A 106,779-nucleotide genomic window follows, 5' to 3' on the forward strand; every position below is an offset into this window, starting at 1 on the left:
GCTTAAGGGTAATCATCATGTGCGACTCCTTGAAGTAAGGATTAGAAAAAAGGGCTCTTTCAAGCTATGTATCTAAAGTACCGGCGAATACCGCCTTGGTGATGAAGGGAATCATGCTTCACACCGTATCCATTCAAAGTTTGCTCACCCTCCTGTTTTGGATGGTTTCGCTCGTTTCGGATTAGCGCAGTGCAACCGTTTCCCCGTGCTCGGGCACCCGGCAGTGCCAGCCTAGCTCCTTTTCGATAAGGCTTCTGAGCGCATCGGCGGCGGCCGGTTCGCCGTGGGTGATGAACGTCTCGCGGGGTGGTGCTTCGAAGTGATCCAGCCAGGCGAGGATTTCCGCAGAATCTGCGTGAGCGGACAGATTGTCGAGGGCGACGATTTCCGCCCGCACCGGCACGTGTTCGCCGTGGATCTTCACCGACTCGGCGCCGTTCAGCATCGCCGCGCCGCGCGTGCCGCCCGCCTGAAAGCCGGCAAACAGGATGGTGTTGCGCGGGTCGGGGGCGAAGACCTTCAGGTGATGCAGCACCCGTCCGCCCGTCGCCATGCCGCTGGCGGCAATCACGATCACCGGGATCCGGCAGCGGCTGAGCGCCTTGGATTCCTCCACTGTATTGATGTAATGCGCCGTTCTGCACATCCCCTGGCATTCCGGCGGCGGCAAACGGTGTTCGCCCAAGTGTTGGCAGAAGATGTGGGTCGCATCGACCGCCATGGGGCTGTCGAGGAAGACCGGAATGTTGGGGATCGCCTGTTCGGCTTTCAGCCGGTGGATGTGATAGAGCAGGGTCTGGGCGCGGCCCACCGCGAAGGCCGGGATCAGCACCACTCCGCCGCGGCCTGCCGTACGGTTGATCACCTCCGCCAAAGCGGTTTCCGGATCGGACGGATCGTGGCGCCGGTTGCCGTAGGTGGACTCGATCACGAGATAATCCGCCCGGCGCATGACGGCAGGTTCTTTCATCAATAGATCATGGGGGCGGCCGAGGTCGCCGGAAAAGAGGAGCGAGGTCTGCGCATCCCGCAACTGCACGAAGGCCGAACCCAGGATATGCCCGGAGGGCGAGAAGCGCAGGGTGAGCTTATCTCCCAACGAAAAGTCATGCTCGAATTCGATGGGAGAGAACTGCCGCAGCGAAACTTCGGCGTCCTGCTCCGTATACAGCGGCAAGGCCGGCTTGTGCTTGGAATAACCGCGCCGGTTGGCGTATTCCGCTTCCTCTTCCTGCAGGTGGCCGCTATCCGGCAGCAGAATCTCGCACAGGTCACGCGTGGCGGAGGTGCAATACACTCTGCCCGCAAATCCCTGTTTGACCAGCAAAGGCAGATAGCCGCTGTGGTCGATATGGGCGTGGGTCAGGATGACGGCGTCGATGATCTTGGGATCGACGGGAAACGGTTCCCAGTTCCTGAGGCGCAATGGCTTGAAGCCCTGAAACAGGCCGCAATCCACCAGTACCTGCTTGGCGCCGGCGGCGACCAGATCTTTGGAGCCGGTGACGGTACCGCAGGCACCCAGAAAAGTGATCTCCATGCTGGACCTCCCTATAAAGCCGTTCAGTCTTTCCGCGGAGGCGGCAGAGTGCAAAACCCCTGCGGTTCCACACCCAGCGCGGCGTTGAACTTGCTGGACAGGTTTTGAAAGGCGATCAGGCCGGTCAGTTCGATGATCGCGTCGTCAAACTGGCGGCGGAGTTGTCCGGACTCGGCTAAAGCCCTCGGCCACAACCCGGAACAAGCGAAGCGTACCACCGTAGCCGAGAATAGCGCCGCTGACCGCAGTAACACCAAGCCGCGGGAGCCGATGCCGTCTTTACCACACTTGAGCCGGTTCATCCGGGCTCCAGAAAAACGAATATGAGCCACGGTTCCTTTCACTCAGTTGGTTGAGAATGCTCACGTGCCAGAGAGAGATATTCCTCGGCGGTCTCATTAAATAATCGCGCAAGATTTTTGCAGTGTCGGATCCTCTGTTCGAAGGCTTGACGGTTATCGACGCGGGTAGGAATGGGATACTGATATGCCAAACTGAATTCATCGCTTATTTTTTGATGCGCCTTCGCTTTCCGTTTGTAGAAAGCGGCTTCCCGCTCGTAGTAAGTGGTCATCCTTTGGTGTTCATCTTCGGTTTCGGTCCTTTGAATGCTTTTGTCGCCAGCGACGGTTCGATCCGGCGCTTCTGTCGTACTCCCCGAAAGTGCGTAGCCTATCGAGAATGCAGCGATTACGATCCTGAGCAGAGAAGGGAAAAACTTCATTGGTGTTCCTTTTTGGGTTTCGATCTTTGCAATGGCGGCACGACGCTCTGTTCATAGACGATTTTCCGCGGCTTCCGGCACTTGGTGTTCAACCTATTCATTTATCCGGGCGTTTTCGCTCAAACAAGCCATCCTTTTCCTAACTCTTAATTTTCAGCTTGCGCGTCCGGCGATGTTTCCGCGGCAGCGCAAATCGCCGCCACTAGTGGCAGCCGTGCTCGGTTTGAAATGAGCAGCCAGGACGTCGACGGCGTTTTTCCCCCGCATCGCCCGCCGGCATCCACATCCATATTGTCAGTAGCGGCTTCAGACGCTAGCCACAGTGCGCGCTTGCCGGGCAATAACATCCAGCAAGTGGTCGAAGACGTTTCGGAACCGGCGCAATTCCTCGTCAAGCAGCCGATCGGCCACGACCTCCAGCGAAATGCCGAGTTGCTCCAGTGTTTCCACGGTTTGGCGGGCTGCGTCGGGGGTTCGTTCCAGGGTCGGCTCTGCGACGCCGTGATTGCGGAAGGCATCCGCCGTCGCCGGCTGCAGGGTGGTCACCGTATCCTTGCCGATCAGTTCCTCCACATACAGGACGTCGGGGTATTCGGGATTCTTCACGCGGGTGCTGGCCCACAGCAGCCGCTGGGGCTTGGCCCCCTGATTCTCCAAGGCCCGCCAGTGATCGGAGGCGATGAGATGTCGATAGCGCTGATAGATCAACCTGGCGTTGGCGATGGCGACTTTTCCTAAAAGGCTCTGCACCAACGCCCGTTGGTCCCGACGTCGGGTCTGCGTTTGCAGCGCATTGAGCCGAGCGTCGACCGCCGTATCGATACGGCTGACGAAGATGCTTGCCACGCTCGCCACCTTACTGAGATCGCCGCCCCGTGCCGCCAGATCTTCCAGTCCCGCCAGATACGCCTCGGCGACCTGTTCGTAGCGAGTGCGGGAGAAAATTAGCGTGGCGTTGACGTTAATCCCCTCGCCGATAAGCCGGCGGATGGCGGGAATGCCCTCGGCAGTCGCGGGCACCTTGACCATCAGGTTCGGGAAGCCGATCGTCTGCCACAGTCGGCGTGCTTCGCGAACCGTCTCCTCGGCGTCGCCGATGAGGTGGGGCGAAACCTCCAAGGAGACGTAGCCATCCCGACCGGAGGTCATCGCATGAACCGGTTGCAGCCGGTGTGCGACGCTTCGGATGTCACGAACGGCAAGCAGTTCGTATATCGTGTGCGGATCGAGGTCCTGACGGGCAAGAGCGCGCACGAAGCTCCGATAGCCAGAGTCGCTCTCAACGGCTTTCCCGAAGATGGAGAGGTTGGACGTGAGTCCCTTGAGGCCGTCCTTATCGATCAGGGCTTGCAGTGTTCCACCCGCGATCAGATCGTGCTGAATGTAATCGAGCCAGAACGACTGGCCGTACAGCTCCAGAGCCCGCAACTGGTTCATGTACTCCGCTCCCGATTTGAAGCTTTCTGGCTAAATTGATAGGAAATTTTCATGCCATCGTGGATAGCGCTTTTTTTTTGCGGGCTTGGCGATAAATCGATCGGCAATTATGTGATTTTTGAGGTTACGCGTGGCTGTTCCGATCACGATTTTTTCGTCCGGCAAGAATTCAGTTCTCAAAATCATTGCACTGTCCACCCATTCGGAATCGAACGGTGAAAAATTATCGCTCGCCCTATCTTCGACGGCTCAGCCCGTGCTCTGGAAGATCGGCGGACCCGCTTGAGTGCTCAATTGTTAATTGCAGGGAGCTTGCATGCGCACAACCAGTCAATCTCCACCCGGAAAAAACAATGGTACTTGAGGGGTACTCGCCTTTTATGAGCTCATAACCTCAGACGGTACCGCAGACCGCGGGAACGGCTCAACAAACGAGGTTTTATTAATTAATCAATGGATAAGTTTGGAGTTACCGACCATCGAGGTCATCGGCGGTCCCGAGGAATTCCGGGAGACAAAGGTTCGGGCACCGTACTTGAGCGGGAGATTTTTCCAATGGCTCGGTCTAATCGGCCATGGGGAGTGCTCACCCGTTGATCGAGGTTACGCGGCGGTCTCCCATGGGAGGTCAAGACGACGACTGCGCAACTCGATACCGGTTCCCCGAAGATTCTCGGCTTCCGGCTCAGTGGAAAATTGCACGATGAGGCCTTCCGGATAAGGTCCGGATAAGCATTTGCCGTTCGGACCCTGCTAAGACCAAGCTCTGTTCGCGATGGGCGCCGATTAGGAGGTACCGAATCCCATGTTTCTCCTATCACCGACGGACGATGCGTCATGGCATCTCAAGGAAGACGGATTCAACCCGATCCGCGAGCACGAGTTCGAATCGCTGTTCGCACTGTCCAACGGCTATGCCGGCTCCCGCGGATCGCTCGCCGAAGGCGGCCGTCTTTCCGATCCCGCCACGTTCATCGCCGGCATCTATGATACCCACCCATCCGCCACGATCCCGGAACTGGCCGCGGCTCCGGACTGGATGACGTTGCGGATCCTGATCGACGGCCGGGATTTCCATCTGGATGATTCCGAGGTCGTGAACCATTGCCGTCTCCTGGATTTCCGCACGGCCGTGCTGTGGCGGGAACTGCTTTACCGAGATGCGGCGCGCGGAGTCCTTAAGATGCACGGCTTCCGGCTGACCTCGCTGGCCGATCGGCATGTCCTCTTGCAATCGCTGTGGCTCCGGGCGGAGACCCGCCGTCTGCGCGTCAATCTCCGGATCGTCATGGAACCCGTGCCTGATCGGCCCGGACGGGTTCGGCTGGCGCCGGTGTCCTGCGCACCGCTCCCGGCCGCCCGCGATGCCGCCCATGTGCTCGAACTCCGCACCCATCGAACCGGCATCCGGGTGGCCCTCGCCACGGCAGGGCAATTGCGGGTCGATCAGGCGGAGCCACTTCATGGCGCTGTGGAGAGGGCCGGCAACCGCCTCAGCGAGTCGTGGGAGATCGAGGCCGAACCGGGCCAAACCTATCGGCTCGACCGATTCGTCGTGGTCTATACGTCCCGCGATTGCAGCGATCCCGCCGCCGCCGCGGCTCGGCACCTGGATGAGGTGTCGAGGAACGGTGTTCAGGCCGTGTTTGAGGCCCACGCGCAGGCCTGGGAACGGCGCTGGCGCTCCTCTGATATCGAAATCCGGGGTGACGAACCGGCGCAACGGGCGCTGCGTTTTGCGAGCTATCACCTGATCGGGGCCGCCGACCCGGATAACGAACGGGTTTCCATCGGGGCGCGGGCGCTCACCGGGGCGGCTTACAAAGGGCATGTCTTCTGGGACACCGAGATCTTCATGCTGCCCTTCTATCTCTTCACCCACCCGCCCTCGGCGCGGGCGCTCTTGATGTACCGCTATCACACCCTGCCCGCCGCGAGAAAAAAGGCCGAACGGCTGGGATTCCGGGGTGCCCTGTACGCCTGGGAATCCACCGACACCGGCGAGGAGACGACGCCGTCCCATGCCATCGGCGCCCGTGGCGAAGTGGTGCGCATCCTGAGCGGCGAACAGGAACACCATATCGCCGCCGACGTCGCCTATGCCGTCTGGCACTACTGGCAGGCCAGCGGGGACGACGAATTTCTGCGGCAAGCGGGGGCGGAAATTCTGCTCGAAACAGCCCGATTCTGGGCCAGCCGCGGCCGGATCGACGCCGATGGGCTTTACCACATCCGGCGGGTGATCGGTCCCGACGAATACCACGAGAGCGTGGACGACAACGCCTACACCAACGGGATGGCGCAATGGAACCTGGAACGCGCCGCCGAAACCGCCCGCCTTTTGGCCGCGCGCTGGCCCGAACGCTGGTCGAAGCTGGCCGCCGATCTGAACCTCACCGGGGATGAACCGGACGTTTGGGAAGACCTGGCCCGCCGGATGTATACCGGCTTCGATCCGCACACCGGCCTGTTCGAACAATTCGCCGGCTTCTTCCGGTTGGAAGACATCAACCTCGCCCAGTACGCCCCGCATACCGTGCCGCTGGACGTGATTCTCGGCCGGGCGCGCACGCAAAGTGCCCAGGTCGTCAAGCAGGCCGACGTGCTGATGCTGATCTACCTGCTGTGGGAGCGGTTCACTCCGGAAGTGCGCGCGGCCAATTTCCGCTACTACGCACCGCGCACCGCCCACGGCAGTTCCCTGAGCCCGTCGATCCACGCCTGTCTCGCGGCCCGGCTGGGCCTGATCGAGCTGGCGATGGGTTATTTCCGCCGGGGCGCGGAGATCGACCTGTCCGACAACATGGGCAATGCCGCCGGCGGCGTGCATGCCGCGGCCCTCGGCGGTCTGTGGCAGGCGGCCGTCCTCGGTTTTGCCGGACTGCGGCTTGCGCCCGACGGTTTGGCCTTTGCGCCCCATAGCCCGCCCAACTGGCCGGAACTCCGGTTTCCGGTCAGGTGGCGGGGGAGCCGCCTGCGGGTTCGAATCCAAGGCCGGGAGATCGAAATAGTAGCGGAAGGGAAAACGCCGGTGACGGTTCAGGTCGGAGAGGCGCCGCCGGTGCGGCTCGAATCCGGCTCGCGGGTCCTTTGGCGGCAAACTGAAGGGGGTTGGCAGGAGGTTCCGGAAATGGAAATGCGCCGCATCGTCCTATGGCTCGACAAGACGCCGCCTTCGGCGTCGGTGCTGGCCGTGGCGCGGGTCCTGGCCGAGCATTTGGCGGCCACGCCGGTCGTCGTATCCGATGACACGCGGGAGGCTCTGCTCGAAGCCTTCGGGCGGACCGTCCCCCAAGCGGCCGATCTGCTCCGGAGTGCCGTGTTCGCTGAAGCCGGGCGCGATGCCGCCGGAGCGCTCGCGCAAGCCGCCCTAGCACACCGCTGCCCCTGCATCGTCCTGCCCCTGTCCGATGAAGAACGCCGGGACAGTCGTCCCGGTTCCGTCGCCGAAGCGGTGTTGCAACGCGTCTCCTGTCCCGTGCTCCTGGTGCCCCATGCCCCGGAGATGGAGTCCTGGACGTTGCGGCGGATGATCTTGCCCCAGGACGGCACTCCCGAAACCGCGCGGGCCTTGGGGCCGGCCCTGCATTGGGCCCGGCGGGCGGGCGCGAATCTCCTGGCCCTGCACGTATCCGGGGCCAAAACCGAAGCGCCCGAAGAGCCCGGTGCGATGACCGCGCCGCAATATATCGATCAACCGCAGCATGAATGGCCGGCGTGGGGACAGGAGTTTCTGGACCGGGTCTGTTTTTGCTGCTTGGCGGACGACTTGCAGAAGGAAAAAATGGAGATGTTTTTCGCGACGGGCGAGCCGGGACCCGAGATCATCCGCTTTGCGCGGGACCACGGCGGAGACCTGATCGTGCTGCCCTGGCGCGGGAGCCTGGCGCCCGACCGGGCCGCCACGTTCCGCTACGTGCTGCGAAACGCGTTCGGCCCGATCCTCGTGCTGACCGCGTGCTGCCCGGCGGGGTGACGGAAGAGGCGCCGTCATCGATCCACCGCCAGCGCCGCGAAGTCCGCCACCACGACCTGAGCGCCGGCTTGCTTCAGGGCCTCCGGATGTCCGGTCCACGCCGGTCACGCGGCCGAATCGCCCCGACGCCCCGCCTGAACGCCGGCAACGGCGTCCTCCACGACCACGGCACGCGACGGATCCACCCGGAGGCGCCGCGCCGCCTCGATGAATCGGGTATGGGCTTGCCCCAAAGATGTTGCTGTTCCTGTCGGTGGAGATCCCGCTATTTCGTGGGACACGGCTGCCCCGCTACGGCCGTGGCGAACCCCAGGGCCGCGATGAGGCAGCCGGCGAGGGCGAGGATGCGTGGAAGCCGGTCCGCGTTGCAATCGGTCCCACCGCTGGCGGTTTGGGTTTCCAGAGCTATCCATCGCCCGCAGACAAGATTACACGACTCCCGATCAGCGGCCTTGGGAGGCTAGCATTACGGCTGTTGCGGCATCGGCTGTTCCGGCATCGGGTGTTCGGGCATTCCTTCGGAGCCGCCCGTTGCCCCTTCTTGCTGACGCGTCATCTCTTCCATCATGTCGGTCATCATCTGCATGTGCTTTCTCATCTCGGTCATCATCTGATCCCGGTCCTTGATGCCTTCCATCATCTTCTGGTGGTGACGTAGCTCCTGCATCTTCTTGTCCATCATGCCTGTGCCCCTCATTCCGCGCTGCTGTCCCATTCCGCCCATGCCACGGCCTTGCTCCATCATGCCGTGACCCTTCTCCTGAGCGAGCACAGGTACCGAGCCGAATGTGACAATGGTCGCCACGACCACCATGATCTGCATGAAGTGTTTCGTAGACATATGATCCTCTCTGTCGTTGATCTTGAGTGTTGCGGTTTTCTCTCCGGGTAAGGCGGCGCCGGAGCGCGCCGGAAGCGGCTTCGCAGAAACGGCGGTGCTCGTGCCCGTGCCGTGGAACTGGGTGGCCCTAGTGGTGCTTGTACCATCCAACCTCCTTGATGTCGTTCCATGCCGTTGTTTGATGGCAGAGGTAACACTGGTTCACCGGTGCATGCGGTTTTCCGACTACTCTTTGCGACACCATCCGGAAATGCTCCATGTAATGGCTCGGCGGAGCCTGGTGACACTGTGCGCAATCCAGCGATCGGGCCGAAGGATGCCGATATCCGGCGATCGTCCACTGCTTGGTCCCATGGCACTGACTGCAATCGGCGCCGAACAGGCCGATGTGTCGGTCTTTCGTCGCGTGGCACGTCGCGCAATCCAGCGCTGCATCCAGCCGAGTCAAGCCTCCGGGCCGATCGCGCAGCCAGTGCCGAATCCGGTCGGCCGTGACACGGGATTCGGTCTCCGGCGCGGATGTGCTCAAGTCATCCCAGCCAATCCGGGCGAGTAGAGCATGGTCCATCACGACTGGACGAATACTCACGCCCTGGTGTTCGATGTGGCATCCGGCGCATCGGCCGATATTGGCATGAAACGCGGTAGGCTGCCGCTGGAGAAGGGGCTCATTGTTGGCATGACAGACGATGCACTTGGCCGCTTCGACACCGTGAATCGACGTGTGACAAGCGGAGCATTTCTCTTCCAGGAACCCATGGGCGGCCGACAGCTCGCCGGGACTGATGAAGCGCTGCAAACGCCCGGCATTGGCCGTCACGTGCACCTGAAATGCGCCCAAGGCGACCGCCGCCAGAACGAGACCGAGCACGATCACCATCAAGAGCCCCTTGCTCACGGGTGAAACCACCTCAGCCCATAATACAGGCCCGACCAGACATGAATACCCAGCAGGAGATACAGAACGACCGAAAACCCGATATGCCATTTCAGCCAACGATTGAACGCGGCCTGGAAAACGTCATGCATCTTGATCGAGTACTCGACATCCGCGATGGCCTCCGCCAAGCGAACCGCCTGTGCCGCGGTCACGCCTCCGACGCCGGCGATGGCCGTGCTCGGAAGGAACAATCCTGCCAGGAGACGCGCCAATAGGCCTTGGGTTGCGAAAGCCAGCGCCGGTTCGGCATGCTGCCCCAGCTCGAGCACAGCGGCATCGTACTGCGTTTGGAGTCTTGAAAGCGTCTCTCTCTGTTCTCGAATTTCCTGCGAACACCGGTTCAACAGATAGCGGCCGACGAAGCCGGTCAAGACGACGATCAGCATGGTGCCGGTCAGCAGCATGCCCAGCGGACTCTGAAACTTGTGTCCGGTGTGCAGGAGACCCAGGATCGGCCCCACAATTCCCGTGTAGACGTGCCACGCCAGCAGGGTCCGCAGGGAGACTTTCCGCGTGACGGCGCTCTTCACCGGACCCACCCGTTTGACCAGGGCATAGGCCAGCGGGGTCACCATGAGCAGCGCGCCGGACACACCCAGCACGCCGCCGGCAAGCGAGCCGGCAAATCGCGGCGAGCGATGCACGAAGAACCCTAGCCCCAGCACCAGCATGAGGACGATGAGACCGGCGATGACGACGCGTTCGCGTTCCTGCATGAGCTACGCCTCGACTGCAACATCCGCCGTGGATTTCGCCTGGCAGGCCAGAATGAATCCAGACGCCTTGTCTTCCGGCATCAAGCCGTCTTCGACGGCCATGGTGACCTGGCCGGACAGCAGTTTCGTCTTGCACACCCCGCAGTAGCCTTGGCGGCAGGAGTAGTCGATGTTGACGTCGACGTCCTCGGAGGCTTCCAGCACGGTCTTGTCCGGCGGCAACGGTGCGGTCTTGCCCGAGTGGACGAACGTACATAAGGCGGCGGCCACCGCCGGCGGCGGCATAGCGGAAACCGGCACGCCGGCCGGAGGCGAGGGACGCGGCTCCGCGCCGAGGAAGGTTTCGGTTTGCACCTGGTCGGGCGGGACCCCGATCTCGGCCAGCATCGTCTTCACCGCTTCCATCATGGGCGGTGGCCCGCAAAGATGCACACGGCGGGTCCTCAGATCAGGGACCGCCTGGAGGAGCAGATCTTTGGTGATACGCCCACGCGGTCCGGTCCATGCCGCCGAGGTCTCCTGGCTGAGCACAAATGTGACGTGCAGATTGGGATGACGCCGGATGAGGTATTCCAGTTCCTCGCGGAAGATCACATCCGCCATCGTCGCGCAGGCGTAGATGAGAAAGATCTCTCCCGCCCAGCTCTGGTCGGTCAGATAGCGCAGGGCGCTCATCAGCGGCGTGATGCCCACACCGCCCGCAATCAGAACGATATCGGGCGCTTCCGTGCCGCGAAAGCTGAATTTCCCATACGGACCCGAAGCCCCGATCAGATCGCCCGTCTTGACCCGCTCGTGCAGGAACCCCGAAACCAGGCCCTCCGGCGCCTGCTTGACCGTGATCTCACACCAGCTGCGGCAGCACGGCGAGGAGGCGATTGAGTACGAACGTTTCGCTTCCTTGCCCTCGATCGTGACGGAGACGGTCAGGAACTGGCCGGGCTCGAAGACAAAGGGCAGATCGCCCTCGGCCGGATGCGTCAGACGGAACGTGCGCACATCGGCGGTCTCTTGAAAGATCAGGGCCACGCGGAGTTGCCCGGACCAGTGGCCGGCCGGGAGCGTGGTCGGCACAACGACCTGGTACGTTGTTGGAGCCGTGGCGGGCGCTGGTGTCGGTGTCTCGGCGGCCGCCGTGGGAGTCGTGCCCGCCACTCTGGTCTGTGGACTGCTGGCCGGCATCGCGGTAACGGCCTGCTTGCCGGAGGTCAGATTCCGCAGTAACGCTCCCGCCCGGTTCATCCTCTGAACCGACATCCAGATCATCGTGCCCGCGAAAGCCAGCAGGATGAACATGGTGACATAGTGGAACCACGACAACCCGAACAAGCCGTGCGGCGCCTCCTCGGGCACAGAGGTCGCGAGGTTCATTTCACGCTTGAACCATTCGAGCGCCACACTGCGAGTGACCTTCCCTTCAGCCAACGCCCGGTACGCCGCAAGACCGCTCTCAAACTGCGCCAGCCCTTGCCGCAGGCGCGCCGTCGCCTCCTCGAGGGCGGGAAAGTCGTCGCGGGCTGCCGACTTCGATAGCGCCTCCAATCCCTCGGACAGAAGTTCCATCCCCGCTGTCATCCGTTCGTGGGCCTGTTGTTGAAGCTCGTTACGTTTCTCAGACGGCAGGTCTGAAGGGAGCGCCATGAGCGACGGGTATAACTCTTTTGGCGGGGGCGCCCCCATCTCCCGCATCATTTCGCCCATGCCTTCGCCCACCTCGCCCGCCGCTCCTGGACCGGCAGGTTGCGAGGCGCCCGGCCCTGCCTGCCCTTGACCAGGATGATGGGCTTCGTGCCCGCCAAGCGATATCTGACCGGGACTCGGAACCGCAAAGGCCAGTCCCAATCCCAAGGCCGTCACACGGAAGGGAACACCGAGGCGTGAAAACATTCCGCGGCGGCGATACCGGTTATCCATGCGAAGGTCTCCCGTGCTTCTCACATAGCCTTCATCCCAGTGCCCGTGTTTGGCGTTCCTGATGGCGTGCAGGAATATGAGCCAGGACGCGCTTTACCGGCTCGGCTTCCGCGACTAAGGCGATCAGTCCGAAAAATGGGACGCCACCCTTTTTCGTTCTGATGCTGGCGGTGACCAGATACTTTGAACCGGTGACGGTGCCGCAGGCACCCAGAAAAGTGATCTCCATGGTTATCCTCCTTTCAAGTCCTTTATGGTTCAATCATCTTGCGGGAGCGGCGGAGTGCAAAACCCCTGCGGCGCCACTCCCAACGCCGCATTGAACTTGCTGGACAGGTTTTGAAAGGCGATCAGGCCGGTCAGTTCGATGATCGCGTCGTCGTCAAAATGGCGGCGCAGCCGCTCGAAGTGTGTCGGCGTCGGCTGCCGGGCCGAATCGGTGACCGCCTCGGCATAGGCCAGCGCCGCTTTTTCCCGGTCGGTGAACAGGGGGCTGGTTTCGTATTCCGCCAACACCGCCAGTTTATCGGCATCGATGCCGCGCCGTAGCCCCACGGCAGAATTGAGATCGACGCAGAAAGCGCACCCGTTGATCTGGGAGACGCGCACGGTGATGAGTGTACGCAAGACCGGCTCCAAGGGTGAAGACCGTCGATCGAAAGCGCCGTAGAGGAGGGCCAGGGCAACGAACACCTTGGGCGTGCGGGCCCACAGGCGGGCGGATTCCAGCACGGCGCCGTAACGGCGCTCCTGATTCCAGAAGAACAGCCGCACGTACCAGGGAAAACGGTGCTGGGGAGGGGTTTCTATGACGGCCATGGCTGACTTCCAGGTTCAGGTGGATCGATCGGTTTGCACGCCCGATACAAAGAGAGCGTCCCCGCGATCGTGGTGGACTGCCCGGTTTCCTCGACCGGATCGAAGCCGGCATCGCGGAACAGGATCGGCAATAAGCCCTGGATGTTGTCCTCGACTTCCTCGAACCCATCGCACGATCCAGGAAAGGAAATAGGTCAATCCATTGTGGGGTCTTCCGAAATCGGCCACGTGCAATTCGCCTCCGGGCCGAAGGACCCGAAAGACTTCTTGCAGTGCCCACCGTTTGTTTTCCGCATTCAAATGATGGAATACCAAACTGGACAGCACACGGTCGAAGGAATTTCCGGGATAAGGCAGTCGGTAGCCTGTCCCTTGATGCCAAGTGATGTCTACGCCCGCCTTCGCGGCTTTCTTTCGGGCTATTTCCAGCACTTGGGCATCCACATCCAGCCCGACGACCTCCGTCTCGGGATGCCTCTGCTTGACCAGGATCGTGAGCGTTCCCGTGCCGCACCCCAGGTCCAGCACCCGATGGCCGGGTTGAATCTGCGCCTGCTCGATCAACCGGCGCTTGAATCGCGATTCTCGAAAGAGCCATTTCAGCACCGGGTCGTAGAGCGGTGTCAGCCACTTGAAACCCAAGGCGGGGATATAGCCTTCTTGGTCGGCCGGCGTGCTTTTCACTTCACTTGGTTCAGCATGTAATCCACAGCGGCCTCGATGTCCTTCTCCGACAGCGCGGGATTGCCGGCTTTGGGCGGCATCGCCCCCTTGCCCTTGATGACGGTGGCCACGAGGGCTTCCTTGCCTTGCTGGAGGCGCGGCTCCCACGCCTTCTTGTCGCCGAGTTTGGGGGGCATGGCGTTGTGGCACATAGCACAGGCTTTGACGTAAATCTGTTCGCCTTCGGCCGCCGCCGTGGGATCAGCAGCCAATAAAGCCAATAGCGCCAAGCTGGTATCTCGTAAGCTTCTCATGTCATCCTCCTTCGAAGTTGCCGAATGTTCATGAACGCGCACCGTAACCGAACCGGCGGCCGGTCATCCTCAGAACAGAACCCAAGTCAGGAAAAAGAGCGAGTTGTTGTCCCCCGCATCCCGGCCGAAACCGTCGTAGTTGTTGCTTGCGCCATTAAACTGGGTATAGCCGGTATAGCGCAGCGCCAGTTTCAGATAGGGCAAGGGCAGGTAATTCAGCTCCGCCAGCCAGCCATCCGTATTGGGGCTTCCTGTAGCACTGCCGAAGACCGGTTCCCCGGTGTTGTAGAGGAGTTCGTCGCGATCGCCGCGCGTGAAGAAATACTGGATTCCCAAGCCATATTTCCGCTGGAAGTAATAATGCACATCCGCCTTGAGTGTTCGTAGCGTATCGGAGCGGTTGGACGCTTCGCCCTCCACGAAACCGGCGGCCCAGGTCTGCTTTTCATGGATATAGTTCGCCTGAGCCGTGAAGATGTGGTCTTCAGCGATGTATTGGTATTGCGCATCGAAGGCCAGATCCCGGAACCGGTTGGTCGGCCCGCTCAGTTCGCCTTCGGGGAAGAGGTCGGCCACCATCCCATAAGTGCCGACCGAAAGGCTGTGGGATCCCCACTCGCGCTGCAGGGCGACGCGCCAGTACGGCGCGAAGTCGTCGACGACGTTTTCGATCGGGTTACCGGCGGTCAGCGCCCGTGCAGCTCCATGTCGGCCAGCGCGATAGAAGGCTGCTTCCGCATACACCAGGTTGTTCCACATCACGTAGGTGCCCACCCCGCCCACTTGGGAGGCCAGCCGCAAGTCCAAAAGCGTGCTGGCCGCGGGTTGCACGGCCGCCGTTTCGGTGTGGGGAAATGCCCACTGCGGGGTGCTGTTGTAGATGTCCGTTACCGTCGGGGTGTTGCTCAGGGTGAGGCCGTACACCCATTCCTTGTTGGCGAGGGTGAAGCTGTCCGCATAGCGGGCATCGAACATCTCCATGGCCCACCGTTCCTCGATGCCGTCATAAGAAAACTGCACCAGAGCGCCCGAGTTACCGATGATCTTCCCCCCGTAATACACGCCCGCCGCTTGCAGGAGCGGGTCGCCGTCCCGGGGAAAATCCGAAGGTCTCGCGCCGGTGGTGTTGGTCTTCGCAGTAGACGTAATCGAAGCCTGCAGCAGCCCGGAGATCGGCAAGATCGTCAGGAGCGATTTCTCGCGCGGGGGGCCGCTCATGGAAAACCCCCGCAACTTGAACTGTCTCCCGAACGGGGTCAGCTCCGGGAAAACCGTGTGGCAGGAAGCGCACTCCATGCCCATCTGCCGCCCCATGCTCGGCACGGCCAAGAGGCTTTTGGGCCCGAGGAGAAGGGCCAGCAAGATGAGTGGCGTTATCTTCAAGGCGTGGATCCAGCGATACATAACCTCATCCTTATCGTTTTTCCGAGCACTCATACCCATCCGACATCCGAAGGTCATGGTGGCGTTTGCGTCGCCAACTGGCGATGCAGCTTGGCGAGACTCAGCTTCTCCTCTGCCGCTTCCCAATAGTTGGCGGCAAGCCGCAGATAGTACTCCATGAGCGACCTTCGCACCAGCACGTGTCCACCGTACTGGCGATAATAGTCAGCGATCCTTCGATGTTGTTCCGCCTTAGCTCGGAGTGCCTCGGCCTCCCGCTCGTAACGGACGGCCAAAGCCTCATGGTCGGCTTTGGTTCTTGCCTTGGCGATGGCTTCTTCCAGGGGCTGTTCCCCAGTCGCCCGATACGGCTGACCCGGCGCGCAGGCCGTCAGAATCGCCGCGATGAAGAGCAATAATCTCGGGGTCGATCTGCGCATCGGCAATGCCTCCTCTCACGATTTTTGTCCTCCTTTGCAGAATCCATTTGTCGTATGCCCCACCTGATCCTCGCTCAGTGCGGTGCGTCGTTCTTCCGAAAGAGTTCTTTCTCCACTAATGGGTATGATGGGCATGAATGTGTTCCGCGCTCACCGGATCTTCACCGCAAGGCGGCGTTTCCATCCCGGCTTCATGGTGATGTTCCTCCAGGCTGGAAAACGCTCCTTCCCCCGTATCGGCCGTTCCGCTGGGATGGGGCTCTTGCGGCGGACATGCCGCCTTGGTTCCCACGCCGTACTTGTAGACCATCAAGCCCCCGAGGTCGGCGCCGAAGGTCATTGTGCCAACCATGATTACGCCGAAAAGGAGCTGAAAGAACTGTCCGATTTTCGAAATCGCGCTACCGGCGATCATCCTCCAAAGGGACAGAATTATCGCGAACGACAACACGGTGAGACCGTAGGTCCTGTGTCTGGCCATGATTTCATGGACTTCCTCGTTGTGAGGTAGAGTGCTGGCCGCCCATAATCCAGCGGCAACGGCAGCAAGAGCACCCAAAGTGCCGAGATAAAGCATCCAAGAAGCTGCCGTTCTCAGCTCTTTCTTGGCGAGGAGCAAACCAAGCAGCTCCATCGCAACAAAGGCGTTTAAAAGAGCGATGGGAAAATGCACCAGCAGCGGATGGATATTGGCCATCTCGCCGACGCCCGGCAGAACCTGTGAAATAAAGTCGGTCATGGATAACAAAGTCTTCATCGGTTGAGGAACGCTGCGGTAGAACTCGTTACAGCGCTGTCGCCGTCTCCGCCATTGTTGGGTTCAAACAGAGCCTTTGCATGTGCCGGAGCCAAGCCCCGGCACGGCATCGCACTAGTGCTGATGGTCCTGGTTGGCGGGCGCCGTTTCGTGCGTATGGCTCGGTTTGGTTTCGGGCGGATTTTTCGCGGCCATGCCGTGCATCATCGGCATGCGTTCGTGCATCATCTGCATATGTTCCTTCATCAGTTGAAGATGCTCCTGCTTCAGTCGTTGTATCTCCTGGGGGTCCTTCGCCTGCAGAATTCGATTCATGAGGTCGTGCATCTTGAGCATGCTGTCCTGCATTTCCTGCAGGGACTTGTCCATGTCCATGCCGCCGCTGGTGCCCTGTGTCTTTTGACCTTCGGCATGTTGGTGGGCAGGGGCTTTCTGCTTTTCATGGGCGAAGCTCGGCAGGCTCAAGGGCGTTATGAGCCACAAAACGGCAAATATCTTTGATCTTTTCATCACATTACCTTTATTACCTTTAAAAATGGTTGAAACTCAGTAAGGTCGAGCTTCTTGCACTGATTGGCGAAAATGACCAGCGTGGGTTCGCCTTGCCCTTTCGCAGTTCGTTCGGTCCTTCCTCGGCCGGCCGCTCGGCGGCCCGTTCGCTTCGGAGTCCCTGCCTCAAATCGGTCGAAAGCCGAGCGGCCAGCTCGGGCCGCAGTCGGTCAGGCCAGCGCTCTATCGCGGCGGTATCCTCGTTGTCGCAATCCTGCGCAAGCTCCAATTTGCCTGATGGGCGCTTCGCATGGCGCTAGAAACCCTCGTAGCGGAATAAGGTGCCCATCCCGGCATCGGCGTGGTGAAGCTCATGGCAGTGGAAAGACCAACGTCCTGGGTTCTTCGCCACGAACTCGAGGTCGTAGCGCTCTCCGGGAGCCAGAGGCACCGTATCCCTGGAGAACGGCATCGGGAGCCGGTTGCCATCGATGGCCCCGACCTTCAGCGTGTGACCGTGCAGGTGCATGGGATGGATCGACATGGAACTGGCGTTGATGAGACGGAGCTTCACCCGCTCGCCTTTGTTGACCATCAAATGATCGGTGGCCGGCCAGGCTTTGCCGTTCATAAAGAAGAGATTCGGCTCCATCAGACGGAGTCCGGATTCGTGTCGGTCATCATGGGATCGAGCTTCTCGTTTCGATCCGAGAGGATAACGGTGTATTCCCGGTCGGCCCGGCGCTCGTTCTTCCCTTCGACGATGAATGCTCCGTACAGGCCCATCTGCATCTGCATCGCTTCATCGGGGATCGGGCCGCCGGAACCGTGGGTGTGATAGAAACGTGTCCCTGCCGGCTTGGCGATGAACTTGTAAACGAATTTGCCGCCCGGCGGTACCGCCTCTTGGCTGACCCCCGGAACCCCGTCCATGTCGGCGGGAACCTCGACGCCATGCCAGTGGATGCCCGTCGGAACCGGCAGATTGTTGGTGAAATGGATCGTGACGAGTTCGCCTTCCTTGACTCGGATCTCGGGGCCCGGAATCTGGCCGTTGTAGGCCCAGCCCTTCAGTTTCAGACCGGGGCGGGGCTCCCAGTCGATCTCCTCGGCGGTCAGCGTGTACTCCGCCGCCTCTGCGACACCGATCAAAAGGACGCCGCTCAGGGCCACGGCCAGTCTTTTCAGGAAGGTGCTTATCTTCGGGTTCATTCTCATCTTGCTATTCTGGGTTGTTTACAAAGAGGGACGTCCGGCGCATGGCTTATGGCGATACTGCCGGCGATTGGGCTTGACTCATCAGGAAATGACGCGATGGCCTACCTGACGCACAAAAGCCCTTCGTTTCCGTGCCGCAAAAGCTCGGAAACTGCACGCAAACTCATTGGCAATCGGCGTGCCATCCGGATTCCGAAGCGCATCGAGCCCCATTCCAGCGATGGGCAAACTCCCTATATCTTCGAGGTGTGAGGGAATTGGTTACAGCCGACGATTTGGATCACACTTTTTTCGAAACCCGCCGGCATTCGATGGCGTTTTGCCGGGATGTTCGTCTGGCAAGGCAGGGTTTCGAGGAGTTTAGGGCGATCGATCGGGGGCGAGACGAAGGGGTTTCGAGAGTGATCCGGTATGGATCTCGTGGATCAGAATCCGCACAGTCCCATGAAAACGGTTCGGAGGCTCAGATCGACCGGATTCTTCTGCGTTACGGCTCGATTCCCCGGCCCGGATTTGGTCCCACGGCGCGGACAGCGCTTGGCAAGGCCGCAGATTCCACTTCGACGCCGGGCGCGTCGGATGGTCGTTCGCTGGGTTCCCCCGGTGCGGCAAGGCCGTCCAAGAGGAGCAGACCGCGGATTTCCGCGACGCTCCGCCAGAGGCCGGCTAGGGCCGTCACATAGGCCGCCTGGGCCTGAAACAGGGTGCGCTGGGCGATCAGGACCTGCGGATAGGCGGCGGCCATCTGCCGGTAGCGCTGCAGGTACATTTCATACGCCTGCCGGGCGTCGTCGAGAATGTGAGTGCGGTAGGTCTCCACCGTCTGACGCTGAGTGAGATAGTCGGCGTAGGCGGCCGACAGCCGTCGCTGGAGGGACAGTTCCACGCGCTGGACCTCGAGCCGCGCGCCGTTGAGATCGGCGTGCGCCGCCCCGACGTTGCCCTGATTCCGGTCGAACACGGGCAGCGGCACCCGGACTTCGGCGAAGCCTTCCGGGCCGACCACCTGATTTCCCGGCGCGAACCGCTCGAAGTTGTAATGGACGCCGAGGCGCACGGTGACGTTGGGAATCCATTCGACCTGCGCCCGCTTGAGCGCCGCTTCGGCGCGCCGCACCTGGGCCTCGGCGACCTTGAGTTCCGGGCTGCCTTCGAAAAGGGAGGCCACCGCGCCCTCCCAGGTCAGATCGGGAACGGTCTCCTCCAGAGTGCCGGCCAGCGGACGGCGCTCCAGCTCGGCAGCGCCGACGACCGCCGCCAGCCGGCGCCAGACCTGGTCGAGGCCGTTCCGTGCGGTCTCCCGCGCCAATTGTGCCTGCCGCGCCTCGATTTCGGCCTGCAGCAGATCGGGGCGGTCCGCCTGGCCGACGTTGATGAGCTGATGGGTGATCTCGGTAGCCTCTCGCGCAAGCTCCCCCAGCCGTTCGCGCAGGGTGAGGAGCTGCTGCGCGCCCAGGGTCTCGTAGTACAGCAAGCGAATATTGTTCAGCACCCGCAAACGCTGCCCCTCGGCCTGTGCCTCCGCGCGCGCCTCTTCCTGCTCGAACACCCGACGGCTGAGCCCCAGCTTGCCCGCCGTGACAAGGGTCTGCTCCACGAAACCCCCATGCTCGCCGCCCGAGGCCCGCTCGCTGATCTCCTGGCCGTCGTAGCCCACCACCGGATTGGGATACAGCCCCGCCTGAAGCTTGCGCTGGGCCGCCGCTTCGATCCGGGCCGCCGCCTGAACGAGGGTCGGATTCCGCTCCAGCGCCAGCTGCTCCAGTTGCTCCAGGGTCAGCTCACCTTGGGCCGGTCGGGACTGTTTGTGCGGAGCGGTTGCGGTAGGAGACGGCTCATGGACATGCCGGACGGCCTCGGCGGCAAACGGCTCCGCCATCCACCACCCACCGAGCAGGACCGTGCTGGCGAGTTGGACGCACCATGGAAAGCGACCGGTCGTGCGTCTCAAGGGCTTATCCATGGTGATGGGGTGGCGTCCTTCGCTTCGGCTTCCCTTGGGTCGCCCGGGACTGAAGTGCCTTAATCTTCTCGTACTGATCCGGTTCGAGCACGCGGACCAGGGTCATCATGCCCTGGATGCCGCCGCTCCAGCCGGGACGCAGACCCTGGGTCTCCGGTTTGGCGACCGCTGCGTCCTCCGCCATGAACATGTCCTGGGGATAGCCGGGGACGCGCGGCGGCTTGGCCCCTGCGCCATGCTGGCCATGCGGCGGCAGGTGAGTCGTCCGTTTTTCCAGGTCGGAGCCGCCGCCCATCGTGCGCCCCAGGCTGGGACCCTGTTCCTCCGAAAGCGCATCACCCTGCCGCGGCATGCCCATCCCTTCCGTCATCCCCATGCCGGCATGCATGCCCCGGCCCACGTGTGCCAGGGGACCCACCATGGAGGCCATGTGGTTCATCATGTGATGGGGCAGGTGACAGTGCAGCGGCCAGTCGCCCGGATACTTCGCCTCGAACTCGATGTCGCGCGCCTGAGCGACCCCCAGTAGCACGGTATTGGCCGGCGTCCAGGCCGCCTCGGGCACGCGACCGGCCTCGGTGCCGGTCACGTAAAAGGTATTGCCGTGCAGGTGAATGGGGTGATGATCCATCCCCAGGTTCACCATGCGGATGCGCACCCGATCGCCCAAACGCACGATGAGCGGGGTCGTCGCCGGTCCCACCCGGCCGTTGATGGGAAGCCAGTTGAACTCCATCGACAGGCTGTTCGGCACCGTGTTGTTGGGCAGGATGGCGAACTCCTGGAAGATCAACCCGAAGTCCCGGTCGACCCGGGGCTGGTACGGCTCCTTGGGGTGCATGATGAACAGTCCGATCATTCCCATCATCTCCTGCATGGCCATGTGCGAATGATAGAAGAAGGTGCCGTGCTGGTGCAGGGTGAATTCGTAGACGTACTTTCCGCCCGGCGGAATGGCATCCTGATGCACGCCGGGCACCCCGTCCATCGCGAATGGGATCTCGAAGCCGTGCCAGTGCATGGAGGTCGGCTCGGGCAGCCGATTCTCGACGACGATCCGCACCCGATCCCCCTGCCTCACCTCGATGGTGGGTCCCGGCATATGACCGTTGAAGCCCCAGACGTCGAAGCTCCAACCGGGCTTGAACTCGCGCTTCACCACCTCGGCAATGAGGTGAAAGACTTTGACGCCGTTTTCCAGGCGCCAGGGCAGCTTGGGGATATCGGGGGTTTCCACCGGCAGGAAATCGCCAGTCCCGGCTTGTTCGGAGGGTGGTGCGGCCGCAGCCGGCTTCGCCTCGACGGTTTCATGGTCCGGATGGCCGGTCGGGGTGTCCTGGGCACGCAGGGAACGAATACCCAGAAGGGTCGACGAAGCCATCAGCCAACGAAAAAAATCGCGCCGAATCATAGTTCAAGAACTTGCTGTACTGTCCATATCAGGGCTGTTTGACCCGGGCGCTCCATGACGGGTTCGTGACGGTCTTTCGTGCTCCGTCAGCCGCTTAGGGGAGCAACTCAGGCAGAACGACAAGCGTCCCGGACTGACTGACTTGAACGGATGGGTCATGTTTTTCCATGCCTTCTAGCTGATCAAAAATTCCTTCATCTACCATAGGGTTTGGATAACAGATCGTTTAAAGCGAAAAATAAGCCAAGTTTGACTGACCGTGAAGTCCACGCGTGGGCTTTCTACGGAGGTCTCCCTTCATTCAAATGTGATGCTGCGGGTTACATTTAACTATCAAAATCACACTGGTAATCGGCTGAGGTACAGGAAGACACGCCATTGATATTCGCGAATCAACGCAAATGATTCCGTCCTTCGCAATCTATTCAAACACCGGGACCTAAAAAGACCAAGATAATCGCCGCATGAATCGGCAATCTTGGCTTCTTCTATTTCCCTACCTGCTGTTGGCGCCCCACTTGGCCAGGGGATCGGATTCCGCTCCAGCTCCTGAGCCTTCTTTTTTTCTCGACAAGGAGCGCGGGTGGTTTTGGCGAGAAGTCGAACCCGAACCCAAAAAGTCGGAAAAGGTCAAGCCGGTCGAAGAAGCGAAAGCTCAATCGCCACCCATTACCCAGTCTGAACCCGCCAAACCTGAACTGCCCCCACTATCCGCCGAATGGTTCAGGAAAAATCTGGAGCGCTATCGGGACAAGGCCATCGACGATCCTACTTCGGAAAATGTCGCGGCCTACTATTACTTACAGCGGGTGATGATGGACAAGGCCCAGCGCTTCACCGACGTGGCGCGACATGTGGTCATGTCCGATCCCCTGCTCGACGAAAACACCCGCCGGCCGATTGCGACCTTTGCCGTCAATGAAGCCAACCACCTGGCCGGCCTCGCCAGCGCGCAGGCGCTCACAGCGATTGCTCAGAAAGCCGGAATACTGTTTTTCTTCCGGTCCGACTGCCACTACTGTCACATCCAAGCCCCGCTCCTGGCCCTGCTCGAGAAGCGTTTCGGCTTCAAGATCTATGCGGTCTCGCTCGACGGAAAACCCATGCCGGGCGGCCTCTACGCCGATTTCCATACCGACCAAGGGCAGGCTCATCTGTTGGGCGTCGTATCCACGCCGGCCCTGTTCCTGATGAAGCCGCCCAACGACCTGGTGCCGCTCTCTCAAGGCGTCCTGTCGCTGGACGACCTGTCCGGACGAATCATCCTGGCCGCCAAGGAGTCGGGCTGGATCGACGAGGCCGTGTTCGAAGCCTCTCGCGGCCAGCGCCTGATGCCAGCGATCCTCCCGCCGCCCTGGGCAATGACCGCCGAGGTGATGAGCAATCCCGTGGAGATGATCGACGTCTTGCAACGGCAAGCAGGATACCCCGCCAGTGAACCGCTACAGATACCCGTCCTCCGGAGTCCGTAATGCCGTCCTTTCGAACCCGCCGAACGACCGTACTCCTTTGGGCCCTATCGCTGCCGCTCGTAGCGAATGCCGACCTCCAGCAGGAAATGGACGCCATGTTCGGCACGATGACCAACGTGACGAGTCCCACCGCTCACTTAGGGCAGCGCCGGGGCGTGATCACCGCCGGGTCCGTGGTTTCCCGCAACCGGGTCATGAACGCCAACCTGGTGTCCTTCGTTCCCCCTTCGTTCAGCGCGGGATGCGGCGGCATCGACCTGTTCGGCGGGTCGTTCTCGTTCATCAACATGAACCAGTTCATCGACTTGATGCGGGCCGTGGCGGCCAACGCCGCCGGCTACGCCTTCCAGCTGGCGATCAACGCGATGTGCCCGGACTGCGGCAACATCATGTCGGATCTCCAGAAGAAGGTGCAGCAATTGAATCAGTTGTTCTCCAACTCCTGCCAACTGGCCCAGGGCCTCGTCAACGACGCGGCCAGCATTCTGCCGGCGGAAACGCAGGCCACCATGAAGAAGTCGACCGTCGCGTTTTCGAAGGGCATCACCGACGTGTTCGGGGCCTTGACCAATGCCAGTTCCCAGGGCGATCCCACCAACCAGGTGAAGACCAACGCCGCCGCGGACATGGAGAAGGTCATCCAGGGCAATCTGGTCTGGCGCGCGCTCAACCGGAATAACGCGGGCAGTTGGTTCAAATTCGGCGGGAACGATTTCCTGGAGGCGGCGATGAGCGTCACCGGTTCGGTGATCGTCCAGCCCCCGGAGACGGCCCCTGACGGCAAGGGCGAAAGCAATCCGGTCGTCACGCTGCCCAACATTCTCAGGATCAAGGATCTCCTCAACGGCTCGGGCGGTTCCGATTACCAGAAGGTCAAGCTCTACGACTGCGATACCCCCGACATCGATGGCTGTCTGAACCCGACGCCGGTGGACGTTTCCCTCACCGGACTCAAGCAGCGGGTTCGCGACCTTCTGGTGGGCACCGGCGCCAACAACGGGCTGCTCTACAAGTTCGCCACCAACACCGGCCCCCTGACGGCGGAGGAAATGGCCTTCATGGAGTTGGTCCCCGGCGCCATCGGCGCCATGATCCGCAACCTGGCCCGCGAGGATTTTGGGCTGGCCCGTCTCTTCGCCGACGAAGGCTCGCCGGTGATCGCCCTGGAAATGGCCCAGCTCATGATTCAGGGCATGCTGGATGCGGTCCGGCAGGCCAGCTCCCTGCAGGATCACGCCTACGCCACGAGGCTCGGGGATTCCCTCGACAAGGCGCGTCTGGATCTGCAGGCCGAGTCGGCGGAGTTGTCCGGCCGCTACGGAAATCCGCAGACGCTCATGCAGTTCTACACCAACTTCATGAGCGGCTCGAAAGCCCGGACCTACGGCTCCTTCGCGCAGACGCCGGGCTCCCAAACCGCCTATCCGACCCCCTGAGGAAATCCCGCCATGGTCTTCGAGATCTTTTCCATCGGCGACTCGGCGTTTCTGGCGGCCATCCTGAATGCGATCGCCATGATTGCCGGAACCGGGCACTACACCATGGCCGCTGGCGTCGGCGCCGTGCTGGGGGTCATGATGACTATGCTCAGGGGGTTGACCCAGTACGACGCACGGGGCATCCGCTACCAGGATGTCCTGGCGTCGATCCTGATCTATCTGACCCTGTTCGCCCCCGGGGTCAAGGTCGCCATCGAGGATGCCTACACCGGGCAAGTGCAGGTGGTCGACAATGTCCCCTTGGGGCCCGCGGTGGCGGGCTCGATCATGTCCAACATGGGGTACCGCCTCACCCGCTTGTTCGAGCAGGCCTTCTCGACCCCCAGCATGACCGAGCACGGCTTCGCCGATGCGCTCCAGGTCATGACCGCGGTACGGAAGAATCTCCTGTCCAGGATCCAACTGGGTAAGGCGAACTCGCCCAACAGCGGCGGCGATCTGGAAAACTCCCTGGTCAATTACGTCAAGGAATGCACGCTCACCGGTGTCGACTTGGGGCTGCTGACGCTGGACGGGATTATGCGCAACAGCCAGGTCCTGAACGCCATCAAGTTCGACTCCAACGTCTACACCACGGAAATCTACACCGGTGGCGCCCCGAAGATTCTGGATTGCACCGACGCCTGGGCGACGCTGGACCTCTATGTGAGAAACCTGGCGGTCCTGGAAGTCGAGAACGTTCTGAAGGAGGCGCTGAAGGTCGCGCTACCCGCGGACGTTCAGCCGAGAATCGATGAGGCCTTGACGGTCCTGACCGGCGGCAGCGTCAGCGCTCTGGACTACATGCTGGCCTCGCTGATCACGCCGATGTTCGAGAAGGGCGTGGTGGGACGGCACGAGGACGGCCTGAAATGGAATAAGGCCGCTATGGTCGAGCAAGCCATCCAGCAGCGCAATACCCAGTGGGCCGGCGAGCAGACTCTGTTCACCCGCATCGTCCGCCCCATGATGACCTGGATCGAGGGGTTCAGCTACGCCATTACCCCGCTGATGGCCTTCGCCGTCATGCTGGGCGCCCGAGGCATTCACATCACCGGCCAATACTTCTTGATGCTGCTGTGGATCCAGCTCTGGATGCCGATCCTGGCGATCGTCAATCTGTACATCACGATGTCCGCCGCCGGGAAAATGGCCGCGCTCGACGCCGCGCAGTTCAATCTGCCGTCGATCTACGGCATCTACCAGATGGACATGGCCATCCAGGAATGGCTGGGCGTCGGCGGCATGCTGGCCTCATCGACGCCCGCCATCGCTCTCATGCTGGTCTACGGCGGCTCGATCACCGCCACCCATTTCCTAGGCCGGATGCAAGGTGGGGATTTCATCGACGAAAAAATCGCCTCGCCCAATATCGTCAGCCCGGCGCCGGTCATGAATATGCAGCCGAACTATCAGCATGCGCCACTGACCGGTGCGACCCTGTTCGGTGCCGAAAAAGTTCTGCCGTCCTTCCAGGCCGGCAAGGATCTGAGCGCCGCGGTCTCATCCGCCTCCGCCGCCATTCAGCAGGCCTCCCGCAGTTTCATGGAGAGCCTGTCGAACACGGCCTCCCGTTCCAGTGGAATCTCCCACGAAGGCTTCGATGCTCATACCTTGGGCAGCCGGCTAGCGAGCAGCACGAGTCAGACCGATAAATTCATCCGGGCCACCGGTGAGGACTTTGCGCAACGGTATCGAGATACCGGAATATCCGGCGACGATTTCGCAGCCTTGGTGGGCAGTTCGGCCGCCATCGCCGGATTCTTGGGAAAAGGTAAAGAGAACGATAAAGAATCTTTGGCAAATCTCAAAGGTTCGGTATCGGGACAGCTCCAGAATCGATTTCATGTGGGGGAGAGCCAGGCCGACGAAATCGCATCGGACATCTCTCAAAAGGTCGCCAAGGACCATGGCTGGCAAACCGACCTCGCGCGCAGCGTCGCCACCGATGTTCAGTCGGGAACCCGGGAGGTGGCCTCCCTGGGGCTCCAAAGGCAGGAGTTGTCTTCGCTGCAGCAAAGCGCGTCCGACACCGTTTCGGCCTCCGAGACCTATAACCGAACCGTGTCCGCGCAAAGCCGCTTCGGCGTATCGGCAAGCTATGGCGCGGCCGAGACGGGCCTCAGATTCGCGGGCAGTCAGATTTTGATGTCGGAGTTGGATGCCGCGCTCGACCGCTTCGGCCTGCGGGGGGATGCGCAGCGCCTAGGCGCCGAATGGCGAGCGTCCGGCTTGATCGCCGATAAAGAACAGGCTTATGCGGCCGCAGGGATGTCGTTACTCACGGGACATTCGTCCCCCGTTTTCAGGCATCTGGATGGCGATGATTCGCGTACGGCGGAATCGATCGGCTATCAGCTGCTCGGTGATGCTTGGGACGCACCCAAACCCAACACCGATGCACACCCGGATGCCAATGCCGGATTGGTAAACCAAACCCCGGAATTCGGAGTAACGAGATCGAAGGTCGAGCAGACCAGTTTCCACGATCCCAGAAACGAAACGCGAGGACTGGAAGGCCGTGTCACCGACCGCATCCAGTCGACCGAAGGACAGATTGCGGGCGGCGAGAGAGCCGTTGACGAGGCTTATCGCGCAGGTCAGAAGCAAGTGGACAGCTCGGCCGATGAAGGATTTGGAAACATGGATTCCGACAAGGCTGCATTCTTCCGCTCGGAAATCAGTAAGGCTGCTAAGGGCGGGCAGTCACTGGCAGAGATGAATTACGATGCGGTGGGTGGGGCGATTTATGATACGTTGAAAACCTTTTCGGGCGCCGATGCCGCCGTTGAGGGAGGGCTCAAATCGTTTATGGACGAGTTCGATTCGGCTCGTGGGCGAGGGAAATCGTTTGGACAGGCTCTTCTGGTTGCCGCGAGCGCCGCGCCGGATGGCGCAGATAAAGCGGTCGATGCGTGGGCGAACCAACGGGTCAAAGAGACCGGGAGCGGACTGACGCTGACTCAGCGGGCGTACTACCGTGCATCGATGTTCGAATCGGTAGCCGGTGTCTCGATACTTGGGGACTATGGTGGCCAATCAGGTCGCCTACGCGATCAGCTCATCAAAGAGCATGGCGAAGAAGTCGGAACCGACATTGCAAGCCTGTTGAAACGAGCCGCGGGGCAAAACCGGACCGACTTAGTCGGCTTGGTAGGAAAGTACAACAATGCAATGGAAGGAACAGAGGACTTTTCCACCAATGCCACTGAATACAAAAGACACCCCGCAAATCCGTGACGCCCTGAAATCGATCATTAAAGACGTCGAGAGCATGCCCCGTCGCCCTTGAGACCGGATACGGCCAAATCCCTCCTAGATCGAAGACCCCGCAGACCCCAAACGAGCCATCGATGGCGCCGGGCGCTATATGCGACGATGATAATCAATCGTGCCAAGGCGACCGCCGACGCGAAGTCCTACCGGCAATGCGTTTCGCCCTCAAAGCTAAATGCGATGACACTTTCACCAAGCCTCTAGCTAACCGATAAATCAGATAAGTTGCCGGCACGGAAACCAAGAATCCAAAAAATAACGGTGCAGGCAACAGCAGAGCCAGAAGAATCGTGACGGTCAGGCTACCTAGAATTGCAACAAACAATTTGGATACCCAAGGCTCCGAAGGCTCCCGAAAATCAGCAACCGTTCCTCCGCAAAACTGGCAGATCGAATAGATCGGCGCCCCATAGTTGAATACGACTCTGGGCACAATCGACGTACCGCAGTGAGGACAAGACATACGGCCATTGCGGGCCAATGGCTTTTTGATTTCAACCAATGAATCTGGATTCAAGCGAACGCGGACGGCACGGGGACCTTTTCCGTCCTGCCGGGGCTCGAAGAGAATGAAATTGCCGACTTCTGGCGCGAAATCGTCGGCCGTGTCAGCGACATGGAAGAACCGGCGGATACCGTCTTCACCGTCGATGAATCCGTAGCCTTTTTCTTTCGAGAACCATTGGATGGTTCCTTTCAGGATGGTCGTTCTTGGGTCCTGCTCGATCGTCAATCTCATGGGAGCTCCTTCCGCCTGGTTCACCGATAGCGTACCCGCAGAGTACCTGCTGGATCAATCGGATAGGGCGGGCTGATAGAAAATAAGTCCTCACAAGGTTCTGTCTTGGCAAAGCTGGGAATGCCGACAGGCAGCACGACAATCTTGACTGGATATGGGCCAATGGAAGGCCGCCATCGACGGACTTCATCGATGGCGGTGATTGCTGGAATGCTTTCAGAAGGCCGGTTGCGTGACTGTCTCCACTTCAGATACCCTAGGCAACCGCCCGACGAAGAAGCGTTCAGTCAATGAACGTTAAGGTCGCATGGAGGCCTCCAGGATACCGATGATGAACCCTATGTGTCGGACACTCGGGATTCAAAACGACGGAAGATTCTCGATGGGTGTCCTATCGGAGCCGTGATCGCTTCATGACCTTGTTGGAGCGACCGGACTTACCCACCTGTCTAACGGCGAAGCAAATCGGACAGGCGGGGGGCAACTTGCTGTCGCCCGCCACCAGATAGGACGAGGCGCATTTCGAACAGCGATGCATCGTTGCCGTTTTGGCTCGCATCGCCCGTGCGATCACCCAAGCCTCCGTCAAATCGGCAGGTCGCTTTCGTCTCACGTGACGGGTCAAAGTTGAAAACAGGTCCCAGGCCTCCATCACCGCGTGAATGTCGATGACCTGGAGTACCTTCTTTCCTCCCACTCTTCGGTAGATCGCGGCAAACAGCGAAACGTAGATGTGACTGTTCCGATTCGGAAGCAACGTTGACATGGAGGGCAGCAATCCGGAACTGGGCGAGCGCCCATGGATCTCCCGATACCAGTCCCGTATGTCGGCCAAAGGTATCTGGGTGTGGAGATGGATGATGGGTGTCCGAAGTTTTCTTCGAATCAACTCCAGAGCCAGGGATCGCCGATCATGCTGCTCCGTCATTGTCGTCATCTTCCCCTCCCCCCGCCGCAATCATCAACAAAACCCGGGCCTTGACCAGGTCCTCATCCATCTCCGTATTCTGGAATTCCTTCCAGAACTTGTCCGGTAGCCTTGACGAATAACAGAGCACGCCCGACCGGGCCAAGATCCTGATCTTCTCGAAGGACAGCTCCGGCAGACGATTCACGCTGTCCTGGGATATCCCCATCACCAAGGATGCGTTTTGAGATTTGCCTTTCAGCGCCATATCCCGCGCCTTGAGCAAATAAAACAGATTCAGTTCATATAAGTCCAAATCGAAACTCATCAATACACCTTATCGTTAGCCCCCTAGGGGGTGAAATAGTTCACAGAAAACGATGTCGGGCATCGCTATCATTCCCGTGAACGCAGCATCACAGGTGAACTCACGACAGATGTCTTTCGCTTCGGAGAGCATGTGCAGGGGCTTTTCGGCCCTAACCCTTTTCGAGGCTTGTCGTGATCTGTACAAAAATCGTTCCGGCCGATTCTTCGCCCGGATTTGCTTTGAAACCCATCGTCAAAGTAGCCAGCGGATTCGTTGGGCGACCGCCAATACCCGTTGTCCATAGCGGTAGGCGTCGGTATCGTTGTGCCAACCGGCGTGATAACGCCCGATTCCGAGGGTGAGATTGCCGGGTGCCGAGCGGATTGCTTCAGCCAGCACATCGGCGCCGACCCGGATATTGGTTTCCGGATCCAGTAACTCTTCCGGGCTTCGCACTCGATGTCCGTGCCACCGGACATTCACTTGCATCAGGCCGACGTCGATGGCGCGAATACCCTTGGTCAGGGCATCGTTAAGGATTCCTCTGGCCACTATCCGGGAAGATGGGATAATGGTCCGTCCTTGTCTGTTGATCGCCCAGGGCCAGGGTGTGGCCAGGCGGTTGTTGACTTGAGGAGACTCGACCAGGGCTACGGCGTATAGGATGTAGGGATCCAGGCCGCGCTCTGTAGCGACTCGCCACCACGTCGTGCCGCGAAGCGCTTGCGGGCTTATGGCTTGGTTTTTTCCATCCAATGGCACGGTCGCATTGCCCGCGGCACTGGTGTCTCCGCACCAGGCGGCGGAACTCGACAGGTACAGAATGACGGCGACTGCGGCGACTCTTTTGGTATCGGCGGTCTTGAAATTTCCAAGAGCGATTTCAAGGGCCGCTCGGAAAGCGGTCTGGAATCTTCCGACGTGAGGGTCGGTGCTGTTCAGGCGTCTTGTGCAGGTCATCCCGACATCCCTTCTCTCAAGCGATCGCGAACCCGATGGAAGCCGGTGTCCGTCTTCCTTGCCGACCTACCCTCGATGCCGGGTATCGAATCCGGGGACAAGAAACCACCTGCCGCGGTGACGGCCCCTGAGCGCAGAACCGTCATCCCGACGCTCGCCAATAGCCTCAAGCGTTCGGCGCGCTCCCGCGAGGGCATTTGTTCGAGATCGGCTACCAACTCGGCGTAAGCCCGACTCGGAAACTTGACGACGATCCGCATCACTCAGACCCGAAGTAGTAAAAGCCGCGGGCGTTGGCGAGCGCCGGCTGCTCCGGGACGAAGATCGGGTTGGAGGGAAACAGGCTTTTGGCGATGGGTTCGTAAAGCGCCGCGCCGCCGCCGGTCAGCAGAACCGCATCCACGCTGCCAGATTCCTTGCGAAGCGACTGGCGCAATGCCTCGAGCGCCACCGGCGCCACCCGCTCGGCCGCCTGCTGGAGGTAAGGTGATATCTCGACCTGCCGTCCAAACAAGAGCACGTGATCTCTTTGCATTCGCAACGCCTCTTCCAGGCGTTCAACGGGCGCCGTTCCGCCGTGCTCGTCGGCCATCAGCCGGCTCGCCTGTTCCAGCAACACCGACATGGCTTCCAGGCTGGTACCGCTGGACGACCTCCGGATGTCGCCCTCTTCGACCAATACCCAGTCGACCGAGAAAAATCCCGGGTCGATGACCAGCACGCGGCCTTCTTCCAGGATGGAGACGGCCAGGCTGGACCAAAGCAGATCGAGATAGCCGCCAATCGGCTGAGGCACGACCCGGACGGCCGAGACCTCCACTTCGCGCCTGGGGGTTATGCGATGCGTCCCGGCGAGACGCTCGCCCAGGGCGTCCCGTCGCGAACGCTCCAGCCATTGCGAGACCGGCAGGCCCGTCACCAGCAAATCCACCGTGTCCCGCTCGGACAACAACAGCGCCGCATGAAACAGGGCGCGATAGGACGCCGTCTGCACATAATCCTGGTGCAGTGCTCGATTCCAGGTGGCGAATTTCCCCGGATTCACGCAGGCCGCCCAAATTCCGCCATCGACGCTGACCCGTAGAGCGTCTTCTTGTTTACCAATCGACTCCGGCAGCCGATCGATCGGCGCCGCGCCGGCCGGGTAGAGCGATACCGTAGGACCGTTTCCGGTTTCACCCATGGCCAGCTTCAGATTCGAATAGCCAATGTCCATTCCAAGTACAAACATGGTTTCATCCACTCCCGGCCAACTCGCCTGGGTAAAGAGATCGATAGGTACGCAGCAAATGCACGGGCGTTACACAGATACGGCAACACCCCGAAAACTCGCCCCAAGTCCTGGAACCGGGTTCGCCATAGGGCTACTCGAGGACAATTTGCATTTGTGCACGCGGGCTCAGGTCGCCTAGGTATTCACCAAGACCTCAGCAGGACCGGTGGGCAATCTACCCGTATTTCGGTGGGGGATGTGTCGAAAAAGATTGTCTAAATGAGCAACTTTTTCGAGCACAGGCGACGTCGTGTGGGTGATAGATTCAGATCGTTCACAGTTCGACGTGCACGAACCCCATGCGCAGATAGCGCGGAATGAACAAAACAGAAAAGCAAGCCACGAATCCCAAATGAATATTGGGATTTGAGACGCGATACGTTAAAGAGGCGTGTGCCGCGCGATAGTCAATAGATTCACCAACAATCGGATTGTCATATGGGGTAACCGGATGATAGGAGGCAGAAGTTTTCTAGCCATAAATTCCCAACATAGTGTTGGGATTATGGTCAAAGATTTCTTAAGGACATACCCACTCGGATCGGGAGATCGTCCCGCGAGTTTCTTCACAATCCCCTCCATTGGGGCGAAGCCATCAAATCCCAACAGATAAGTATTTGGGAAACGACGATGCCCGCAGATGCGAATAAAGAAAGGGAAAAAACAGAGAGTCAAAGGGTTCCGTCCCCGGTATGCGCCTGGCTGGCCGCGTCCCTGCGCGAGTTGCAGGACGAGGCCCAGTTGCTGGTGGATGACTACTGGCGCCGACTGAAGGAAGGCCGAACCCATCAAAAACGGTATGCCCAGGGAAGTGTCGGCGTGAGGCTGCGGGCGCGGGACACTGGCGGTTTCAGCATCGAGTGGTACGAGATGGGAAGACTGGGCGGCAGCGGGCGCTTTGTCGCCAAGAAGCAATTCAGCAAGGGGCGGCGGAGCCATCGCTATGCCCTGGATCAGGCGTTGAAAAATGAGCCTGAATGGATCGCCGAACTGGTTCGGGAAACAGAGGAGGTCTTCGCGGATATCCGCAAGCGCCAGGCATTACTCGTCCGGATCCGGGATTCGCTCATCGCCTACGAATCGGAAACCAGCGGCAAGACGGTGACGGCGGAAGCGATCATAAGCCGGGGAATCCATACCAGCACCACGTTCCTTTGAACTAAGGCCTACACTGGACCAAGGGCGCAGGAGGATTGGATGAGATCGCCGCATGCCGATTTCTCTGAAATCAGCCAAATAGCATGGGTACGAGACGGATCCGCAGGTTGGCCTTCGATATCCTTCCTCCGGGGAACGGATGCCGCTATCCCGGTGGTCCTGGTGTATTAGGGGTAGCAGCCAAAGGGCAGTATAATGGATGCCAAATGGCACTTAGTAGGTGATCTATGGGCGCAACATCGACGGTACCCGATTTCTTGAGCGCCGAGGCGTTGCTCGGAGGAACCTCCGTGCTGCAGAGATCGCCGCGCTCGCCGCTGGATTGGGTGTCCGTCATCCGCCGGGGCATTTCGGCGGCGGCGGTGGAGTCCTTGGGGAGAGCCTTACGGATTTCCCAGGCGGAATTGTCTGAGGCCTTGGGGATTCCCGAGCGCACGCTGGCCCGGCGCAAGCGGGAAGGCACGCTGTCCAGCGAGGAATCGGCGAAACTCGTGCGCCTGGCCCGCGTGGTGCAACGCGCCGAGGAAGTCTTCGAGAACCTGGACACGGCGGTGGACTGGCTGAAAGCGACGAACGCCTCGCTCTCGGGCCAGACGCCGCTAAGCCTGGTGGATACCGAAATCGGCGCCGAGTGGGTCCTCGACACCCTGGGCCGGATTGAGCAGGGCGTATTCGCCTGATGCCGACCGGGTGGCGGATCGTCACCGCTCGCTTGGCCAAAGCGGCCTTTACCGGCGAAGGCGCACGCCTGTATGGTGGCCGGTGGAATCCGAAAGGTGTGCCGCTGGTGTATACGGCGGAAAGCCAGGCGCTCGCGGTGCTGGAAATCTTGGTGCAGGACGAGCCTCTCCGCGCCCGTTATGTACTGATCTCGGCACACATCCCGGATGATCTCGCCCTCGACCGGATCACGGTCGATCAGCTTCCGCCGGACTGGCGGAGCCCGGAAGCAAGAGGGGAACTGCAAAAACACGGGGCGGATTGGGTACGGGGTGGTACCCGTGCCGTGCTGGCCGTCCCGAGTGCCGTGATCCCGGCCGAAACCAACTACCTGCTGAACCCGGAGCACCCCGACTTCGCCCGGATCGGGATCGGGGAACCGCTAGAGCTGGTGACCGACCTGCGCCTGTTGAAGAAAGTCTCGCCTTGAAGAGAGTTCAGTGCACGGCACTCCGTCTTCCTTAACACGGCATGTCGTTTCACTCGGCCAGTGTGGCGCGAAGATCGTTTAACGTCACCAGGAGCGTCATGGGGTCGACCGGGGAGGAATCAAAGCCGATTGCTTGATAGAACGCCTTGGCCTCCTCGGAAATCGCATGGACGACGATCCCACGAATGCCAATCGTATCCGCCGCCTGCATCACACGTCGGGCGCCGTCCCGGAAAAGAGCGCGGCCAATCCCTTGACCCTGGTAAGCTTGATCCACGGCGAGACGCGCCAGGATCGCGACCGGAATGGGATCGGGCATGTTGCGCCGAAACCGGCCTGAAGCGTCCTGGATGCTGATCGCCCCGGCCGCGAGGTCGTAATACCCGATCACCTTCTGTTCGTCGCAGACCACGAAAGTCCGGGAGGCGCCACTCGCCTGATTGGCGAGCGCCCTGCGTTTCAACCAGTCATCCAGGGAGATGAGGCCGGAAGTGAAGCCTTCCGTTCGATGGTGTTCCGCGAGCGGTTGGGGAGCCAGAAGCGGCAATGCTTATTCCCACGGCGCGGGCGTCTGCATGGTCTTTCGCAGGCGCTCGTTAGGTTGCGGCGGCGCATCCAGACGCGCGAGAAATTCGGCATAGGCTTCGGGGCTCACCACGAACACAGTCCGGTCGAGCAAAGCCTCCTCGGCGGCGCGACGGGCGGCATCGAGCATGAAATCCGTTCGATTTTTGCCCAAAAGCTTGGCGGCCCGATCGATCAATCCGCGGTCTTCCGGTTTGATGCGGATATTCAGGCTATCGCGCCTGGTGGTCTGAGAGTGAGTTGTGGTCATAGCGATACCTCCACGTTGAACAACTATAACATTTCGTAAAGACGATGTCGTTACAAGCGTCTTTTGGGATTGGATAGATTAAGCTGTCCGGTGCTTCCTCGAAGTTGTCCTCCTTTTTGACCTCCCAGCGTTGTTCATGTCCCTCTCCGGCCAAGCAGCTAGGCCCCTTTGCCCATATGCTGGCTGACGTGCGCAGGAGGGACTCGGCTTTCGCGGATTCCGGGTTATCCCGGATCGCATCGAAGCACCCGAAAGTTGTCCACGGAATCCCAAAGGAGAATAAGGAAAGAATGGAATAAGGAAAGAAAGGAGGTCTCAAAAAGGAGCAAAAAATAAATTTCTAAACAATTGCTTACAAAAATGAGTGTGCCCCAGAGTACCCACTTCCGTGCCCCAAGGTACCCACCCTGGGTGTTTTATTGGATCCAGTGTGCCCCAGAGTACCCACTTCCGTGCGCCAGAGTTCCCACTTTTTGGAGTGACCGTGCCCTGGAGTACCCACTTTGGGGCTCATCCGTGCGCCAGAGTGCCCACGTTGGATCGCCAAATCTTCCTCGATCTGTGGATAACTTTCGGTATCGGTCGCTGGAGTACCCACTTCCGTGCGCCAGAGTCCCCACTTCCGGGTACCAGAGTACCCACCTAATGTCCTCGGCGTGCAGAGCTATCCGCCGCCATTGATTTGGTATCCTTCTGACGCTTATTGGAGTCGATGACCAGCTTCACGAATTCCGGTGTGGGTTGGAGGGTGTACGTCACATCAACAATGCAACGGCCCTCAAGGACAACCTGGGGATTGCAACAACGAACGATCGGATACGCCGAGGAAATGAGTTCGTTGATCGCGTTTTCGACATCCCTGGCTTGGTGGCGAACGGTGACGCGATTGACCAATCCACTGCCATCTCGTATTTCCGACAACATGATCCTGCACGGCTGCGTCATCCCGGCATTCACGAAGACGGCCGCGAGGTACTTGTGGAGCCATCGTGCCAGGGAGGATCGGTAGGACATGGTGGATTCGTAGTCGTACTGCCGGTACGTCACCGCCGAAAGACTGCCGGCGACCATGGGGTGGAAATGCGCGCTCCACAGCGTTTGCGGATCCCTTAAATAGTCCTCGCGGCTGATGGCGGCGAGATTGGAAAGGATCGTGCTACGGTGAAGCGCCGTGCGGCGTCCGGCATACGTAATATTCACCACGCTTCCCGACAGGATCATCAAGGAGTCCACCAAGTCGGCGTGCTTGATGCCGTGCCCGTGCCTGGCCAACTCACGGCGGAGCATCTGGAGTGAGAAACGAACACCCACGATCGGTTTGGCCTCGAGGGTTCCAACGAATCCGAGATGCTGCTGCACGGCGATCTTGCGCAGGGCGTCCTCGACCAGTTCCTCCCGCGCCGTGGGGAAGCGGTATGCATTCCGGCCGGCAGAGTCCTTGATGAGTGCGGGTGCGACCGTTACCTGAAACCGCGTCCCCCTGAAATTGAATATTCGTTCCAGGAAGACGGCCGGGTTGTCGGTTACGTCGGCGCGCCGGCGAGGAGTCGCGAATTTGGGGGCGGCGTCCCAGATTTCGATGACGTTGGACAACCGGTGGCGTTGATTCGCCGGAGCATAGAACGTTTGAAAGAGGGTAAGCTGCCGCGAAACGGATTCCGACGGCGGCCGAATTGAGATGCGGGGGTCGTTGTCCGAATCGGACGCTGCGTCTCTGTCCTCCCGATTCGGATCATCGTCGGTGAACATCACTGGCGCGCGCCGCAATCAGGATGGAAAAAAGGATGCTCGAACAGCTTGAGGAGAGGCGGCGATGGCATCACGACATAGTGGCCCCGCCGTTCGTTCGCCCGATAGCTGAGAAAACCGTCCAAGAACCACGTGTGTCGCCGCCCGAGCGTGATCTCGATACCCGCCCCGGCGAGACGGGCCATCGCTTCCCCGAGCCATTCGTGATCTTGCTTTCCGGTACGGCGTTGCAGCGCCTTGAGCACATCGGAGGCGCTGAACGTAACGGGGGAGCCTGGAATCTGTGTCCTCGCCAGGTGAACGATTTCCATCCACAAGCTGAGGTCGCTTTGGTCCAGTTGCACGCCGAGAAACCGGACATCCATTCCGTCGGCGGAGAGCAGAAGGGTCCGTCGTGAAAAAAAGTCCCGGTGTCCGTCGTCGGCGGCGCCGAACAAGGCTTCGCAAACTCGGCGAAGGGTCGATGCGTTGATATCGCTCAGACTCGAGACCAACGAGGTGAATACATCACTCGGATGGGTACCCATACATGTCCCTGCTTCATTTCATCAGATTGGCGGTATGGCAGTTCCCGATCAGCCATCCCGGAACCGAGGTATCCCGGATGATCCGGTGATCCCTTTCGGTCATGCCCAACCGATTTCGACAGAACTTCCGCCAGGCGCGCTCGATTTCCTCGTCCGTGTAGCCTGAGGTCAGCGGGGTGATTTCTACGGGTTGCAGAGAAGCCACCTGGAGCGGAGTCTCTGGCATCTTCTTGCGCACGACGTGTTCGAAGCCCGACGATCGAATGGCCGCTCCGCTGGGGCCTCCGGACAGCCACGACACGCCCAGCCGCCAAGGCTTGCCCGGTGTGTGGGGCAGCAACGACTGGATGACGGTCTGCGAGGCTTCCGGGGCAGGGCGTTGCATGGCGCAACCGGGCAGAAGGGAGGTGATGGCCAATAACGGCAAGGCGAAACGGATCTTGTTCATGATTCGGCTGTCCTGAAACGAAACCAGGACAGCTTAAGAGCCCACGAAAACAGCGGTGTTGGAAAAGATTCACCCCAGGCGAATCTATCGCGGCTCCCCCATTTCTTTCCGGTGGCAAGCTATGTCGCCATGAATTCCCTGTTTTCTCTTTTCCGAAAACCTTCCGCGACACCAGCGGCTACATTGGCATCCGTCGCCGACGAGGACATCCCTCGTTACCCGCCCTTCGCCAAAGGGCTCCCCGCGGCGTCCGTGGCGCGCATCCTCGCCACCCAGCCCGAGTTGGTGGATGCCATCCGGCACACCTTGGCGCTGCCGTGCGAGGAATTTCAGGCCATCGTCATGCCGGTCGTCGAACGCTATGCCGCGTTCACGCATTTGTTGCCGGCCTCGGAAGCGCATCATCATCGCGGCGCCGGTGGCCTGTTCCGGCACGGTCTGGAGGTGGGTTACTGGGCGGCTATGGCTTCGGAGGGGGTGCTGTTCGGGGCCGGCTCCACGCCCCTGGAGCGCAAGGGGCAGGAGCCCCGCTGGCGCCTGGCGGTGTGCCTAGCCGGATTGCTGCACGACATCGGCAAACCGGTGTCCGATCTCTCCATCCTGAACCGGGAGGGCAAGACCCAGTGGAACCCCTACCTCGAGAACCTGACCGACTGGGCCGAAAAGAACGGCGTGGACCGGTATTTCCTGCGCTGGCGGGACAAGCGCCATCAGCGCCACGAGCAGTTCTCGGTATTGGTGACCGAACGCGTATTGACGCCGGAGTGCTTGACCTACCTCACCCAAACCGGTCCCGACATCATGCAGGCCATGCTGGAAGCGATCGCCGGCGTCGACCGGGGAAGCGTGTTTCACGCCCTGGTGATCGAGGCCGATCGCAAGAGCGTGGAGCGCGACCTCAAGGCCAATCACATCCCGGTGGATTCATCGCTCGGTGTGCCGGTCGAAAAATACCTGCTCGACGCCATGCGAAGGCTGGTCAATAGTGGCCGGTGGAGCGCCAACTCGCGGGGCGCCCGAGTGTGGCGATTCGACGAGGGTCTGTACGTCGTCTGGAAGGCGGGTGCCCAGGAAGTTTGCGAGCTTTTGGCCAAGGACAGGATTCCCGGTATCCCGCGAGATCCCGACACCCTCGCCGATATTCTCATCGAGCGAGGACTGGCGATTCCGCGCAGAACTCAAGATGGGAGAAACTACCGTTATTGGCGCATGGCCCCGGCCGAACTGGACGTCGCCCTCTACATGCTCAGACTGTCCTCGCCGGAGCTGATCTACAACGGCGAACCGCCCGTCGTCGTCGAGGGCCGGCTGCTGGACGAGACAGAAAAAGAGACGTCCCTGTCCAAGCGAGAAGCACTGAAACCAGCTCCCCAGCAGGGACCTGCCCAGGAACGGCCGGTACCGGCGCGCCTGAACGATACGGCTGCGCCATCGCAGGCAGAAAGTGAAACGAATTCGCGGACCATCGCGCCCAACTCCGAGCCTGCTGGCCGGGGCGAACAAAACGTCCCCAATGATGCCGTGCTTGTTCAACCGACCGAAGAAAAGCCCGCTCAGGAACAAGCCAGTTTCGCTGGCAGCTCCAGTTCCGGTCGCAAGCGGACGAGACAGGCGAATTCAGAGAACACGAAATCCAAGCTGGACGAGAAGCAAAATCAGCCGAACCCGACTCACGAACAATTTCTCCCGCCGAACAAGCCGTTCGATTCAGATGACAAGCGGCATGAGTTGGAAACGGAAGCCGCCTACTGGCTGGCTTCGCAAGGCCTCGCCGGCGAGTGGCTGCGTGCCGCCATCGAGGCGTATCGAAAACCTCCGGCTGTTCCTGTGCGCGAAGTCGACGGATTGGTATTCCTGCCTCACCCGGACCTGGCCCGGAAGTTCGGCAAGGACCCCGGCGAATCGCTTCGGCTTCTCGACGAAGCCGGCTGGATCGAAACCGACGTGCTCGCTCCCATGCGGAAGATTCGCGAAATCGACGGCATCCGGGGACTGATGCTGAATCGGGAAGCGAGCCGCTGCTGGCTGGCACTGGCTGGCGATCCCGAGTTCGAGGAAGGGAAAGTCCTTAAACCCACGGTGACCGCGCCGCGCGTGAGTAAAAACGAGTTACCTAATACCGTGACCGAGGCCCAAAAGGCGCCAGCCCCCGGAAAGTCCGCGGGCACCGCTCCTGAAAAGACGGTCCCGGACACCGCCGAATCAGAGGCAGTCCCGTTGGCGCCGATCGAGCGACCGAGATGGGGGATGAAAGAACCTATCAATTCCCCCAAACGACCCAAGGCGCCCCAGAGCGTACCCACACGATCCCTGGACAGGAAACCCGAAACGGGACCGGCCGACGACCTCATCCGGCGGATCCAGGAGCGCGAAGATTTGCCGTGCCCGGTGGAGGAGTCCCCGGAATGGCTGTCCGTACCGTACACGATCATCGACTGGTATGTGGAGCTTCATCCGGGGCTTACCCGATCCCGGTTGATCATCGCCCTCCATCGTCATTCCGAGATCCAACTGGAAGGCAACAGTATCCTGAAGGTCCGGAAGAAGACGGTCTAACGTGAAAAGCGACTACGACTATCAATTGCCTTGGCGACCCAACTTCGAAGTCCAGGCCATCGGCGGCTGGATCTTCGGCGCAGGACTGGCGTACCTCGCCGACCGCTGGTCGGGCCTGCCCATGGCGCCGTTCCTTGGGCTGATCGTCTTTTGCGGGATGATGGCCGCCTGGCGACTGCCGGCCGCGGTGGGCGTCTGGTACCGCAAGCACCGATTGCGCCGGTTCACATTCGAGTACCTGGACGTTGAAAAACTTCAACGGACCGTGCGCAGGCATCCGGACAAGCTTTGGTTCGGCTGGGGGTTCGACTGGGGCCAACGGCACGCACAGCTCGCTTACGAAATCCTCAAGCGCGATTCCTCGGACATCATTCCGGTCGATCACGAGCGCATGGGCGCCACCTGGGTGCATGGGCTGGAAATCAAAGAAGGGGAGGTCTTCCAGCCGATCGCGCACACGGCGGGTCATACCCTGATCGTGGGCACCACGGGCGCCGGCAAGACACGGCTGTTCGACATCCTGGTCACCCAGGCGGTGCTGCGCGAGGAAGCGGTCATCGTCATCGATCCGAAAGGCGACAAGGATCTCAAGGGGTGCGCCGAACGCGCCTGCCGGCTGAGCGGACATCCCGAGCGCTTCGTCTATTTCCATCCGGCGTTCCCGGAGGACAGCGTGCGTCTGGACCCGTTGCGCAACTTCAACCGGTCCTCGGAAGTCGCGAGCCGCATCGCCACGGTGATTTCGGGGGAAAGCGCGTCGGATCCCTTCAAGGCCTTCGGCCAGAAGTCCCTCGACAACATCGTCCAAGGGCTGTTCGCCATCGAACAGCGGCCCACCCTGGTGAAGCTCAGGCGCTACCTGGAGGGAGGGCCGGGGACGCTGGTCGTCCGCGCCCTGGAGCGCTATTTCGATCACGTGCTGGACGAAGGCTGGCGCGGTCGCGCTTCCATCAAGGGCAGGGATGCCGACGCTCGTGCGGCCGCGCTGGTCCGGTTTTACCGCGAGTCGGTCCAGGCCGACCATCCCAACCTGGACCTCGAAGGCCTGATCTCGATGTTCGAACACGACCGTACCCATTTCGGGAAGATGGTGGCCTCGCTCCTGCCGATCATGAACATGTTGACCTCGGGCACGCTCGGATCCTTGCTGTCCCCCGACCCCAGCGATGTGGACGACCCTCGCCCGATCACCGATTCGGCGCGAATTATCCAGAACGCCCAGGTGGCTTACATCGGCCTCGATTCCCTCTCTGATGGCATGGTGGGCAGCGCCATCGGTTCCATCCTGCTGGCGGACCTGGCCTCGGTGGCCGGAGATCGCTACAACTACGGCATCAACAACCGTCCGGTCAACATCTTCGTCGACGAGGCGGCCGAGGTCATCAACGATCCGTGCATTCAGCTGCTGAACAAGGGCCGCGGAGCGAAATTCAGGCTGTTCATCGCCACCCAGACCTTCGCCGACTTCTCGGCGCGCACCGGTTCCGAGCCCAAGGCGCGCCAGATCCTGGGCAACGTCAACAACCTCATTGCGCTGCGCGTGATGGACGCGGAAACCCAGGAATACATCACCGACAATCTGCCGAAGACGCGGCTGAAGTACATCATGCGCACGCAGGGCGTTTCGACCCATTCCACCAACCCGGCGGTGTTCTCCGGCAACATCGGCGAGCGCCTGATGGAGGAAGAGGGCGACTTGTTCGCGCCCCAATTGCTCGGGCAATTGCCCGACCTTCACTACATCGCGAAGCTCTCCGGTGGGCGGATCGTCAAGGGCCGTCTGCCCGTATTGCGGTCGCGCCTCGACGAGAAAACCAACCGACCATGAACCCAGACACGAAAAAGAACGTTGCGAGCCCATCCGATCCCCTACAGTGCTGGCGTAGCCGCCATGCCCGCGAGCGCAAGATCATGGCCGTGCTGGAAATCGACTGGCCGGGAACGCAGGACGTTTGCCGAAACGCCATCGATTACGTTATGCAACAGGTACCCGAAACGGAGAACCGGGACCGAGTGGTCGAATGCTGCCTGTCGGCTGCGCTCAACGCCTACCGGGTCGCCCTGCACGACCGCACCGTATCGGACAGAGGCCGATTGGGATCGTTTCTGAACACGCTGATGTTCGAGCTGAGAACCCGAGTGCCGGCCGATCCTCCCAGGGAGCCCGAACTGACTCGGCGGCTCGTCCCCTCGCATCTGCAAAGAGCCCTGGGTGATGAGGGAACGAATGAGAACCGGGATGCCGCGTAACCTCCTGTTGAGCCTGGTGTTCTGGCTGGTCGAAGTGATCTTCGTCGCCGCTCTGGTCTCCGACGACTGGCTCAAGACCGTTCAGCGCACCGAGGACCGAATGATCGCGGAGTATCTCGGTGCACGGAAAGACGCCGAAATCCGGGAAACCTCCACGGACTGGTTCGACCGCCTGTTCGTGCGCACCGGCGCCCGGGAAAACGTCTATCGCTACTTCATCCCCAGCGAACCGGAGCGTCAACGGTCAGTGGGATTCCAGGACGTGGGAAGAGACGATCTGTTTCCCTTCATTGCGGCCAGACTTCAGGTGCTCTGGGATAGCGTCTATCAGACGATGCGCCGGTTCTTTCTGCTGCTGTCCTGGTGGCCGTTCCTGCTGGCGGCCGTCGTGCCCTTCGCCGTGGATGGACTGGCCCAGCGCAAGATCAAACAATCGAACTTTGACTATTCGAGCCCCTTGGCCCATCGCTACAGCTTGTTCGCCATCCTCGGCACACTGTATGTGCTCCTGCTCGGGCTGACCTTTCCATTCCCCGTGCCGCCGCAAGCCCTGCCGATGGCTTGTGTGGCGATCGCGGCAGCCTTGAACGTCTACCTGGCGCATACACAGAAGAGGATATGAGGCAGACCGGCGGATATCCGTTTGGGCAAGCATTTCATGGAGGGCTTTAGGGTTGTTCAGCCAGATAGAGTTCGACGGTGGCGGTCGTCCAGGTCGCAACGCCTGCACCAGGGCGTCCTTGTCTTCGTTCCATACCGGACAGTCGAGTTTTCATCGGCGCCGGGCTTCACCTCGGTCATCGACATACTCTGTAGCCTGTTATTGGTTGCGTGGACGAGAGAAGTCCTCATCTTTTCCCACATCAGGCATGGCAGCTAACAGATCTTTGATATCTTGACCTGACGGTCGGGTGCTGGGCGCGCCTTCGAAGATGACCGCCACACGAACCGGGCCGGCAGGGATTTCGGGCGGAAGCTGCAATCGCAAACAATGATCCGCCGGGACTTCGGCGATGGCCTCGTAGTATTTGGCGGTCATGGAAAAACCTCCAGGTCTTCGGGAACGTGAGATTTTCCCATCCTGCAAGTTGCAATCAGTCATACCAGTTTTCGAGCCGCAACCCCGGAATACGCCCAAACTCACTCAGGTTGCGGGTGATGAGAAGGGCATCGTGGGCGAACGCTGTGCCAGCGATAAGAACGTCCATGGGGCCGATAGGTTCGCCGCGTTTTTCTAAGTCAGCGCGTATCAACGCCGAACAGCGGCTTTCCAGAGCGCCAAAGGGCAAAACTTCGACCCAGGCAAGCAATTCCCCTAGCTGAGCGCGCCGGCGTTCCGGCGCGTTCGATTTGGCGATACCCACTTCGAGTTCGTAGAGCACGATGGCGGGCAGCGCCAGTTCTCCGGGTGGCGTTTGTAACAGACGTTCTGCAACCTTGCCTTGGCCTTTGAAGAAATAGATCAGAGTGTTGGTATCGGGAACAATCACTTACAACTGCTCCCGGACAATGTCCTGCCCGCAGCCTTTGCGCAGTTCTTCGGCGGTAGGGAAATCGGGCCACGCGCCCACCAGAGCGCGCACGCTCTCGGGCCATTGGGGGTGGACATGCCGGCGCACCAGCCGTTCGACCCATTCCTGAGCATTCAGTCCCTCGGTACGGGCGCGCGCCTCCAATTCATGCGCAATCTGATCGTCCAATTCGATGGTGACGTGAGTCATGAGTTTTACCTCGTTTCAATGTTACTGACGATCACTCAAAGCATGCCCAGTTTCTGTAAAGTCGCCAAATCCTGCTCGAACTCCGCCACATCGTAATGCGGCGAAATGCCTCGGCTCGCTAATAGATGCTGGAAGGCAATCGGCGGCATCTCGGCGAGCGAGGCCGCCTGAGCCAGAGTCAGGCGGTCTTTGGAAAAGAGCAGTATCGCCAATTCCTGTTTCAATTCCGCCGCAGTCAGATGCGCGGCCTGCAATGTTTCATCAGGGATTACGACAGCCATTGTTGTTCCTCAAAAAAGATCTTCACGGTATTGGACCGTAGTCATCGAGAGGGCTGCTGATTTTCAGGGCGAATTCAAGTCGTCCGCGATGACCTGCACGACGTTCATGACTCTGTCGTACGTCGGTCGCCAGACTTCTTCGCTCAATCCACGTTTGGGCGCCAGCACCGTGGAAAGATAATACTCGGCTTCGGCGACATTGAAAGCCACGGAATCGCTGTAGCGCTCGATCAGGCCGCAAGCACGGGCGCCGAGAACGGCGCAGACGAGGATGTTGGCATCGAGGATCAGCCGTTTTATGCGGCATGGTCCCGCTGACGCCGCCATTGCTTGAACTCTTCCAGCAGTTCATCCTCCTTGAGGCCCAGTCGGACCAGTTCCTGGTCCAGGCGCTTTCCGGCTTCTAAAAGCGCTTCGCGTTCCGCCTGTCCCGGACGCCTGGGGATCGGGATGAAGAACCCGATGGTTTGGCCGTGCCGAGTCACTTCGATCGGCACCGTCGAATCGAGAAACGAGGTGAGCTTTTCGCGCAGCTCACGCACGCCGACACGTTGGGTCATGAGAGCCTCCACTCTGTGAACGCAATTGTGTACACATTATAACTCGAGTGGTTTAGTAGCCGGGTACTGTGATTGGGTATCTTTCCGCTTCGGCATGCCGAAATACGCGCGGCGCCGGGAACCCAAGACTCCACACCGCCTTTGAACGACAGCCAAATCGCCGCCACCGCGGCAGTGAATGGACGATCCTCCTTACCCGCAACGTGGTCGACTTTGCCGGATTCGATGATTTGATGGTCGAAAATGGTTTCGAAGAAAAGTCGTGCAGACATCCGGGGGAATACGGGAATAGTCCGCTCCACAAACCTTTTTGCTGCTCTCCTGGTGGCCGTTCCTGCTGGCAACCGTCGTGCCGTTCGCCGTGGATGGTCTGGCCCAGCGCAGCATCAAGCAGTCGAACTTCGATTACTCCAGTCCGCTGGCGCATCGTTACAGCTTCTTCGCCATGCTCGGCATCCTGTATGTCCTCCTGCTCGGACTCACACCTTGCCATTCCCCATGCCACCGCAAGCCATGCCGATGGCTTGTGTGGCAATCGCGGCGGCACTGAACGTCTATCTGGGGTGCATACGCAGAAAAGGATCTGAGTGTGCATCCGAAGAAGGAACGGCTGGAAGCCCTATTCTGTTGGTAGAAAATCGCGAACGGATATCCGGGGCAGTGCCGAATCGTCGCCAAGTTCCAGCTCGGACTTTACAACGCGTACCGCTTTCCTTTCGACCTGACGGATTTTCGCTGCCGGGATACCGAAATCTTTGGCGACTGTCTGTCCGTTCTGATCATGAAAGCTTGGCCGGAATGCGAAGTCCATGAGCATCTCGGAGTACCCGGCGCGCGTTCGAGCGGCTGGCCGAAGACTGGAGGATCGTCACTTTACAGCGAGTAATTCACGACAATGGATGACTTGCCGGAACACGGCCACGGTTATTCTGATTGATAGCGATTCGCCGAGGTAAGCTGACTCGAATTTGACCAAGTGGGGAGAACCGCATGGATACAGGCGATTTCACCAAAAACGCAAAGAGTTATCCAAAGAAAATGTGGAAAAACCCGATCCAAGCTTTCCCGCTCGAATGATGCGGGGTGAGTCATTGCGGCGTTCGGAGCGTGGGATAGTCCTCCACATACACCCAGTCCGTCGGTTTCGCCGGGATGTGGCAAGCCAGGCAGTCTTGCGTATAACCTTTGGAAACGTTGACTTGGGGCGCTTTGGCCTCGTATAGAGCCCAACCCCAGCCCTCACCCCAGTGCGGGTTTCCCCGGAAACGGCCTCGGTCGTCCTTGACCATGACGAACCACACGGCGTTTTCCGTGGCCCAGAGTGCGTCACCCGTGGTGAGCTTCCCCGAGCCAAGCTTGCGGATTTCTTTCACCAGGACGGTTCCATCGGGAAATTTGCCAGTCTCCTGAAATTTCTTGACGGCCTCGGGCTGGGTATAGACGTCGTGAAAGCCGTAGCCGGGCGCCTTCGGGTCAGCCACCACCCAGGATCCGAGGTGGGTCCAGGTCGCGCGGTAATTTTCCGGCAGGCGGATTTCGCCTTTGTCGTCGACCCAGCGACTGTAGGTCTCTCCAGCCATGTCCGCCATGGCTGGAACGGCGAGCATCAGGGCTAACGGGATCGTAAACAAGCGTTTCATGGCGTGACTCCCTAGATTCAATAGTTGAGTATCGTGTAACCCTCGTTGATGAGTTTGCGGATGCTGGGGTGGCCGTCGAATTCCTTCAACAGCGGTGCGCCACAAGCCGCGGCGGCTTCCTCCATGCCAAACGCGCCCGCGCAATAGCCGCAGGCGCCGGCCACGGTATCTTCAACTGCACTATAGAGGCCGTGCAGCCTGTGCTCCGGCTTGACCAGTTCGGCGAGCCAGTGGGTAGCGGCGCCATCGAAGATCAATTGCACGGCATCCCCGCCTCCTTGAACTCCTTGACCGCCTCCAGGGCGTTGACCATGCGGCCTAGGCCCTCCGGAGTAGTGGCATCGGCCAATACGACGACAGCTACTTTGTTCATTTTCGGTCTCCTTTGGAAATGTTGGGAAGAAAACACCGGATCATTGGATAAGAGCCCGGTCGTCCTCCTCTTCGGATCGACCGAGCCTCACCTCAGGTCGGACAAACCGCGCAGGAAGCCTTGCCTGAACGCGGCCGTATCCCTTCTTCAGTAGCCCGCTATGCCCTGTGCGCTCCCTCTCGAGCATTCGGGAGAAAGGGAATCTGGGTCTTGCAGGAAACAGCGCTCTTGGAAGGCGCTGATGCCCGGATTGGTTCCCGCAAACGGGTCGACGCCGGGGAGCAAGCCGCCCACTTCGCCCAGAGCACTCAAGGTCCCATTCGCATTGATCCTCCGGATTCCGATCTTGCCGGCGCGCGGTTGCACAAAGTAGAGATAGGAGGCATCGCCGGCATCGACGACGGTGAGATCGATGCCATGGTTTCCGACCAGGGCGTCCGGAAAGGCTTCTTCCACGCCGTTATCCTGTAATCCGCCGCCGATATTGGTGAAACCGACGATCACGCCGGGACCGTCGGGATTGCCGCCGTTGGTCGCAGGGATGTGCCCGAAGTTGACGACATAGACGTAACGGCCGCTCCGCGCGATCCAGCACGGAAATGGGTATTTCGTCGAAATCGGACTGCCGACGGCTTCAAGCGCGAGGGTTTTTTCGTCGATCCGGTAAACGGCAGCCGTTGTGCTATTCACCTGGGTCAGGATCAGGCGCTCCTGATCGTCGAAGACGAAGCTGAACGGACCGCCGGTCTGCTCGTTCACGCTGAATGAAGTCGCGGTGCCCGCACCGGCGATCATGCCCTTCTCATCGACGGGGAATACGACCACCCTGCCCCCAAAAGCGGACGCGGGGCCGCCCTTTACGGATACGACCAACTGCCTGCCGTGGGGTGTGAACGAAACCTGAGCGGCTGTCGTCAATACCTCGTTTGGCGCAGGGTTCGGGAAAACGTCCGTGGTGAACGCCGCGAGAGACTGGTTCGCCTCCGGCATGGCCTTGAGCTCGCACTGCTGGTTCACCGAGAACGCGGCCAGATGGCCTTCCTGACCGGAGTTGAGCACGTATAACATGGTGCGGTTCAGGGCAAGGCTCACGGGAAAGATGCCCCCGGAATCGACCACCTTCACCAAAGCGAGGCCCGTCGGATATACCCGGAAGGCGGAAACGGAATTGCTGCCAGCATTCGCGGCGAACAGGCAGCGATGATTCCGGCTGAGAACGAGGGAATCGGAAGAACCCAATCCATCCGCAGTGGCGGGCACAGGCGAGCCGAAAACCGTCGATGTCGGTGAGGGACCCGAGCCTTTGCCCTGGCTGGGAAAATAGCCCACCAGCGACAACGCTCCGGACTCCGATCGCCGATACATCACGATCTCGTTGCCGCGGACGGCATCGGTCGAATTGCTCATGACAAACACAGCACCGGCGTGCAGCCGCCGGGACTCCTCCCTGGCAAAAGCCGTGTGTGGGATCAGTAACGCTCCGGCCAGAACAGATGGCACGAGAGTTTTCACCGCCCTCGCCACATCGGCCCGAATAGATCTTGTGAATAACATGTTGCTACCCTCCTCTTACAATGGGGTTGAATCGAGCGCTTCCCCGCCATCGGGATGATGAGCGGGTATCGCCCTTTTCCCTTCACAAGAGTCGTGCCGAACTCTGCAAACCCGTGTAAGCCCCAGAAATCCAGGCACTGGATAACAGGCTGCGGTCAGATGCGCCGCAGATCTCAAGAAAAAGCTGCAACATATGGTGGGTACCGCAAGATATGGCGGGTTACCGCGAGATCTTCATCCGCCAATCAACATGCGTTCCGTATGCGTCCGGATGCCCTCGGGCGATGATCGGGTCTTCGGTATCGATCGCGATGGTGTCTCGCCCAGTGGGGCTGGGGCGCGGCTTGGGGAGGTACGATTAGGGTAAGAAGGCTGTGGCCATCAATAGTGTGGCTGGCGTAACAGGTTGCGGGTAAAATCAACTTAAGTGCCGTAGGCCGGGTTGAGGTAGGAAACCCGGCGCTTATGCCACCTTCGCCGGGTTGCCGCAAAGGTCCTAAGGGCGGGTGGGCAGCACGCTCACTGCCGGCTCAAGCATCCGGCTCCCACAGCCGCTTGCGGAAATACTCCCGCCAGCTTTCGGGAAGCGCGGGGGCCCGGCTCACCCGGCGGAGGAGGTGGCCGCATCGGCCAAGTACAAGTGAACGACATCCGCCACCGTGATGCCATGCGGGTCCCGCGCGATCCACTCGACCGGGTCGCCCGCCTCAACTTCGCCCTTGTGAACGACGGCGAGATAGAAGCCGGTACGCTCACTGCAAAGGAAACGCTTCACCATATCCGCTCGGCCGAATCGGATGCCGAGCTTGAAGCAGGGCATGCGCGGCTGGGTAACGACCAATTCGGCGGAGCCCACGCGCAAACGATCCCCGATACAAACGGAGCTTTCGATGAGGCCTTCCGTGGTGAAGTTCTCGCCGAATGCGCCCCACGACAGCTCCATTCCGGGAAGTTCCTCGCGCCAGAACGCATAATGCTCGCTCGGATACGCGTAGACCGCTTTTTCCGGGCCACCGTGCACGGACAGATCGGACTGTCGGTCGCCTTCCAGGTTGAGCTTCCCGACCCGCACGCGGCCCGCTACGGGTGACTTAAAGATGGACGTCAGGATGGTTTTTCCACGCCATTCGACCTCGCGTGGAAGTCCCACATTGATGGACAGCAGTTTCATGGGAGAGCCCCGGCCACCCGGCCAGGCCGGTGCGGCGAAACAGTGCTCCGGTCTTGCCCGCCGCCCAGCCTGCTTTAGAGCTCCGAGGCGGCTTTTTCCCGGATCTGTGGCCAATTCGTTTCCGCCTTTTGAATGTATTCATGCGCGTCTGCGGACCATTTCTCAAGGATCGCCGGATTGAGATTGAAATAAAGCTTCTTGTCCACAATCCGCCAGGATGCGGGATCGATATCGAACTTCTTTCCCAGGGCCACACCGAAGGCACAGTAACCGCCGTACTGGGGTGCGTATGCTGCCGGATTCGCGGTGAACGCCACGCGGTTTGCAGGGGTAGCGAACAGGTATTTTCCGCCCGCGTATTCGACGGAAAGATCAGAACGACCGGGGACTGGCCGTCCCTCCGTGAAATACGCCACGGGATCATAGCCGCGAATCACAACGCCCGTCACGTCCGTGTTGACCTCTGTCGTCTTGCTGTGAGTCATGGTAGTTCTCCCATTGGATGATGTGTGGTTTAGGGTGGCTCGCGATTTTTCCTCGCGACGCAACTCATATAGCAAACGCCGTGCCAGCCTCCAATATCTGCCATAAAAAGCCTTTTATACAATCACTTATGATGTAGCTGCGGGTTGGGGCACGATTGAGGAAGGCAGGCTGCAGCCGTCAATAGTTGTGGCCGGCCGTTACCGGTTGCGGGTAGAATTATTCGAGCCATCGGCGCATCCGGGAGGTCAAGCACCACACTGAGCAGATCGGGTCGCATGGCTTAGGCGCCGCCTGCTGAGATGAAGTCGTACGCTCATTCCTTGGGAAAGGACAGGAATCCGCTGCGATGTCGAAAAGTTCCATGCCTACCACACCATCCTCCCCGGAGCCGCTAGGGCCGACGGACGCGGCGGAGCTGGCGGCGCTACGCGCGATCGTGGAAGGGACCGCGCAAGCCACGGGGGAGGAGTTCTTCCGCACTCTGGTGCAGAACCTCTGCCTCGCCACCGGAGTCACCAATGCCTTCGTCGCGGAATTCGCCGATTCCGAGACTCGGGTCCGGTCGTTGGCATTCTGGAAGGACGGCCGATGGATCGAAACCCAGGAATGGGAGTTGGCGGGCACGCCTTGCGAGGATGTGCTGCGCGGCGGGCTCTGCCATTACCCTGCAGGAGTCTCGCAGCGGTTTCCGACGGAGGAGGGAGTCGAGAGTTACCTCGGCGTACCCCTCCGTGACGCCGACGGTCGCATCCTCGGCCACTTGGCGATCTTCGACCATCGGGAGATGCCGCCGCAGCCCCGGCTGCTGTTCATCTTTCAGATTTTCGCCGCCAGGGCTGCGGCCGAACTGGCTCGGATTCGGGTCGTCCAGCAGCTTCGCGAGAGCGAAGAACGCTTCCGCGATCTTTTCGACGAAGCTCCAATCGCCTACGTCCACGAGGACCTCGAATCGCGGTTCATCCGCGCCAACCGAGCGGCGATGCGCATCCTCGGCATCACCCCCGAAGAGGTGCCCGGCATGGTGGGCCTATCCTTGGTCCCCGATACCCCCGGCGCCCGGGGCCGCGTGCAGGAAGCGTTCGCATCGATCGGCCGGGGGACCGATACCAGCGGTGTGGTGCTTGAACTCCGGCGCAAGGACAACGGCCGGCCGATCTGGATCCAGTGGTGGTCCAAGCCCGATCCGAGCGGGCAGTACACCCGCACCATGTTCATCGACATCACCGACCGCGTGTTGATGGAGCGGGAGCAGGCGCGGCTGAAGGCGCAGAACCTCTATCTGCAGGAGGAAATCAAATCGGTCCACAACTTCGAGGAAATCGTTGGGCAGGGCGCGGCGATTCAGTCGGTCTTGTCCAACGTCCGCCGCGTGGCGCCTACGGACGCGTCGGTACTGATCCAGGGCGAATCGGGCACGGGAAAGGAACTAATCGCCCGTGCGATTCACTCCGCCAGCAGGCGGCGCGACAAGCCGCTGATCAAAGTCAATTGCGCGGCGTTGCCGACGGGCCTCGTGGAGAGCGAGTTGTTCGGCCACGAGAAAGGCGCCTTCACCGGGGCCATCGCCAGGCGCATCGGGCGCTTCGAGCTCGCCGACGGCGGCACGATCTTTCTCGATGAAATCGGCGAGATCCCCCTGGACGTTCAGGTCAAGCTGTTACGCGTGCTTCAAGAACAGGAGTTCGACCGAGTCGGCGGCAAGGCGCCGATCCAGGTCGATGTGCGCGTGATCGCCGCGACTAACCGGAATCTCCTGCAGGCCATCGCCGCGAAAGCCTTCCGCGACGATCTCTTCTATCGCCTCAATGTGTTTCCCGTGTTCATGCCGCCCTTGCGGGATCGGATCGAAGACATTCCGCTGCTGGCGCGGTTCATGGTCGACAAGTTTGCTCCGAAGATCGGCAAGCGGATCGAAGGCATCAGTGCGAAATCCCTGCAGCGGCTCCAGTCCTATCGCTGGGCCGGGCAACATCCGCGAGCTGGAGAACGTGATCGAGCGGGCCATCATCCTGACCGACGGGCCCCTCCTCGAGATCGCCCCGGACATGCTCCCCGGATCGGTCGAACCGGCCGCTGGCGCCACCCAGCCTCCGGCGAGCGATGCCACCCTAGAAGCCGTCGAACGGCAACACATTCTGTCGGTGCTGGAAAAGACCCGGTGGGTTATCGAAGGTCCCAAAGGCGCCGCCCGAATCCTCAATCTGCATCCCAGCACGCTACGCCACCGCATGAAAAAACTCGGGGTGACGTACGGACGCCACTAAATGTCGTAGGTCCCGCCAATAGTTGAGGGTGATTGACCGCGCCGAGCACCCCTCAAGGGTTCAGGCTCCCGACCTCGTCTTCGCTGTAACCTCTAAAACCAACGAGTTGTGATGGGGCTACGCTTGTCGGTGGTCACTTGGTACGCCGCTCGCTCTTTTTCCTTCCGTCTTCTGGAGTACGTTAGGAAGAGAGAATGCTCATGCTTCGGATCACCGCCCGAGAAAATCCCGGAAACGGGGTCTGCCTGATGCTGGAAGGACGCCTGATTATGATCGTGCCCTAGGTCGAAGAGTTGGAAGCCGTCGTCATGGGAACCCGTTCAGCGCGTGACAGCGTATGCCTCGATCTCTCCGGCCTCCGCTTCGTGGACGCACGGGGACTCCGTCTGCTTCATCGGCTCGTCGGCGAGGGTGTGATTTTGGAAAGGGTTTCCCCGTTCATTCAGGAACTCTTGAGTAGCGGTCTCGAATGACAAGGTCAAGAATCGGTGATTTTGCACTCCCCTCGCGAAGGGTTTCCCTTTGTTGGGCTGAGCCGAAGAGCCGGCCTTGCTCGCTGGATCGGGCTAGAACATTTCCAGGAGAATGCAATCGCGCTTAACCGCCTATCCGATACCCTCGATCCGAGGTGCAGGGATCTTTAGCGCCTTCCAGCCTCACCGCCGTACCGGTGGCAACGACCATAACCATGCCTCCCTTGCCCATCCCCACGAATTCGTAATCGAGCGAAATCCCCACCACCGCGCTCGCATGGCTTGCCGCGGCCCTCTCCACCAATTGCTCGAGCGCCTCCTGCCGTGCTCTGGCCAATTCCTTCTCGTAGCCGCGCGTGCGGCCCCCGAAAAGATTTCGTAATCCCGCGGCCCAGTCCTTGAACACGTTGGCGCCGAGGATAGCCTCGCCGCTGACCACGCCCAAATAGTCCGTCACCTGGTAGCCGTCAATGCCGGCGGTGGTCGTGACAATCACCGAAACCTCCACATCAGGAGGTATGGCATCAGATCCCTATAAACCCCGAGGAGTCCGATTTCCAGAATGACGTGAGAGCCGACCCATCCCAGCCGCCAACGTCTTGAGCCGACAGAGTTATGGCCGAAGACCTGCTCCGGCCGCAGGTAAAAGCGGGCCCAATACCCGCCAACCGCGACGAACGCACTCCCAATCAGAGACAGCCGCGCGATGGCCGGCGTAGGTCTCCGGTTCACGAAAGCCCGCACCAAGGCGTGCTTCACCGTGGACTTCGGATGCATCGAATCTTCCCCATAAGAATTACCCGCATAGACCGGGCGCCCCATTATTCCTGCGCAACCTTGGAGATGGGTAAGAAAAAGATGGCGAAATGAAGCATTTATTCGAACACCGATGCGCTCGGACATCCGGACAATGACGGGGAACTTTCAAGGAGCCCCCATGGAACCCATCACCATCCCCAAGCACATCGACGACCCGGTCACGCTGTTGGTTTGGAGCGCCGACGAGTTCGTGCCGGCCGCGTTCCTGATGATTCTGGGCATGCTCATCGGACAACTGCTGATCATGCTGATCCTGTCGGTGGTCGTCATCAAGGCCTATCGCCGTTTCCGCGACAACCGCCCGGACGGCTATGCCCTGCACGCGGCCTACTGGATCGGGATGCTGCCGAGCAAAGCCATCACGATTCCCAACCCCTTCATCCGGGAGTTCTATCCGTGAAGCTCACCCAACTCCTGGAGTCCTGGAACCTCGTTCAGGCCGAAAACCGATTGCATCGCGTCGTGCTGGTCGGGCTCGTGATCACCAACGGCATCAGCGCCCTGGCGGCGCTGCGCACCGAACGCACCGTCGTGCTGGTCCCGCCGACCCTGACCCAAGAGGTGGAGATCACCCGCAACACGGCCTCCAGCCAACTGAAGGAAGCCTGGGGGCTGTACCTGGCGGAACTTCTGGGCAACGTGACGCCCGCCACCTCCGAATTCATCACCAAGGCCCTCGCGCCGCTCCTGTCCACGGACCTCTATCGCGCCGTCATGGACGCCATGGCGGAACAGATCAACGCCCTCAAGATGGATCGCGTCGCGACCAGCTTCAAACCCCGGGAGGTCAGCTTCGAGAAGGCAACCGACAAGGTCTTCGTCTCGGGTGAGTTGACCACGCAAGGACCCAATTCCAAGGCCGAAACCCGAAATCGCACCTATGAATTCGTGATTTCCACCCGGAATTACCGACCGCGCCTCGACTACATCGACGTGTACCCGGACGAACCGCGCACCCTGGAACGCCTGAAAGTCCTCAAACAACAGCAGGAACATCGATGAGCAATCCCGTGAAACGAGAAACCGCCGCCCTTCTGACCCTGTGCGTTCTCGCCGCGGGGGTGAGGGCCGAGACGGGCGAGTCCCTCGGCGTCGAAACCCCCGGCGTACCCGCCAGCGTGTTGACCGAAGCGAAACGCGAGTCCGCGGCAGGCGCTACGACCCCGCAAACCTTGAAAGTCGTTCCCGGCGTCAACGAAATCATTCCCGTCGCCGTCGGTCATTTGAACCGCATCGTCACCCCGTTCGAAACGCCGCAGGTTCGCACGGTGAGCCAGGCGACGACCGAGATCGAGGGCAACGTGCTCTATGTGGCCACGCCCGACGAAACCCCGGTCACGCTCTACATCACGCCGGGCGCCACGGAAGAAGTCGCCCTGTCGCTGACCTTGGCGCCCCGGCGCATCCCGCCGCGCGAAATCCGCCTGACGCTCGACGCCGGGGATTACAAGAAGCTTGGCGCCCTGCAGGGGCAGTCCAATGGGCAGAACGGCAAATTCGGTAACGCCTCGCAGGACTACATCGCCCAGCTCAAGACGACCTTCCGCGCGCTGGCGCTCATGAGAACGCCCAAGGGCTACGCCCTGCGGGAGCCCACCGCGGCGGAAAGCATCCGCTGTACGCAGGCAGGCCTCCACACCCGGACCGGTCAGGCCCTCGAAGGGCGAGACATGGTGTTGCTGGTGGGCGTGGCCCGGAATACCGGGGCGACCGCCCTCGAGATCGACGAGCGGTCCTGCACCAACGGCGGCGAGGTGCTGGCGGTCGCCGCCTGGCCCAAGGTCCTGCTCGAGCCGGGCGAAGCCACCGAATTGTACGTCGCGGTGAGGCGTCCGCACGATGAAGACACCGCCGCGCGGCCCTCCTTGTTGAGCGGAGTCCATCGATGATCCGGAACGTGAAGGACCGCTGGGAGGCCCTCAGCCCGAACGCCAAGCGCATCATCGTCGTGGGCGGCATCGTGACCGCCTCGCTCGGTTTGGTCGTCGCGATCTCCCATTTCGCACCGGCTCCGCCGCAGAAAACCGATAAGCAAGCCGTGGTGAAACACATCCTGACCGACACGGACCCGCGGTCTCTGGGCATCGATGGGTTGGCCTCCCAGATCAAGACCATGGCGCAGAAAAACGAAGAACTGATGCGCCGGCTCAACTCGCTCGAGGAAGACCAAAAAAGATCGAGGCTCTCGGATGAGGAACGGCTGAAACGCATGGGCGAGGAGCAGACCGCCAGCCACCAAGGGCAAATCGAGTCGCTGAAATCGGAAATCGACCGTTTGCGAAGGACCCAGGACAATCCGTCGGCCAAGAATTCCGAGGCCGCGGGAACGCAAGCTGTGCTTCCGCCGGCCGAACGGGAACGGTGGCCCAAAAGGCCGTCCCCGAAACCGCCCGCCAACCAGGACCTCGACGCCCTGTTCGCGCAGCCGCCGGCGCCGCCGCAATACGGCGGCTCGCCCAGCAGCCCGGGCGGGGGGCCGTCCCAAGGCGCCGTTCCGAACAAGGGGCGGCTGGAAATCCGCGTCATCAAGCCGGAATCCCCTAAGGGGGCGGTCGAGGGGCCGGAGGGTAAGGCGCCCGATCATCCCACCTCCCAGTCCGAAATCTTCATCCCTGCCGGCAGCATCCTGTCCGGGAATCTCCTGAACGGCCTGGATGCGCCGACCGGCAAGGGCGCCCGCCGGGAGCCGTTCCCGGTGCTGGCCCGCCTGAAGGACGAGGCCATCCTCCCCAACCGCTACCGGGCGGACGTGCGCGAGTGCTTCATGGTCTCCGCCGGCTACGGCGATCTCAGTTCGGAGCGTGCCTACATCCGGGGCGAATCCATCTCCTGCGTCCGCGATGACGGCGGGGTGATCGAGGTCCCCATCGACGCCTACGCCGTGGGCGAAGACGGCAAGGTTGGCATCCGCGGACGGGTCGTCAGCAAGCAGGGCCAGTTGCTGGCCAACGCGCTGCTGGCCGGATTCCTGCGCGGGTTCTCCGACGCTTTCGGCCGCAACCAAACGCAAGTGCTCGCCTTGGCGGGTCCGGGCGGCGTGGCGACCACTCCGTTTCAGCGGTCATTCAGCGGCGCCGCTATGGAAGGCGGAACGCTCAAGGGCGCCGGCTACGCCATGGATCGTCTGGCCCACTACTACATGGACCTGGCCGAGAACCTGTTCCCGATCATCGAGGTGGATGCCACCCGCAAGATCGAATTCGTCGTCCAGAAGGGAACGCCGCTCAAGCTCCATGCCGAGAATGATTCACGAAATCGCAATTTAGCGCGCTAACCGCACCCGAAATTATCGGTATCTTCTCCCCAACAAGACCGAGGAAAAACATGAGATCAAGATCGCTCTCGACCCTCCTGCTTTGCACCCTGACCGGCCATGTCCTGGCGGACACCACAACCGCTCCAGGCGCCGTCTCGGAAGCGGCGGATATGCTGATAAACACTAAGATCGAGGGCATGAAGGCGCTGCCGATCACGGGTCTGCAGATGGTCAAGGCCGGCGGCAAGACCTTCTTCATGTCGAACAACGGCCGCTTCGTCATCACCGGCACCTTGATGGACGTCTGGAACCGGGTGGCGGTGACCGATCTCGATCAGGTCGATCAGATGGCGAGTCGCATCGATCTGGCCAAGATGAAGCTCAAGATCGACGACCTAGGCCCCGTCACCTATGGAACCGGAAAGGAACAGGTCGTGGTGTTCGTCGATCCGCGCTGTCCTTACTGCGCCAAGGTGCAGAAACAGATGGAGGGGCTCAAGGACCGGTACACCTTCAAGCTGGTTTCCGTCCCCGTATTGGGCCCGGAGTCCCAAAGCCTCGTGACCAGGATCGGCTGCCTGCTGCAAACCAAGGATAAGGACAAGGCGCGGGATGCCCTGATGCACCAAACCTACGACGCCCTGCCGGCCGACGTGGACCCGACTTGCAACCGGGAGCCCGTACAACGCGCGCTGGTGACGGCCCATCTGTTCGGCATCGAGGCCGTGCCGTTCCTGATCGCGCCGGACGGCCGCACCTTCAAGGGGGCGCCCGACAGCCTGGCCGATTGGCTGGCCGACAAACCCGCCAAAGGACCGACCTCGACCCATCCGTCCGCCCCGAAGGCCGAAAAGCCAGCGCAACAAACCGAGGCCGGCCAATGATGAGAGGACTCGCCACCATCGTCTTCGCGCTCACGCTGGCCGGCTGCTCGACCACCAAGTATGCATGCAAGGGCATGCCGGAGGATCCCACCTGTCTGTCGGCCGTGGACGCTTACAAGGCCACGGATAAAGCCAGCACCACGATCCGTCCGACGGACGCCACGGCCCCGACATCCGCATCCACGACGCCCGTAGCCACCGCGATTCGGCCGGCCGATCCGGTACCGGCGCCCAAAATCGACGATCCCACGCCGATCCGGACGCCCGCCAAGGTGATGCGCGTGTGGGTGGCGCCCTGGGAAGACGCCGACGGCGATCTCAATGTCTCGGGTTTCGTGTTCACCGAACTCGAGCCGCGTCGCTGGATGATCGGCCGGCCCTTACCGACGATGAGTCCCTCGATCTCGCCGCTCCAGGTCCTGCACCGGACCAAGGAGCATGGTCGGACACCGGCGCTCCCTGCGGAAAAAGACCAGGAGACGCCGATGGCCCCGTTATACGGCGAGCCCGAAGAGGCGGATCACTGATTTCACCGGCTGCGTGTTCGCGCAGACCGAGTCCTGGGCGGGCGACCGCCTCAGCATCACCGGAAGTCCACCCCTTCCGAGGCCCGGCGGGCAACCGCCTTCTACCTGGAAAAGTGAGATGAAAAATGCCAAATACCATGCCCAATGGCCGCGGCCTGCTGGTCGCCGCGCTCGCCGCTCTCGCCATGCTGCTGATGCTGGTCGCCACGAACTCCTTCGCGGGGACCGGCGGTTCGACCGAATTCGGGTCCATCTACACCATGCTGACCGGCTGGTTGCAGGGCACGCTCGGCCGCATCCTGGCCATCACCTTCGTCGCCGTCGGCCTGGTCGGCGGCGTGGTGCGCGGCAGCATCATGGGGTTCGTGCTGGGGATTGCCGCCGGTCTCGGTCTCTACACCGCGCCGACCGTGATCGACGCCATCGTGACCGCGGTCATTTGATCGGCGAGAACCGGAGGCTTGGCCCTCCGAGAAACGGCGGGAAACCGTCGACCCTTTATTGATCGTGAGGCGAACCGCCATGTCCACCGTACTCGTCATCGGTCTTCAGGGCGAACCCCTGAACCCGTGTCACCCGGCCCGTGCCCGCCAACTCGTCCGCAGGCAGCGTGCGGAGGTCGTGTCCACGCGCCCCTATGCCATTCGTCTGGTGTCCCGGGAATCTCACGCCTGCGCGACCGCTCGGCCAAACCACCGCATCCGGCTCTTCGATGAAGCCTGAACCGTGCCCCCGGGCGAGCCGGCTGTTTTCGGTGCTGGCCTACGACCGCGAGGACGGGCTGTTTCTGATGGAGGACCGGAGCCTCGGCTTCGGATTCCTCTGCCAGCCCCTGTCCGGCGCCGATCCCGCCGTGGCCGATCGCGTCAACGTGCTGCTGAACCAGGAATGGCCGGTCGACACGCTGTTGCAGGTGAGCCTGTGGACCTCGCCCGACATCGACCCCACCCTGGCGTTGATGCAGACTCGTCGGATCGATCAGCAGCAGCCGTTCTACCAGGACATGGTGCGGGCCGGCGTCGAGTTTCTCCGCCGGGGCACTCAGGCGCCTCTGGAAAGCACGGCCGGTACCCGCATCCGCCGCACGCACGTCATCATCTCCGTGAAGCTGCCGATGGTGGGATTCAAACCCGCCGAAAAGGACCTGCAGCGCGCCGCCGAATTGCGCCTGTCGACCTTGCAATCGTTGAGCACGATCGGCCTTCGGCCCGAGACGCTGAGCTCGGATCACTACGTCCGCCTCCTGACCACGATGCTCAACTGGAGCCCGGATGCCGGCTGGCACGACCAGGTGGTGCCCGAGTGCGATCCGACCCAGCTTATCCGCGATCAGTTGTTCGACTACGACAACGACCTCAGAACCGATGCCCGGGGCCTCTGGCTGGGAGAAAAGCGGGTCAAAACGCTCTCCGTAAAGCGCTATCCGGACCGCGTCTATTTCGGCTCGGCCATGAGCTATCTCGGCGATGTGATGTCCGGTACCCGCGGGATCCGCCAGAACGCGCTCCTGACGCTCACGATTCACTATCCGGATTCCGAGGCGACGAGGGCCTCCCTGGATACCAAGCGCCAGTGGGTCACCCATCAGGCCTACGGGCCGATCCTCAAGTTCCTTCCCCAACTGGGCCTCCGCAAGCAGAATTTCGACGCCTTGTTCGAGGCCTTCCTGGACGGCGATCGCCCGGTGAAGGCCTATTTCGGCGCGGTGCTGTTCTGCGACCCGGACGAGGAGGCCCAGGCGGTGTCCAACGCCCGCGTGTACTTCCGGGAGCTGGGCTTCCAATTATTGGAAGACCGGTTCTTCTGCCTGCCGTTCTTCCTCAATTGCCTGCCCTTAGGGGCCGATCGCCTGGCGATCCGGGACAGCAACCGGTACCGCACCCTGGGGACGCGCCATGTCATTCCCCTATTGCCGCTGTTCGCCGACTGGCCGGGCACGGGCACGCCGACCCTGAACTTCGTCTCCCGCAACGGCCAGCTGGTCAACGTGTCCCTGTTCGATTCCGGCTCGAACTACAACTGCTGTATCGCCGCGCAATCGGGTTCCGGCAAGTCCTTCCTGACCAACGAGATCATCGTCAACTATCTCACCGAGGGCGCGCGCATCTGGGTCATCGACGTGGGGCGCTCCTACCAGAACCTCGCGGAAACCCTGGACGGCGAGTTCATGGCATTCAGCGCCGAAAAGCAGATCTGTCTGAATCCCTTCGAACTGATCCGCAGCTGGGAGGAGGAAGCCGACGTGGTGGCGGGACTGGTGACTGCCATGGCCGCGCCCACCGAAAAACTGTCCGACTATCAGACCGCCGGGCTCAAGCGGGTCCTGAAAGCCGTCTGGGATGCCAAGGGTCAATCCATGACCGTGGACGACATCGCCGCAGGCCTGTGCGCGGAAACCGACCGCCGCCTGGTCGATGTCGGGGAACAGCTCTTTCCGTTCACGACCCGGGGCGAATACGGCCGCTTCTTCAACGGCCGGAACAACATCCGTTTCGCCGGTGATTTCACCGTGCTGGAACTGGAAGAGCTGAAAGGCCGCAAGCATTTGCAACAGGTCGTCCTGCTCCAGCTCATCTACCAGATCCAGCAGGAAATGTATCTGGGCGAACGCGACCGGCCCAAGATCGTCATCATCGACGAGTCCTGGGATCTCCTCAGCCTGGGCGATGCGGCCACCTTCATGGAGCACGGCTACCGCCGGTTCCGCAAATACGGCGGGGCCGCGGTCACCATCACCCAGTCCGTCAACGACCTGTACCGGTCCCCCACGGGACGGGCCATCGTCGAGAACTCGGCCAACATGTATCTGCTGGGTCAGAAGGCGGAAGCGATTGAGGGCATGAAAGCCGACCGACGCTTGCCGCTTTCCGACGGCGGTTACGCACTGCTCAAGACCGTGCACACCATTCCCGGCGTCTACTCGGAGATCTTCTTCATCACCGAGCGCGGCACCGGCATCGGGCGTCTGATCGTCGACCCGTTCAAACGCCTCCTGTTCTCGACGCGCGCGGACGACGTCAACGCCCTCAAGCAACTGCGCCGCCAGGGGTTGAGCCTTCAGGAGGCCATTCATCGGCTCCTAACAGAAAAGGAGAAATCCCGTGCCGTCTAACGCCGCCTGGCTGATTGCCGTCCTGTTGTCATCCCTTTTGGGATCGCTCGGAGGCTACCTCGCCACGAGCCGGATGCTCGAAGAATCCCTTCAAAAGCTCGGCCTGACGACGCCGGTGTTCGTCCTGGACCGGGCCCGCTGGGTCAAGGCGATTCCGCCCGAGGCCACCCCCGAAGTCATCGCCAAGGCCATGGACGCGTGGCGGCACAAAGCCGATCAGCTCGCCCGAGCCGGCTATCTCGTCCTCGATTCCGGCATGGTGGTCGCGGCTCCGGAGGATGTCTATGTCCGCACGGAAAGATAAGCCTCCTGCAACCGTCCGGGAGCGTGCGATGTTCCTGCTCAAGGCGGTTCCGGTTCTGGCGGTCGTTCTCGGCGTGGGCGCCTATCTGGGCGACCGATTTCATGTCGGCATCGACGACCAGAAGGAGCTGTGCCTGCCGGGCGACCATCGTTGGTTCGTCATCGACCGTCACGAGCAAAGCATTTGGCGTGGGGATCTGGTGGCATTTACGGCCGACGCGCGGATGAGCCCTTGGTTCCCGGTTGGACGGGTGATCGTGAAGATCGCGACCGGCGTCACCGGCGACCGGGTTGAGGTCGACGAGCACCGTACGGCGATCAACGGCAAAACCGTTTCCGAGGGGCTGGCGCTCAGCGAAAAGCTCGGCAAGACCCCGGTCGATTTCACCCGGCAAGAGAACGTTCCGGGCGGCGCACTGTGGGTGACCGGCACGCATCCGAACAGCTTCGACTCGCGCTACTGGGGCTTCGTTTACGAACGGCAGATCATCGGGAGGGCGTATGCGCTGCCGTTCTGACCGTTCCCTTCGGCTCCTGGCCGTGGTCCTGTTGAGTCTTGGCCGGGGTATCCCCGTCCAGGCGGAAGAAGACTGGCTGGCGCGGTCCCGAGCGATTCTGAACGCGGTGGAGCATCAGGCCCGCCCCGTATGGCTGGACGGGAATCCTGCGACCACCGACGCCCGCCGGCAAGCCATGGAGACGCTGCAAGCCGCGCCAAAGCTTCAGCCCACCGAGAGGACGCCCAACGGCCAGGCAGACGCCGGCCGGAAAATCTTCGTCATCTATGCCTCCACCTCGCTGGGCGAAGCGGGGTTGCTGGACATTCTGGAGGAAGCGGCCGGACGGGACGATGTGCTGGTCGTGTTCCGGGGCATGAAGCCGGGCCAGAAAGTGCAGGCTTTCATCCGTGAACTGCATGTTCTGGCCAAACGTTTCGAGGAATACAAGCAGCCCCACATCGTCATCGACCCGAATCGCTTTCGCGCCGCCGGCGTGACGGTGGCGCCGACCCTGACCCTGGAGGAAAACGGCCGGGTGCTGGCCAAGGTCCAAGGCGTGATCGGCACGGCCTGGTTGCAGTCCAGAATGGAAGGGGCGTCCCGGCGCTCCCGGGACGCCCGTTTGCGATTGGAAGGGTCATCCTGGCGCTCCCGGGACGACCGTTTGCGATTGAACAATCCAAAAAACGGCAGGGCGAAAACACGCGATCTCGGGACCCACGGCCCCACCCGCGAAATCGTCGAAGTGGATCTCATCGAGGAGATGCAGCGCCGGGTGGCACAAATCGACTGGGCCGCCAGGAAGCGCGAAGCCCTTGCGCGCTTCTGGGAGCGCACGACCTTCCACGAACTCCCCGAGGCCACCGAAGACCGACTACGCCAGATCGACCTGACCGTGACGGCACCACGGGACGTTACCGCACCCGACGGCACGTTGATCGTTCGCGCCGGACAGCGCGTCAACCCCTTGGACCAGCTGCCGTTCACCCAGCGTCTGGTCATCTTCGACGCCACCCGCCCGGCCCAGGTCGAACTGGCCAAGCGCTTGAGTACCGAAGCCGGCCACGGCCGCGTCACTTACATCGCCACGCGCCTGGACAGGGCCGCCGGCTGGGAGAGCCTCGAAAAAATCGAAACGAACCTCGGCGCACCGGTGTACCTGTTGACCCCGGATCTCAGGGATCGCTTTCGGCTCGAACGTGTACCGGCGCTCGTGGAAGCGAAGAACCAGCGGTTCGTGATCCGCGAGTTCAAAGTGGGAGGAGGGTCGTGAGGAAAGCAAGCCCGTGGGCCGCCCTATTGGCGTCTCTGCTGATTCTAGCGGCCGGAACTGTCGAGGCGGACACCAAGAAGCTCGACCCGCTCTGCCCGGATGCGGAAGTCTGGTCCGGCAAGCTCATTACCGACATCTGCTGGGGCTGCCTCTTTCCGATCCGCATCGCCGGCGGGAAGATGGGCTCCGGCAGCGTTCCCTCCGGCGCCACCGACAAGGTGTTTTGTTCGTGCGATACCGCCGGCGGCATTCCCGAGATCGGCATGACCCTGGGAATGTGGTCGCCCGCCCGCATGATCGAGCTGGTCACCACACCCTGGTGTTCGCCCGCCTTGGGCGGCATGAAAATGGGATCGTCCCTCTTGCGCCTGCGCGGTACGGTCGGCCAGGCCGAGTACGACAACGGCGAGATCGCCTTCTTCAATTACCACTATTTCGCCTATCCGCTCTACATCATGCTCGACCTGTTCTGGGAGGACCGTTGCAATTCGGACGGCTTCAAGGACTTCGATTTGATGTACCTGTCCGAGCTGGACCCCACCTGGAACAACGACGAGCTGGCCTTCTTCACCAATCCCGAAGTCGCCCTGTTCGCCAATCCCGTCGCCATCGCCGCCTGCCTGGCCGACGCCGCCGCGGCGACCGCCGGCACTCCGATCGACGCCATGTTCTGGTGCGCCGGCACCTGGGGCTCGATGTACCCGTTCGCCGGGATGGCCAACCCGACCGAGGGGGTGGATCCCCGCTTGACCAGTCTGTTCGCGGCACGCGCCACCGCGGCCCTGCACCGTCGCGGTCTGGCCCACAAGACCGTCGGGAACGACGCCCTGTGCGGCGGCAACATCGATCCCTTCATCCCCAAGTCGCAATACGCCATGACCATGTTCTATCCGGTGGCGGACACCGACCGCAAACACGCCATCGGCGAGAGCACCTTCCGCTGGGGCATGGCCCACACCTATCCGGGCCCCGGCGAAAGCCACGTCTATCTCCTGTGGCGGTGGGCGGACTGCTGCGCGGGGTTCTGAGGATGGGCACGGCCTCCTTGTTCTCAGAACATCCGGGGACGAACCGGGCGATTTGCTTGAGTCTCGCTCTGGTCCTGTTCTGGACGCCGGTCAGCCGCGCCGTCGCCGACGCCATGCAGGACAGCGCCAAGCTCGGACAGGCTGCGGCCAGGAAAAGCATCCAGGACTTTCCCTTGCCGGCGGTGAGCGAGGATGGGCAGACCCTGACCCTGTTCCCGGGCACCGGCCAGGATCTCGACATCCCGGCTCAGGCGTTGTTTCCCGATTCCGGCAATGGCCAGGCCTCGACTTTCACCAACCTGTATGGCGATAACGCCAACGCGGTTTCTGCCGGCTTGGGGGCTCAGACCGCGCTCAAGACCGAGGCCAGCCCGACAGGGGAGGCCTACCGGACCCTGGTCAAGGCCGCGAACCGCTCCCACCCCGATCTGACCAACGATCCCGTCTGGGGATCGACCGACTACGTCATGGCCAATCATGACTTGTTCGCGAAAGACTTTGCCGACTGCACGTCCACCACGGTGTTCAAGGACACGAATTTCCCGGCGAGGCTCCCGGATTACAAGACCTGCGTGCGGGGGCCCAATCCGCCGCCGAACTGCACCGCCAACCGCCAGTACACCGTCTCGCGGGAGACTGCGGAGGTCAAGCTCGGCACGGCGGGCAAGCACGATGTGTCGTTCACCTTCGATCTCAGGAACGGAACGGGGTCCTGGTGGAGCGACATCGGCGCGGGCGGCCAGGTGGTCGTGCCCAAGTTGGACTACGCCAGGATCTGCGACGGCTCGGGCGCTTACAAGATCCGCCACATCAAGACGGTCGGCTGGACCGACTCCGGTCTTTGGGGTTCGGATGGCGGCTATCAGGTGGATGATTCGGTTTCGCAGGGCCTCTCGCAAATGCCATCCTGCGCCAACGGCCTGGTCGGCCAATTCTGGCAGCACGACGTGGGCGATGGCGATTGGGTCATGGCCGCGAAGCTCTATTTCAGCGCCGAGAAGATCGATGCCATCGACTGGCTGTGGTCGAATGCCCGATGTCCGGACCTGATGAACGCCATCCAGGACGACCTGTGTCCGAGCGCCAGCGTGACCTGCAGCGCGGACCCCGGCGTGTACAACGAGACACAGAAATGCTTCGAATATAACGGGGTGCAGATCTGCGAGTCGGATCTGCCCGACCCGCTTTTCCCGAACCTCAGCAAGACCTGCGGCGCCGTGACGCTGGCCACCGATTGCGACTTCAGCGGGACCGGGAGCACGAATTGCTGGACGGACATCAACGGCGCGACGGTTTGTCCCGGCGATTTTGCCGGACAGGGCCAGACCGAAACGTGCAAGACGCTCGAACAGCAGGGCTGCGCGTTCATCCGCTCGGATTGCGTAGACGGAACGACCGGCGACGCCACGGGCACCTGTTGGCTTTACAAGGACGTCTACGACTGCGGCACGACCGCGACGATTCCGACCACGGAAGGCTCCACGAAACAGGAATGTGCGGGCCCCGTCCGCTGCCTGGGCGAGGAGTGCATCGCCATCGATCGCCAGCAGAGCAAGGATTTCACCCGCGCGGTCGCGGCGCTCAACGCCGCTCAGCAGATGGCCATGGACACCGGCTGCGAGACGGTGACCAACACTCAGCAAGGTCAGGGTTTCGAGTTCACGACTTGCAGCGTCTTCAAGGGCGAAGGCGGTACCTGCAAAACCGTGGGCGCCCTGGTGACCTCGGTGGATTGCTGCAACGCACCGACCAGCATCGGCCTGGGAGAATACATCGACCTCATCACCAACATCAGTCAGATGAATAACGCCGTCATGCGATTGGATGCCACCAATGCGGTTCGCAGCGGCTGGGAAGTGCTCAGCGGGCCGGTGACCGACGCCTGGGGCAGCGTGACCGAACTCTATGCCGGTGCGGTGGACTCCACCATCGGCCAGTTTTCCGAAACGGCGGCGGATTTCCTCAAGAGTTCCTTGATCGACGAGTTTTCCGCGATGGCCATGGAAAAAGTCGCCACCTGGGTCGGCGAAACCTTTGGCGGTGCCGCCGGGAATCTGATCTTCAGCTCCGGCGGAGCCGTGGCCTTCTCGGAGTCCGGGGCACTGAATCCCGGCGTCACGGGATCCACCCTGCAGGTGGGCGGCGGCGCGGCGATGATCGGTTCGATGCTGAATGTGATCATGATCGCCTATGCCGTTTACCAGATCCTGGTGATGATCGTGCAATTGATCTGGCAATGCGAGCAGAAGGAATACGAATTGGCGGCGAAGAAGAGTCTGAAAGCCTGCACCTATCTGGGTTCCTATTGCGCCACCAAGGTGCTTGGCATGTGCGTGGAAGAACGGGAAAGCTATTGCTGCTTCTCGTCCCCTCTGGCTCGCATTCTTCAGGAGCAAGTCCGCCCTCAGCTCGGGTTATCCTTCGGCGACAAGAAAAGCCCGGATTGCAGCGGCATTCCCATCGAGAAACTGGCCGACATCGACTGGAGCCGGGTCAATCTGGATGAATGGATCGCCATCCTCCAGTCCACTAACCACTTGCCTACAGCCGCGAATGCCGCCCAGAAGCTCAATCTGGACAAGCTGACCGGCCAAGGATCCAGATTCAATGTGGACGGCACTCGGCTGAACACCTTGGATCGTAACGTCGAACGCATGAACGGGCTGGACATCCCCGCTATTCGCGATCAAGCGGAAGGGGAAGGCTGGGGTATGGGGCCAAAGAACTAGCGTGAATCGAGCGCCTTGCCAAAACAGGATTCCGTGCGAGCATTGAATGGGGCGACAGACAAAAGTGGTCGAGGCCCGGCGGAATCGTTAGAACAAAGAGGATTTTCATGCGTAAGAGAATGGTGCCGATCGCAGTTCTGGCAATCAATCTGGTGGGTTGTGCATCGGTGAGCTCATCGATCGGCAAGGCTCTACACGGATATCGGGACCTGGACATCCCTGAGGCTCAGCGGCGGGAGCTATCGCGACAGGATGCCAGAAACGTGTCCTGGCTCATCCGGGAAATCATTCCGGCCAAAGTCCGCGTGGACATGGAGAAGGCCACGGGCGGCCGTGTCGATCAGGCCGAATCCGCCACACACGGTGCCGCACTGGCGGCGGGCACGATTGCGGCGGCCGCGACAGGGGCACCGCTTTCCACAACAGGAGGAACCGCCTTCGGCGCCGCGGGTCTAGGCATATCTGTTTTGGGGGCATCGAGTACCGGGAACTGGTATCACCAGTTGGGACGCCTATACCTGGGTGACGAGACCAGTTCGGCCTTTGACGCCAGGCTGCTGGCCAGGAAAGACATGTTGGTGCGATTCCAGAAAGGGCTTCTGGAAGCCGGCTTGAGCGCCGAGTGTCGGACGAACTGCCAGGGACCCGATGGTGAGTTGCCCTGGCGGGTCTATGAGTTGTCAGGGGCCCCGGAGCCCTTGTGGGCGATTATCCGATTCGGTGACATGGAAAGCGCGCCAATCGACCCGTTACGGGACCAAATACTCGGCTTCAAACCGCGATGGCAAAGCGCGGAAATCGGCCGCAACGCGGGCGTCAGCGCGCACGCCATCGTGATTACCCGAGAAGAGCCCAAGGGCGATGTTTTCAGTTACAGGGACCGCGCAGCTTACGCCTTTGACAACCCAAAGGCGCAGAAGCTTCTGAGGGCCATGAGCCAGGACGGGCACTGGGTGTTTGCATTGAGGGATGGCCCGGCGCAACACCTCGTCGCCTGGTCTGGAAGGCTTTTCAAGCATGCCTACAGCAAGCCTTTGTTGTTTGGCGACAAAGCCAACCTGATCGACTACGAAATCCTGGAGTAATCCTTGTCCACGCATCGGCAATGGAGAGAACCACTAGGGCGAAGATCAGTCCCAGGGCCGCCCATTCGGCGATATCGGCCGACTCATCCTCCTCGTCGTCGGTTCCCAGGATCATGTCAACCAGGAAGAAGCTATTTTTCTCCTTCGCACAGCACTGCATGACGGGTTCGCCTGAAATCGACCAGTGAGGCCGTTTCCAGGCGTTAGACGGCGTCATCTGAGCAGACTCCCTACAGTCCGCGCCTACCCAGCTCTCGGACCGACGTCAGGAACGCCGCACGAACTTCTGGCGAGGCGTCTTTGGCACAATAGAGCGCTTTACGACGTACAGGGCAAAACCCGCAGTGGCGCAGCACTGCACGAGAGATCCATCGCCAGAACAGATCGCCGCGAAAGAGCCAACCGGCGCATTCTGCGTGTACAGGACCCGGGCCGATCGACCGGTAGACCGGTAAGCAGCGGCTCTACGTAAGGGAACCGCGCGTGGTATCGCATTGCAAACTCGGGAAGAAACATCCGATCGACGTAGCCCTTGAGCAGCGCCGGCGCGCTCCACCACCAATTTGGCGAGACCACGACAAGATGTTCGCACCATTGGGTGAGGTCCTGCTGCTGCGCAATGTCGGGCTCCAGAGGTTTCCGGCCGTGGAAGCCGCCGCGCAAGACGAGATCGAACTGAAGAGTTCGCAGCGCAACGCTGCAGATCTCGTGCCCCCCTTCGCGTGCACCGTCTAGGTAGGTATGCTGCAGCAACAGCATCACAGAGACTGCCTTCGTCCGGATGAGCGTTGAGAAGAAAAATGCGCACGCCGCCCGCCGTTGGATTGGCGCCGTCTAAACCTTAGAGGTAAGCCAGCCCTGCTTGACCCCCAAGTCATAGAGCTACCTTTAACTTACGGCCACCGGTAATAGAGAAACCTTCCCGCTCATAAAATGCCAACGTTTTGTCAAACTGTGGAAGCGGTGGCGTTGTGACTTCCAAGCGCTTCCATCCCCGCGATATACCGAAAGACTTGGCTTGGGATAGGAGACGGAGCCCTATGTTTTTTGAGCGGTATTCCGGTCGAACATAAAGCTCTGGTATGGTTCCAAAGGAACCTTCAGCGTAAAGAGCGTGGCTTTCGTACAACGCCACGAACCCAATCGCACTTCCACGATCGTCGCGAGCGACAAACACGAAGTATTTTTCGCGGTTGAGAAAGTCTTTGAGCCTGGCCGTAGTTTCGGCAAGGTGGAAATTGAACGCTCGAATACCAATGGCGTTCATGATTTCGCCCAGCAACTCGCCAACCATTACAGCGACTTCATGCGAATCGTCTGCGGTTACTCTTTGGATGGTTATGTTCGCGGTCATCTCAGGTGGCCTAACGGCAGCGCTCACCCGCCGCGAGCGCGAGAGTGGCTGGTCTTCGCCGAGTAGTGACGCGCGAAGCGGTTGGGTACAGCGCCTTGTTGGGCCGCGTTTCCTTCGCGTGATCAGCCACAGCTAGGCCTGTTCCGCTTTGGCTTTGAGAAGCCGCAAGGAGGCTTCCAGAGATTTGTCGAGGAAGGCGGGATCGAAGAGCTTCAAGAGACGGGCTAGCCAGCCGGATAAAGACTCTTCCGTAACCACCCGAGTGGAATTGTCCTGCGATTCAAACTTCCAGATGTGAATAGCCTTCATGCCCAAGGCGACGCCCGTCCAGCCAATACCCCTTTGAGGCTCGACTTCTTGAAGTGTCGAGGTGATCTTGAGCCCTTGTGCCTTCCAGCGGAAGAGGGTGCCTGGCGCCAATGTGCCTTCCAGGCTGATCGACGAGATATCTGGCTGCCACTCCGGCCACCGCTCGATATCCGTGTGGATGTTCCAGACTACATCAACGGGTGCGGCGACAACAATCTCCTTCCGTGCGGTCAGGGGGGCGTGTCGGTCAATGATCATGAAAGTGCAATTGGCTAGAGTAGGTTTCAAAGTGGGCTGCACCGGGAACGTACTCACACTCTGCCGAACCGCTCAGCTGCCGGGCCGGCTGAGGGACCTTGGCCCAGGAAATTGCTCGTGCCTGCCCGGTTGGCTGCAGCGTCAGACTGTGTCAAAACCCCATTTTTGGAGCACACAGGCTTTGCAAGGTATTGATTTTATTAGACCGCATTTTCGAAAAAATCGACTTTTGACACAGTCTGGCGTTCCGTTAGGCCGTCGCCGGTGCACGTGCTACGATCGCGAACACGCGATGGGGAATTTCAAGATTCTCGCCCGGATACCGCATCGCAAGCTCATCGTTTCGCTACCAGCGTGTACAGGCCAATCGGTTTAGCGCGCCTGATTAACAAGCAGTCCTTCACTGAACTTCATGCCGTCTCGGATGCTTGATTCAATCAAACGATCATACAGATCGCTTTGTCCGGCCGGAAGTATTTCTTTTAGGGCTTCTTTACGTTTTTCCGTGCCAAATAAGATTTCAACTACCCAACCGACTAAATATACAGCAGAAAGGCAGCCCCCTGCTGTGGCAACATTCCCATTGCAGACTAAGGCTTTGTCAAGTGTCTCAACTCCCAAAGCTTGTAATTCTTTTTTCGCATCTGGATGAGTCGTGGCAGGCCCTGCATTTAAAAGACCCAATTTGGCAAGAATAAAAGAACCGGCGCAACCGGAGTTCGACAGTTCGGCGGCTAAAAATGCCATTTTCGGCAACCGACCCCAGTAACGGCGCGGGTTCCAGGGCCGACCCAAAAAATTCATGTGGTGGCACGCAAGATAGGTAATAACCTTTTATTGACGTGAACTCCGGCAGTGGTATCGTGGCGGCATGCATGTGAAGATCACTACCTCTGGAAGCCGCCGCTATGTCCAGCTTGTTGAGTCCTACCGGGACGACGCCGGACGAGTGAAGAAGCGCACCGTGGCAACCCTTGGCCGGCTTGATCAGCTCGATGGCAGCCTCGATTCGATCATCAACGGGTTGCTCAAGGTGTCGGGACGCGAGCCGATGGCTGCGCCGCCCTCGGCGCCCACGGTGAGTTTCGAGTCGGCCCGTGCGCTCGGCGATGTCTGGACGCTGACCGAACTCTGGAAATCGCTCGGTTTTACCGAACTCAAGCGGGTGTTCCGCCGCACGCGGCATACGATCGACGTGGAAGCGCTGATCCGGGTGATGGTGTTCAATCGGTTGTGCGATCCGGATTCCAAACTCGGCGTGCTGCGCTGGCTAGAGACGGTGGCCTTGCCCGAGGTTGAGGTTAAAACGATCACCCATCAGCACCTGCTGCGCAGTATGGATGCCCTGCTGGATCAGCAAAAGGCCGTCGATAACGTGGTCGCCCGCTTGCTGCGGCCGATGCTCGACCAGGATTTGTCGGTGGTGTTCTACGATCTGACCACGATCCGCGCCGAAGGGCTGAGCACGCTGGAAAGCGATGTGCGCGCCTTCGGCATGGCTAAGGAAGGCTTGGTTGCCCGGCAGTTCATGCTGGGTGTGGTGCAGACGGCCGATGGGCTGCCGATTTATCATGAGGTGTTCGACGGCAACACAGCGGAAACGAAAACGCTGTTGCCCACCCTCAAGACCGTGCTGGAGCGGTTCCCTTCGGTGAGGCGCCTGGTGCTGGTGGCTGATCGGGGCTTGCTCAGCTTGGACAACCTCGATGCGCTGAACGAAGTCCGCCGTGCCAGTGATCGTGCGCTCGAATTTATCCTGGCGGTGCCGGGGCGTCGCTACTATGAATTCGCCGACCTGTTCGACGACTTCCACCAAAACCAGTGCCAGGCGGCAACCTCTGAGATGATCAGCGAAACAACCTGGCATGAGCTTCGATTGGTGATCGCCCACGATCCGGAGCGCGCGGCCCTACAAACGAAGCGCCGCGACGACCAGATCGATGCGCTGATCAAGCAAGGCGCCCAATGGGCCGGCAAGCTCGACGAGCAGGACGAAGGCGTCAAGCACCGGGGGCGCAAGCTCTCGGACAGTGGCGCCAAGGCGCGCTTCTTCCATGAAGTCAGCGAGGCGCATCTGTCGAAAATCATCAAGATTGATCTGAAGTCCAACCTCTTCCGCTACGACATTGACGAGCGCGCCCGCTACCTGGCGAACCTGATGGACGGCAAGCTGCTACTCGTGACCAATACGCAGGATCTAACCGCCCAAGAGGTCGTCATCCGTTACAAGTCGCTCGCGGATATCGAACGCGGCTTCAAGGTGCTCAAGTCCGAACTGGAGATCGGTCCGGTCTATCACCGCTTGCCCGAGCGCATCCGTGCCCATGCCGCGATCTGCTTTATGGCGCTGATCCTGTACCGAGTCATGCGCCAGCGCCTGAAAGCCGCCAACGCAGGCCTATCGCCCGAACGGGCACTCGAATACCTTCGCCGAATTCAGCATCACCAGATTCGGCTCAACGCTTCTGAACCCGTCACCGGCGTCTCGACCCTCAGTGCCGAGCAAACCGGGGTGCTCAATGCCCTGGCTGTGAGAAAACCGACCGCCCCACAGCAACTCGCGCTGTTGTAGTGGCATTTTTAAAATTCCGCATTTTTGAAATCAGACACTTGCGCGAATAACTGTCGAACTCAAGGGCGCAAATTGAACCGATTATCTGCCTTTCCGGATTTAGAGAAAAAGCTTTCATAAATGTCTCATCTTTTATGGCAGCTTTCACTCCTGTTCTGCCGCTTGAAAATAGCACAACATCTGCGTCATTGGCTTCGGTAATGTATCCATGGGTCTTAATAGAAAGACCGTGCGCTGACCGGTGTTCCTCTTTTGTTCCCAATATTTTAACTTGCCAATCCGTGCGGTTCCTTCCAAGAATATCCCACATCAAAAACAAATCTATATCAGTAAAGCCATCAAAAATCACTATAACTATTTTCTTCATGATGGATTCCAAGTTAATTTTGAATTTTTGGTTGCTTTTACTGTCTACTGGAGCTATTTCCTTAGGGCCATAGATCGACAATCTCGTGGTTTGTGGCTGAACCATTTGAAATATCAATTATTATTGGTCCCCTTTCGATGAAAATACGAGCAAATTCCCTGCTGCCTATCCATGTATCAGAATATTCTGACAGTAGTATCTCTGTAGCTCTCGTTGCATGAACATTGGGCAGCGGCAAATTATCGTATATATAAAGCCAATACTCAGGAAGCTCCTCATATCCTGAGTTATTTAGCTTTCCTAACTTGGTTGAGACCGCGTCGTTAATATGTTGCGCCCATTCCACTTCTGCACTTTGCCCAGACCACCCATCACCTGTAAGCTTTGAACTATTTATAATTGCTCTTAGCTCTTCTGTGGTTTTTTTGGGACTCCCCCATTTGAATAAAGACATATCAATAACAGCTTCGGGATTTTCCCTTTCGGCCATAGCGCAGCATTTGGCATAAGTCTGGTGGGATAGACTCCGTTATTTCAATTCCATATTGGTTTGTATTCATTTCAAGAACGAAATCTGGTTTATCCTTGTGCTGCACTGACAAAGGGTAATCTAGTGCATCGATATGGGCTAAAGTAGACAACAGATGGCAAATCGCCCACTTTTCAGTGTGCTCAGTTTTCCTTCCTTCAGTTCTTCCCGGTACATCAATAGAAACACCTTCTATAACTGCCAGTAGGCCATCCTTATTCAACACTTTATTTATGTTGAGCCGGTACATTACTACTAAGCCCTAAAACGAATAAGTCCACCGGGCCACAAACAGCAGAGCGAAGCGGCGCTGTTTGTGGCTCCGGTGCAACTGATGGTTGGGCGGCATTTCTGCGTCTACCGCGATCCGAGTAGAACCGCATCTTCACTGCCCGAAAGAGTCGCGACTATTGCGGCCATGTCGATTCCGAACCGTTCGCGGTTCGCAGGCCAGAGGTCGATCATGAAGAGTTCGTCCCATATGAGCTGTAGCTCCTTCGCCGTCGGCATCGGCGGAAGAAGCGATATTTGATGCTCAATTTCGGTGTCCGAGAAGTGCGCCAGGGCTCGCATGCGCTGCCTACAACATTCAGCCCGTCGGCTCCGCTCATCAGGACGCAAAGAAACAATCAGAGATTTTGCCATTGCCTCAAAGGCGAGAAGGGCAAACGGTTCCATTTCGAATCCAACTGTCCCTGCTTCTCGAGATGCGCTCGCCACGACGTCAGTGAGCCTTGGGTCTTCGTCGCACCAGCGTCTGTAGAACTCTTTCGTTCCTCTGAGGAGATTACCTTCTGTTACTCGGCCAGCCGGGCCTACCAGCGCAACGGCAGGCGCGCGCGGCCCTCGGTAAAACGCCTTAATCCCAGCGAACCCGGTACAGGCGGCCACTAGGACTACCAAATTACATGCGGTTGTCAGGTTCAGCGCTTGCAGAGGGTCTGTTAGCTCGTCCCAGGTAAGCAGCTGAGAGCCTCCACTACCCCCATCTGGACCTCCTAGCCCGACTTCATCACCATGAGCTTCTAGATGAAGCAAAGGGACCATGTACGATTGCTGAGCACGAACCGTAGCGCGTTCAATGGCCGCAAGGACGTCAGCTTTTGTGTTGCAGCGGACATACGCGGACCAGCCGGGGCGCCGCTCCTGTAACCAATCGTGCAGAAGCTTTCCGGTCATCTGGTCCTGTGGATGTAACCACTCGACAATCCAGACGTTGGTCGTCCGGATCTTCGCCATCGCAGGAGGTCCCCGTAGTCGTCCAAGTAGATCCAACTCAGCAGGTGTCAAATCAACGTCGCTCACAACTTCATCTCACGATGCCGCACAACGCCAATGTTAGGCCAGCGATCTGGACAGGCCCCCGCCTGTCTGACCCCGGTTTCCGCCACCGCAAGCCACCGCGGCGCCGCGACGCGGCTGAGCGGAGGCACCGAGAAAGGGCTTGTATCCTCCTTATGCTCAGGAGGCTTTTAGCGCCTTATCTCATGGGCGGACGGTGATCGGTTTCCCCTCTTCCGTGGCGTAAACGCTCAGAAACTTCACGGGTGCCGTGCTGCGGTTGGCGACGTCCTCCCACGTATTCGCGGCATGCACGAACGCCTCGCCTGCCTTGTAGGTCCGATCACGGCCACCCCGTAGGTCCAGGTCAACGAGCTCCCCTTCGAGGACGTAGTTGACGTGAAAGGCAGGGTGCATGTGCCGTCCCGTAGTCGTTCCCGGAGCCATCTCCAGGAGATGAACGACGAACTGGTTCCGGACGCTGGGGAACTGAATTGGTTCCCCCGTATTCGCTGCGGTGGCCTCGAGGACCGTGGTGGACTTGACGCCCTGCTGGGCGTTCAGGAGCTGGTTCCCGACCACCCCCATCACAATTCCGACAGCCAAGGCCAAAATGAGAACCCTTCGCTTCATGAGTGCCTCCTTTCCGATCCGACGGAGAACAAGAAATAGTTTTTGAGCATCCGCAAATACAACGCCCGTAGTTGCATGGCCCTATTGTGGCTGAGTGACCTCATAAGACCCCACCTCCTCTCCATCCGCTAGCTGGGAGCCTCTCTCTCAAGAAACACGAACCCAAGGCATTGAAATTACAAGATGCATTTAAGCTGCCTCCGGTAGCGGGGTAAGCTCGAAACCCAGAGCTTGGGCGCGTTTTTTAAGGTTCTGTAAGGTGCGGTCGCGGAATTGTCTTTCATATTGGGCGGCACCCACATCGACATAATCGGTTCCCTTCGTCAGCAGCGTGTATATAAGCCGGGCGAGTTTGTGAGCCGTGGCGGTAATGGCTTTGGGCCGATCCATGCGTGCACAGAGACGGCGATGGTAGGCGCCGAGGGCGGAGTCGCTTTTCCGCAAGGATTGCGCAGCGATGCGCAGGGCTTGAGCGGCGCGGTTCGCACTGCGTTTGGTGGCTCCGGAGAGGACCTTGCCGCCACTGATCTTGGTGCCGGGACAGAGCCCGAGCCAGGAGGTGAAGTGTTTGACCGTCGGAAAGGCCGACAAGTCGCTCCCAACTTCGCTGATGATCTTCATCGCGGTACTGGTGTCGATGCCATCGATGCGCGTCAGATCGACCCCTGCCAGACCGTAAAGCGCTTCACGTACCGCAAAGCCTGGTGCGTTCTTAGGTCTGGACTTGCGTGCCTTGGGATTCGCCAAGCCCGCCGCCGGTAACTCATGTGTCCTCAGATTTTCCAGCAGGGATTGCAGTTGCTGGTCACAATCGGCGATTTTCTGAGCATAGACATCGTACAGTTCCATCGCTTGGCGCAGGGCGAAAAGATGTTCTTCCCGCCAGTTTCCCAGGAGAACCTTGGCGATTGCTTCGCCATCGGCCTGAATTCGCCGGTCGCGCAAAGCCGCCAGCGCACGGGGATCACGCTCACCAGCAAGGATGGCACGCACGATCCGTTGGCCCGTCACGCCGACGATATCGGCGATGACATGGTGCAATTGCACGTTCATCTGATTGAGCGCCTTCTGGAGATGCTGCACGTGGCTGCCCTGATAAGCGATCAGCATGTCACGATGCCGCCACAACGCCCGCAACGTGCAGATCTCGTCCTCGGGCCGGAACGCGCCGCGCAGCAGACCAAAACTCATCAACCGCTGCAGCCACTGGCAATCCAAGACATCGCTCTTGCGTCCCGGCACATTCCGGACATGCCGCGCATTGACGAGAAATACCGTAAATCCTTGCTCGGCCAGCAATTCGTAAAGCGGTATCCAATAAACACCGGTGGATTCCATCGCGACCTCCGTGATGCCGCAAGTTTTCAGCCACGCCGCCAGTTCGCGCAGACCCACGGTATGCCCTTCGAATTCACGCACGGGTTGCGGATCGCGGTCCACCGGTACAGCAACGAAATGACGGGTCGAGCCAATATCAATGCCGGCCGCATGGGGGTAATGAATCTCGACTTCCTGCTTGCGCTTGGCCATCTCGTCACGCCTCATCATCGGTTGAAAGGGACGAGCACCGAGCGGGATGCGTCTTGAATTACTCATTCTCTCAAACGGGATGAAGCCCTTGCAGCCTTCTCACCAATGACACCGACAAATCCCAGCCACGCTAACGTACGGGCTCGAAGCACCATTGCTCTACCGGCCATGTCCGGCGCTCACCATGACCTTAAACCAGAACTCCTGTTTCTTCACTCCACCGGCCGGGCCGCCTTTCGCCCGGCTGGGTCGCTAATGATTGTATGGTTTCAGTCTATTTAACACCGTCCACCAGCCTTGACGACGAAAATGTGAGCTTGCTGGCCTTCGCTAACCGTTTGTCATCCCGAAACAACAAAATAGGCCGTTCCGGATATCCTGACACGCTGTCAATCCCCCATAATCTGGCAACCCAGGACAATCGGGCGGAAACCATCGCGCTTCCGGATTCTTGCGCCTTTCCCACCGCGTTCGGCGGTTGGCGTTGCAGCGGAGGAGAAGTGATCCTTGAAGCATCCGGCCCTGGCTGACACCGGCGTCAGGCATAAGGGCACCGGCCGTGGATTCTTCCGCCGAACTTGCCTACAAGGACGGTTTTCTCGTCCTCTGCTGAGGGCCGTCTGTGGACGGGATAGTAGCCTCTCTTTCCGATTCCGCATTCCGCAGCATCAGGCGATGGCGATGACGATCTTGCCGACGTGCGAGGCGCCTTCGAGATGGCGGTAGGCCTCCTTCGCCGCCTCAAAAGGGAAGACCTTGTCGATGACCGGGCGGATCCGGTGGAACGCGATCAACCGGTTCATCGCCTCGAACATCTCGCGCGAGCCGACATAGACGCCGCGCACCGTGGCGCTCTTGAAGAGAATCGGCGTCGGGTCGATCTGCCCGCCGGTGAGTACGCCGATGAGGTGGACGGCACCGCCCAGCCGGACGGCGGCAATGGAGCGCTGCAAGGTACCGGCCCCACCGACCTCCACCACATGATCGACACCGCGGCCTTCGGTCAGTTTGAGGACCTCGCTTTCCCAATCGGGGTGGGTTCGGTAATTGATCAGGTCGGACGCGCCGAACATCCGTGCCTTTTCGAGCTTTTCATCGCCTGAGGACGTGACGATCACGCGCGCTCCGGCGGCATGAGCGAACTGCACGGCAAAGGACGACACACCGCCGGTGCCGAGGGTCAGCACAGTCTCGCCCGCCCGCAGAGGACGCTGGGTGAACAACGCGTTCCAGGCGGTCAACGCCGCACACGGCAAGGTGGCGCCCTCCTCGAACGAGAGATGTTCCGGGAGATGAACGAGGCCGTTTTCGTCGAATAGCTTGTACTCGGTCAGTACCCCGTCGACTGGACCGCCCAGCGCACGGGCGTGGTCCGACGGCACCAACTCGCCGCCCAGCCAGGTCTGAAAGAAGAGCCCGGCTACCCGATCCCCCACCTTGCAGCGGGTCACTTCGGTTCCTACTTCGACGACTTCGCCGGCACCGTCCGAGAGCGGAATCAGATTGGGGGCGATCCTGCCGCGGTAACGGCCGCTCATGATGAGATGATCGCGGTAATTGAGCGAGGCGGCGCACAATCGCACGACCACCTGGCGAGGGCCCGGCTTCGCCGGCGGCTCCTCCGTCATCGTCAGATCGTCCACGTCTCTCAGCTTGGGGAATCGGTAAGTACGCATCGATTGGCTCCATTGGGTGGTAAGGACTTGAATCTGCCCCGGGGTCGTTCTTTCTTTTTAGGACTTACGCAAAAGCGGTCTTAAAGGGTCGCCAACGGGGTCCAAGACCGGTAAATTCATCGGCATGAACGATATGACGCGCCTGGCTTACTGCCAATACTTGCTGGTCAGCCAGCTCAACTACACGCTGACGCACTTCGCGGACCATTGTGACGCCTTCAGTCATGATGCAATTAACCGTTACCTGCAGGGCGAACGGATCACCCCGAGGCTGATTTGGGACAACGTGAGCGGGGACCTTGTGCCAACCGCGGCGGGCTATCTGCTGTTCGACGATACGGTGCTGGACAAGCACTATTCCCATCGAATTGAGCTGGTCCGCCGGCAATGGAGCGGCAACGCCCAAGCCGTGATCAAGGGCATTGGCGTGGTGACCTGTGTCTACGTCAATCCGGAGACCGATCAGTTCTGGCTCATTGATTATCGCCTCTATGATCCTGATGGCGATGGCCACTCCAAGCTGGACCATGCGCGGGAGATGCTCGCCAATGTGGTCCACCAGAAACGGCTCCCGTTTTACGCCGTGCTGATGGACACCTGGTATGCCACGAAGGACCTGATGCGGTACATCGAATCCCTGCAGAAAGTGTACTACTGTCCGCTCAAGGCCAATCGCCAGGTGGACGACTCCGGCGGTGATCGACCTTACCAACGAGTGGACTCGCTGGCTTGGAATGCCGTCGAGTTGGCGCACGGCAAGACCATCAAGCTCAAGGGCTTTCCCAAAGACCACAAGGTGCGCCTGTTCCGGGTCGAGGTGTCCACCCACCGCACGGATTGGGTCGTGACCAACGACCCCACTCAGGACTCCACGGAGGCGACACAACAGGCGTGTGGCTTCCGCTGGAAGATTGAGCAGCTGCACCGCGAAAGCAAACAACTGACGGGACTGGAACGCTGCCAATGCCGCAAGGCGCGCATCCAACGCAATCACATCGGCTGTGCCTTGTTGGTGTGGGTCCACCTCAAACACCTGGCGGCCCAAACCGGCCGCACGGTCTATCAACTCAAACATGGCCTGCTGGACGATTACCTCGTTCAGCAACTTAAAAAACCATCACTCAAAATGGTTCTTGCGTAAGTCCTGCTTTTCTCTCTCCATTGCTAGATGGACACTCCGGCCTGGCATTCCAGGCGCTGAATCATCCTGGACGTGATTTCCAGGTAGCCGCGGGCATTGGGGTGAATCCCGTCGGCGCTCCACAAGGCCGGGTCGAAGAGCGTCGAGAGCGGCATCAAGTCCAGGCAGATCGCCCCGAAGTCCGAAGCCAGGCGCTGAATGATCGCGTTCCCCTTCAGGATGTGTCGGTGCAGGCGTACCCCGATGGAGCCTGGCAAGGTGGCCAGCAGGGGGAAGTTCGGCAAGGTGGCGGTCACGAGCGTGGCATCGAGGCGCACCAACGCCTCGAACATCCGACGAAGGTCCGCTTCGAAGCGTTCGGGGTCCCACGCTCGGCCGAGAATGTCATTGGCTCCGGCGACGACGCTGACCAGGTCCGGCGCCAGCGACAGTGCGAGTTCCAGTTGCCCAGCGCGGATCTCGGCCGAGGTCAGGCCGGGCTGGGCCAGATTGGTGTAGCGGAGGCCTGGTCGGGAACGCCGGAGAGCGGCGGCCAAGCGATCCGCGGTGCCCAAAGGCTCGATGCCTTCGACCGCATCCCCGAGCCCTGCGGTGAAGCTGTCGCCGATCGCCACGTAATGCTTCCAGGGATGCATGCGCCTTTCCTCATTTCTCTCAGTCCGGCCAGCGCCGGAACACGAGGCTGGCGTTCACCCCGCCGAAGCCGAAGCCGTTGGACAGGGCATGCTCGATGGCCATGGGTCGGGCCGTCCCGCCCACGAGGTCCACGCCTTCGGCAGCCGGATCGGGATGCTCCAGGTTGCGCGTCGCCGGTACGATCTGGTCGCGCAGGGCCAGCACGGTGAAAATGGCCTCGATGCCACCGGCCGCGCCCAAGAGGTGTCCGGTGGCCGATTTGGTTGAGGTCACCGCGATGCGCTCTTCGCAGCCGAACAGGGCTTTGATGGCTTCGAGTTCTCCCCGGTCTCCCACCGGGGTGGCGGTGGCATGCGCGTTCAGATGCTGCACGTCCGCCGGAGCGAGGCGGGCCTCCCGCAAGGCCGCCTGCATGGCGCGCCGAGCCCCGTCGCCGTCGTCCGGACCGGCGGTCAGGTGATAGGCGTCCGCGCTCGTGCCATAGCCGACCAGTTCCGCGATCGGCCTGTCCCCCCGGGCCAGAGCATGCTCCAGCGCCTCGATCACCAAGAGGCCGGCGCCTTCCCCCATCACGAAGCCGTCGCGCGCGCTATCGAATGGCCGGGAGGCCTGTTCCGGCCGGTCATTGAACCCCGATGACAAGGCTCGCGCGGCGGCAAATCCGCCCAGGCTCACACGGTCGATGCAGGCTTCCGTGCCACCGCAGAGCGCAATATCCGCTTCGCCGCAACGGATCAGCCGCGCGGCATCCCCGATGGCCTGCACGCCCGCCGCGCAGGCGGTCACCGGGGCGCCGATGGGGCCCCGGTAGCCGTAGCGGATGGAAACGTGGCCGGCGGCCATGTTGACCAGAAAGGACGGGATGGTGAAGGGCGACAGGCGCTGGACGCCGCGGCTGTCCGTCGTGCGCACGGCTTGCCCGATGGCCGGGAACCCGCCAATCCCCGAGGCAATGAGGGTGGCGGTGCGTTCGCGCGAACGGGCGTCCGCGGGAGTCCATCCTGACTGGGCGATGGCTTCTCCCGCCGCCGCCAGCGCGAACAGGATGAACCGATCCATCTTGCGCTGATCCTTGGGCGTGGCGGCGACCTCGGGATCGAAACCGGCCTCCGGATCTTTCGCCTGGGTCGGCACCACGCCGCCTACCTTCGCGGGAAGGTCGGCCACCATCTCCTCGGGCAGGGCGCGCAGCCCGGAGCGGCCGGCCAAGAGGCGCGACCAGACCGGTTCCACTCCGCAGCCCAAGGGGGACACCAGGCCCAGGCCCGTCACCACGATGCGGCGCGCGGTCATGTTTCCGCCTCCTCATCCCGGGCGGGCGCGTCGGCTTGCCGGGCATTGACCCGGGCCGCCCGTGCACGGACTTGTGCGCTTGCCGCCGGCCCCGGTTGCAGCATCACGTTCTCCGGCGTGATCGGCGCCCCGATGCGCGCGTCGACCAGAACCGGTTCCAGCACATGGCCGGAGCGGCGGTCTGCCAGTTGGACGGAGATCCCCTCGGGCGTCAGGTGCTTGTTTCCCCAGGCGAGCATCGCCGCCAGCACCGGGAAAAAGTCGCGGCCCTTGGCCGTCAGGCGATACTCGTACCTCGGCGGGCGCTGGTTGTATTGGCGGCGCTCGAGCAGGCCGTTTTGGGTCAGATGCTTCAGCCGCCGCGTCAGGATGTTGGGCGCAATCCCCAGGCTCGCCTGGAATTCGTCGAAGCGAGAGAGGCCGTGGAACGCATCGCGCAGGATCAGGATGCTCCACCATTCGCCGACACATTCCAGGGCGCGGGCGGCCGGGCATTCCATGTGTTTGAAGCTGGTTCGTTGCATAATGCAAGTAACCATACCATACCATTGATACTTGCATCATGCAAGTCAGGAGGCAATCCCCAAATTCGCGGCTGTAATTTCGATCCGCCTTGCCCATGCCATTTTCAGATATTTTTTGCGCCAGCGGTGTTACCGCTAATCGGGTAGGCCTAACACCGACACCGTTGGCGAATTCCCTGGGAACGTCAGGCGGCTTGGACGAAGGGATTCAACTGGGCGAACCGCGAAATACGGGTAAGTGCGAGGGGCGTACCGGCCCACCACTCGCCGAACCGAATCAGATTGAGGGCGGTTGCGGTGATAACCTGCTGGAGGTGGGTTTTGGCCAAGCCGATATAGCGCGACTGACGTAACCCGCAGCGCCGGATGGCTTGCTCATGGGTGCTTTCAATCCCCGCGCGTGCCGCGTACTCGGCTCGAAATTCTTCCGTCGTTTGGCGGTGTCGGGCGGCCTGTAGAACCTCATGCTGCTCCCGGGTCTGTAATCCGATAATCCGGGGTTCGACCTTGGCGTGGGTACACTGGACTCGGAATGGACAGGGTGTACAGTCCTGCCGCGCAAAACGCGCCTCCCACACGACGCCATTTTTCGGGTAAGAATTCTTGAGCCAGGAGATGCTCTGGTGACCGGCCGGACAGGTGACCACCCGCCGGTCCCAATCGACGTGGAAGTGCGACTTGTCAAAGCCGGTGCCGGCGCGGGCTTGCCAGCTGGGATCCTCCGCCACCGGTCCCGTGATCCGCACCTGATAATCCCGTTGGCTGTCGATGAGCATCTGGGCATCGGTATAGCCCTTATCGACCAGATGCTCCGTGGGGAGGCGATTCCGCTTCGCCAAGGAGGCGTGCACGACGGCCACCATGGGATCATCGGGGGTGCTGGCGGGCGTGGTCTCGACATTGACGATCAGGTGCGGTGTCTCGGGATCACAGGTCTCCGTGAGATGGACCTTGTAGCCCACCCACTCCATCGACTGCTTAGTGCTATAACGGGCACCGGGATCGTAGGGGGAGGAAATCAACTCGGCCGGCGGCGGCATTTCTTCGGGAGTACGCCAGCGTAAGCTCCCGGCCTGTTCAATGTATTGCTCCTCCCAGACCCGGCGAAGCATCTGGACGGCGGGTACCTCTCGCAGCCAGGGGTGATCCGAAGCGGCATCGAGGGCCTTTAGCAGGTGCTGCCCGTCCGCTCCGATGACCTTGGCCAAGTCCTGGCGGGCCGTCTCCGTCTTGGGGAACTGGTAGTTTTCGACCCGACGGCCATAGCGCTCATACCAGGCTTCCGGCGCCTGGGCCTGCAGCCACTCCGGAGCGACCACCGCCAGGCTGTTGAGCGCCGCCCTTAAGGTTTCGCCGACCCGTTCCAGCCGGTTCAGTTTCCGCACGGCGGCGAGCACATGGGTCGAATCGGTTCGCTGGCGGCCCCGAGCCTTGAATAATCCCAGCTCCTGCAGCTTCGTCAGCAGAATGTCGAGGAGGACCCGCTCCGCTTCGCCCTCGAGCAAACGGGCGCGGAATTCGCTCAGCACACTGTAATCGAAGCCGGGATCCGTCAGGTCCAGACCCAACAGGTATTTCCAGTCGATCCGCGCTCGGACCGCCTCGGCGGCCTGCCGGTCGGAGAGGTTTTCGACGAATTGCAGGACCGTGACCACGGCCAAGCGCCAGGGCGGCAGACCGGGCTGACCGCGTACCGGAAAAAGCGTCGCAAAGTGCTCATCCCGGTAGACCGTGCCGAGTTCATCCCGAATCGTGAGGTACAGGTTACCTTTCGGAAAGGCCGCGTGGGCGACTTGGGCGGTCGGGCCAGGGACCGATTCAAGGGCCAGGGGATGCAGGGACATAATCCAACACGTATCAGCGCACATGGAAAGCCAAATCGATCTTCGTTAGAGCGTCCCCAAGCCCCAAGATTACGAATTCGCCAACGGTGTCAACAGTCCTGTCGTGGGCCGCCATTTCGTCGCTGGACCTTGTCGGGCGAGCGTTTCGCGCGTTGCCTTGGGCCAACCATGGAAACAACCGTCCGGAGTGTCCGATACTGGGCGCCCTAACCGGAATGACAGGCCCCGGATGCGCCCAAGGGGCAAGTTCATCCGAGCCGCCCCGCTTCCCCAATCCAGAGACCCCATCATGAATGACTTGGAACAAGCCAAAGCCCGTGCCATGGCCACCTACAATGCGGCCGCCGACCATTTCGACCATCCCGCCAACACCTTCTGGGACCGTTTCGGGCGGACCACCATCGAGGCCCTGGACCTCCAGCCCGGCCAGACCGTGCTCGACGTGTGCTGCGGCACCGGGGCTTCGGCGATTCCGGCCGCGCACCAGGTGGGACCGGAGGGACGCGTCCTTGGCGTCGATCTGGCGGAGAATCTGCTCCAGCTTGCCACGACCAAGGCCACCCGTGCCGGCCTGACCAACATCGAGTTCCGTGCTGGCGACTTCCTGTCCCTGGGGCTGGCGGATCACGATTTCGACGCCGTGGTCTGTGTGTTCGGGATCTTCTTCGTGCCCGATATGCCCGGCGCGGTCCGGGAATTGTGGCGCCTGGTGCGGCCAGGCGGTCGGCTCGCCCTCACCACCTGGGGACCGAACTTCTTCGAGCCAGCTAATTCGGTGTTCTGGAATGCGATCCAGCAGGAAGCCCCTGAACTTCACAAGAGTTTCAATCCCTGGGATCGCATCAGCGACCCCGATTTGCTCCGGGTGATGTTGTGGGAAGCCGGCATTGAGGCCTGCGATATTACCGCCGAGGCGGGCGTGCATCCCATCACCTCCCCGGACGCGTGGTGGACCACGCTGCTGGGCTCCGGCTATCGGGGCACGCTGGATCAGTTGAGCATCGGTGCCCGCGCGCGGGTTCGGGAAGCCAGCCTACAATTTATTCGCGAGTCCCACATCACGGCCGTCGAAGCCAATGTCCTCTATGCCGTCGCGACCAAACCCTTGCCGGGATAAGCTGAACGCGGGGGTTGAATAGCAACCCTTTTTACATTTCGCCGCTCCAGCACTGGTCTGGCACCGACCAGAATGTCTTGAAGTTATTGGGTTTACCAGAGGCCACTTTTGACAAAAGGCACCTTCCGTAAAAAGTCAGTGACCTGACTGACCCTGACCATTTTCAATTGGAACCAGGGATTTGGCGGCCCATGACAGGACTGTTGAGTCTACCCCTGGTTGGTCATCCAGCGAAACGGCACTCTACCAACAGAAACAGAACAGCTGTAGGACCTGCAATGCCTGCTCCTTGTCACACAGCTTGTTGCGCGATCGGTGGGTGGGACGGTACCACGTCTGGGCATGTTCCATTCCGCAGGAACAATGCAAAGCGCGCAAATCACCCCCAAGCGACCGTTGCAGGGTAGACAAGCAAGCAATCGCTCAGAACAACGGGGAAGCCCCTTGACCTTCAACACTAGTCGGATGTGCCTGACAACGCCTAGCTTGGACTCGGCGGGCCGCTCTGCGGCCGGAGTCGCCCGAAGGTTGCGGCCCCGACACAGGCAAGAAGCTGTGAATCAGGCATGGCGCTGACCGCTTCAGGCGTAAACGCGCCGGCATTGGCTAACGCTAGGTACTGGCCCCGGCTCATTGGCGCGGGCAGCGCCAGGAGCGAGAGCGCTCTCGCACGAAGGCCAAACTCCAACCGCGTCAGCAGCTCATCCAAAGCAGTGAGGAAGCCCGGTTGCTCTGGGAACAGCGCCGCGATGATCTTGTGCGCAGATCGAAGATGGAACCGGGCCCCCTCCGCGATGCTCGTGATGTCGCCGTAGCTGATTGTGCCTTGGTACGGATTGGTGGTGTAGTGGCGCTCCAGCTCTTCGATGGGGACGCCCTCGATCCAGTCGTGCAATATGGCGGCGCGCTTGCATCTGCGCCAAAGCTCGAACTCGTCCGCCCCATATCGCTGCAGCAGTCGGGGAAGGTCTCGGCCATAGCGCTGGATCACGTCACTGATCCGTACGGCTTCGGACCGGCCCCTTTTCATGATGGGCGTATAGATGGCGCTCATTTCCTCAAGCACCTGGACGAGGCCAAGGACCTGCGTTACCGGTGTAGTACCGATGTCAAGACCACGCATTAGCTCGACCATACGCAGGCCAGACTCGAACGAGAGCGAGGAGCCACCCACTGCTTGGCCAAGCAGGGTCAGGTGGATGATCTCGCCACCTTCGTCTTCGGCAAGCCCTGCCTTTAGCAGTCGCGCGACGAGTTCGGTGATACGCTGTTCGACCATCGAAACCCATTGGGGATTGGCGCGCGAGGCTGCGTATCCGCCGAAAGTGTTGACGAGAAGACCTGGGATTTCGCCAGCCTTCACTGCCCGGACTTGGCTCAGGAGACGCAAGACCCAGGTCGGTAGAGCATCAACCTTGAACGACGAAATCACATCCTCGGGAACGCCTTGTACGTACTTTCGGAAGAATTGCGCGCGCTCAAACGGTGTGTCGGCGAGGATGATGGCCTTGCCGTTCTCGTTGAAGCCGAGCCGGCCAGCACGGCCTGCCATGTTCTTGTATTCGGCAATCGTGAACGGACGCCCGTCCTCGCCAAGGAACTCCTTCTCAGCAAGTATCACCGTCGAGGCAGGTGTGTTAATACCGGCCGCGAGTGTTGTGGTTGACGCGAGTATGTGAATGCCGCCATCTGCACTTCTAAACCCGCGCTCAACAGCCTCACGCTCGGCTCGCAGCAGATTCGTGTTGTGAAAGGCGGTGCCGCCCTGCAAACACGCGCGCAGGTCTTGCGATGCGGCGGTGAGGTCTTGTGTCGGCAACGCGTTCAAGGCTGCCGTTGCCGGGCCCTTTCCAAGTGCGCCCGCAAGGTAGCGCGCGCAGCCCTGGGCCTTGCCGCGAACGTTTCGGAAGACGATCAACTTTTCGCCTGCGGCTACGAGCTTTTGTGCCAGCGGAACGATAACATCCTGAGAACTCGGCTTGTCCCGGCGCTGGACGATGCTGTATGGGGGAAGCATCGCCTCAGTCTTGATCGTCCCGTCAACCTCGACGAACTGAAACGTGCCTCCGCGGTCAATGACGCCCTCAATAAGGGGAACGGGTCGTTCGCGGGAGAGTAGCACCGGCATATCGAGCCACTGATCGAGGCCGTTTAGGCGGCCGATAACTGCAGAGAGCACGACCAGCTGAGGATGGATTCCACGCTCGCGTACGCGGATCAGGAGCGCAAAGATAAGTTCGACGGTTATTCCCCGCTTAGGATCGGTGATGAACTGGCCTTCATCAACGACGACCAGACCAAGCCGATTCAGAAGGTGAGGCGCACTTAGCGCAAGATTCAAGAAGGTTTCGTAAGTGAAGAAACCCAAGTCATAGCGGCCCGCGAGCACCGCGCTGATGCTGTCTGTGGCGTCGCCTGTGCAGCGGACAACACGCAAGCCCGTCGGCCCGTATCGCTCGGTAAACTCCTCAAACTTCTCGTTGACGATGGCGCGGTATGGAAGAAGGAAGGCGGTCTTCTTTCCAGCGATGACGGACTGCACGGCGGCGAGCTCTCCGATCATGGTTTTTCCGGAGCTCGTGGGAGCAACGGTCAGCAGGGACCGGCCCGCGAGCACGCCGAAGTCATTGACGGCACGCAGCTGCAGGGCGTTAAGCCCCGATGGGAAGCGGGCGCTCCACTGGTCAATGATGGACTGAGGGAAGCCATGAGAGAGCAGTTCCTCAAACGCTCCCGTCATCTGCACCACGTCGGTCCACGGGAAAGCGGCTTGATAGTTGGCGCCGCGGGTTAGACGCGGAAAGATTAGACCGCCTTGGACAGTACCAAGAAACACTGGAGTCTGCGTTACGCCGATCCGCTCGCCTTCGACGCGGGCAAGCTGGATGATCTCGTCCGCGATGGCCGGAAAGCTCACCTGCTCAGACGTGGCGCTGGTCATTGCCTGGATGATTGCGTAGGTCAGCAAGCCGTGGCCGGTTCCTGGCTGCTCCCAGGCCACTTGCGTCGCTGTGCACGCAGCCAGGAGGATGCGTCCCTCTCCGTACACGCCATCGAGCGCAAAGACGTTGCGCGGCTGCGCCTGCACTTCCAGGACTCGCGCCGGAGCGTGCCCGCTGAAGCAGCAATCGAGAATGCAGAGAACAGCCCGCGCCTTCGTGGCCTTGAACGCCTCGGCAAAGAGGGCCATCGGTAACGTGGTGCCTGCGAGGTCTGCCCGAATGGTGTCGTATAGCGCGAGGCTTCCATCCGGTGAGCCGTGCCCCGCGAAGCTGATGATGATGATGTCGTTGTCGGCGGCGTTGGCAAGCGTGCCAAAGATCGCCTGGGATACAGCGTCCTTGGTCGCGTCCGCATCGACCAGGAGCCTGCAACTTAGCCCGGGCATGGAATCCATGAAGAGCGCGCACAGTGACGAAGCATCATGCACGGCTCCGGTGAGCTCGTCGATTGTCGGATCGAGATGCTTGTTAATGCCTACAAACACCGCTTTGGTTGCCATGAGTGCTTATCCCCTCTTCGCGGAGCACAGTTGTACGGGATATTTTAAATGTACATTTCACCAGGATGGCAGGTTCGGTCCGATCGGCTGCCAGTCTGGTTTATCCGAGGGGCGGGCGCGACAGTTGCGCGAGAGTGTAACGTTATAGATCCTCAGGCCTTGCCGGGTCCGTCAAAGCAGATTGATATTCCGTCCTAGCACTAGGGCCGCCTGTCGGCCGAGCCGCACTGACCGCTTTGGAGCGCAGCAGCTGCAAGAGACGGCTTTGGCCGAATGCGCCAGCTTCGTTGCCGTTCGCGGAGAATCGAAGGCCAAGGCCGAGTGGCGGATTTGGCCGAACAGCGGAAGTTCACTCTGCCGGCGCTGACTGTCCGGTTATTTCGCCAACGATTGATACGAACGCTCTGTTCAGCGCCAGATATGAAGAAGTACGACGAGAGCTGACGGGATATCAGGAGAGAAATTTTTCCGCCGCTAACACCTAGTCAACGATATCAGAGTTCAAATTCGAAGCTAGGTTCACCGATCCTTCCAAATCGGTGGGCGCCGACTGGATTGCTTCGGACTCTGTAGTAGCCTCCCGTACTTCTGCCTCCTTTCCTCGCTTGCCGGCAGATGTCCGGGCCCGGCGTTCGATGGCCACGATGCGACGCCCAAGTCGCAGGAGCCGTTGCTGCCATTGATAGACGCCGTCCGACCGCTGCTTATTGCTCAACACACCGCACAGCCAAAGCGCATCCAGGGAGATCATCAACTCATCCATCTTCTGCAGCAAGGCCACGAATTGCGCCACCTGCGGAGACACAATGCGGACCTCCACCTGCTCCGGGTGGGTATACCGTGGCAACGAGGTTATGCCGTTGTCCTCGCGGACTTTATCGATTCGGGCTTTTTCGTTCTGAAGATCCTTGGCGCATTCGCCGATCATCGCACCGACCACGCTCTCGACTTCATCGATCTCCTTGTTGTCACCGATGATGCGCAGAATGACGTCGATCGCATAGAGCGCGCTGACGACCCTTGGAAATTCGCGCTCGAAGACCCGCTGGGCCTGTTCGCTCTGGATCGTGATGCGCCGGTCGAACGCGGGCCGACTGTAGGCGCGGCTTCTTGCTTCTGCCATGGTATAAGCCTCGAGTTTAGTGTTAGGGTCGCCCGCGATACTATCCCAAGCCAACGGGATACGAACTCGAAAAAGATGCAGAAAAAACAGCATCTTTCAAACCTTGCAGAGCGTGGAAATATGGTAAATATGGAGTCGATTTTGATGGCCTGAGATTCTCCGGCAATCAGAACCCGAGGTGTCCGTACGGATGCCAGGGAGCGCAAGCTGGGCGCTCATAGAAAAACAGCCTTTCCCGTACTTCCCAACTGATCGGTTGGGAGAAACACCGACCCACCCTTTCCAGGGGATGCATCCATCCCCGAAAGGGGTTGATTCATGCTCCCCGGAAAACCAGCGAACCGCACACGCTGGTGACTTCAATCTGTTTTCCCGAGTGCGGCGGGGGGAGCATGAGTATGTTGAATAAAGCCCAATTGATAGGCCGCCTGGGCCGCGATCCTGAGGTTCGGTACACCCAGGACGGGACTTGTATCGCCAATCTCGCGATCGCCACTTCCGAGTCTTACAAGGACAAGAACACGGGCGAGCGCAAGGAAACCACCGAATGGCACCGGGTAGTCCTTTTCGGACGACTGGGTGAAATTGCCGGCGAATATCTCAAGAAAGGTTCGCTCGTCTACTTGGAAGGTCGACTGCGGACCCGGAAATGGCAGAACAAGGATGGGCAAGACCAGTACACGACGGAAATCGTCGGTTCCGAGATGAAAATGCTCGGTAGCCGCTCGGATTCCAAGGAGGCTGTCCAGTCCGCAAGTTCCGGCCGGAATGGCGGCGGTGGTTTTACGCCGATGCCGACGGACGAGGGTTCCGACTTCGAAGACGACGATATTCCCTTCATTTCCGCTTTTGCCGTGAAACGCAACCCATTCGGCCGTTCCACAGTGGCCATCTGAAACCGATCACGCCGTTGACCTGACTGGCCGAATGGTCAGTGGAATCAACGACCGCTCCATTAGCCCAAACCGGGGACATCACCGCCCCGTTGGGGCCATGGTGTCCCCTCACTGGAGGTGCACCATGAACAACAAGCTGATTCAGAAATTCGCCGAGCGCTTTTCCGTCGACCAGGTGAAGGTCGTGGAAATCCTCAAGGCGACCGCGTTCAAGCAGAAAGCCGGCTCCGCGCCGGTCACCGACGAACAGATGATGGCCCTGCTGATCGTCGCCGATCAGTACGGGCTGAACCCCTTCACCCGCGAAATCTACGCCTTCCCGGACAAGCAGAACGGGATCGTGCCCGTGGTCGGGGTGGATGGGTGGTCCAGGATCATCAACCAGCATCCGGACTTCGACGGCATGGAATTCCGGCCGTCGGACCACATCGTCGAAATCGCAGGCGCAAAGCCCTGTCCCGATTGGATGGAGTGTCTCATGTACCGCAAGGACCGAGCCCACGCCACGGCGATTCGCGAGTATCTCGACGAGGTCTACCGCGAACCCTTCACGGGGACCAAGGACGGGCGCAGCTACACCGTCCCCGGTCCCTGGCAGACGCATACCAAGCGATTCCTGCGGCACAAGACAATGATCCAGGCGGCGCGCCTGGTGTTCGGCTTTGTCGGTATCTACGACCAGGACGAAGCCGAGCGCATCCTCGAAGGCCAGTCCGAGGTCGTCGCGGCGGAAACGGATCTCGCGCCCTTTACGGGCGGAGAGCCGAGCCAGGAAGCCCAGCGTAAGACTCGGCAATTGATTGCGAGGGCCGAAAAGGCCGGCGCCTGGCAAGCCGCTCTGGACTATGCGACCGAGCACTTCCAGGGCACCGATCTGGCCTATGTGACCCACGAAATCACAAAAGCCAGAAACGCGCGGCAAGCCGGCGATTCCCTGCCGGCCCAGGCGGACCCTCCCGTCCTGCCTGGAAAGGGAGCTCCGGCCAAAGCCAAAGAAGCGCTTCACGGCGAACCCGTCGAAGCCTGATTTGACCCCCCTAACCTCAACCCCACCGGGGCGCCAGGAATTGCCCCCAGGGGAGATCCGTCATGGCGCCCCCTTCACTTCAGGAGGACGCCATGAATAATGACACCCTGACGAAATCGCCCAACCAGTTGCCGCTCCACACGGACTGGGCGCGGTACGAAACACCCGCCGTGGTGCGCAAGCACGGACGGCAGTTCCTGGAGCGCTTCTGGGCACCCCAGGAAGGCGAACCCCGAGCGCTCAGTTTCGAGGAAATCGTCGAATCCTACGGAGCGCGCATCGATGCGTCCGAAGACGTAACGCTCCTGTTCTTCGAAGACGCCGATCAGGCGGCGGCTTGCGCCCGCAAGCTGCGTGAGACGGGGGAAGCCCTGTCCATTGCCGCACAACTCCGCGTGCACAGGAGGGCGGCATGAAAATCGTGGACCTGAAGCAACGCACCCCGGAATGGCAGGTCTGGCGCAACGCGGGCGTGACGGCGTCCGAAACGCCGATCCTGATGGGTTCGCCCTACAAAACGCCGTGGCGACTCTGGGCCGAAAAACGCGGCCTGGTGCTTGCGGAAGATCTCTCGGGCAATCCCCACGTCCAGCGGGGTATCCGGGAAGAGCCGGAAGCGCGCCGTCGCTTCGAGGATCGACACGGCGTCCTGTTGCTGCCGGTCTGTGCCGAATCGACGGACGAACCGATCCTCAGGGCCAGTTTCGACGGTCTGACCGACGACGGCCGGCCGGTCGAGCTCAAGGCCCCCACGGCCGCGAAATTCCGTGACGCGGTGGAGAACGGCCAAGGGTCGGAGCTGTACCAGCGCTATTACGCGCAGATCCAGACCCAGATCTACGTGTCCGAATCCGACCTGGGGTACTTCGCCCTGCACTTTGGCGAGGCGTTTCTGGACCTCGAGGTCCCCCGGGACGACGACTACATCGCCCGCCTGGTGGAGGCCGCCCGAACCTTTTGGGCGTACGTCAAATCAGGGAAGGAACCTCCCTTGGATTCGGAGCGCGACCTGTACGTCCCGCGTGGAAACGACCTGGACACCTGGTTTCGTCTGGCCGCCGAATATCGGCAGTTCGACGAGAAGCGGGCCGGCTATACGGCGGAGGCCAAGGCCATCGAGAAAAAGCTGGCCGAGCTGGAGGCGCAGTTCCTGAAGATGATGGGCGGGTTCACGCTCGCCGAATCGTCGGGCATCCGGATCAGCCGCTATCTCCAGCAGGGCTCGGTCGATTACAAGGCCGCCCTCCAGGCATTCCAGCCGGAGGTGACCGAGAGCGAACTGGAGCGATTCCGGAAGAAACCTTCGGAACGGGTTCGCATCACCGTCAGAGCGGAAGAAGACCGCCGAACCGAAGTCCCGTTCGAGCCCGAAGCCTTGAAAAAGGCGGCCGGGATTGACGCCTGGTTCTGACGTTCAACCTTACTCAACCCCGAAGGGGCGCAGTCATCGCCCCCGGGGCCGTGATGCGCCTCTTCTTTCTGGAAGGCGCCTCATGAACTATCAAGACTATCAATCGGCGCGGCAGGGCGGTCCGCGGCAGGGCGGTCTGATTCCGGCCCAGGTCGCACTGAACAGGGCTCGCCGGAGCAAACAACTGGACGAACTCACCGAACGGCTGCAATTCGCATGGCTCCTGAAATACGGCCAGTACGACGAAGCCGCTTGGGAACAGGATGGATTCGACCTGCGCGTGAAAGTCGTCGATGACGAAGACGGATGGTTGAGTGTCGGAATCGACGTGTACGGTAGGTTCAGCGATCGATGGCGAGCCGGCGCCGTTCGTCACTGGATGAGTGACCGCCGGTCCTACAAGTGGTTCCTCCCCACCCATCTCGAGTATCGCCACGAGCGCTATCACAGGGCGTGCGATTACGGCCACGGTTGGAATTATGTCGCTATTCGAGTCGTTGCCTCCAAGGCCGGTGTGCCACTGAGTGAGACGACACTCTGGGGAATCGAGTCCGATTCGGACATCGAATTCTTTACGGAAACCGCCCTGGATCTCGGCCAAGACGCGATCGCGAAGGCCAAAGCCAAGCTTGCGCGGGCTGTGCGAAGGGAACCGCCTATGAGCACGTGGGCGCAGCCATGAAACGGAAGGACGTATTGGCTTACCTGCGGATCGCCGGTTATCACGGCGACCGTAAGGCCTTCACCAGACTGCTGGTGGAAAATCGGGTTTCCCGAACGGCCGCCAACGAGGCCTGGATATCGGGCAGAAAAGCCCGAGAGAACGGCGTGGGTTGTACTTGCCATCCATGCAGAGACCCCACCTCTTGACGAAATTCGCCCCAACTTCGGTTGGGGCTTTTCCCCTGATCTTGTCGAACCCGAGGTCAATGGAAAAGCTTGTCTTTTTGGCGTTATCCATGTTGGATGCGCTGAAATCCTGCCTCGTGCAGGCGTTCCGTCTACGGGCGGCGGGGAAGTCACCCTTCTTCGTGCCGGGTGCGTCAAACCCGGAGTTCGCGGCCGAAAGGCTCTGTCAGCAACCCATCCAGGGGAGATACAACCCCTGGTGGGGATCGTATCTCCCCCGATTTTTCAGAGGAGATACGACCATGAAACGAAGCGACACCCTCTTTTCCAGAAGAGCTGCCCGCGTGGCCGCCGAGGATCAGATCCTCGAGATGGCCTCGCTCAAACCCGCCACGGTCGCGGGCGCGCTGGTTCAGCATCCGGATATTTTCCGGGAGTTGAATGACGACATGGCCAGGACCCTCGTCCTGTCCCTGATCGACCGAGGTCAAGCGGAAATACTTCGCCAAATCCTGGGGCTAAAGACCATCGGCCGACGCAAGGCCGCCCTGCTGGCCGAGCTACTCCTCACGGATGCGTTCCGCGAGTAGAACGGCCTGCAGCAAGCGGGACGCCGGACCCTCGTCCGCTTCCCGCCAAGCCGATGCCGCCTTCTCCAAGGCGGCATTGTGCTCCCCGATCGTGCGGGGCGGCTTCAGGACGCCGGTCATGGCCCGAAAGGCCTTGAGTTCATCTGGCGTCAATCTGAGGTGATTTCCCATTTTGATCATCGATGGCTCCTGATGCGTATCCGATTGTTACATCGTACCGCGGAGTCTTTGTTTAGCAACCCCGACGGGGAGGTTCACGCCCCCGGGGAGTCGTGCGCCTTCTCTTTGGGTGAAACCCTGAATAGGAGGCGTTATGTACCAAGCCTTTTCCATCGCTCAAGTGTTCGGCATTCCGGTTCCGGCCAGGATGACCGTCGAAGGCTTCGCCGACGACAGCCATCCCAAAATCCCGGTCCAACGGGACTACGTGTTCCGCAAGGAGCCTCTGCGGGATGTCCTGGCATTCCTCGGCAATCCCCACGGCGACGGCCTGTATGTCACCGGCCCGACCGGATCCGGCAAGACCTCGCTGATCGCGCAGATCGCGGCACGGCTGAACTGGCCGGTGCACGCGGTGACCTGCCACGGCAGGCTGGAACTAAACGATCTGATCGGCCAGTTCACCCTGGTCGAGGGGAGCATGCAGTTCGTGCACGGCCCCTTGTCCCAGTCCGTTCGGGACGGGCATGTCCTGATCCTGAACGAGATCGATCTCATGGACCCGTCCGAACTAGCGGGGCTGAACGACATCATTGAGGGCCAGCCCTTGGTGATCGCGCAGAACGGCGGCGAAGTGATTCGTCCGCACCCGAAGTTCCGCCTGGTCGCCACCGGCAACAGCGCCGGCGGCGGCGATCCAAGCGGACTCTACCAGGGCGTGCTGCGGCAGAACCTGGCGTTGCTGGACCGGTTCCGGCTGATCGAAATCGGCTATCCGGAACCGGAACTGGAAGACGCCGTGCTGGCGAAGACCGTACCGGCCATCCCGGCGGCCATTCGGGAGAAGATGATTCGTGTCGCCAACGAGGTGCGCAAGCTCTTCGTCGGCGGCGATGAGGGGCCCGGGATGCTCAGCGTCACGATGTCCACCCGCGGACTCCTCCGCTGGGCTTCGCTGACGGTGGCGTTCAAGGGCGCTCCCAATGCCTTGGAATATGCCCTGGACAGGGCCCTGACCTTGCGGGCCGAGCCTGAACAACGGCTGGCGATCCACCGGATTGCCGCCGACGTGTTCGGCGACGACTGGAGAGGTGCGTGATGGAGGAGTATGACCTCTACCGCTTCACCCATCCGGACGGTTCCAGCAAGGATTGGGCCATCCGGCGCAATGCCGATGGCCGCATCACGACACGCTGGGGACGCACCGGTCCAACACTTCCACAAGTCGGTACCCGCCATCAGGACAAGACCGCCCTGGAAAACGCCAAGCGGCGGAAGGGGTACCTTCATGTCGGAAAGGTGCTGATCGATGACCATGGCAGAATCCAGTCCTTCGGGAACGACGTCCAGGACGAGCCTGCGCCAAGCCAACCTGCGGCGCGGAAAGAAGCGCTCTACTGGCGCATCAAGATCGGAGGATCGGCCACGCGAGAACAGTTGCTCGAATGGGGCAAAGCGGTGACCGGTGCGGCAGATCGGCTGGGCACGGCGTTCGGACTTGATCGAAGCGAGCGCGCCGACTTCGAGCCGGGTGTCATAGCCCACTGGCGCATTCCGGGGACCGGAGCATCCGGGGCGGGCCAAATCGGGCTTGACCAAGGGGTTATCCCGCTCCTAATCCTGATGACGATGAAGAGGTTGGCACCCGATGACGTAAGTGTCTCGCTTGCCACCGAGGACGGCGTTGAAATCGGGACCGATCTCAGAAAGGAAATCCAGGTGCTGGAAGGGTTCGGCACCGACCTGGAAAGCGTCAGGCCCATGGCCGAAGCGCTCGGGTTGCTTCCGCCGCGCATCAATCTGGCGGAAGCGATTCAGACGAATCAGGACTGCTGGTTCTGAATTCTTTTTTTCACCCCGAAGGGGCGCATCATTCGCCCTCTCGGGGCAGGGTGCGCCCCTCTCTTTTGGAGGACGCACCATGAAAGAAACCACAATGATTCTCGACCGCCTGCGGGTGGTCAAAATCGACGCCCATATCTGGGGCGGTCGCAAGAAGCTCCGCAAGGAGGATCTGATCCTCGCTGACGGCAGCGTGCTACCGCCCGAAGATCTGGCTTCGCTGGGTTCGAAGAAGATCGCCGATCCCCAAGAGCTCTCGGTCTTCAATCGCCTCAAGAAGGAGGCCGAACGGATCTGTCTCAAGGTAGGCACGCGCTTTCTGGGCGGCTTTGCCGTTCCGGAAGACTCGATCGACTCGATCCGGTCCGATCTGGAGCGGATCGCCCTGAGCTTCCATGCGGCCCGAGACGACTTCCTGTCCCGTTACGACGAGGCCGTTGAAGGCTGGGTCGCCAAACACCCCGAATTCGCCATGGCCATCCGCAAGGCGGTCGACCCCGTCGAGGTCGTCGCCGTGGGTCTCAGGTTCGATTACGTCATCTTCAGGGTATCGCACCCGGAGAAGACGGGAACCGGAGTGGCGGCGGATTCGTCTTCGCCGCTCGACCGCAGGGTCGGCTCGCTGAGCGAAAATCTGTTTCGGGAAATCGCCCAGGACGCCGACGACTTGGTCGAAAGCTCCCTGTTGGGACGCCAGTCCGTGACCCGTAAGGCGCTGAGTCCCCTCAAAAGGATGCGCGACAAGCTGGATGGACTGGCGTTTCTGGATCACCGCGTTCAGCCGGTCGTGGCGACCCTCGACGAGTTGTTGGCACGCGCGCCGAAAACCGGCGCATTGGACGGCAGGTATCTCAACGAGATGATCGCGACCGCGCTGTTGCTGTCCGATCCCGACAAGATCAAGCGTCACGGGGAAGGGTTGTTACAGATAGAAGGTCTGATACTACCGCAGATCGGAGAGGGCTCGGCCTTTGAGGAGACGGTGGAATTCCTGAACGACGAGGTTGCCACCGATCTATCCGAAAACGATGGGCTGGACGAAGACGAGGTCTTCGGGAAGCTCCCCCTTAAAGATCCGGAACACGCGGCCGCCTCCGAAGATCAGGCGGTTTTGATGGACGATCTCGGAGCCTGGTTCTGAATGTATCAACCCTGGCGGGGTGGCCATCCAACCCCGATCGGGAATGGACCGCGCCCCGCCTTCTGTACCATCAACCCAAAAGGGGCAAGTCCGCCCCGAAGGGGATCAGGTTTGCCCCTTATTTCTTAAGGAGCAAACCATGAACAGAAATCTCAACAACGCATTCCCCATCGTCGCCGCGGCGCTGGGCAACAAACTGGGCGTGAAAGTTCGCGTCGGTGGACAGGAGGCCAGGACCGATGGGGACATCATCCAGATCCCGGCCTATGACGGCGAGGATCCCGATTATCGGGATGTGGCCTGGGGCTACCTGGCTCATGAAGCCGCTCATGTTCGATACACGGAGATGAGCTACTTCAACCAGGCGGCCGCATCACCAATCCGCAAAGCCCTCCTCAACATCCTCGAGGACGTCCGGATCGAAAAGCGCCTGGCGGACATTTACCCGGGTACGCGTCTGACCATCGAAAAGACGGTGAGAAAGCTCATCGACAGCGGAGACTTTGCCGCCCCCACGCCGGACGATCATCCGGCCGCGGCGCTGCAGGCCTTTCTGCTGTTCGGGCTGAGGAGACGGGAACTGAGGCAAACGGTCCTGTCGGACCTCGCGGATTCGGCGGAACGAACGCTCGAGGACCGCTTCCCACCCGGTGCGGTGACCCGGCTGTTCGGTCTGCTTTCCGAGGTTCCGGATTTGGCCGGAACACGGGACTGCCTGAGCTTGACGGATCGGATCCTTCGCATGATCCAGGAAGAACTGGAGAAGGCGAATGATGAGAATCCGTCTGGCGAAGGTGACCAAGGCGGGCAGGACCAGCCAACCGGACAAAACCGGCCCGATCGCCGGGATGGCGATACAGACGACCGATCTCACCCCGCGAAGGATGAGGATAACGATACCGGAACTCTGCCGGATGGCGGGAAAACCGAAAACGATAGCGGGAGCATCGGCCATGCGCCGGAGGATGATCGGAAGGCAGCGGCCGATGGCGAGACGCTATCGCCGTCCTCTTCCGGTCAAGACACGGAGGACGATGCAGGGGTCCGCGCTCTGCGGGCGGTCTTGTCCGCCGGCGACGGCGATATCGGTCAGGACCTCTTTGAACAGGCACGGGACGCCATGAGACTGACTGCGTCGCAGAGCACGGACATTTCGCTACCGACTGTGGATGAGCCGCCGAGGAACCTCCAAGGCGGTCTTGCCCTGCTCGACAAATCGGCGAGGGAATCGGGCCGAATCCGGGCCACCTTGCAGGGTCTGGTCCAATCCAGTCGCCTGCGGAGGCCGGTGCACAAACGCGCGGGCCACCGCGTGGATGGCAACCGGCTGTACCGGATCGCGACCGGCGATGCGCGCATATTTGACCGGCGCTCGCCGCAGTCCGCACCCAATACGGCGGTGCATGTGCTGGTCGACCGTTCGCCCTCGATGAAAGCCATGGTCATCCACGACCAGAAAGTCATAGGCCTGCGAATCGACCTGGCCTGGGAAGCTTCGATGGCTCTGGCCCTGGCGCTGGAAGGCACCCCCGGGGTCAATCCCGCGGTCACGGCCTTTCCGGGACGCCATGGCGCCGACGACCGCGTCTATCGCGTGATGGATCATGGTCAAAGGGTCCGGCAACGTGCACCCTATTTCGGTTTCGGAACCGAGGGCGGAACGCCGCTGGCCCAAGGGCTGTGGTACGCGGCCAGCCGATTACTGGCTTGCCGCGAGCCGCGCAAGGTCATTCTGGCGTTGACGGACGGCGAGCCCGACAATCTGGACGCCACGCAGGACATTCTCGCCCGCTGTGCCGCGACCGGCATCGAAGTGGTGGGGATCGGCCTGGGGCTGGAGGTCGGACAGGTGTTCGAACGTTCCGTATCGATCCTGCACATCCACGAGCTTCGAGCCCGGTTGTTCGAGCTGTCTCGGAATCTGCTGATCGCCGCATGAAACGAGCGCGCCGGCTTAACGTCGGCGCCTTTTCAGTGCCTGCCGGCCGGGTGGGCACCGAAAAGGCGACTTCTTGTGCGCGTCCGTGACGGACCAGCACTCGATGATCCCAGCTGAGGATCTCAAACAAGCAGCCACACGACGGTCGTACGGGAGCCTGCCTCTCGTCATGACACTTAATCTACCCACCTGGGGAGTAAACGACTCCCCATGGGAGGGCGTTTCTCCTCGGACTTTTACCATAGGAGAAACGAGCATGTACCTTATCCTCGGACTTTGCATGACCGCGGCCGTCATCGTCGCGGCCAACATCGTGCTCACCACGATAGTGAGGCTGGCTTCTTTCGCATTCGCAGCGGCAAAAGCCGGTTATGAAGCGATCCGCGCCCGGCGCGCGCATAGCGAACGTATCTATCACTACCCATCATCCGTAATGGCCACCCCCATTCGGCCCAAGCGGGACTGGGAAAAGGAATCGACGTTGGTGCGCCAGCAGGTCCTTCTCGAAGGCCCGCGCATCTGGCGTAACCCCAGCCCTGTTCTCCAGCAGATCGATTGGGACATCGCCATCGAACTGAAAAAACAGGAACTGGTCCGCCTCAAGACCGAAACGGCACAGATTGTCCAGCAGCAGACCAAGGCAGAAGCCCGGGTCATGCGAAGGAAAAGCAGGTCAGCCAAACCGCTGACGGCTACCCGACAGGATGATCTGTTTTCGGTGACATCAGCGACAAGTCAGCCGGCTTCGCTGGCCGAAGCCGGCATAACTCTGCCGCTTGCCGCGCAATTCGGCGAATCTCCGGGTCATCCGGTTCGCCGCGAAGGACCGCATCCGTCAGTTCGGCAACCCGCTGCCCGAAGCGGTTGTTTCCGCCATTGAAAACCTGAAGTGTCCGGCCATTGGCGTATACCGTTCTGACCGGACCGCGGTCCACCCCGTCCTCCAGCAGGAGGAGGTTAAGAGCGGCCTGCGCCTTCGCTCTGGCCATCTCCGGCCGAAGGCGTAGCAACCGAAGGACGCGCTCGCCAAGTTCGCGATCCTTCGGATCATCATCGTCGAAATGGCGATCTCTAACGAGATCGGCCAACTCAGCCATCTCATTGAAATAGCGGTTGCATTCCTCAAGCACCTGCCTGGAATCGTCCAGGATCTCCTCGGGTGGAGGCGACGGTTTGAGGAGCTGTTTCAGCTTTTGCAGCATCGGGATTTCCTCGAGGATTCTGTTCTATGACCAGAAGATAACCGAGAAAACCCGATAGGCAATACCCAACCACGGCCCGGCATCCAGAGAGATGTCGTGGCGATCCAGCAACCCTCGAGGGGCGGACATTCCTTTTGGGGAACCTGGTCTGCCCTCATACCAAGAGAAAGATCATGAAAAAATTCGTTGTCAGCTACGAGTTGGACTACGTCCACACGGTCCGAGTCGGAGTTACCGCACCGGATGCTGAAGCCGCGAAGAAAACCGCGGAGGAAGCGTTCGATGCCGGGACAATTTGGGACAACACGGCAGACATGCCGTTGTTGTACGACGACTTCGAGGAAATGGATCGCGGTCACGTGCTCGAGTTCGAGGCCCAGGAGGTCGAGGAATTCCCGGAGCCCGAGGCCTGCGTGAGGGAGATCATCCAGCGTGACAAAGCATTCGCTGCGTGCAAGGCGCTGATCGCTGCTTACCAGAAGGGGGAGGAATCCGAATCCATTGACTGGGAAGATGTGGATCAAGCCCATCAACTCGCGTTGAAGGCCATGCCACACCTGGCGAGGGAGCAAGATGTCCTTTCCGGTGACGTCGTCAACTGAGGGAGGAGTCATGCCTTACCAGACCATCTGGGTCGAACCCGAAATCCTGTATCAAGGAACGGAGGTGACCATCCTTGCCAGTTATAACGAAGACGAGTGGGAGGAACCGCAATTCTACTGGGTTCGTCCCATTCCAGCAGGCTACGATCTCTCGGCTGAAATGGAATTCGAATCCGTCGATCTTCGGGAAATTGGATTCCGTGGCGACTTTCAGGATGAGCCAGAACGCTTGGCCTTCATCCAGAAAGCGGTTGCGGACGGCCACCTCAAGCCTGTGAGTCGATAGAAGGAGCATCCATCAACAACCCAGCCGGGGAAAATACCCCGGAGGGGTCGTTTCCCCGGCCAATGGAGAAACGATATGACAAAAGTACAAAGCCTCTCTGAAGGTGGCCGCGAGCCCGAATGCGGCGATCTAGTCAACGCACTGAAGGAGTGCCTCGCCGCGATGGAGTCCATGCGGACCCAGATCGAACAGATGAGAGGCTTGTTCGATGACGCCGATGGCGCCATTGCCGGTGCGTGTCGGGATCACGAGACGGCCGATTCCTTTGCAAGATCCGTGTTGGCATCGGAAGGAGGCGGTCATGGCAAATCCTGCATGGACAGGCTTTACATCGCCACCGCCGCTTTGCGCGATCTTCAAGTGGGCTTCCCACATGACGAGATTGCCGCCGTGCATGGCACCGGTCTGCGCAACCTAGTTCGCGAACTCGTCACACCTCCGTGAAAACGGGATCGATGATGAGGGGGCGCTGGATTGCGTTGCAATGGATGAAATCGAGCCACAGCAAGCCGAGAACATCGTCGCGGAAACACCCGATGCGCTCTCTCCAGTACGCAGGGAGCATACGAAATGAAAGGGTACGACCAAACGGATTTCGAGAGGAATCCAAGCAAGTACCGTCTGTTCAAGACGGCACGGATTGCTGAGGCGCCTCTGGCGGAAGACGGCTACCGCGTCGGCAGAATGGTCAGCATCGAATACCTCGATACGCGGACCAACGCCGCCGTCGCCGGTTATCCCGTCATGCCGCTGTATGCCGTGGACGGTAAGTTCTACCTGTTCGCCAGGGCGCTTGCGGATTTCGCGCTGTAATGACCGATCCCCATCGGGATAACCGTCCCAATGAAGCCGCCCTCGATGGGCTTCTTTACATCATTAAGGGAGAGATCAGTTATCCCTCCCTTTCCCAACTAAGTGATCGCTGCGGGATACCGCAGTGATTCTGCCAACCGCCCCTGCGGGATGTTTCGTCCCGCACGGGCCGAAGTGTCTCCGGGGCTTTTTTCTCCGGAGATACCCATGAACGATGATTTTCAATACTACCCGACACCTCGATCGCTGAGCGCCCGTGCCTGGGCGAAGTTCAAAAACCGGAACTTCATCCGGGTACTGGAACCCTCGGCCGGCGAAGGACACCTTCTCGAGTGCCGTCCTGGCGACAGATCGCGCATTGCCATCGACTGCATCGAGATTGACATCGCCAAACACCCGTCCCTGCGCGAGCAAGGCTTCGACGTGGTGGGCATCGATTTCATGCAGTTCGATTCCGGGGCCATGTATTCGCACATCCTCATGAATCCTCCCTTCGCCGAAGGCGCGAAACACGTGCTCAAGGCATGGGAGATACTGGAGGATGGCGAGATCGTCGCCATTCTAAATGCCGAAACGGTCAGAAACTCATTTTCGAAGGAACGCCAACTTCTCGTTCGACTCCTTGAGCAACATGGGGAGGTGGAGTACCTCCGGGACGTGTTTAATGGACCTGACTCGGCACGCAAGACCGACGTGGAAATCGCGTTGGCCTGGCTCAAGAAGGAATCAGATTTCGGCGCGGAAATCGTCGGATCCATTCTCGACGATCTCCGTCAGGATGGGACAACCGGCGAAGAGCTGGCTCGTGGCTACCACGACATAAACGACGTTGCCCTGCCCAACTCGTTCATCGAAAACGCGGTGCTGATGTTCAATGCCGCGGTTAAGGCCACCCGCCAGGCCGTCTTGGCCGACGCCCGTGCCCGCAAATATGGCCGGATGCTCGGACACACGCTGGAACGCCTGAACGGCGATGCTCCCGAGGACGATCTCGAATCCTCCCGGGAGTGGGTCAAGCGTGAGCTGTACGAGCGTTACAAGGACCTCAAGAACCGGGCCTGGACAGGCATCCTGCGTTCCACGGAGGTCACATCGAGGCTGTCGTCTTCAGCGCAAAAACGCGTCGAGGCAGAGTTCGAAACGATCAAGTCCTTCGAATTCACGGTCTCGAATGTTTACGGGTTTCTCCAGGGCATCATCGAAAAGCAGGGAGAAATCCAAATCGGCATGGCCTGTGATGTGTTCGACCTCATTACCCGATATCACACCGACAACAAGGTGTACTACATGGGCTGGAAGTCGAACGACAAGCATCGCAGCTGTGGTATGCGCCTCAAGACGATGCGTTTTGTCATTCCTGGACATGCCACCGAGGCGTGGCGAAGCGGCTTGTCCTGGGATTCTCAACAGATGTTGCGGGATCTCGATAAGGTGTTTGCCATGCTCGACGGCCAGGTCGAACCCGAGGTGAGTCTTGAATGGGTTTTCCGCTTCAAGTTCAGCGAACTTCGAAACGGCCAGCGCGTGAGCGCCTCCTATTTCGATGTCCGCTACTACCCCAGAGTCGGCACGATCCACTTCTTCCCGAAAGACAAGAAGCTGGTCGATCGTCTCAACCGGCTTGTCGGACGCCATCGGCACTGGCTGCCGCCGGAAGACGTGCGCGTGAGCGGCGCGTTCTGGTTGCAGTACGAGCAGGCCGAGAAGTTCGACAAGGCATTCCGGCAGGAAATAGGGAAGGCGCAGGGAAATCTGTGTGGGACCTGTAGGGACCTGTTCTGGACCGCGCAACACGGATACGACGAGGAGAAGAGTCGAGCTCAGGAACTGCTTGCCGATGCAATGTCTGCGACGCTTGAACAGCACGGCATCGATCCCGAGGGATTGCTAGAAGATAGCCGGCAAATGCCGCTGCTTCTCGCATCTTAACCTCACCCGTCCAAGGGGAACGCTTTCCGGAAGGACTGCGTTCCTCTTTGGGCTCAATTTCCCGTTACTCATCCCGCCGGGATTCTCAAGGCTTCCCGTCTGAGACTGCACAAACAGCGCCGGCTTCGGCCGGCGCTTTTCCAATCCTCCTGGCATCGTCCCGGCGCGCCGCCGGGGGGGGGGACGCTCGGAAAAGCGGAGTTCGCTGGGGAATAAGACATGCCGGGGGAAAACGGGGTGTAGGTCGGAATTGATTACTCATATGGCGAATCTTTCGCGCCCCCAGAGGGTTCGAAACGCGCTTATGATCGCGCTTCAAAAAGTATTTATTCCTTCAAAAAAGGGAAGAAGAACCACGATGACCACGACCCCGCTGCTGCTATGGAGCCTGGAACAGGCCGGAGAGGCGTTGGGCGGAATTTCCGCCCGCACCGTGCGCCGGCTGATCCAGGCCGGAGAACTGCCCGCCATAAAGATTCGCAGCCTTACTAAGTTGCGTCCCGCCGACGTGGAGGCGTACATTGTCCGCTGCGCGGGGCAGGCTGTGCCAACGACTACAGGAGATGACACATGCCAAAGCGCAAGCAACGAAAACGAGACCAGGATGGGATCTTCGAGCGGCCGGATTCGCCGTACTGGTGGGCGACCTGGACAGACGCCAGCGGCCGAACGGTTCGGCGCTCTACTCAAGTTCGACGCGAAGATGATCCGCGAAAGGAAAGAGCAAAGGCGATCCGGGCGCAATGGATCGTAGAAGCCGCCGAAGAAAAAGCCAACGGTCCAGAGCCACGGAAGGCCAGCGGCCCGACGTTTGAGGATTTGATGGTGGCTTACCTGGATGGCCCGAGCTTGGAAAAGCGTAGCCACGAGCGAGACCTGTACAGTTTCAAGCAACTCGCCCCGATCTTCAAAGGGAGGGAGCTTGCTAGCCTGACCGGGGCCGATGCGCGGGGCTACATCGCCAAGCGGAAGGAGGACCGGGTTTCCGCGGCCACCGTGAACAAGGAACTCGGTCTATTTCGAGCGGCGATCAACTGGGCTAAGAAGGAACTGGAATGGGACGTACCGAATCCGTTTGAAGGGCGAAAACTCAAGGAACCGGTTGGGCGCTCGCGATGGCTGACCCAGGCCGAGGCCGCCGCGCTGATCCAGGCCGCCGAGGAGGTGCCGAAGGCCGGGCATCTGCCCGACTTCATCAGGATCGGCTTGTACACGGGAATGCGGCCGGGGGAAATCCTCGGCTTAGAGTGGAGCCGGGTAGACCTGTCGCGAAACCTGATCTACCTCGGCCCAACGATGCAGAAGAACGGCAAAGATGGCAGCGTACCGCTTAACGAACGGGCACGCGAAGCCATCATATCACGGGCGCGGTTCCAGGCTTCCAACTGCCCTGCGTCGCCATGGGTGTTCTGCAACCGGGACGGGGAGCGGATCGCCAGCATCAAGAAGGGATTCGCTTCGGCGTGCCGATTGGCGAACCTGGAAGGTGTTCACCCGCATGACTTGCGGCGGACGTTCGGAAGTTGGCTGGTGCAGGCCGGGGTTCCGATTCAAGCCGTTTCGGCACTGCTTCGACATTCGGATATCCGGATTACGGACCGGGTCTACGCGCACCTATCGCCGGACTCGCTCAGGGAAGCGGCGACGGTACTTGATAGGGGAGCGGTTTCACGTTCAGGTTTCACGTTGCCAAAAACGGCGCGTGAAGAAGCGGGATAAGGTATTGATTTAG

General features: G+C 60.5%; 112 protein-coding genes and 2 pseudogenes (1 of these 114 cut by a window edge). 52 read left to right on the forward strand and 62 right to left on the reverse strand.

Going from position 1 to position 106,779, the window contains the following annotated elements; genetic code table 11:
- The 5 genes from B2A78_RS09185 to tal form a co-directional block, all read right to left on the reverse strand.
- Window positions 1-19 carry the 5' end (the start) of a DUF411 domain-containing protein gene (locus tag B2A78_RS09185; RefSeq protein ID WP_077729694.1) on the reverse strand. Its footprint begins 437 nt before the window's first position, so only the first 19 of its 456 coding nucleotides appear in the window; it begins with the start codon at window positions 17-19; its stop codon lies beyond the left edge, outside the window.
- A 162-nt stretch (window positions 20-181) separates the two neighbouring features.
- Window positions 182-1,540 carry an MBL fold metallo-hydrolase gene (locus B2A78_RS09190; RefSeq protein WP_077729695.1) on the reverse strand — a complete coding sequence of 453 codons (1,359 nt, stop codon included), beginning with the start codon at window positions 1,538-1,540 and terminating at the stop codon, window positions 182-184.
- 23 nt (window positions 1,541-1,563) lie between these two features.
- Complete coding sequence (locus B2A78_RS26290) at window positions 1,564-1,842, reverse strand: hypothetical protein (protein ID WP_077729696.1); 279 nt, start codon at window positions 1,840-1,842, stop codon at window positions 1,564-1,566.
- 38 nt (window positions 1,843-1,880) lie between these two features.
- Entirely contained in the window at window positions 1,881-2,264 is a 384-nt protein-coding gene (locus tag B2A78_RS09200) for a hypothetical protein (protein ID WP_077729697.1), read from the reverse strand.
- Window positions 2,265-2,570: 306 nt separating this feature from the next.
- Window positions 2,571-3,701: a transaldolase gene (tal, locus tag B2A78_RS09205; protein WP_077729698.1), complete on the reverse strand. Its 1,131-nt coding sequence runs from the start codon at window positions 3,699-3,701 to the stop codon at window positions 2,571-2,573.
- A gap of 805 nt (window positions 3,702-4,506) precedes the next feature.
- Here tal and B2A78_RS09210 point away from each other — a divergent pair.
- Window positions 4,507-7,677: a universal stress protein gene (locus B2A78_RS09210; protein WP_077729699.1), complete on the forward strand. Its 3,171-nt coding sequence runs from the start codon at window positions 4,507-4,509 to the stop codon at window positions 7,675-7,677.
- Window positions 7,678-7,781: 104 nt separating this feature from the next.
- Here B2A78_RS09210 and B2A78_RS26870 read toward each other — a convergent pair whose 3' ends face one another.
- The 17 genes from B2A78_RS26870 to B2A78_RS09295 all read right to left on the reverse strand — a co-directional run bounded on the left by B2A78_RS26870 (window position 7,782) and on the right by B2A78_RS09295 (window position 21,545).
- The gene (locus tag B2A78_RS26870; protein ID WP_276205388.1) at window positions 7,782-7,910 is read right to left on the reverse strand and encodes a hypothetical protein; all 129 of its coding nucleotides are present in this window, start codon (window positions 7,908-7,910) and stop codon (window positions 7,782-7,784) included.
- A 233-nt stretch (window positions 7,911-8,143) separates the two neighbouring features.
- Window positions 8,144-8,500 carry a hypothetical protein gene (locus B2A78_RS09215; RefSeq protein WP_143735118.1) on the reverse strand — a complete coding sequence of 119 codons (357 nt, stop codon included), beginning with the start codon at window positions 8,498-8,500 and terminating at the stop codon, window positions 8,144-8,146.
- Between the two features lie 145 nt (window positions 8,501-8,645).
- Window positions 8,646-9,416 (reverse strand): hypothetical protein, encoded by a 771-nt coding sequence (locus B2A78_RS09220; protein WP_077729701.1) that lies wholly within the window; start codon window positions 9,414-9,416, stop codon window positions 8,646-8,648.
- On the reverse strand, window positions 9,413-10,174 hold the full coding sequence (locus B2A78_RS09225; RefSeq protein WP_077729702.1) for a hypothetical protein: 762 nt from the start codon (window positions 10,172-10,174) through the stop codon (window positions 9,413-9,415). Before B2A78_RS09225 ends, B2A78_RS09220 begins: the two co-directional genes overlap by 4 nt.
- A 3-nt stretch (window positions 10,175-10,177) precedes the next feature.
- Window positions 10,178-12,088: a 2Fe-2S iron-sulfur cluster-binding protein gene (locus B2A78_RS09230; protein WP_205780717.1), complete on the reverse strand. Its 1,911-nt coding sequence runs from the start codon at window positions 12,086-12,088 to the stop codon at window positions 10,178-10,180.
- A 31-nt stretch (window positions 12,089-12,119) separates the two neighbouring features.
- Window positions 12,120-12,317 (reverse strand): hypothetical protein, encoded by a 198-nt coding sequence (locus tag B2A78_RS09235; protein ID WP_077729703.1) that lies wholly within the window; start codon window positions 12,315-12,317, stop codon window positions 12,120-12,122.
- A 29-nt stretch (window positions 12,318-12,346) separates the two neighbouring features.
- On the reverse strand, window positions 12,347-12,907 hold the full coding sequence (locus B2A78_RS09240) for a carboxymuconolactone decarboxylase family protein (protein WP_077729704.1): 561 nt from the start codon (window positions 12,905-12,907) through the stop codon (window positions 12,347-12,349).
- A 15-nt stretch (window positions 12,908-12,922) separates the two neighbouring features.
- Window positions 12,923-13,591, reverse strand: a complete 669-nt coding sequence (locus tag B2A78_RS09245) for a class I SAM-dependent methyltransferase (protein WP_205780718.1) — start codon at window positions 13,589-13,591, stop codon at window positions 12,923-12,925.
- Window positions 13,588-13,884, reverse strand: a complete 297-nt coding sequence (locus tag B2A78_RS09250; protein ID WP_077729705.1) for a c-type cytochrome — start codon at window positions 13,882-13,884, stop codon at window positions 13,588-13,590. Before B2A78_RS09250 ends, B2A78_RS09245 begins: the two co-directional genes overlap by 4 nt.
- A gap of 69 nt (window positions 13,885-13,953) precedes the next feature.
- Window positions 13,954-15,288 (reverse strand): hypothetical protein, encoded by a 1,335-nt coding sequence (locus tag B2A78_RS09255; RefSeq protein WP_077729706.1) that lies wholly within the window; start codon window positions 15,286-15,288, stop codon window positions 13,954-13,956.
- Between the two features lie 53 nt (window positions 15,289-15,341).
- Window positions 15,342-15,707 (reverse strand): hypothetical protein, encoded by a 366-nt coding sequence (locus B2A78_RS09260; RefSeq protein ID WP_077729707.1) that lies wholly within the window; start codon window positions 15,705-15,707, stop codon window positions 15,342-15,344.
- Window positions 15,708-15,822: 115 nt separating this feature from the next.
- Window positions 15,823-16,446 carry a DUF2231 domain-containing protein gene (locus B2A78_RS09265; RefSeq protein ID WP_168175380.1) on the reverse strand — a complete coding sequence of 208 codons (624 nt, stop codon included), beginning with the start codon at window positions 16,444-16,446 and terminating at the stop codon, window positions 15,823-15,825.
- Between the two features lie 132 nt (window positions 16,447-16,578).
- Window positions 16,579-16,974 carry a hypothetical protein gene (locus tag B2A78_RS09270; RefSeq protein ID WP_077729709.1) on the reverse strand — a complete coding sequence of 132 codons (396 nt, stop codon included), beginning with the start codon at window positions 16,972-16,974 and terminating at the stop codon, window positions 16,579-16,581.
- A gap of 295 nt (window positions 16,975-17,269) precedes the next feature.
- Window positions 17,270-17,605, reverse strand: a complete 336-nt coding sequence (locus B2A78_RS09280; protein ID WP_077729711.1) for a multicopper oxidase domain-containing protein — start codon at window positions 17,603-17,605, stop codon at window positions 17,270-17,272.
- A complete protein-coding gene (locus B2A78_RS09285) occupies window positions 17,605-18,165 on the reverse strand; it encodes a multicopper oxidase domain-containing protein (protein ID WP_168175381.1) in 561 nt (186 codons plus the stop codon). Before B2A78_RS09285 ends, B2A78_RS09280 begins: the two co-directional genes overlap by 1 nt.
- Before the next feature lie 493 nt (window positions 18,166-18,658).
- On the reverse strand, window positions 18,659-20,050 hold the full coding sequence (locus B2A78_RS09290) for a TolC family protein (RefSeq protein WP_168175382.1): 1,392 nt from the start codon (window positions 20,048-20,050) through the stop codon (window positions 18,659-18,661).
- 76 nt (window positions 20,051-20,126) lie between these two features.
- Complete coding sequence (locus tag B2A78_RS09295) at window positions 20,127-21,545, reverse strand: copper oxidase (protein ID WP_077729714.1); 1,419 nt, start codon at window positions 21,543-21,545, stop codon at window positions 20,127-20,129.
- 464 nt (window positions 21,546-22,009) lie between these two features.
- Here B2A78_RS09295 and traF point away from each other — a divergent pair, with 464 nt between their 5' ends.
- The 3 genes from traF (at window position 22,010) to B2A78_RS09310 (ending at window position 27,735) form a co-directional block, all read left to right on the forward strand.
- Window positions 22,010-23,017: a conjugal transfer protein TraF gene (traF, locus tag B2A78_RS09300; protein WP_077729715.1), complete on the forward strand. Its 1,008-nt coding sequence runs from the start codon at window positions 22,010-22,012 to the stop codon at window positions 23,015-23,017.
- A 95-nt stretch (window positions 23,018-23,112) separates the two neighbouring features.
- Window positions 23,113-24,453 (forward strand): conjugal transfer protein TraH, encoded by a 1,341-nt coding sequence (locus B2A78_RS09305; RefSeq protein WP_240502464.1) that lies wholly within the window; start codon window positions 23,113-23,115, stop codon window positions 24,451-24,453.
- 12 nt (window positions 24,454-24,465) lie between these two features.
- Window positions 24,466-27,735 (forward strand): conjugal transfer protein TraG N-terminal domain-containing protein, encoded by a 3,270-nt coding sequence (locus B2A78_RS09310; protein ID WP_077729717.1) that lies wholly within the window; start codon window positions 24,466-24,468, stop codon window positions 27,733-27,735.
- Between the two features lie 145 nt (window positions 27,736-27,880).
- Here the strand turns inward: B2A78_RS09310 and B2A78_RS09315 are convergent, their stop codons facing one another.
- From B2A78_RS09315 to B2A78_RS09340, 5 genes are all read right to left on the reverse strand, one after another.
- Window positions 27,881-28,510 (reverse strand): cold shock domain-containing protein, encoded by a 630-nt coding sequence (locus B2A78_RS09315; RefSeq protein WP_077729718.1) that lies wholly within the window; start codon window positions 28,508-28,510, stop codon window positions 27,881-27,883.
- A gap of 391 nt (window positions 28,511-28,901) precedes the next feature.
- Window positions 28,902-29,447, reverse strand: coding sequence for a FlhC family transcriptional regulator (locus B2A78_RS09320; RefSeq protein ID WP_077729719.1), 546 nt, complete (start codon window positions 29,445-29,447; stop codon window positions 28,902-28,904).
- Complete coding sequence (locus B2A78_RS09325) at window positions 29,422-29,745, reverse strand: flagellar transcriptional regulator FlhD (protein ID WP_077729720.1); 324 nt, start codon at window positions 29,743-29,745, stop codon at window positions 29,422-29,424. Before B2A78_RS09325 ends, B2A78_RS09320 begins: the two co-directional genes overlap by 26 nt.
- A 234-nt stretch (window positions 29,746-29,979) precedes the next feature.
- Entirely contained in the window at window positions 29,980-30,687 is a 708-nt protein-coding gene (locus tag B2A78_RS09330) for a lytic transglycosylase domain-containing protein (RefSeq protein ID WP_077729721.1), read from the reverse strand.
- A gap of 259 nt (window positions 30,688-30,946) precedes the next feature.
- Window positions 30,947-31,918, reverse strand: a complete 972-nt coding sequence (locus tag B2A78_RS09340) for a ParM/StbA family protein (RefSeq protein ID WP_077729723.1) — start codon at window positions 31,916-31,918, stop codon at window positions 30,947-30,949.
- A 672-nt stretch (window positions 31,919-32,590) separates the two neighbouring features.
- Here B2A78_RS09340 and mobI point away from each other — a divergent pair.
- The 3 genes from mobI (at window position 32,591) to B2A78_RS09355 (ending at window position 34,268) form a co-directional block, all read left to right on the forward strand.
- A complete protein-coding gene (gene mobI / locus B2A78_RS09345) occupies window positions 32,591-33,118 on the forward strand; it encodes a conjugative transfer protein MobI(A/C) (protein WP_077729724.1) in 528 nt (175 codons plus the stop codon).
- Window positions 33,119-33,345: 227 nt separating this feature from the next.
- Window positions 33,346-33,798: an antitoxin Xre-like helix-turn-helix domain-containing protein gene (locus B2A78_RS09350; RefSeq protein WP_077729725.1), complete on the forward strand. Its 453-nt coding sequence runs from the start codon at window positions 33,346-33,348 to the stop codon at window positions 33,796-33,798.
- Window positions 33,798-34,268: an RES family NAD+ phosphorylase gene (locus B2A78_RS09355; protein WP_077729726.1), complete on the forward strand. Its 471-nt coding sequence runs from the start codon at window positions 33,798-33,800 to the stop codon at window positions 34,266-34,268. Before B2A78_RS09350 ends, B2A78_RS09355 begins: the two co-directional genes overlap by 1 nt.
- 49 nt (window positions 34,269-34,317) lie before the next feature.
- On the opposite strand, the gene B2A78_RS09360 is transcribed toward B2A78_RS09355, so the two are convergent.
- The 5 genes from B2A78_RS09360 to B2A78_RS09380 form a co-directional block, all read right to left on the reverse strand.
- Window positions 34,318-34,815 (reverse strand): GNAT family N-acetyltransferase, encoded by a 498-nt coding sequence (locus B2A78_RS09360; RefSeq protein WP_077729727.1) that lies wholly within the window; start codon window positions 34,813-34,815, stop codon window positions 34,318-34,320.
- Window positions 34,816-34,818: 3 nt separating this feature from the next.
- Window positions 34,819-35,103: a DUF1778 domain-containing protein gene (locus B2A78_RS09365; protein ID WP_077729728.1), complete on the reverse strand. Its 285-nt coding sequence runs from the start codon at window positions 35,101-35,103 to the stop codon at window positions 34,819-34,821.
- Window positions 35,104-35,745: 642 nt separating this feature from the next.
- Window positions 35,746-36,852 carry a hypothetical protein gene (locus tag B2A78_RS09370; protein ID WP_143735120.1) on the reverse strand — a complete coding sequence of 369 codons (1,107 nt, stop codon included), beginning with the start codon at window positions 36,850-36,852 and terminating at the stop codon, window positions 35,746-35,748.
- Window positions 36,852-37,379 carry a replication initiator protein A gene (locus tag B2A78_RS09375; RefSeq protein ID WP_077729730.1) on the reverse strand — a complete coding sequence of 176 codons (528 nt, stop codon included), beginning with the start codon at window positions 37,377-37,379 and terminating at the stop codon, window positions 36,852-36,854. Before B2A78_RS09375 ends, B2A78_RS09370 begins: the two co-directional genes overlap by 1 nt.
- A gap of 13 nt (window positions 37,380-37,392) precedes the next feature.
- Window positions 37,393-37,827, reverse strand: coding sequence for a hypothetical protein (locus tag B2A78_RS09380; RefSeq protein WP_077729731.1), 435 nt, complete (start codon window positions 37,825-37,827; stop codon window positions 37,393-37,395).
- A 129-nt stretch (window positions 37,828-37,956) separates the two neighbouring features.
- Between B2A78_RS09380 and mobH the strand changes: the two genes are divergently transcribed.
- The 4 genes from mobH to B2A78_RS09400 are packed head-to-tail and all read left to right on the forward strand — an operon-like array spanning window position 37,957 to window position 43,255.
- Complete coding sequence (mobH, locus tag B2A78_RS09385) at window positions 37,957-40,383, forward strand: MobH family relaxase (RefSeq protein ID WP_077729732.1); 2,427 nt, start codon at window positions 37,957-37,959, stop codon at window positions 40,381-40,383.
- A gap of 1 nt (window position 40,384) precedes the next feature.
- Complete coding sequence (traD, locus tag B2A78_RS09390; RefSeq protein WP_077729733.1) at window positions 40,385-42,211, forward strand: conjugative transfer system coupling protein TraD; 1,827 nt, start codon at window positions 40,385-40,387, stop codon at window positions 42,209-42,211.
- Window positions 42,208-42,633 (forward strand): hypothetical protein, encoded by a 426-nt coding sequence (locus tag B2A78_RS09395; RefSeq protein ID WP_077729734.1) that lies wholly within the window; start codon window positions 42,208-42,210, stop codon window positions 42,631-42,633. Before traD ends, B2A78_RS09395 begins: the two co-directional genes overlap by 4 nt.
- On the forward strand, window positions 42,623-43,255 hold the full coding sequence (locus B2A78_RS09400) for a DUF4400 domain-containing protein (protein WP_077729735.1): 633 nt from the start codon (window positions 42,623-42,625) through the stop codon (window positions 43,253-43,255). The genes B2A78_RS09395 and B2A78_RS09400 overlap by 11 nt, the downstream gene beginning before the upstream one ends.
- A 198-nt stretch (window positions 43,256-43,453) precedes the next feature.
- On the opposite strand, the gene B2A78_RS09405 is transcribed toward B2A78_RS09400, so the two are convergent.
- The 6 genes from B2A78_RS09405 to B2A78_RS09430 form a co-directional block, all read right to left on the reverse strand.
- Window positions 43,454-43,672, reverse strand: coding sequence for a hypothetical protein (locus tag B2A78_RS09405; protein ID WP_077729736.1), 219 nt, complete (start codon window positions 43,670-43,672; stop codon window positions 43,454-43,456).
- Window positions 43,673-43,727: 55 nt separating this feature from the next.
- Window positions 43,728-44,123, reverse strand: coding sequence for a type II toxin-antitoxin system VapC family toxin (locus B2A78_RS09410; protein WP_077729737.1), 396 nt, complete (start codon window positions 44,121-44,123; stop codon window positions 43,728-43,730).
- The gene (locus B2A78_RS09415; protein WP_077729738.1) at window positions 44,124-44,354 is read right to left on the reverse strand and encodes a hypothetical protein; all 231 of its coding nucleotides are present in this window, start codon (window positions 44,352-44,354) and stop codon (window positions 44,124-44,126) included.
- Window positions 44,355-44,389: 35 nt separating this feature from the next.
- Window positions 44,390-44,635, reverse strand: coding sequence for a UPF0175 family protein (locus tag B2A78_RS09420; RefSeq protein WP_077729739.1), 246 nt, complete (start codon window positions 44,633-44,635; stop codon window positions 44,390-44,392).
- A 63-nt stretch (window positions 44,636-44,698) separates the two neighbouring features.
- The gene (locus B2A78_RS09425) at window positions 44,699-44,962 is read right to left on the reverse strand and encodes a hypothetical protein (protein ID WP_077729740.1); all 264 of its coding nucleotides are present in this window, start codon (window positions 44,960-44,962) and stop codon (window positions 44,699-44,701) included.
- Window positions 44,932-45,195 (reverse strand): prevent-host-death protein, encoded by a 264-nt coding sequence (locus tag B2A78_RS09430; protein WP_077729741.1) that lies wholly within the window; start codon window positions 45,193-45,195, stop codon window positions 44,932-44,934. Before B2A78_RS09430 ends, B2A78_RS09425 begins: the two co-directional genes overlap by 31 nt.
- A 310-nt stretch (window positions 45,196-45,505) precedes the next feature.
- Here B2A78_RS09430 and B2A78_RS09440 point away from each other — a divergent pair, with 310 nt between their 5' ends.
- Entirely contained in the window at window positions 45,506-45,745 is a 240-nt protein-coding gene (locus B2A78_RS09440) for a DUF4400 domain-containing protein (RefSeq protein ID WP_077729743.1), read from the forward strand.
- A gap of 69 nt (window positions 45,746-45,814) precedes the next feature.
- On the opposite strand, the gene B2A78_RS09445 is transcribed toward B2A78_RS09440, so the two are convergent.
- The 6 genes from B2A78_RS09445 to B2A78_RS09470 form a co-directional block, all read right to left on the reverse strand.
- On the reverse strand, window positions 45,815-46,006 hold the full coding sequence (locus B2A78_RS09445; protein ID WP_077729744.1) for a hypothetical protein: 192 nt from the start codon (window positions 46,004-46,006) through the stop codon (window positions 45,815-45,817).
- Between the two features lie 277 nt (window positions 46,007-46,283).
- Complete coding sequence (locus B2A78_RS09450; RefSeq protein ID WP_077729745.1) at window positions 46,284-46,835, reverse strand: cytochrome P460 family protein; 552 nt, start codon at window positions 46,833-46,835, stop codon at window positions 46,284-46,286.
- Between the two features lie 17 nt (window positions 46,836-46,852).
- Entirely contained in the window at window positions 46,853-47,098 is a 246-nt protein-coding gene (locus B2A78_RS09455; protein WP_205780719.1) for a DsrE family protein, read from the reverse strand.
- A 257-nt stretch (window positions 47,099-47,355) separates the two neighbouring features.
- The gene (locus tag B2A78_RS09460) at window positions 47,356-48,762 is read right to left on the reverse strand and encodes a beta-propeller fold lactonase family protein (protein ID WP_143735121.1); all 1,407 of its coding nucleotides are present in this window, start codon (window positions 48,760-48,762) and stop codon (window positions 47,356-47,358) included.
- A gap of 601 nt (window positions 48,763-49,363) precedes the next feature.
- A complete protein-coding gene (locus B2A78_RS09465) occupies window positions 49,364-49,933 on the reverse strand; it encodes an MOSC domain-containing protein (protein WP_205780720.1) in 570 nt (189 codons plus the stop codon).
- A gap of 74 nt (window positions 49,934-50,007) precedes the next feature.
- Window positions 50,008-50,418, reverse strand: coding sequence for a YHS domain-containing (seleno)protein (locus B2A78_RS09470; RefSeq protein ID WP_077729747.1), 411 nt, complete (start codon window positions 50,416-50,418; stop codon window positions 50,008-50,010).
- Window positions 50,419-50,780: 362 nt separating this feature from the next.
- Here B2A78_RS09470 and B2A78_RS09475 point away from each other — a divergent pair.
- The 3 genes and pseudogenes from B2A78_RS09475 to B2A78_RS26020 all read left to right on the forward strand — a co-directional run.
- Window positions 50,781-52,193: pseudogene (locus tag B2A78_RS09475) on the forward strand (sigma 54-interacting transcriptional regulator); the annotation flags it as partial.
- Window positions 52,194-52,464: 271 nt separating this feature from the next.
- Entirely contained in the window at window positions 52,465-52,683 is a 219-nt protein-coding gene (locus B2A78_RS26580) for a helix-turn-helix domain-containing protein (protein WP_240502468.1), read from the forward strand.
- Between the two features lie 308 nt (window positions 52,684-52,991).
- Window positions 52,992-53,156: a hypothetical protein gene (locus B2A78_RS26020; RefSeq protein ID WP_156881244.1), complete on the forward strand. Its 165-nt coding sequence runs from the start codon at window positions 52,992-52,994 to the stop codon at window positions 53,154-53,156.
- A gap of 124 nt (window positions 53,157-53,280) precedes the next feature.
- On the opposite strand, the gene B2A78_RS09480 is transcribed toward B2A78_RS26020, so the two are convergent.
- Both B2A78_RS09480 and B2A78_RS09485 read right to left on the reverse strand, forming a co-directional pair.
- Complete coding sequence (locus tag B2A78_RS09480) at window positions 53,281-53,652, reverse strand: heavy metal-binding domain-containing protein (protein WP_077729748.1); 372 nt, start codon at window positions 53,650-53,652, stop codon at window positions 53,281-53,283.
- Complete coding sequence (locus tag B2A78_RS09485; RefSeq protein ID WP_077729749.1) at window positions 53,649-53,933, reverse strand: hypothetical protein; 285 nt, start codon at window positions 53,931-53,933, stop codon at window positions 53,649-53,651. Before B2A78_RS09485 ends, B2A78_RS09480 begins: the two co-directional genes overlap by 4 nt.
- A 160-nt stretch (window positions 53,934-54,093) precedes the next feature.
- On the opposite strand from B2A78_RS09485, the gene traL reads away from it, so the two are divergent.
- The 16 genes from traL (at window position 54,094) to B2A78_RS26585 (ending at window position 69,407) form a co-directional block, all read left to right on the forward strand.
- Window positions 54,094-54,375: a type IV conjugative transfer system protein TraL gene (gene traL / locus B2A78_RS09490; RefSeq protein WP_077729806.1), complete on the forward strand. Its 282-nt coding sequence runs from the start codon at window positions 54,094-54,096 to the stop codon at window positions 54,373-54,375.
- Window positions 54,372-54,977, forward strand: a complete 606-nt coding sequence (locus tag B2A78_RS09495) for a TraE/TraK family type IV conjugative transfer system protein (protein ID WP_077729750.1) — start codon at window positions 54,372-54,374, stop codon at window positions 54,975-54,977. The genes traL and B2A78_RS09495 overlap by 4 nt, the downstream gene beginning before the upstream one ends.
- Window positions 54,974-55,864 (forward strand): type-F conjugative transfer system secretin TraK, encoded by an 891-nt coding sequence (locus tag B2A78_RS09500; RefSeq protein ID WP_077729751.1) that lies wholly within the window; start codon window positions 54,974-54,976, stop codon window positions 55,862-55,864. Before B2A78_RS09495 ends, B2A78_RS09500 begins: the two co-directional genes overlap by 4 nt.
- Window positions 55,861-57,249 (forward strand): TrbI/VirB10 family protein, encoded by a 1,389-nt coding sequence (locus tag B2A78_RS09505; protein WP_077729752.1) that lies wholly within the window; start codon window positions 55,861-55,863, stop codon window positions 57,247-57,249. The genes B2A78_RS09500 and B2A78_RS09505 overlap by 4 nt, the downstream gene beginning before the upstream one ends.
- 50 nt (window positions 57,250-57,299) lie before the next feature.
- Complete coding sequence (locus B2A78_RS09510) at window positions 57,300-58,115, forward strand: DsbC family protein (protein ID WP_077729753.1); 816 nt, start codon at window positions 57,300-57,302, stop codon at window positions 58,113-58,115.
- Complete coding sequence (locus tag B2A78_RS09515) at window positions 58,112-58,642, forward strand: TraV family lipoprotein (RefSeq protein WP_077729754.1); 531 nt, start codon at window positions 58,112-58,114, stop codon at window positions 58,640-58,642. The genes B2A78_RS09510 and B2A78_RS09515 overlap by 4 nt, the downstream gene beginning before the upstream one ends.
- A gap of 125 nt (window positions 58,643-58,767) precedes the next feature.
- Window positions 58,768-59,085: a TraA family conjugative transfer protein gene (gene traA / locus B2A78_RS09520; RefSeq protein ID WP_077729755.1), complete on the forward strand. Its 318-nt coding sequence runs from the start codon at window positions 58,768-58,770 to the stop codon at window positions 59,083-59,085.
- A gap of 79 nt (window positions 59,086-59,164) precedes the next feature.
- Complete coding sequence (locus tag B2A78_RS09525; RefSeq protein WP_077729756.1) at window positions 59,165-59,365, forward strand: RRXRR domain-containing protein; 201 nt, start codon at window positions 59,165-59,167, stop codon at window positions 59,363-59,365.
- Window positions 59,355-61,754 (forward strand): type IV secretion system protein TraC, encoded by a 2,400-nt coding sequence (traC, locus tag B2A78_RS09530; RefSeq protein WP_077729757.1) that lies wholly within the window; start codon window positions 59,355-59,357, stop codon window positions 61,752-61,754. The genes B2A78_RS09525 and traC overlap by 11 nt, the downstream gene beginning before the upstream one ends.
- Window positions 61,744-62,058, forward strand: coding sequence for a hypothetical protein (locus B2A78_RS09535; protein WP_077729758.1), 315 nt, complete (start codon window positions 61,744-61,746; stop codon window positions 62,056-62,058). The genes traC and B2A78_RS09535 overlap by 11 nt, the downstream gene beginning before the upstream one ends.
- A 28-nt stretch (window positions 62,059-62,086) precedes the next feature.
- Window positions 62,087-62,575, forward strand: a complete 489-nt coding sequence (gene lepB / locus B2A78_RS09540) for a signal peptidase I (protein ID WP_077729759.1) — start codon at window positions 62,087-62,089, stop codon at window positions 62,573-62,575.
- A complete protein-coding gene (locus tag B2A78_RS09545; protein ID WP_077729760.1) occupies window positions 62,559-63,830 on the forward strand; it encodes a TrbC family F-type conjugative pilus assembly protein in 1,272 nt (423 codons plus the stop codon). Before lepB ends, B2A78_RS09545 begins: the two co-directional genes overlap by 17 nt.
- Window positions 63,827-64,858 (forward strand): TraU family protein, encoded by a 1,032-nt coding sequence (locus B2A78_RS09550; RefSeq protein WP_077729761.1) that lies wholly within the window; start codon window positions 63,827-63,829, stop codon window positions 64,856-64,858. The genes B2A78_RS09545 and B2A78_RS09550 overlap by 4 nt, the downstream gene beginning before the upstream one ends.
- A gap of 56 nt (window positions 64,859-64,914) precedes the next feature.
- Window positions 64,915-67,587, forward strand: a complete 2,673-nt coding sequence (gene traN, locus B2A78_RS09555) for a conjugal transfer protein TraN (RefSeq protein WP_168175383.1) — start codon at window positions 64,915-64,917, stop codon at window positions 67,585-67,587.
- Window positions 67,588-67,694: 107 nt separating this feature from the next.
- The gene (locus B2A78_RS09560; protein WP_143735124.1) at window positions 67,695-68,672 is read left to right on the forward strand and encodes a hypothetical protein; all 978 of its coding nucleotides are present in this window, start codon (window positions 67,695-67,697) and stop codon (window positions 68,670-68,672) included.
- A gap of 483 nt (window positions 68,673-69,155) precedes the next feature.
- Window positions 69,156-69,407: a hypothetical protein gene (locus B2A78_RS26585; protein ID WP_240502465.1), complete on the forward strand. Its 252-nt coding sequence runs from the start codon at window positions 69,156-69,158 to the stop codon at window positions 69,405-69,407.
- A 139-nt stretch (window positions 69,408-69,546) separates the two neighbouring features.
- Here B2A78_RS26585 and B2A78_RS09570 read toward each other — a convergent pair whose 3' ends face one another.
- The 3 genes from B2A78_RS09570 to B2A78_RS09580 form a co-directional block, all read right to left on the reverse strand.
- The gene (locus B2A78_RS09570; protein WP_077729807.1) at window positions 69,547-70,026 is read right to left on the reverse strand and encodes an N-acetyltransferase; all 480 of its coding nucleotides are present in this window, start codon (window positions 70,024-70,026) and stop codon (window positions 69,547-69,549) included.
- A 132-nt stretch (window positions 70,027-70,158) separates the two neighbouring features.
- Window positions 70,159-70,593: an SRPBCC family protein gene (locus B2A78_RS09575; RefSeq protein ID WP_077729765.1), complete on the reverse strand. Its 435-nt coding sequence runs from the start codon at window positions 70,591-70,593 to the stop codon at window positions 70,159-70,161.
- Window positions 70,594-70,965: 372 nt separating this feature from the next.
- Complete coding sequence (locus tag B2A78_RS09580) at window positions 70,966-71,340, reverse strand: DJ-1/PfpI family protein (RefSeq protein ID WP_205780721.1); 375 nt, start codon at window positions 71,338-71,340, stop codon at window positions 70,966-70,968.
- A gap of 124 nt (window positions 71,341-71,464) precedes the next feature.
- On the opposite strand from B2A78_RS09580, the gene B2A78_RS09585 reads away from it, so the two are divergent.
- A complete protein-coding gene (locus tag B2A78_RS09585) occupies window positions 71,465-73,165 on the forward strand; it encodes an IS1634 family transposase (RefSeq protein ID WP_077729767.1) in 1,701 nt (566 codons plus the stop codon).
- Here B2A78_RS09585 and B2A78_RS25625 read toward each other — a convergent pair.
- From B2A78_RS25625 to B2A78_RS09610, 6 genes are all read right to left on the reverse strand, one after another.
- Window positions 73,110-73,532 carry a DJ-1/PfpI family protein gene (locus B2A78_RS25625; RefSeq protein WP_143735126.1) on the reverse strand — a complete coding sequence of 141 codons (423 nt, stop codon included), beginning with the start codon at window positions 73,530-73,532 and terminating at the stop codon, window positions 73,110-73,112. The two genes, B2A78_RS09585 and B2A78_RS25625, sit on opposite strands and share 56 nt — an antisense overlap.
- A gap of 61 nt (window positions 73,533-73,593) precedes the next feature.
- Window positions 73,594-74,022, reverse strand: a complete 429-nt coding sequence (locus tag B2A78_RS25630; RefSeq protein WP_143735127.1) for a hypothetical protein — start codon at window positions 74,020-74,022, stop codon at window positions 73,594-73,596.
- A 396-nt stretch (window positions 74,023-74,418) separates the two neighbouring features.
- Window positions 74,419-74,739, reverse strand: coding sequence for a hypothetical protein (locus tag B2A78_RS25635; RefSeq protein WP_143735128.1), 321 nt, complete (start codon window positions 74,737-74,739; stop codon window positions 74,419-74,421).
- A gap of 807 nt (window positions 74,740-75,546) precedes the next feature.
- On the reverse strand, window positions 75,547-75,975 hold the full coding sequence (locus B2A78_RS09595) for a cupin domain-containing protein (protein ID WP_077729769.1): 429 nt from the start codon (window positions 75,973-75,975) through the stop codon (window positions 75,547-75,549).
- A gap of 189 nt (window positions 75,976-76,164) precedes the next feature.
- On the reverse strand, window positions 76,165-77,505 hold the full coding sequence (locus B2A78_RS09600; protein ID WP_077729770.1) for an IS110 family transposase: 1,341 nt from the start codon (window positions 77,503-77,505) through the stop codon (window positions 76,165-76,167).
- Between the two features lie 668 nt (window positions 77,506-78,173).
- Entirely contained in the window at window positions 78,174-79,181 is a 1,008-nt protein-coding gene (locus tag B2A78_RS09610; RefSeq protein WP_077729772.1) for an NAD(P)-dependent alcohol dehydrogenase, read from the reverse strand.
- Between the two features lie 133 nt (window positions 79,182-79,314).
- Here B2A78_RS09610 and B2A78_RS09615 point away from each other — a divergent pair, with 133 nt between their 5' ends.
- On the forward strand, window positions 79,315-80,322 hold the full coding sequence (locus B2A78_RS09615) for a transposase (protein WP_143735137.1): 1,008 nt from the start codon (window positions 79,315-79,317) through the stop codon (window positions 80,320-80,322).
- A gap of 23 nt (window positions 80,323-80,345) precedes the next feature.
- Here the strand turns inward: B2A78_RS09615 and B2A78_RS09620 are convergent, their stop codons facing one another.
- The 4 genes from B2A78_RS09620 to B2A78_RS09635 all read right to left on the reverse strand — a co-directional run bounded on the left by B2A78_RS09620 (window position 80,346) and on the right by B2A78_RS09635 (window position 84,619).
- The gene (locus B2A78_RS09620) at window positions 80,346-80,957 is read right to left on the reverse strand and encodes an SGNH/GDSL hydrolase family protein (protein WP_077729774.1); all 612 of its coding nucleotides are present in this window, start codon (window positions 80,955-80,957) and stop codon (window positions 80,346-80,348) included.
- 19 nt (window positions 80,958-80,976) lie between these two features.
- Complete coding sequence (gene fabF / locus B2A78_RS09625) at window positions 80,977-82,251, reverse strand: beta-ketoacyl-ACP synthase II (protein ID WP_077729775.1); 1,275 nt, start codon at window positions 82,249-82,251, stop codon at window positions 80,977-80,979.
- Window positions 82,248-82,775: a helix-turn-helix domain-containing protein gene (locus B2A78_RS09630; protein ID WP_077729776.1), complete on the reverse strand. Its 528-nt coding sequence runs from the start codon at window positions 82,773-82,775 to the stop codon at window positions 82,248-82,250. The genes fabF and B2A78_RS09630 overlap by 4 nt, the downstream gene beginning before the upstream one ends.
- Window positions 82,776-82,960: 185 nt before the next feature.
- A complete protein-coding gene (locus B2A78_RS09635; protein WP_077729777.1) occupies window positions 82,961-84,619 on the reverse strand; it encodes an IS1182 family transposase in 1,659 nt (552 codons plus the stop codon).
- A 289-nt stretch (window positions 84,620-84,908) separates the two neighbouring features.
- On the opposite strand from B2A78_RS09635, the gene B2A78_RS09640 reads away from it, so the two are divergent.
- Window positions 84,909-85,736 (forward strand): methyltransferase domain-containing protein, encoded by an 828-nt coding sequence (locus tag B2A78_RS09640; RefSeq protein ID WP_077729778.1) that lies wholly within the window; start codon window positions 84,909-84,911, stop codon window positions 85,734-85,736.
- 481 nt (window positions 85,737-86,217) lie between these two features.
- Here B2A78_RS09640 and B2A78_RS09645 read toward each other — a convergent pair whose 3' ends face one another.
- Together B2A78_RS09645 and B2A78_RS09650 are read right to left on the reverse strand one after the other, a co-directional pair.
- Complete coding sequence (locus tag B2A78_RS09645) at window positions 86,218-89,238, reverse strand: DEAD/DEAH box helicase (RefSeq protein WP_077729779.1); 3,021 nt, start codon at window positions 89,236-89,238, stop codon at window positions 86,218-86,220.
- A 481-nt stretch (window positions 89,239-89,719) separates the two neighbouring features.
- The gene (locus B2A78_RS09650) at window positions 89,720-90,361 is read right to left on the reverse strand and encodes a DUF1845 domain-containing protein (RefSeq protein ID WP_077729808.1); all 642 of its coding nucleotides are present in this window, start codon (window positions 90,359-90,361) and stop codon (window positions 89,720-89,722) included.
- Window positions 90,362-90,759: 398 nt separating this feature from the next.
- On the opposite strand from B2A78_RS09650, the gene ssb reads away from it, so the two are divergent.
- The 7 genes and pseudogenes from ssb to B2A78_RS25640 all read left to right on the forward strand — a co-directional run bounded on the left by ssb (window position 90,760) and on the right by B2A78_RS25640 (window position 95,134).
- Window positions 90,760-91,257: a single-stranded DNA-binding protein gene (gene ssb, locus B2A78_RS09655; protein ID WP_205780722.1), complete on the forward strand. Its 498-nt coding sequence runs from the start codon at window positions 90,760-90,762 to the stop codon at window positions 91,255-91,257.
- 124 nt (window positions 91,258-91,381) lie between these two features.
- Window positions 91,382-92,140, forward strand: a pseudogene (bet, locus tag B2A78_RS09660) (phage recombination protein Bet); the annotation flags it as partial.
- A 236-nt stretch (window positions 92,141-92,376) separates the two neighbouring features.
- The gene (locus B2A78_RS09665; RefSeq protein ID WP_143735129.1) at window positions 92,377-92,700 is read left to right on the forward strand and encodes a hypothetical protein; all 324 of its coding nucleotides are present in this window, start codon (window positions 92,377-92,379) and stop codon (window positions 92,698-92,700) included.
- Window positions 92,697-93,695, forward strand: coding sequence for a lambda-exonuclease family protein (locus B2A78_RS09670; protein WP_077729782.1), 999 nt, complete (start codon window positions 92,697-92,699; stop codon window positions 93,693-93,695). Before B2A78_RS09665 ends, B2A78_RS09670 begins: the two co-directional genes overlap by 4 nt.
- Before the next feature lie 82 nt (window positions 93,696-93,777).
- Entirely contained in the window at window positions 93,778-94,377 is a 600-nt protein-coding gene (locus tag B2A78_RS09675; RefSeq protein ID WP_077729783.1) for a hypothetical protein, read from the forward strand.
- Window positions 94,374-94,565: a hypothetical protein gene (locus B2A78_RS09680; protein ID WP_077729784.1), complete on the forward strand. Its 192-nt coding sequence runs from the start codon at window positions 94,374-94,376 to the stop codon at window positions 94,563-94,565. The genes B2A78_RS09675 and B2A78_RS09680 overlap by 4 nt, the downstream gene beginning before the upstream one ends.
- Before the next feature lie 281 nt (window positions 94,566-94,846).
- Window positions 94,847-95,134 (forward strand): hypothetical protein, encoded by a 288-nt coding sequence (locus tag B2A78_RS25640; protein WP_143735130.1) that lies wholly within the window; start codon window positions 94,847-94,849, stop codon window positions 95,132-95,134.
- Here B2A78_RS25640 and B2A78_RS09690 read toward each other — a convergent pair.
- The gene (locus B2A78_RS09690; protein WP_077729786.1) at window positions 95,105-95,314 is read right to left on the reverse strand and encodes a hypothetical protein; all 210 of its coding nucleotides are present in this window, start codon (window positions 95,312-95,314) and stop codon (window positions 95,105-95,107) included. The genes B2A78_RS25640 and B2A78_RS09690 overlap by 30 nt on opposite strands.
- Window positions 95,315-95,447: 133 nt before the next feature.
- Here B2A78_RS09690 and B2A78_RS09695 point away from each other — a divergent pair, with 133 nt between their 5' ends.
- The 11 genes from B2A78_RS09695 to B2A78_RS09750 all read left to right on the forward strand — a co-directional run bounded on the left by B2A78_RS09695 (window position 95,448) and on the right by B2A78_RS09750 (window position 106,766).
- Window positions 95,448-96,392, forward strand: a complete 945-nt coding sequence (locus B2A78_RS09695) for an AAA family ATPase (RefSeq protein WP_077729787.1) — start codon at window positions 95,448-95,450, stop codon at window positions 96,390-96,392.
- A complete protein-coding gene (locus B2A78_RS09700) occupies window positions 96,392-97,135 on the forward strand; it encodes a hypothetical protein (protein ID WP_077729788.1) in 744 nt (247 codons plus the stop codon). The genes B2A78_RS09695 and B2A78_RS09700 overlap by 1 nt, the downstream gene beginning before the upstream one ends.
- 79 nt (window positions 97,136-97,214) lie before the next feature.
- Entirely contained in the window at window positions 97,215-98,276 is a 1,062-nt protein-coding gene (locus tag B2A78_RS09705; protein ID WP_077729789.1) for a DUF3150 domain-containing protein, read from the forward strand.
- Window positions 98,277-98,415: 139 nt separating this feature from the next.
- Complete coding sequence (locus B2A78_RS09710) at window positions 98,416-100,215, forward strand: hypothetical protein (RefSeq protein ID WP_077729790.1); 1,800 nt, start codon at window positions 98,416-98,418, stop codon at window positions 100,213-100,215.
- A 256-nt stretch (window positions 100,216-100,471) separates the two neighbouring features.
- On the forward strand, window positions 100,472-101,095 hold the full coding sequence (locus B2A78_RS09715; protein WP_077729791.1) for a hypothetical protein: 624 nt from the start codon (window positions 100,472-100,474) through the stop codon (window positions 101,093-101,095).
- A 495-nt stretch (window positions 101,096-101,590) separates the two neighbouring features.
- The gene (locus B2A78_RS09720) at window positions 101,591-102,019 is read left to right on the forward strand and encodes a hypothetical protein (RefSeq protein WP_077729792.1); all 429 of its coding nucleotides are present in this window, start codon (window positions 101,591-101,593) and stop codon (window positions 102,017-102,019) included.
- A gap of 10 nt (window positions 102,020-102,029) precedes the next feature.
- Window positions 102,030-102,305 carry a hypothetical protein gene (locus B2A78_RS09725; protein WP_077729793.1) on the forward strand — a complete coding sequence of 92 codons (276 nt, stop codon included), beginning with the start codon at window positions 102,030-102,032 and terminating at the stop codon, window positions 102,303-102,305.
- A gap of 75 nt (window positions 102,306-102,380) precedes the next feature.
- On the forward strand, window positions 102,381-102,749 hold the full coding sequence (locus tag B2A78_RS09730; protein WP_077729794.1) for a hypothetical protein: 369 nt from the start codon (window positions 102,381-102,383) through the stop codon (window positions 102,747-102,749).
- Window positions 102,750-102,875: 126 nt separating this feature from the next.
- Complete coding sequence (locus B2A78_RS09735) at window positions 102,876-103,118, forward strand: hypothetical protein (protein WP_077729795.1); 243 nt, start codon at window positions 102,876-102,878, stop codon at window positions 103,116-103,118.
- Window positions 103,119-103,325: 207 nt separating this feature from the next.
- Window positions 103,326-105,047 (forward strand): DUF4942 domain-containing protein, encoded by a 1,722-nt coding sequence (locus B2A78_RS09740; RefSeq protein WP_077729796.1) that lies wholly within the window; start codon window positions 103,326-103,328, stop codon window positions 105,045-105,047.
- Window positions 105,048-105,617: 570 nt separating this feature from the next.
- The gene (locus B2A78_RS09750; protein ID WP_077729797.1) at window positions 105,618-106,766 is read left to right on the forward strand and encodes a site-specific integrase; all 1,149 of its coding nucleotides are present in this window, start codon (window positions 105,618-105,620) and stop codon (window positions 106,764-106,766) included.
- The last annotated feature ends 13 nt before the right edge of the window (window positions 106,767-106,779 follow it).

Origin of the sequence: Methylocaldum sp. 14B (genome assembly GCF_002005105.1) — a bacterium.
Classification (GTDB): Bacteria; Pseudomonadota; Gammaproteobacteria; order Methylococcales; family Methylococcaceae; genus Methylocaldum.

Coding starts and splice junctions, on each gene's coding strand:
- B2A78_RS09575 (WP_077729765.1), bottom strand. CDS start 70,593: ATGATCATTGACCGACACGCCCCCCTGACCGCACGGAAGGAGATTGTT.
- B2A78_RS09525 (WP_077729756.1), top strand. CDS start 59,165: ATGTCCACCGTACTCGTCATCGGTCTTCAGGGCGAACCCCTGAACCCG.
- B2A78_RS09200 (WP_077729697.1), bottom strand. CDS start 2,264: ATGAAGTTTTTCCCTTCTCTGCTCAGGATCGTAATCGCTGCATTCTCG.
- B2A78_RS09280 (WP_077729711.1), bottom strand. CDS start 17,605: ATGGAGCCGAATCTCTTCTTTATGAACGGCAAAGCCTGGCCGGCCACC.
- B2A78_RS09615 (WP_143735137.1), top strand. CDS start 79,315: ATGACGCGCCTGGCTTACTGCCAATACTTGCTGGTCAGCCAGCTCAAC.
- B2A78_RS09500 (WP_077729751.1), top strand. CDS start 54,974: ATGAGCAATCCCGTGAAACGAGAAACCGCCGCCCTTCTGACCCTGTGC.
- B2A78_RS09315 (WP_077729718.1), bottom strand. CDS start 28,510: ATGAGATTGACGATCGAGCAGGACCCAAGAACGACCATCCTGAAAGGA.
- B2A78_RS09235 (WP_077729703.1), bottom strand. CDS start 12,317: ATGGAGATCACTTTTCTGGGTGCCTGCGGCACCGTCACCGGTTCAAAG.
- B2A78_RS09425 (WP_077729740.1), bottom strand. CDS start 44,962: ATGGCGGCGTCAGCGGGACCATGCCGCATAAAACGGCTGATCCTCGAT.
- B2A78_RS09680 (WP_077729784.1), top strand. CDS start 94,374: ATGAAACGGAAGGACGTATTGGCTTACCTGCGGATCGCCGGTTATCAC.
- B2A78_RS09740 (WP_077729796.1), top strand. CDS start 103,326: ATGAACGATGATTTTCAATACTACCCGACACCTCGATCGCTGAGCGCC.
- B2A78_RS09595 (WP_077729769.1), bottom strand. CDS start 75,975: ATGAAGCGAAGGGTTCTCATTTTGGCCTTGGCTGTCGGAATTGTGATG.
- B2A78_RS09560 (WP_143735124.1), top strand. CDS start 67,695: ATGCGTAAGAGAATGGTGCCGATCGCAGTTCTGGCAATCAATCTGGTG.
- B2A78_RS09585 (WP_077729767.1), top strand. CDS start 71,465: ATGCATGTGAAGATCACTACCTCTGGAAGCCGCCGCTATGTCCAGCTT.
- B2A78_RS09470 (WP_077729747.1), bottom strand. CDS start 50,418: ATGACTCACAGCAAGACGACAGAGGTCAACACGGACGTGACGGGCGTT.
- B2A78_RS09270 (WP_077729709.1), bottom strand. CDS start 16,974: ATGAAAAGATCAAAGATATTTGCCGTTTTGTGGCTCATAACGCCCTTG.
- traC (WP_077729757.1), top strand. CDS start 59,355: ATGAAGCCTGAACCGTGCCCCCGGGCGAGCCGGCTGTTTTCGGTGCTG.
- B2A78_RS09645 (WP_077729779.1), bottom strand. CDS start 89,238: ATGGCAACCAAAGCGGTGTTTGTAGGCATTAACAAGCATCTCGATCCG.
- B2A78_RS09420 (WP_077729739.1), bottom strand. CDS start 44,635: ATGGCTGTCGTAATCCCTGATGAAACATTGCAGGCCGCGCATCTGACT.
- B2A78_RS09690 (WP_077729786.1), bottom strand. CDS start 95,314: ATGATCAAAATGGGAAATCACCTCAGATTGACGCCAGATGAACTCAAG.
- B2A78_RS09580 (WP_205780721.1), bottom strand. CDS start 71,340: ATGGCATTTTTAGCCGCCGAACTGTCGAACTCCGGTTGCGCCGGTTCT.
- traF (WP_077729715.1), top strand. CDS start 22,010: ATGAATCGGCAATCTTGGCTTCTTCTATTTCCCTACCTGCTGTTGGCG.
- B2A78_RS09710 (WP_077729790.1), top strand. CDS start 98,416: ATGAACAGAAATCTCAACAACGCATTCCCCATCGTCGCCGCGGCGCTG.
- B2A78_RS09285 (WP_168175381.1), bottom strand. CDS start 18,165: ATGAACCCGAAGATAAGCACCTTCCTGAAAAGACTGGCCGTGGCCCTG.
- B2A78_RS09290 (WP_168175382.1), bottom strand. CDS start 20,050: ATGGCGGAGCCGTTTGCCGCCGAGGCCGTCCGGCATGTCCATGAGCCG.
- fabF (WP_077729775.1), bottom strand. CDS start 82,251: ATGACCGCGCGCCGCATCGTGGTGACGGGCCTGGGCCTGGTGTCCCCC.
- B2A78_RS09485 (WP_077729749.1), bottom strand. CDS start 53,933: ATGCATCCGAAGTCCACGGTGAAGCACGCCTTGGTGCGGGCTTTCGTG.
- B2A78_RS09730 (WP_077729794.1), top strand. CDS start 102,381: ATGACAAAAGTACAAAGCCTCTCTGAAGGTGGCCGCGAGCCCGAATGC.
- B2A78_RS09705 (WP_077729789.1), top strand. CDS start 97,215: ATGAAAGAAACCACAATGATTCTCGACCGCCTGCGGGTGGTCAAAATC.
- B2A78_RS09225 (WP_077729702.1), bottom strand. CDS start 10,174: ATGCAGGAACGCGAACGCGTCGTCATCGCCGGTCTCATCGTCCTCATG.
- B2A78_RS26580 (WP_240502468.1), top strand. CDS start 52,465: ATGCTCCCCGGATCGGTCGAACCGGCCGCTGGCGCCACCCAGCCTCCG.
- B2A78_RS09630 (WP_077729776.1), bottom strand. CDS start 82,775: ATGCAACGAACCAGCTTCAAACACATGGAATGCCCGGCCGCCCGCGCC.
- B2A78_RS09415 (WP_077729738.1), bottom strand. CDS start 44,354: ATGACTCACGTCACCATCGAATTGGACGATCAGATTGCGCATGAATTG.
- B2A78_RS09665 (WP_143735129.1), top strand. CDS start 92,377: ATGAATAATGACACCCTGACGAAATCGCCCAACCAGTTGCCGCTCCAC.
- B2A78_RS09260 (WP_077729707.1), bottom strand. CDS start 15,707: ATGCGCAGATCGACCCCGAGATTATTGCTCTTCATCGCGGCGATTCTG.
- B2A78_RS09355 (WP_077729726.1), top strand. CDS start 33,798: ATGCCGACCGGGTGGCGGATCGTCACCGCTCGCTTGGCCAAAGCGGCC.
- B2A78_RS09240 (WP_077729704.1), bottom strand. CDS start 12,907: ATGGCCGTCATAGAAACCCCTCCCCAGCACCGTTTTCCCTGGTACGTG.
- B2A78_RS25635 (WP_143735128.1), bottom strand. CDS start 74,739: ATGGAACCGTTTGCCCTTCTCGCCTTTGAGGCAATGGCAAAATCTCTG.
- mobH (WP_077729732.1), top strand. CDS start 37,957: ATGAATTCCCTGTTTTCTCTTTTCCGAAAACCTTCCGCGACACCAGCG.
- tal (WP_077729698.1), bottom strand. CDS start 3,701: ATGAACCAGTTGCGGGCTCTGGAGCTGTACGGCCAGTCGTTCTGGCTC.
- B2A78_RS09640 (WP_077729778.1), top strand. CDS start 84,909: ATGAATGACTTGGAACAAGCCAAAGCCCGTGCCATGGCCACCTACAAT.
- B2A78_RS25630 (WP_143735127.1), bottom strand. CDS start 74,022: ATGGCCGAAAGGGAAAATCCCGAAGCTGTTATTGATATGTCTTTATTC.
- B2A78_RS09365 (WP_077729728.1), bottom strand. CDS start 35,103: ATGACCACAACTCACTCTCAGACCACCAGGCGCGATAGCCTGAATATC.
- ssb (WP_205780722.1), top strand. CDS start 90,760: ATGTTGAATAAAGCCCAATTGATAGGCCGCCTGGGCCGCGATCCTGAG.
- B2A78_RS09255 (WP_077729706.1), bottom strand. CDS start 15,288: ATGTATCGCTGGATCCACGCCTTGAAGATAACGCCACTCATCTTGCTG.
- B2A78_RS09405 (WP_077729736.1), bottom strand. CDS start 43,672: ATGACCGCCAAATACTACGAGGCCATCGCCGAAGTCCCGGCGGATCAT.
- B2A78_RS09395 (WP_077729734.1), top strand. CDS start 42,208: ATGAACCCAGACACGAAAAAGAACGTTGCGAGCCCATCCGATCCCCTA.
- B2A78_RS09505 (WP_077729752.1), top strand. CDS start 55,861: ATGATCCGGAACGTGAAGGACCGCTGGGAGGCCCTCAGCCCGAACGCC.
- B2A78_RS09330 (WP_077729721.1), bottom strand. CDS start 30,687: ATGACCTGCACAAGACGCCTGAACAGCACCGACCCTCACGTCGGAAGA.
- B2A78_RS09750 (WP_077729797.1), top strand. CDS start 105,618: ATGCCAAAGCGCAAGCAACGAAAACGAGACCAGGATGGGATCTTCGAG.
- B2A78_RS09210 (WP_077729699.1), top strand. CDS start 4,507: ATGTTTCTCCTATCACCGACGGACGATGCGTCATGGCATCTCAAGGAA.
- B2A78_RS09675 (WP_077729783.1), top strand. CDS start 93,778: ATGAACTATCAAGACTATCAATCGGCGCGGCAGGGCGGTCCGCGGCAG.
- B2A78_RS25625 (WP_143735126.1), bottom strand. CDS start 73,532: ATGAAGAAAATAGTTATAGTGATTTTTGATGGCTTTACTGATATAGAT.
- B2A78_RS09370 (WP_143735120.1), bottom strand. CDS start 36,852: ATGTTCACCGACGATGATCCGAATCGGGAGGACAGAGACGCAGCGTCC.
- B2A78_RS09610 (WP_077729772.1), bottom strand. CDS start 79,181: ATGCGTACTTACCGATTCCCCAAGCTGAGAGACGTGGACGATCTGACG.
- B2A78_RS09700 (WP_077729788.1), top strand. CDS start 96,392: ATGGAGGAGTATGACCTCTACCGCTTCACCCATCCGGACGGTTCCAGC.
- B2A78_RS09350 (WP_077729725.1), top strand. CDS start 33,346: ATGGGCGCAACATCGACGGTACCCGATTTCTTGAGCGCCGAGGCGTTG.
- B2A78_RS09310 (WP_077729717.1), top strand. CDS start 24,466: ATGGTCTTCGAGATCTTTTCCATCGGCGACTCGGCGTTTCTGGCGGCC.
- B2A78_RS09545 (WP_077729760.1), top strand. CDS start 62,559: ATGCGCTGCCGTTCTGACCGTTCCCTTCGGCTCCTGGCCGTGGTCCTG.
- B2A78_RS09305 (WP_240502464.1), top strand. CDS start 23,113: ATGTTCGGCACGATGACCAACGTGACGAGTCCCACCGCTCACTTAGGG.
- B2A78_RS09265 (WP_168175380.1), bottom strand. CDS start 16,446: ATGACCGACTTTATTTCACAGGTTCTGCCGGGCGTCGGCGAGATGGCC.
- mobI (WP_077729724.1), top strand. CDS start 32,591: ATGCCCGCAGATGCGAATAAAGAAAGGGAAAAAACAGAGAGTCAAAGG.
- B2A78_RS09725 (WP_077729793.1), top strand. CDS start 102,030: ATGCCTTACCAGACCATCTGGGTCGAACCCGAAATCCTGTATCAAGGA.
- lepB (WP_077729759.1), top strand. CDS start 62,087: ATGTTCCTGCTCAAGGCGGTTCCGGTTCTGGCGGTCGTTCTCGGCGTG.
- B2A78_RS09695 (WP_077729787.1), top strand. CDS start 95,448: ATGTACCAAGCCTTTTCCATCGCTCAAGTGTTCGGCATTCCGGTTCCG.
- B2A78_RS09460 (WP_143735121.1), bottom strand. CDS start 48,762: ATGTTATTCACAAGATCTATTCGGGCCGATGTGGCGAGGGCGGTGAAA.
- B2A78_RS09230 (WP_205780717.1), bottom strand. CDS start 12,088: ATGGATAACCGGTATCGCCGCCGCGGAATGTTTTCACGCCTCGGTGTT.
- B2A78_RS09400 (WP_077729735.1), top strand. CDS start 42,623: ATGCCGCGTAACCTCCTGTTGAGCCTGGTGTTCTGGCTGGTCGAAGTG.
- B2A78_RS09510 (WP_077729753.1), top strand. CDS start 57,300: ATGAGATCAAGATCGCTCTCGACCCTCCTGCTTTGCACCCTGACCGGC.
- traL (WP_077729806.1), top strand. CDS start 54,094: ATGGAACCCATCACCATCCCCAAGCACATCGACGACCCGGTCACGCTG.
- B2A78_RS09190 (WP_077729695.1), bottom strand. CDS start 1,540: ATGGAGATCACTTTTCTGGGTGCCTGCGGTACCGTCACCGGCTCCAAA.
- B2A78_RS09340 (WP_077729723.1), bottom strand. CDS start 31,918: ATGTTTGTACTTGGAATGGACATTGGCTATTCGAATCTGAAGCTGGCC.
- B2A78_RS09650 (WP_077729808.1), bottom strand. CDS start 90,361: ATGGCAGAAGCAAGAAGCCGCGCCTACAGTCGGCCCGCGTTCGACCGG.
- B2A78_RS09670 (WP_077729782.1), top strand. CDS start 92,697: ATGAAAATCGTGGACCTGAAGCAACGCACCCCGGAATGGCAGGTCTGG.
- B2A78_RS09325 (WP_077729720.1), bottom strand. CDS start 29,745: ATGAGTTTCGATTTGGACTTATATGAACTGAATCTGTTTTATTTGCTC.
- B2A78_RS25640 (WP_143735130.1), top strand. CDS start 94,847: ATGAAACGAAGCGACACCCTCTTTTCCAGAAGAGCTGCCCGCGTGGCC.
- B2A78_RS09620 (WP_077729774.1), bottom strand. CDS start 80,957: ATGCATCCCTGGAAGCATTACGTGGCGATCGGCGACAGCTTCACCGCA.
- B2A78_RS09635 (WP_077729777.1), bottom strand. CDS start 84,619: ATGTCCCTGCATCCCCTGGCCCTTGAATCGGTCCCTGGCCCGACCGCC.
- B2A78_RS26290 (WP_077729696.1), bottom strand. CDS start 1,842: ATGAACCGGCTCAAGTGTGGTAAAGACGGCATCGGCTCCCGCGGCTTG.
- B2A78_RS26020 (WP_156881244.1), top strand. CDS start 52,992: ATGGGAACCCGTTCAGCGCGTGACAGCGTATGCCTCGATCTCTCCGGC.
- B2A78_RS09445 (WP_077729744.1), bottom strand. CDS start 46,006: ATGGACTTCGCATTCCGGCCAAGCTTTCATGATCAGAACGGACAGACA.
- B2A78_RS09215 (WP_143735118.1), bottom strand. CDS start 8,500: ATGCAGATCATGGTGGTCGTGGCGACCATTGTCACATTCGGCTCGGTA.
- B2A78_RS09720 (WP_077729792.1), top strand. CDS start 101,591: ATGAAAAAATTCGTTGTCAGCTACGAGTTGGACTACGTCCACACGGTC.
- B2A78_RS09295 (WP_077729714.1), bottom strand. CDS start 21,545: ATGATTCGGCGCGATTTTTTTCGTTGGCTGATGGCTTCGTCGACCCTT.
- B2A78_RS09715 (WP_077729791.1), top strand. CDS start 100,472: ATGTACCTTATCCTCGGACTTTGCATGACCGCGGCCGTCATCGTCGCG.
- traA (WP_077729755.1), top strand. CDS start 58,768: ATGCCAAATACCATGCCCAATGGCCGCGGCCTGCTGGTCGCCGCGCTC.
- B2A78_RS09375 (WP_077729730.1), bottom strand. CDS start 37,379: ATGGGTACCCATCCGAGTGATGTATTCACCTCGTTGGTCTCGAGTCTG.
- B2A78_RS09735 (WP_077729795.1), top strand. CDS start 102,876: ATGAAAGGGTACGACCAAACGGATTTCGAGAGGAATCCAAGCAAGTAC.
- B2A78_RS09600 (WP_077729770.1), bottom strand. CDS start 77,505: ATGGCCAAGCGCAAGCAGGAAGTCGAGATTCATTACCCCCATGCGGCC.
- B2A78_RS09450 (WP_077729745.1), bottom strand. CDS start 46,835: ATGAAACGCTTGTTTACGATCCCGTTAGCCCTGATGCTCGCCGTTCCA.
- B2A78_RS09250 (WP_077729705.1), bottom strand. CDS start 13,884: ATGAGAAGCTTACGAGATACCAGCTTGGCGCTATTGGCTTTATTGGCT.
- B2A78_RS09380 (WP_077729731.1), bottom strand. CDS start 37,827: ATGAACAAGATCCGTTTCGCCTTGCCGTTATTGGCCATCACCTCCCTT.
- B2A78_RS09465 (WP_205780720.1), bottom strand. CDS start 49,933: ATGAAACTGCTGTCCATCAATGTGGGACTTCCACGCGAGGTCGAATGG.
- B2A78_RS09430 (WP_077729741.1), bottom strand. CDS start 45,195: ATGACCCAACGTGTCGGCGTGCGTGAGCTGCGCGAAAAGCTCACCTCG.
- B2A78_RS09320 (WP_077729719.1), bottom strand. CDS start 29,447: ATGACGACAATGACGGAGCAGCATGATCGGCGATCCCTGGCTCTGGAG.
- B2A78_RS09515 (WP_077729754.1), top strand. CDS start 58,112: ATGATGAGAGGACTCGCCACCATCGTCTTCGCGCTCACGCTGGCCGGC.
- B2A78_RS09570 (WP_077729807.1), bottom strand. CDS start 70,026: ATGACCGCGAACATAACCATCCAAAGAGTAACCGCAGACGATTCGCAT.